Origin of the sequence: Natronomonas halophila (assembly GCF_013391085.1) — an archaeon.
Lineage (GTDB): Archaea > Halobacteriota > Halobacteria > Halobacteriales > Haloarculaceae > Natronomonas > Natronomonas halophila.
In genome coordinates, this window is sequence record NZ_CP058334.1 from 494,371 (window position 1) to 601,966 (window position 107,596).

Here is a 107,596-nt window from a genome sequence, read left to right on the forward strand (position 1 = left end):
AGCCGCGTCTCCTCGAGGGTGCCGTGCCAGTTCTGCGCGCTGGGCCGATCGGCGACGGTCTGACTGCTGGTGTTGGTCGCCGTGCCGACGGTCGTGTTCCGACTGACGGTGAACGTCTCGCTGGTGGCGTTCCGGTTCGCACAGACGAGCGTCCGGTTCGTCGGGTCTGGCGCCGCGACCGCGGCGGTGTGCGAGGCGCGACTGGCGGCGTCGTAGTAGTAGCCCTCGTACGTGCTCGCCGAGTCGTTGTACGTGAGCACGATCTCGTAGCGGTCGGTCTCGACGGCCAGCAGTGCGCGCGTCGAGCCGTTGTCGACGACGGTGCTGTCGGCAGTACTGTAGGTGCAGGCGCTCCAGTTGTCGCCGAGGGTGACGTCGAGGTCGGCGCTGACTTGCGAGTCGCTCGCGCCGGTCAGGTAGACGGCGTCGCCGAGCGTGCTGTTCGCCGAGATGTTCGTGATATCGCCCGTCCGCGTGTTTTCTAGGGTGCCGCCGCCGTCGAGCATCTCGACGTCCTGCTGTTGGTCTTCGAGCGCGGCGCTGGCGAAGAGTCCGCCGCCAAGGACGGCCCCAAGGACGGACATGATGATGACGGCGACGATAAGCGTCGTGAGTAGGTCCTCGGACACGCGGACTCGCCTCTACCCGTTGAAGCGCGCTCGATGAGCATATGGCTCAACTGAAGTAGCAACTCATGTTGTAAGGATAGTTCCTACCCGAGGTGTGTGAGCCCGCTTACGCCGTGCCAGCGCTGTCCGTCCCCTGCTCGGTCTCGGCGTTGGCGTCGAGGCCAAAGGCAGATCTGAGGGCGGGTTTCACCAGGCCGAGGCTGACAGCAGCGCCGACGATGAAGCCGAGTCCGACGTCGACGACGTAGGGTTGGGTGAGGAAAACGGTGCTGAGGCGCGTCGCAACGCCGATGCAGGCGACAATGCTGGCGTTGGTGGCCATCTCGACGACGATCTCTTTGTCCATGCCGACGTGGACGGCGAGCCCGGATAACAGCAAGCCCATCGCGAGCGTCGCGACAGTGCAGGCGACGTATAGCCATCGCGGCGGGTCATAAAGCACGTTGGCGAGCCACGGCGGCCCTTGGACGGTCTCGACCAGCCCGCTGGAGAGGGCGACTTCGAGCATCATCGTAACACCCCGATGATGACGGATGTGAGGACGAGCCCGAGCCCGAACAGTGAGACGCCCATCAGCCAGACGGGTGCGAGCCCGACGGCGGTGACGCCGGCGAGGGCGACCAGCCCAATCACGGCGCCACCCACGGGGCCAGGGCCGGCACGGATGAACGTCGAGCCGATGGTGCCGGCAACGATGAGGCCGACGATAATGGCGCCGCCGGGACCGTTATCGTCCGGCGGCTCGCCGATAACGAACGTCCCGAGGCGAGAGAGCATCGTCACGAAGCTCTCGAGCGTCGCGTTCTCGTTGCCGGCCATCCACGACTCGTTGTCCACCTGGGTGGTGTTGTCGGCGTAGTACGGCGCTTTTTCGTCGAGGCTCTCGGTCGCCGTCTCGTTGGTCTGCGCGCTCGCGACGCCTGCGAATGCGATGCTGCCGATGCCCCCGACGACCAGCAGCATGGCGATCACAAGTGCGTGAACGCGGCGGTCGGTAGCCAGCGCAGCCGTCGTCGGTGTCGTGGTCGTGGTCGTGGACATGGGTTATGCGGACCCCCTGATGACGCGGATGAGCGAGACGTAGAACGCGCAGGTCAGACTCCCACCGAACAGGAGCGAGATTTCCAGTGGCGCGCCGAGCCCGATCAGCGTGGTGAGCGGCCAGAAGAGATAGCCGAAGAGGCTGGTCAACAGTCCCAGGACGGCCAGCAGGCCGGCGCCGCCGATCGTCGAGGCGGCTTGCTTGATCGGCCCGGAGATCTCCTCGAGGGCTTGTGCGGTTTCGCTGTTAGCCGATGCCTCGTCTCCGTCAGGATTGTCGACGAACAGTTCGGCGACGCCGGCGTCGGTCCAGGCGATGGCGCCACCGCCCCACATGACCGCGCCGATGACGAAGTATGCCATGATGACGTTGCTGAAGCGCATAGTTAGAGTCCCCTCCGTGTGGCCGCGATTGCGACGAACGCGATGACTGTGATGAACATGAGGCTTTCAGACACCCAGCCGATGACGTAGAACCCGCCGATGAAGCCGACCGCCGTGAGGCCGACGACTTCGGTTGAAGCGGTCGTCGAAGCGACAGCGGCGCTCCCAAAGACGGTGACGAGCATCGCGAGGAACGTCAGTGCGCCACCGCCACCGCTCGGAAGGTGGGCTGGGACGTCCGCGAGGACGGGCAAGAGCGCGTACTCGTTGTCGTAGGTCGTCCGCACGGCGAACGTGATCGATTCCTCGATCGTCTCGCCGTTCGACAGCGACGCGGTCGCCTCGACGGTGACGTTCCCGCCGCCCCAGCCGGTGAGGTTCAACTCCGGCTGCACCGTTGCCGACCCCGTGCCGCTCGTCTGGTAGAGCGTCGACGAGTTCGTCTCGTTCTGGGCGCGAATGGTGAGGTCCCACGACTCAATCTCGACGGTTTCGCTGTCGAAGTCGACAGTGACGCCGGCGGTGTCGCTCTCCAGGAGCGTTCTGGTGCTCGGCGCGACCGTGATCAGCGCGGCTTGCTCGTCGAGTGTGATCGTGCCGTCCGGCCGAACGGTGACTTCCTGGGCGCTGTCATCGGTCGGCGTGTACTGGCCTTTCACCGTCCGGGCGCCGGTTTCCGTGTTGATGAGGACGAGGCGATGCCGGACGTTGTACCGTAGTTGCGCTGGGAATTCGCCGTTCGCGCCGAAGTAGTCGCCCTGGACGGTTCGCCAGTCGATATCGCCGGACTCGTTCGCGAGACCGCGCTGAATCAGCATGACGGTGTCCTCATCGGCGAACCGACCAGAGTAGTCGATGAGTTCGAACGTTGGCGAGACGGCTTGCTCGGTGTCGTTCAGCAGGTAGACGATATCGCTCTCGACGAGGCTTTGCTTGTAGATACGGCGTGGATAGTAGCCGTCGGCCTCGGCGACCACGACGAAGGGGCGATCTGCCGGGAGCCCGGTCATATTGACGGTGCCGTCCGTCGCAGTTCGGGAGACGATCAGGCTCTCGCCATCTGAGAAATAGAACCGGAGCTCGACGTCGATCCCGTCGATGAGCGTCGTCGGGTCAGACTCTTCGCGGATATAGAGCGTGCCTGGCGTGGCGAACGTGTGGGGGTTCGAATCGCTTCCTGATTGTGCGGTGTCGCCGGTCGAGTCGGTCGCGACGACGTACCACTCGTGTTCGCCACCCTCGCTGACGGTCGCGGTGTAGGTTGCTGTTCCGTTGCTCGTGACGGTGGTCGTGCCGTTCAGTTCCCCGTCGACGTACCATTCGAGCGTGACCTCCTCGTTCGTGGTGTCGAAGTCCGGGTCGGTGACGTTGACGCTGAGGTTCACCTCGACGTCGGAGAACTCTTCGCCGTTGGTCGGTGAGGGATCGGATAGCGTCGGGCCGCCCTTCGGCTCGACGAGCGTGAGTTGCGCGCCCGACGAGATGGAGATCGTCGCGACGCCCGACCCACCGGCCTGAACGAGTTCGTCATCGCCGTTCGCTCGGTTGACGCGAATCCACTGGCCCGCGCTGAACCCGTGGACATAGAGCGTGCCCGTGCCGCCGACGTCGAACTCGGTGGTCGTCGTGTCCTGCAGGTCGACGTCCCGATAGGTGATCGAGGAGACGCCTGACACCCCGACGGTCTGGATGCCGGTGGTGTTCGCCTCCATCGTGCCGCCGTTCGAATCGATCGCTGACAGCGTCGGGGCGTCGCTACTTGGCCCGGCCAGTCTCGTCGATGATCCAGCAGGGCCATCGACGGTCGTGTTCTGGATGGTGACGGAGCCGTCAGTGCCGAAGGGGTTGTCGCCGGCGATGCCGGTGTCTTCGTCGAGCGTGACGCTGATGCCATCCGGGTGGTCGAACATCACGCCGGTGCCAGCCGTCAGGAGCGTGGCGGCGCCGGCAGTACCGACCACGACAAGCACGGCTACCAGGAGCGCGAGCTGTACCTGGCTGAGCCGAGTGGTTACGTCCATAGCTGTTGGGTGTAGTCGTCGTCGATCTCGGTGGTTGTCGCCGCAGCATCGTTGAGCACGACGTTATCGACGATGGCGTTGATGTAGCCGCCGTAGTCGGAGTGTTCGGCGAACAGATACAGCGCTCGGGCGAAGTCGTTCATCGTCCCGAGCGTCCCGCTTTCCTGGACGTTCGTGCTCGTAGTCGTGTTCACGTAGAACGTCCAGTCGGCGGTGCTGTCACTGCTCTTCGTGAAGACGATGCGATACCGACTCCCGTCGTCGACGGCTGTGTCCGTCTCAGCGATGTATCGGTTTCCGGATGCATCGATGAAGATCACGCCAAGGTGGCCTGACCGGAGCAACAGCCCGTCGCCGATTCGAATCGTGAATCGCTCGCCACTCGAGGGGTTTTCCCGAACCCCGAGGATGTGGTCTCCCCATTCGTTGCTCGACACGTTCTCGATTGTGAATGCGAACGAGGCTTCGCCGTTCAGCGTGGAGCCGTACGTCGAGAGGTTCCCCTGGAAGGTGACGTAGTCGCCGCTCCCATCGCCCTCAAGCGCGTAGTCAGCTTGATACGTGCCGAACGTCCACGCCGGCCCCTGGATGTCGCCGTCAGCGCTCCCGATATAGTCCGGTAACACCGTGCCGTCGCCGTCATGCATCGGGTAATGGTGGATTGCGTTCGCGAACGCCGGGCTCTGGACCGGACGTCGTCCGAGCGCCTTCACGCCGTTGTGCTGGATTCGCACGCCCGGCGCCTGGGCGTTCTCGGTGGGGAGGACCGGGACGACGCCGATTTCGCCGCCGACGAACACTCGATAGACGGCGGCTTCGTCGGGACGGACGCCACTCGTCGCGAACACTCGGAGGGACGTGATGCCGCTGGATGTCTGGAATCGGAGGGTGGCGATCTGGTCGTCGCCACTGGCGCCGTTGAGGTCGGTTCGAAGCCATGCCTCGCCCGGCTGCGTGTCGGTCGGGTCGCTCGTTAACGCGGCGAGGCCAAGGCGCTCGGTGCGAAATCGCTCGGCTTCGATGATGCCGCGCCCCATCGTCAGGCCTCCGAGTTATACCAGAGTTCACCCGCGTCCGGGCTGGATGGATCAGTGGTTCGGGGGACGAGTCGGATGCGGTCGGCGCGAAGCTTTTCGAGCGGGTCGTCACTCTCGACTGGGAACACGCCCTGCGGGGCGGCCTCGACGGTTTCCGCGCCGGCGTAGAATCCGGCGGCGCCGGCGGCGGCGATGCCGGCGGCGCCGGCGAGCACGCGGCGTCGCGAGAGTTCGTCGGGATCGTCGTTGGTTGGTGAGTCGTCGGTCATGGATGGGTGGGTGCCGGCGTGTCCCGGCCGGCGCGGGTGATCGGTGGCGATTCATCGCGCGAGAACGGGTTGGGCGGCGGCATCGTCAGCCACCTCCTGCGGTTGCTTTCACGAAGATCACGCCCAGCAGGACGAGCACCGCCAGCGGCAGGATCAACTGAAAGAGATACGCGGTGCCGGTTGACATGACACCTACGTTCGCCTGGAGGCGCTCCCAGAAGACGGGATAGAGCGCGGCGACGATCGCGATCGAGAAGGTGAGGAACGCGATATCCGGCACGGTGAGGCGGCCGCGGGTGTCACTCGGCATCGTTAGGTCCCCCTCCGTGCAGACACGCCGACGCTGAGGATGAGCCCGATGAACAGCGCCGGGACGACCAGCTGGAGCAGCAGGCTGCTGAAGGGGTCGGCCTCGGCGCTGACCATCCCGATGAAGTGATAGATCGTCGGTGCCAGCGAGATCGTTGCGACGAGCACGAACAGCGTGAGGACGACGTCGGTGAGTTGGACGGCGCCGCGAGTATCGTCTCTTGGGTTTGTTGTCATGTCTGTTAGCCTCCTTGCAGCCAGCTGACGACGAAGAGCGCGACCGTCGCCGGCAGGACCAGCTGGGCGAGGAACTGCGCCTCGGTCGGCAGATTCTCCATCGGTGCGTAGCTCGTGATGAAGAACATCCACGCTGGCATGACTGCGACGAGGCCGAAGAACCCCAACAGGGCGAACGGGAAATCGAACGGGTTCATAGCAACCCCCGTCGTCGAACTCGAGGCCGAAGCCGTCGCCGAACCCGAAGTCGGCATCGAACCCAGCGAAGACGCCATCCCAAGCCCCGTCGGCACGACGCTGACGGTCTTGCTGCCGGGCGTCACCCGTGTCAGAGCGGTCTCCGGCGACACCGGCGCCGGGGTCGAAAAACGACTGGACGTCCGCGAACGCACCGGCAAAGCCGTCATCGAGCGCTTGGGCGACGGGTAACTCGCCCGTCCGACGCAGGCTCACCGGCTGGGCTTCGAGCGTCTCCTGGGACGGCGCCCGGGGCGTCTGCGTGCCGGTCGTCGCCACGGTAAAGACGGTTTCCTGCAGCCAGCCCGGCGCCAGCACCGACTCAGTCGCCGGCATCGGCGCCGTCTCCGTCGTCGGCGATCCGAACGCCAGCGCCCACGGCGACGCCTCCGGGACCGTCGTGCTTTCAGCCCGCGACTCCCAGCGAGTCTCGAAGAACGGCTCGGCGCGACGCTCCTGTCGAAGCTCCTGGCGCGTCTCCTGCCGCGTTTCCTGCCGGGTCTCCTGTCGGGTTTCTTGCCGAGTGTCGAGACGCGGCTCCTGACGCGTTTCGGAGCGCTGCTCTTGGCGCGTCTCCGGCCGTGCGTCCTGCCGGGTGTCGCCACGCGGCTCCGTCTCGACGAACGGCTCGGTCTCCGTCCCGACCTCCTGGTCAGTCGCGACGCCCGTCTCCGTCTGGACGACGTTGCCCTCGAAGTCGCTGATGCTCTCCGAAGCGGTATCGAGCAGTCCCAGCGTGCCGGCGCCCGTCACGGTGATCGCGCCGAGCCCGACGCGTTCGGGACGCCCGCGAAGCACGTCCGTCTCGGTAACCGTCGGGGTCTGTGCCGCGAAGAGGCGTTCGCGAGCGCCGTACGTGACGGCGGCGGCCAACCCACCGCTGGCGGCGGCCGTCTGCTGGGTTGTCAGCAGGCGGCCGCTCGCTGCGGCTTCGGCCGCCGCGCTTCGCCGCGGCCGAACGGGGTCGAGCCCGATGACGTCGCCGTCCTCGGTGAAGAGCGGGCCGCGACTGGCGCGGCTACCGGTCGGGGCCAGCGGGTCGGTCGCGCCCTCGTAGTCGCCCGTGGCTTGTGCGCGCTGTTGTTGGGCGCGGCGAGTGATGTCGCCGCTCATCTGGTCGCGCGGGCTACCCTCGAGGACTTCCGAGCGACTCGGGTCGTAGTCGGTGAACGGCGCGTCACCGGCGTTAGTCTCCGTGTCGGCTCGCCCCTCGGTTTCGACGCGCGGCGGGACGAGGCCGGCGCCGGCGCGCCACTCGACGCTCGTCCCGCCGACGCGTTCCCGAGCACCCTCGAAGAGATCTCGGGCTCGCCGTCGAGCGCGCGCCCGCCGGGAGGGGCCAGTGACGCCCTGTGCCTCGTCGACCATTTCGCTGGTCAGTGTTTCCGGCCGTTCGTCGGGTAAGTCGGTTCGAGGAGCTTCGGATTCCGACGGCAACCGCTGGGGTTGCGGGTCGATATGTCCCTCGCGAACGCCTGGAACAGCGCGGGCGAGTCGGGACGGGATAGCGCCCGACCGTGCAGCGGTGATGGCGATTTCCTCGCCAGGCTGGATTCCGAACGCGGCGGCCCGACCAGCTCGAGCGCCGCCGATGCGTCGAGCGCCACCGATGACGCCGCCGCTTGCGACGACGCTCCCTCCGACCTGCCCGAGCGTTCGCCGCGGCTCTTCCATCGCCTGTTGTGTGAAGCCGGCGCCGGCGAGCGCAGCAGCGCCAGCGGCTTCGGTAGCGAACTCCCTGCCATCGCCGCGAGCCGTCTCGGCGGCCGCCGCCCCACCGAACTCGGCGGCTTCCTTCACGGTAAGGGTGAGGCCGGCCGGATCGGCAATCGTTCCAACGCCCTGGACGGCGCCCTCGACGAGAGCTTCCCGCTCGCCAGGTGTCGATGCGGTCATCCCAACCGGGTCGGTCACGCGGTACGCCGCGGCACCACCCGGCGTCCGAGCGAGGTCGCCGGCAGTCTCTGCGATCGGCTCCCAGAACTGCTGTTGGGTGGTCTGGGACGCCGAAACGAGGACGTCCTCGACGCGCGGCCCGCGACCGGGCTGGGTCGTTGCTGCCGGCGACGTCGGGAGCAACTCGCCGACGTAAATCGTCGAGTCACCGAACTGCTCTTCGTCGTTCGCTTGCGCGAACTCGCGGCGAACGCGCGCCCGGTTGACAACGCTGCCCTCGACCGGGCTCTCGAGGCCGGTTGCGTCTTCGACGGTTTCGACGGCGCCGCTGAAAATGTCCTCCTGCTGTGATGCCTGCTGGAGGCGCTGTTCGCGACTGCCGTAGCCGGGGAGCAATCGGGCTTGCCAGCGGCCATCGTCGGTCTGCTCGACAACGAAGTCCTCGCCGGGCTCCAGGTCGACTCCGGTCTCGGCTTCCAGTTGCGCTTCGAGTTGCGCGGTTGCGCGGTCGCGAGCGCTTGCCCGCTCCTGTGAGAACCGTTCCTCCCACGCCTGCTGGCGCTGCTCTCGAATCTGGCTCTCGATCTGCTGGGTCGCGGCGCCGATCCGTGCCGATCGGGACGGAACGGCGACGAGGTCGTCCCCGCGGCGCCTAATCGCTATATCGCTTGGATCGTCGGCCCAGGCGAACTCATCGATCGCTCGCTGCTCCAGCTGGGCCGCCTGTTCCTGGTAGGGTGAACTGTCGACGCCCTCGAGGCCTTCTTGGAGCGTTTCGTCGACCTCTTCACGCGCAAGCCGCTGGGCTTCGGCCTCGGTTCGCGTTGTCTGCTCGGCCTGTTCCTGTCGAGCGGCTTCGGCGACGCGTTCGGTACGCGTTTCCTCCGTCTCCCCTGAGTTATCGCGAAGCCGCGGATCGACATCCGATTGGAAGTCGCCGCGACCGGTCTCGGGCGGCGTCCCACCGGGGTCGGTGTCCTCGACGGGTTGCGTCGTCGAGTCCTGCTGGCGCTCGCGGGCCTCGCGAGCACCTTGCTCAGTGCGCGTGTCACCCTCACCGCCGGCGTCACCGTCCGTTTCTTCGTTGCCGTCGTCGAGACGCGGGTCGACGGCGTCCTGGTAGTCACCGCGTGAGGTGTCAGTCTCGCCACCGGTGTCGGCGTTTGACGTGTCAGTCTCCTGTTGGCGGTCGCGGGCTTCGCCGGCGCCGAACTCCGTTCGGGTCTGCTCGTCGGTTGCATCGGTGCTGGTGCCGGTGCTCTCACTCGAGGAGTCGTCTGTGTCGTCGGTGCCGCTACCACCGGACGGATCTGCGATTACCATCGAGCCTCACCTCCGGTGTGTTTGATGCAACTCATGGTCAGAACCTCAGGAGATCATCGTCGTCGTTGTTCCCTGTGACGAGGTCGTCCACGTGTGGCCCGTCCCGATTGCCTTCCTCACCGCCGAAGAATCCGCCGTCGGCGAAGTCGAAGAATCCAGACTCCTCCGTATCGTCGGTGGAGTCCGTTCCCGTAGACCCGACGCCGAGCCACCCCTCATCCATCCAAGCCGCCGACCCTGCGCCAGCGGCGATTTCGAGACCGTGCGGGTTCTGCTGCATCCAGGCTTGCATCGCGTCCTTCGCGGCGCTTTTGCTCTCGAAGACGCCAATACGGACCTGTCCGTTCCCCCTCTCCGAGGCGAGGGCTCGCCAGTCACCGTTCGGGAGCCTGTTCGCGACGACAACAGTCTCGACACCGCCGTTGTGTTCTTGCCGATACTGTAGCTGATCTGAGTCGTTGACTACCTCTGTGTACTCATGCATAGTCGAGCCTCCATGAGGACCGCCACCGCCAAGGACGAAGGCCTCCATTCCAGCCGAGTTCCGATTCGGAAGGACCAACTGATCGACTGCTGGCCCCGGCTGGCGGCCAGGCGCGCGAGCCGATCGCCCCGTCACGAAGGCGGCGAGGTCCTGCGGCGACGTCACGGGATCGAGCGTCGCATCGACCGGCGCCGCCGCCTGCGCGGATCGCTCAGCGTTCCGAAGCACCTGCTCGCGCTCGTCATCGCCGCCAGCAGTCGAGGCTGGCGCATCGATACTCGATACGGCCGACCGGCCAGCGCTGGCCGCCGCACTGCCAGCGACGGCCGCGACGTCCCGCGGGCTCTGCGCGGCGAGTTGCTTCGCCTCCTGGACGGCGCCGCGCGCCTCGATGCGAGCCGGTTTCGCCGCCTCCTGAGCAGCGGATTTCAGGCGGGTGAGACGGCCGCCGTCGGCTTCGCGTTGGGCGCGCTCGAGCTCGGTTTCGAATCGCTCCCGTTCGCGCTGCTTCGCGCGTCGTTCGGCGCGTTGTCGAAGGGTCTGCAACTGGTCAGCTATCGCCATCGTCAACACCTCCATCCGTCGCGAAACGACCCCCGCCGCCTTTCTCGGCGATGAACTTCGCGATCTCTTCGAGTGAGTCGGCTTGGTAGAGTTCCTTGCTCCGGCCGCCGTAGCGTTCGTCTTCTTCCCGGAGGACGAACCGACGCTGACCGCTCATAGGCCACCTCCAATGACGGATTGGAAGATAGCGAACCCAATCAGTCCGATAACGATCCATCGGAGCGCGCTTTTGGCGTCGATATCGAACTTGTCGAGAAGCCCCGGCTTGCTGGAGGTCACCATCAGCGTGGCGACCTCTTCGAGCGTATCGGCCGGAATCGCGTTCTTCGACGGGTCGCGAAGGTTGATCGGGTCGGCCTCGTTCGCCTTGTGCGCGATGGTCCAGATACCCTGTTCTTCCGAGGCGACCATCGCCTCTTTCGGGAAGAGATAGCGCTTGCCCTTGTGAACGACGTAGGGGATGCCGGACCCGTCGGTCTGGGGCTTCACGAACTTCGGCTTCGGGAACGTGTCATCAATCAGGAACCACTGGACATAGCCCTTGTTCGCGAAGCGGCGACGCTTCTTCATCTTCCGTCGCATCCGCCAGAGCTTCTGGAACAGCCCCCAGCGAGCCGTCTTTATATCCGGCTCGTCGAACGAGACGAGTTGGGCTTCGCCATCCTCGGTCGACACCCGCTGTTCGACGTCAGCGCCATCCGGAAGCGTGTCGACGTCCGCGCCATCGCTGCTGGTTCCCCGAACATGGGCTACAGCGGCGATCCCGACCACCACGATAGTGACCGCCGCCAGCGACCCGAGAAGCGTCGTCGACGAAACCCCCGCGAGCTGGGCGATCATCGCTGCCCACCTCCAGTGAGGCCGCGAAGCCGCTCGCGAGCGCCGCCGCCATCACCGTTGTCGTCATTGCTGATGAGTTTCTTGACGCGGCCGAAGAGGTTGTCCTGCGTGCGCGCCTCCTTCGATTTCGAGGCTTCGTTCCGCATCAACAGCATCCGATAGTGCGGCGCCATCCAGTCCGGCCGGCCAGTGAATTCGACGATCGCCTCGAACTGCTGTTCCTCAGGCAGACTGTCCCAGATCTCCTCGCCGCGCCGTTCCAGATACCGCCGTCGGTCCTCGCTTTCCTTCCAGGAGTCGCCTTTACCGTTCCAGCCGCTGACGTCCTTCTTCTTGCCGTTGTCGTTGATATACGTCCAGCCTTCTTCGGCGAGGGCACGCTTCGTCTCCTCGAGGCGACGATTGTCGATGCGGTCGGAAAGCGCCGCATCGGCGAACATCCCCGCCCGATAGGACTCGATTTGCTGGTAAACCTCGGCTTCTGTCAAGTTCCCGAGGCCGAGATTGTTGTTGTTCAGGAACTCCTCGGTCAGACTCGGGTTTACCGCCTCCTGATAGAGATCGAGGTCTTTGTGCGGGCGCTGCGGCTGGTCGGTCTGCTGTTGGGTCTGTTGGATCTGGTTGCTCATGACTCACTCACTCCTGAAAGACTGCGGAGGGTTAGGATGCCGCCAAAAATGAGCCACAGCTCACCGACGGGCCAGCGATCCATCGGTTGGAAATCGCTGTATGTGTACTCGATTTCGGTCTCGTCAGCCGAGACGTTGCGCTCGATCTGGCCGTCACGCACCTGGAGGCCGTCGGACATCACCATGCCGCCGACGCCGACGACGAGGATGGCGCCGAGCATGGCGACGCCCGGCATCTCCAGTAGCATGCCGACGAGCCAGCCGATAAATCCGAGAGCTGTGAACGTTGCGGCAAGTATCAAAATCATCGTTGGTCTGAAAGTATGGGTGAATGGGGGATGGGGTGGGGTGACTACGCTACCTCACATCTCGTCGATAACGCGTGCGGCGAGCGTTCCGAGGATCAACAGCCCGACGAACATCGGGACCATCGTGATGACGGTCGTTGTCGTGCCGTCGGTCGCCTGGTAGTCGTACGAGACGCGGATTTCCTCGCCGTCATCGATACTGCCGCTCGACAGCGTCTGTATCGATCCGGGTGGATAATCCATCTCGTAGTCGGTACCGGGCGTCGCTTCTTCCCACTCGCCTGAGGTATCGTTGGTGTAATAGACGGTTTCGCTATCCGTCTGGATGTCGTAGCCACGAAGGTCGACGTACTCGCCGTGGGAGGCGGTCACCGTCTCGTTGTCAACGGCTTGCGTCCCGGTGTTGTCACCGATAGTCGTCGCGATCGGCGAGAAGAGTACGGCTGCGATGGTCACTGCGACCATCACTCCAGCCAGTTTCTTTGCGTCTGCCATCGTTCACCCCTCAGATCCGCCGCATGAGCGGCGATGCGAGTGCGATCAACAGGAGCAGTCCGGCGAACATCGGGAGCAGCTCGAGGATCGTCAGCGTGGTGCCGCTGGCGTTCGAGCTGTTGACGGACTCGAGGACAACCGGGATGAAGACCTCGACGGCGATGATCGCCGCAATCAGGAGCCCGATGAAGAGTCCTGCGAGGTTCGTCCCCTGCCCACGCGTGCCCGCGGAGAAGGCACGCGCCTCCTCTTTGAGTCGCTTAATTGGATTCATCTGAGTTCACCACCTACTCGGTTGCAAGAGAGATTCCATTATCAAATTCTGAAGATGTTCCTACTCGAATTGCAACCCTGTTGCATGTTTAATTGCAACTAGAAACTAGACAGGAGTATGGGAACACGGGGTAGTGAACTGACACAGACCGAACGGCGGGCCCGGGAGGCGATGGACGCAATGCAAGAAGACCAGCTCTGGAAACTCGGCGAATACAAGATGAACTACGCCGGCAGCAGCACCCGAGTCACCGCAGCCAGCGAGTTCTGCGATCGGAACGGCCTCGAGGTCGGCGACGACGTCGACCAGTATCTGCACGCCGAATCGGGCGCGCTCGTGATTGTACCCTCTCAGAGTGAGGAATAACCATGTCGACAGACGAGAGTCCCGAAGCCCGACGGTCTCGCGAGCGTACCGCTGAACCCGTCGACCCCGAGAACTTCAATCTCCGACGTCGCCTCCGGCAGATTCACAACGCGAAAGAGCAGGTCCCAGAGACGATCAGTGAAGAAGCAAAGCGAGTCGTTGACGACCCTCGCGACCCCGGTATCTCGGAAGAACGATATTACGAACTGGTTGCCGATGCCGTGTTGAACTTCATTATCGAAGTTGAGCCGCTAATGCAGAACGACGATCTCGACGGGACCGACGCTTGGGACGAGGACCCCGTGTTCCAGGTGAACGATATCGAATACACGCTCAAGGATATCGTCGAGAATGACGGCGTCATTGAAACCGAGGACGGCAGGCAGCCGATTCCGATTTCAGCGAGCCGAAAGGCGTACCGCGCGACGAACCGCTTTCTTTCCACGGCCGGCTTCGGCGTCGAGTTCGACCAGAAGATGCCGGCCGAGGAAGGATTTGACTCCACCTCTCTCTAACGATGGCTAAAGCAGAATCGCCCGGTATCCCTGAATCGTCCTGGACGAACCCTTTCCAGGAAGGAACGTTCCTTCACCAGCTGTATGGCACAGTTGTTCGGCAGGAACGCGACCTCATCATAATTATCGACGATATGAATGCCCGGCGTGGGACCGGGAAGACCGTCGCCTCGATGCAGTTAGCGAACGCGATGGACCAGACGCCTGAGGGGCTTACGTGGGACAAGGTGTCCCTCGAGCCGGAGGAGATCCGGAACGCCTACGCCGAGCAGCCGAAGCGCTCGGGCCTGGTGTTCGACGAGGCTGAAGTCGGCGCCTCGAATCGGCAAGCGATGTCGAAGGCGAATCAGGCGCTGCGGGAAATCATGTCGATGGGGCGAGTCGAGCAGAAGTACGTCGTCATCAACGCCCCGCTGAAGGACTTTATCGACCAGGACCTGCAGAAGCTCGCCGACGTCTGGATCAGCCTCACCAGGAAGGGCGCCGGCGTCGTCCATCACTTCAAATGGGAACGGTACTCGAAGACGCTGATGACGCCGAAAAAGCAGTTCATCGAGTTTGACGATATCCCCGGCGACCACGATCTCAGGAACGTCTACAACAAACTCACCCAGGCAAAGCGGGCGAAAATTGGCGGTGAGGACGGCGATGGGTTCGTACCCATGGACGAGCACGAGGAGAAGTTGAAGCAGGCGCGGAAGCAAGCGCGCCAAGAAGCGCGGGACGAGATTGTCCAGGGGATATTCGCCCATCCAGAAATAGAGGAAACAGCGGTGAGTCAGCGTATGGTCGGTGAGGCGATCGGCGTCTCACAGACCACCATTAGCAATATTTTACAGGAGAATTGAAATGCCGATTTACCCATTCATTACCACCACAAGCATACCAACATACCATTACGCGCATAGCGGATTTTCCGGGTGTACTTGTGGAAATAGCGGGGGTGGGGGGCTCGGCGGCGGGGTCCCGCCTCCTGGTCGGCTGAGTCGAGTCCGAACCCTGGCTGCGTACCTAAGATAGCCCGCTAACCAGTCCTGAACCTGAGAACCATGACCGAACAACTGCACATCCTCGAAGGCGATCTCGAGACCGACACCGATTCCACGACCACCGCGGACACCGATCCCTCGCAGGAGCTTGGCGATCTCGAGGAGCGAACGGCCAGCTTCTACGAGGGCGCAACCGACCCGCCCTGGGAAGACATCGAGCGGCAGACAGCAGCGTTCATCAAGGCGCTCCTGCCTGCGGTTGGGAAAGACGAGTTCCTCGATGACCGACGTCGGATTCATCACTACCAACAACTGGACAATCTCCGGCTCGTCGACGACCTCGATTCGGAGGCTACCGACGACGTCGACCTCGGTTTGCTGTTCGCGCTCCCGGACGAGTCGCTGCTCTTCGTCGGTAGCGACCCGACCGCGAAGGACACCCGGCCGCTCTTCGGGTTTGTCGTCGAACCGTTTGCTCCCTTCCCGGCACCGACGTCCGCTCGGGACGCTCTGGACCTGCTTCGGCCCGGCGCCGTTCGCGAAGCCTTCGCGCGCGATGGTGATGAACCCGACCGGCAGGGCGAGTGGTGGCTCCTCCCGACGGACAAGGTCCCGACGAGCCAGGTGTACAAACCCGGTGTCGACAGTCGCCCGTACGGGCCGTCGCCGCTGGGGAACCATGTCCCTCGCGAGTACGGCTTCACGACGCGCGAACCTGACTTTCTGGACGCCGTCCGAGAGCGGGTTCCGGCGCTTCCGGACTCCGTTCAGTCGGCCCCGGAAGTGATGGAGTGGGTGCATCGACAGCACCAGAAACGGCCGATGCCGGAGTACGCTCCGGAGTGGGACACGATTCAGGACGCTGCTGGAGAGATTCTGGTTCGCGGCACGCTTCGCCACCGCGAGAACGACCATTTCGTCGAGAACGTCGGCGACGACTGGCACAGCGCCCAGACTCACGACATGAACGTCTACACAGCTGACGAGTTCGACCGGGTGGTGCTCGACTGATGTCCGCGCTATCCATCATTCGCGACTTGGGGCTCCGGTCGCTCGCAGCTGCCTGGGTCGAGATGGGGTTCAACGCCGTGCTGCTGTTCGGCATCCCGTACGTAGTGTATCGCTTCGTGACCGACGCGCCGATCATCCATCGTCGAACGGCGGTCGTCGTCTTCGGCATCGCGACGATCGCGGCGACAGTGATGACGATCGTGACGATCTACGGCGCGGCGACGGATGCTGGCTGGTACACGCAGGCCGACTCGATGCGAGCCAGCATCGAGGCCGATCCGGAGGATACCGAGCAAGGATGAGTAGTGATTTGTCAACACCCACGCTGGCCACCCCATCGTTAGATGGCATCGAACCACGCGTCGCCATCGTCAGCCCTGGCGACCGCACCGACCGTCTCACCGTACCGCTAGCTGCTGCCGGCATTGACTACTCGGTTAACCCCGTCGACCCCACAACGTTCGACGTTGTCATCTGCGATACGCCAGATCGGGAGATGCTTCGGACGGTCGTCGAGTGCCGGCTCGACGGCACGCCCGTCCTGTTCCGGCAGCGTGGCGATCCATTCTGGGGCATCGGCGAATGGATTGATTCGCGTGTGAAGAAGGCCGTCCTGTTTCGGATGCTGCGGGCCGTCGACGGGTGTCTCGCGATCGCCCCCCACCAGGCGAGCAAGTATTCGCGGAAGACGGGTGTGCAGTCCGACATCGTGACGCTGCCGAAGGACGTCGCCGAGTGGCCGGATAGCGATCACACCGACGAGGAGTTACGCATCATCTCGCTGACGAACGCGACGTATCCCGACAAGTACCGGCCGCTACTGGAACTCGCGCCCGCCGTCGACGAGGTTCTGGAGTCGGGGACGTGGCGCATCGGGTCGTGGTGTGACAAGCACGGCGAGGAAATCCGGGGGGTGCTCGGCTCGTACGACAACATCGAGTACGGCATCCAGTTGGACGCCGAAGCTGAGTTAGAATGGGCGAACGTGATGATTCACCATTCCGGCCTCGACGTCCTCCCGAACGCGATATTGGAAGGGATGGCCGCTCGCCTGCCCGTGTTGACGAATCCACACGTCGCGTTTAGTCAGTCGCCAGCCCCGACCGTGATCTCCAGTGGCGACCGCGTCCCCGAGTTGCTTGCCCAGCTGCGCGACCCCGAGGGTCGACAGGTCGTCGGCGACCGCGGCCACGACTACGTCGCTCGCGCGCACGACCCCGAAGCCGTCGGCCACGAGCTGGTGCGCGCGGTGACACGGCTCACTGACATCGGAGGTGACGGGAAACGATGAGCGCAGACTCGCCGACGGTCTCGGTGGTCATCCAACCCGGCAAAAAGGATAACGGGCCGATGACCCACCAGACCGAATCGCTCTGTGACATCCTCTCGGCCGTCGCGACGGTTCAGATCGTCGCGTTGAACGCCGCAGTCGTCGCCCCGCTGGCCGACGACTACGACATCCTCGAGGTCGGCGACGGGCAGTTTCCCGACGGGATCGCCGCGGCGGCCGTCCAGTTCCTCGTTAATCAGATCCGGCTGGGCGTCGCGCTGGCCCGCGCCGACACTGACGTCGTGTTATTCTACGGCGCGACGACCTACGCCATCCCGATGGCGATCGCGCGCCTCGGCGGCGCCGACGTAATTGCCCAACCGAAGGGCGATGTCGCGGCGGCCTGCTATGCCGACTGGCGCCGCTCAACACCGACGGCCGTCGCGCGGGTGCTCGCAACAGGCGTGAAACTCCTGGAACGAACCGGCTTTGCGGTTGCTCACGGCACCGCCGTCTACACCCCGACGATGGCCCGGTCGTTGGGACTCGACCCCGAGTCGGCGAGCGTGTATGCCGATGCCGCACGGTTCGTCGACACGGAGGCCTTTTCCGTTGACACGCCCCCGGCCGAACGTCCCGACCACGTCGTGTTTGTCGGTCGGCTGGATGCCGACAAACGCATCGACATCATCCTCGAGGCCGCGCGACAGCTTGGCCCCGAGATCGACGTGACGCTCGTCGGTAACGGCCCGCAGGCCGACCGGCTGGCCGACGCCCCGCCGAACGTTACCCACGAAGGCTGGGTGCCCCACGACGAGGTACCGGCGTATCTCGCCGACGCGCAGGCCGTGATACTCGCCTCGGAACAGGAGGGGCTGCCGACGGTGCTGCTGGAAGCCTACGCCTGCGGGACGCCCGTCGTCGCCCCGCGGGTCGGCGGCATCGAAGACGCCATTACGGACGCCCTGACGGGTGAAGTGTATTCGACGCCCGATGCCGACCAACTCGCGGCGAGCGCCCGCCGTGTTGTGGAAGAATACGACAGCGACGTGCTGGCACAGAATTGCCGCGCCATCGCCGAAGGCCGGTTTTCACGAGCGGCAGCGGTCGACCGCTATCGAACGATGCTCGAACAACTCTCCACGCAGTACGCTGCATCGACAACAACCACACCCGAGATTGCGGAGGTACCGACATGACGGCGAATCGCTGGTGGGTCAAGATGGCCGCCCGCTGGCAAGCGCGTATCGACGCCATTCAGGGTCAGATTCAGGCGATAAGTCTTCTTGCCACCGGGTTTTCGACGTTCTCGATTATGCTGCAGGGCTTTGGAAAAGGTGAGTGGGTACCGTATCTCGGCGCGCTCGTCGCTATCTCGCTGCCCATCTATGCCTTCCTTTACTTTGAAGGAGGTGTCTGGAATCAGGTCGGGCGCGATCGGGCCGATAAGAGTTCGAACTTCTCGGCGCCCGCGGGCCGCATCATCGTCGAGATGTATGCGCGCTCGCGCGAAGCTGCCCGCCGAGGGCGGCCACTTTCCGAGGAGGAACGAGACGCCATTAAGGCCGAAGCCGATGCAGCGTTCCTCGAGTTTCGCGACGGCTACGATATAGATCAACACGACACTGACCAGCAGGAGGCCACCCGATGACGCTACGTGAACGGGTATCGCCGGAATGGGTCGACTGGACAGGGTGGGTGAGCTTCGACATCGAGACATCGAGAGGGTGTGGCCGCTTGGACACCATCGCCGAAGCTATCCCGGATGCCGTGTTTGACCACTGGACAGCCGGTGCCGATACTGTCGTCGGGTTACTCGTTATCTCGTGGGTAACGGTGTTGTTCGTGCTGTTCGGCTACGGATTTGCTAATACTGTTGACACGCTTCTCACGTCCGACTGGGCGACGTTTTTTGGCCAGCCGCCCGAGCGAGAGCCGGCGCCGCTACCCAGCTTATCGCAAGCTGCGATCGGGCTCGCTCAGCTTTACCTCGGCGTCATCGGTGCGATTGGATTGCTGGTTCCGGGGATGATTCTCCACGAAGGGAGCCACGCGATCGTCCTCGAGAAGTACGGCAACGGCATCGACACCTACGGCCTGTCGTTTACTGCGGGCATCCCAAAAGGCGCATTCGTAAAACCGACCGAGGGAATCCTCTCGAATCAGGAGTTTCGAGCTGTGTTCGCTGTCGGCCCGATGGCCAACGTGACGTGGGCGGTCGCCCTCGCCTCGATCGCCAGCCTCGTGTCTGGCTCGGTTGGCTTCGGACTCAAGGTGCTCGCCGGCGCCGAGGTGTTGATTGTCCTAACGAATACGGCGCCGTTCCCCGGGAGCGACGGTCAATTGTTCCTGAAGATGTGGTACGATGAATGGCTCGGCATCGAGGCGGCGATGGAAGCCGCCTTCGAGGGGTTCCATCCTGGAGGTGCGTCGACGTGAGCGACGGCCCCAGTCTATTCGACCATCTGTACAACGAGTGTCACCCGTTGCGGTCGCCAATACTCGGTCGGTTCCTCAGCGCCACGGTGTGCGCATTAGGTCACGAGGTCGTGGTGATGAAACTGGACACCTGGGACGAACCGTGGCTGGCGTGCAGCGTCTGCGGCGCCCGCTTCGCTCCAGAGAGCATCATGGCAGACGATTACGATGTGGTCAAGATATGAATCCGATTCAAACCCACCTCGAAAGCGAAGGCGCCGACCTGTCGGTCGATGATGCGCTTGAGGTCAGAATCCGCCAGCACGTCCCCGGCGATTCGGTGATTAGGGAATTCGAGCGGCGGTACTATAAGGCAGTTCTCGATGCGTGTTTCGAGACAGCACAGAAAACGACGGACATCCCTGAGCCCGAAGGTGATTCATGATGCGACGATTCACCACCACTTCCAACGAATCGGATTCCAAATTCGGCATCGGCCTGCTCACCGGCGTCTTTGTGACACTTTCCTGTCTCGCCGTAATTCGTGTGGCCCGATGGGCGATGCAGAACCCTGTTTTCGATACGGTTCATACTTGGGCGACCACGCCGAGCATCGCGCCAATCGACTTGTTGAATGTCGTGCCAATCGCGATGCTCGTGCTGATGATAGCAATGGTGAACCGGCTCTGACTATCATGATCACGAACACTGCCCGGACCGACGACGAATCGATGCCCGTACGCCGAAGTATCGCATTCATCATCTTTTGCATCGTCTTCGGGTGGATGGTCCTCGCCCGCCCTTGCGACCGGGGAGGGTGTATCGATCGGCGGACTGCGGCGACCGGGCTAACGTCGGCGTTGCTCTGGGTGTGGATGTTCTACATCACCTACCTCTTCCTCCTTTAACCGCTTCCGAGAATAGCCGTGTTTCGGAAGTCCGTCTATAGGGTCGCCTTCGACATCTGGTCGATGATGTTGTCCTCGGTCGGCGCCGCGAGGTACGGCTCGATCGCGTCGTAGGACGACCACCCGCCGAGCGCCATCACGATCCGCGGCGAGACTCCTTCCTCGACGAGCAGATGGTTCGCCCAACAGCGCCGAAGGTCGTGACTCGAGACTCGTCGATAGTCGTCGTCGCCGGTCTCGTCGGCAGCCGCCTCCGCTGCTCGTGATACCCAGTTCTGGACGCTTCGCTTCTTCCGGTCGATGAGAAGATCCCCCTCGCCAAGGTCGTTCTCCTGGACGTAGCGATTGATGAGGACCTCGACGTCGCGAGGGAGCCAGGTCTCTCGGTACTTCCCGCCCTCGTATTCGCCGGTGGTGTCCTTCCCGGAGGTGACGGCGAGCTCGTAGTGGCGACCGTCCTTTGTTCGCGAGATGTGTCGCGGCTGGACGTCGAGGGTTTCGGCGACCCGGAGGCCGCAGTCGCCCATAAGACGGATGGCGACCTCGGCCTGGAGGCTGTGGGCGGCTCGCGGGAGTTCCTGGTATTCGTCGCGACTCATCCAGACGTTCCACGAGCCGTCTTTGTTCCGTTCGGTTCGCATTACACGCTTCTCTTGGGATTCGTGCAACTAGAAACTATGCACGGGGTGGGTTCGCAGCTGTGAACTGGCGATATAGCGGGGATTAGACCGGCATCCGGGGTTCGCGTTGCACGTTTCTATACAAACACGAAAAATATCCGAATCTGTTGAGAGGGTCGAGCGTCTGAAAGGCCGATTACTGAGTTTGATACCACTGAAGCATTCCAAACCCAACGCCAATTACCCAGGTGTAGAGAATCGGCCATCCCACCAGCCAAACAAGGGCCTTGGCGTATCTCACAACCAGATTATCGTCTCCCGCTTTTCGTGCATCGAAGGGTCGCTTGATCCCCCAGACAATTCCCCATTTTACAGCCTGCCAGAGTGTGTCAACCCCTTTCGCATTAACTGGCATACAAACGAGTATGTTCTGGAAATTAAAAAGTATGGTCTGCTTAACAAGATGGTTGAGATAGCCTCCGCTGGCCGGTGGGGCGAACACCACGTCTCCAGACTGGTATCAGTCGCTTCTCGGTGGATCGTCTCCGTCCGCGATAGCGTCATCGCCACCCGTAGCGACATCGTCGGGGGCGTAATCAATGGTGCTGTCGTGGTCGGGGTCAGTAATCGCAAGCGCCCACGTATAGGTAGGGTCCTGTACGGCAGCGCTTACGATATCGTCACCGAGGTCGACAACACCGGCGTTCGGCGTGCCGTCGTCGCTGTAAAGCGTCGCGCCGTGACTACCGACGCCCTGGATGGCGTCGATGACGTCGAACTCGGCGGCTCGCTCCAGCGTCTCGTAGGCATGCTGTTTCGACACGCCGGCTTCGCGGGCGAGGTCGCGAGCGGACTGGGGTTCGTCGGCGTTCCGCAGCGCCTCAAGGACGTCGGACTGCATCGAGGTCCACGTCTGGATTGTGCCGGGGACCTGGACGTCGGCAAATCCGGTCGGGAGAGCGTCGGTCTCGACAAACACGGTTGCCGTCGACGACGGATCGTCGGGGTTCCGGGCGTAGCGACCGGCCGACTGGGCGACGTGGTTCTCGCGGACGCTCGCGAGGATCTCTTGGGCGGTGTCGGCATCCTGGCCTTTGAACTCGCGACCACGAGCCCGTTTAAGTCCGGTGCCGTGGCAGTCGTGGCAGCCGGCGCCGTCGCAGGACTCGCAATGCGCATTCGTCTCGTCGTCCAGGTCGTCGGGGTCCGAGCGTTCCGGCTCGGCGTCCAGATCGAGCGCGGCGACGACGTCCATAACCATGCCGTCGCCGGGGTCGAGAGCGCCGAGGACGTACCCGACGGATTCGTCGCCGAAGTCGTTCCGGCTCTTCTCCTCGCCGTAGTGCATCGTCTCGGGGTCGGGGACACCGTAGTCGCGCATGATCCCCTCGAGGTCGTCCTCGACGGCGCTGGTGGTGATGGCGGTGCGGAAGTCGTCGCCGTACTCTTCGCGAAGATGCTCGACGATAACCTCGGTCTGCTCGACGTTGAAGTACTTCCCCGAGGCGAGGGGGCGCGTGGCGTCGCCAACCTGGACGACTCGGAGCCCGCGTTCAAAGCGGCGCCAGAGGCGGCGTTCGTCGACGTCCAGGACCTTCCGGCGCTGGATCTCTGGGTGGACCTGCAGTTGCCAGATCGGGAGCGCCGGGTGGGCGTCCAGCCCGATCACGCTGCGGGTGAGGCCCATATCCGGTGTGGTCCAGGTCTGTTGGAGTTCGTTCCGGGAGTCGAAGACGACGGTGAGCCATTCGCGGTTCCAGCCGTCGTCGTCGCGAGCGCCAGAGTCCAGCCGCACAGGTTCGTAGCTGACGCGGCCGACGCGACGGCCGCCGGCGCGCTGCTCGCTGGTAAGGATGGCACGGGCGAGCGGCCCGGCGAGCGTGTGGGCCCGCGGCGTCGAGTAGTACCACTCGCGGTCGGGCTGTCGCTGCAGCTGGTCGTAGAGTTCCTCGAGGAGCGCGTCTCGGTATTCGGAGACGACGAGGCCGCGTTTCTGGGCAGCCATCTCGACGTCGTCGGCGACGAGGTCGGCGAGGCGTTCCTTCGGGTGGTCGGCGGTCGCGACGCTCCAGAACTCTTCCCACGTGTCGAGGTGCGCACCGACTTCCTCGAGGAAGGCGGCAACCGCGCCCTTAACGCGCTCGGTGGTGAGGTCGTGGCTGAAGTCCGGCTGCTCGTCGATAACCAGGTTCGTCTGGTTCCGGAGGCCGGGGACGTGCGCGAAGTTGTGGGTCGCGATGACGAGCGGGTACTCGTTGTCTCGCCAGTCGTCCCATTGGGCGATCGCGTCGCAGTCGTGCTCGTACTTGCCTTCCTCTTTACAGGGCAGGTCGACGCCCTGGTCGTTGTGGGCTTCGAGCCAGCGGTGGGCGTCGCTGAAGGTGACGCCGCGGCCCTGGCAGACCTCCTGGATCCATTCGCTGGCTGGCTGGCCGTCGATAGTCAACACGAGGTCGTCGTCTTCGTCGTCCGGGTCGGGGTCGAAGTTACCCGCTGCGACCGGGCAGGCTTCGTGCCGGGCGCGGAAGACGAAGTGTTCGCCGCCCTCTTCGCGAGCGACCTCGGCAGCTTCGTTCCGCGCGTCACGTGTGGGGAGGAGGTGAACGACGGGGCGGTCGTCGGTGAGGTGGTCGTAGGCGCCCCAGCGCGTGGAGTCGATGGTGTAGCTCTTTCCGGCGCTGGTCGGGGCGTCGACGACGCGCTTGTCCTCGTGGCGGATGACCTCGTGGATCTTCTCCTCGAGGCGGTCGCGAAGCTCATCGGTGGTCGGCCACTCGAGGCCGCGCTTCTTGGCGGCCCGGCGCCGCTCTTTCGGTGAGAGCGATTCGAGTTGCGCGAGCGGGAGGACACTCGTCGGGGTGGCGACCTGACCAGCCGACATGGTGGGCGCCGACTCGCTGCTGGTGTCGTCGCTCGCGACCGGCGAGTCCGACCCACCCATGAAGTCAGCGGCAGTCAGGCTATCCGCGTCGACGTCGTCGTTATCGCCGGCTGACGCGGGTTCTGGAGACGTAGTTTCTTGTGTCGAACCCGGGGGTTGTGTCTTCGATTCGGGTTCGTAGCCAGCGATAGCCTCGGCTTCGGCGCTGATATCCCGATCGACGCCGTCGGGGACGTCTTCGTCGACGGTGACCGACTCGGCATCGCTGAGGTCCTGGTCCAGAACTTGCTGGCCGGCCGTGGTGCCGTTCGGGTCTCCCGGGTGATGCTTCTCACAGAGGCTATCCGGGTGCGGGTTGACGCGAGGCTCGTCGCAATAGGGGTTCGCACACGTACGGTTGTAGTTCTGGGCGGGAATCGTATCGACGATGACCGGCTCGTCGTCACTTTCCTGGGTCGCCTCGTCGAGGACGTCATCGACGAGGTCCTGCATTCCGGGTTCGAGTTCGAGTTTGCCGAGGACCTCCCAGCGGTCGGCGTCGGGATGGTTAGCGACGTAGCGCTCGATGCGTTCGCGAACGTCGTCGGCGTCGCTCAAGCCGACCACCCCCAGTCCTCGAGCGTGGTCTGGCCGTCAACGTCCGGCTTCTCCCCGCCGTCAGGTACCGGGACGTTCTCGGTGCGTTCTTCGCCGGCGCCGTCGACGCGATCGTCGACGACGTCGACGGTCTCGCCGTCACCCTGCCAGTAGGGTGCCTCGGAGAGATGCTGAACGGTCCCGTCGAGCGCGGGCCCGTCGTAGGAGGCAGGGCTCACCGCCCACCACCTCCGTTGCTCTGTGCGAGTTGAGCGAGGACCTCTTGGTAGGTCTCTTCGATGGTTGCCTCGTCGACGTTGTAGTCAGCGAGTTCGTCCTCGACGAGGCCGCGAACGTTCGGGGCGACGCTGCCGTCGTTGTTCTTTCGGACGAACCCAGCGTCGATGAGGTCCGCCATCTCGTCGTAGTGCGTCGAGTTCGGGTTACCGTCCAGCCCGAGAGCGGCCTGTGCCCACGCCTTCTGGCTGCCGAGCGTCTTGCCGCGGGCTTCTATGAACTTCAGGAGCTTCTTCTCCTGTGGGAGAGCGAGGCGGTCTTCTCGACGAGTCGGTCGACGGCGTCCTGGGCGAAGTCCGCGAGGATGTCTTCCTGGACGCCTACAGAACGAGTACTCTGCTGCGACGACACATCGGTCGAGGCTTCCGGCTCGGGCGGCTGCTCGAAGTCGACTTCGACATCGAACGTATCGACGAGACTCTCGACGTCTTCAGCTGCAGCGTCGAAGGCGGCGCGGAGTTCCTGCAGTTCCGCTTCGACGTCGGCCAGCTGATCTTCCAGTTCGTTGCGTTCTTCGCGAGCGGCGTCGGCTTCGGCTCTGGCTTCCTCGAGGTCGGCTTCGAGCGCATCACGTTGTGCTTTCAGTTCGTCGACGCGCTCCTGCAGGTCCGCGACCCCTTCGCCGACGTCCTCGACAGCTCCGCCGCCGTTCGACCCGAGGTTTTCAAGCGCTGAGGCGAGGCGGTCAGTATCCTCGAGTTCCTGTCGGAGCTCCTCGTTCTCTTCGCGAAGATCTTCATTTTCTTCGCGAAGCCGCTCCAGTTCGTCTTCTCGCTCGGAACGCCGCTGGGCTTCCTCTTCGACTTCCTCCTGGAGGTCTTCAAGGACGTCCGCGATTTCGTCCGGGGTCTCGGGGATTTCGAAGGTTTCCTCGCGAGGGTCGGGAGAAGTCCGTTTGCGGACCGTGATCGGGCCGATGAGGTCGCCATCGGTGATGGACTGACCGCGGGCGAGTATCTCGCCAGTCTCCAGGGAAGCGAGTTCTTCCTCTGAGCATCGAAGCGCGTCAGCGGTCCGGCTGAGGTCCTCGTCGCCTGGCTTGTGCGAGATGAAGTCCTGACACAGCTGGATGACGCCGTTGTGTAGGAAGGCGCGGCGCTGGTACCCGACGATGACTGAGATGCCTTTGTTGCCGCCCTCGGTTGCGGCCTTGATGATTTGGCCGCGGCAGCGCTTTACGTAGTCGTCGAGTTCCGGCTCGGGCGCCGAGTCCTTCGGCGCGAGCATGTGCGCCTCGTCGAGAACCAGTAGCGACTTTGTCCGGTCACCGGAGCGGTACTTCTCGTGTGCGCGCTCGTTGAAGGACTGCAGGACTTTCGCCGCGGCGAGGTGGACACGGCTCTTCTCGTCTTCGTAGTCGGCGTAGGTGGAGATATCGACTAGGATCTTCATCCCGCGGTCGAGGACCCATTCGCCGATCTTGTCGAGGTCCTTGAGGGCGACAGCGAGGTCTATGCCCTCTTCGTCACGAGCGCCGACCACCGTGATCTGTTCGTCGACGAGCCGGACTGGCGTGAGGGCGCCGAGTCGTTCGACGATAAGCGTCGGGATGGGGACGTCGGCGAGGTCCTCGAGGATGACGGCGAGGGTGTTTGACTTCCCGGTCCCCGAGGTGCCTTCGACGCTGAGGCGGAAGTCCTGGATGTCGACAGGGTCGAACTGGACGGCGCCGAGCTCGACGCTGCTGGAGGACTGCTGGGCGGCCTCAGACATCGCCGATCACCTCCAGCCAGAGGCTCATGCGTGGCACCTCCCGTCGTCGAGGGCAGGGCAGTCCTGCTCGTCGGCGACGATGAAGCACCCGCACGTGTCACAGACCGGGAAGGAGCCCTGCTGCTGAGTATCGGTGTCAGCAGACTCCTCTGGCCGGCTCATGACGAACACCTCCGGCTGGAGGTTGAGATAAAGAACCGTCTTGTGACGGTTGTTTCCGTATAAGTGGATGGGACCGCCGTGATTCGAACACGGGTCCAACGCACCCCATGCGCAGAGGATACCACTACCCCACGGTCCCTCGTATTTCGAGGGAGGGCGGTCGAACCTTTAACCTCTTCGTTTCGACTCGCGGTCAGACGAGGACCCGTTCGAGTTCGACGACTTCCCCGGACTCGGCGTCGGGGTCGCCGACCAGATGTCCGAGACAGACCGCGGCGCCGTCCGGGGTGTAGCAGGCGACGAGGTCACCCTCCGTAGCGTCGCCCAGTTCGGTCTCAATAACGCCGGGCGCGTAGACCGGTGCGCCCTCAGCAATCTCGCGGGCTGCGGAGGGTGCCACTGTCAGTTCGGGCAGGTGTTCGAGGGCGCGTTCGGCGGGTTGGACGACCTCCTTGAGGAGTTCGGGGTCGTCGTCCTCACGCCAGAAGGCGAGGCCGTCGGCCAAATCCTGCAGCGTGACGAGCGAGCTGTCGTCGAAAGTGCCCGTCTTCGTCCGCCGGAGGTCGCCCATGTGGGCGCCGGTGCCCAGCGCCAGTCCGAGGTCGTGACAGAGCTTGCGGATGTAGGTCCCGCTCTCGCATTCGATATCCAGCAGCGCGCGGCGCTCTTCGGTTTCCAGCGCGTCGAGGCTGTGAATCGTCCGGACGCGGAGCTTTCGGACGACGGCGGATTTCCGCGGCGGTTTCTGATACAGCGGGCCTTCGAACTCATCGAGCGTCGACTCGAAGTCGCTCGGCGTCGGGCCGTGGAGTTCGAGCACGCTCACGTAGCTTTTGCGGCTGTCGTCGAAGACCTGCGCCGCTCGGGGCGCGTCGCCGGTCAGAATCGGGAGACAGCCCGTCACTTTGGGGTCGAGCGTGCCGCCGTGTGCCGCACGGTCGACGCCGGCCATGTCGCGGACCCAGGCAGTGACCTGGTGGGCGGAGGGGCCCGCCGGTTTGTCGAGGTTGACGACGCCGAACTCAAGCAGCGTTTCGGGGTCGCGTTCCCCGGGCGGGCCACGTTCACGCATGATTAGAACTCGTAGCGGACGTCTTCGATGGGTGCTTTGCCCTCGTCGGCCTCGCCCTCGTAGGCCTCGAGCGTCGTCATGAGGACGTCGACGACGCCCTCCGGCGAGAGGCGGGCGGTGTTGAGCACGAGGTCGTAGATGCCGAGTTCGTCGATGTCGATGTTGTAGTATTCCAGATATCGGCGGGCCTCGCTGTCGCCGCGTTCCATCGTCTCCTTGCGGGCGAGTTCGACGGATTTGTCCTCGCGGTCGGCGATTCGCTCGGCACGAACCGAAAGCGGCGCGTCGAGCCAGATGCGGAAGTCGGCGTATTCGCCGGCCATCCAGCCGGCCAGACGGGATTCGAGTACGACGTCGTCGCGCGTCTCGGCGATGTTGCGGAGTCGACGGTCGAGGTCGCGGTCGATCTGGTCGTCCTCTTCGGCCGCCTTGTTCAACTCGAGCGGCGTCATGTCGCGTTCGGCCGCAAGTTCGCGGAAAATGTCACCACCGCTGATGTGGTCGTAATCCAGCGCCTCGGCCAACGCGGCGGCGGCCGTGCTCTTGCCGCTGCCGGCGGGGCCGGAGATGGTTATCAACATATCAGTACTGCGCCGGTGCGATTGAAAGAGGTTACTCTTCCGAACGGGAATGAGAGGAAATCGTTGGCATACCGGGCGAGCGTCGGCGGGCAACGGACAGGAACGCACGAAAAGAACGGCTTCGATGCCGGGGGCGGACCCCCGCTAGATTACGTCGGCGTGGTCTGGATGTTCAGCGCCTTCCGGATGACCTGGGTAAAGCACATCGAGCAGACGAAGTACCAGACGATCCAGGTCTGAATCGGTCCGAGGAGGCTGGTGTTCCAGCCGGTTTCGCCGGCCAGTGGCAGCGCCATCGGCCGGATGCTGTTGGCGAGTTCCGGATACAGTGGTTCCCCGCGGAAGCCGATGATGGCGTACATCCACAGGAAGACCGGGATGGTCAGGACCATAATCCAGACCATCGGCCGGAACTGCTCTTTGAACATGCCGAGGTTGTCGGCCATCGCGTCCATCTGCTCTTCCTGAATGCGCTGGACGGCTTCCTCGTCGCCGCGTTCCTTGGCCTCCTTGCGCTTTTCCTGAATCTCTTTCATCCGTTCCTGGTATTTGCCCATGACCTCCATGTTCATCAGGTTGGACTGCAGCAGCGTCGAGTAGAGGCCAGTGAACAGCGCCAGTACCATCACGACGGCGAAGAAGGGGAGATTGAACGTCGTAATGAGCGGTCCGAGGGCGATGTGGATGACCTCCGCAAGCGGGTTGCGGACGGCCTCGAAGGTATAGCCCGCGAACATCGACACCGAGGCGACGGCAGCCATCTTGTCCCATTTGGTCCACGAGGAGTCGGTGTCGGGCGAGTCGGGCATTTCGAGTTCGTCGTCCGACAGCGCATCGCGGACGCCTTCGGGGTCCTCGACGTCGAAACCCTCGCCGTCGGAGTCGACGAGAATCCCCTTCTCGATGAGCCGACCCCACTGGCCGCTCGTGAGTTCGTTGGAGACGTCACCCCACGAGACGGTCCCTTCCTCGGCCCGGTCGAGGACGGTTTCGATGGCCGATTCCATCTCCGCGTCCTCCCGGACGAGTTCCTGCACTTTCGAGGCGGTACGTGCCATTACACCGTATTAGCCAAGGCCGGGTAATCAACCTTTTACCTTGAGTCCGTGCCGAGAGGTTACTCTTCGCCCAACCGCTTCGAGAGGCGGTCGAACTTCTCGCGCATGCGCTGGCGTCGACTGGCGGTCGTTTCCGGTTGCGGTTCGATGCCGACCAGCGCTCCCTCCTCGAAGGTTACCTCGCAGACGGTTCCCTCCTCGACGCCCTCGAGCAGGTCGGGCGCGGGATGGAGCCGTTCGTCTATCGTCTCGCCGTCGTCCTCGATGAGGAAGACGGCCTGTCCTTCCTCGATGCGGTCGACCGTCGCGGTGTAGGTGCCGTTCAGAGTCATGGTGTCACGTCCGTGGTGTCGCTGGTCCGGGCGTCGACGGGCGCGATTCGGCCCGACGCGTCGCCGATGGTGAATCGCTCTTCGGTCGGGGCAGTCGGTTCCGCAGTCGCCGCCTCGGCGTCCTGTATGTCGAGCGGGTCCGTCGTGGTGTCGTGTTGGGTCCGGACCGATATCGTTTCGCCGTCGGCCTCGAAGACGACGGAGCCGTGGACGGCCGTCCAGACGGCCCGGACATCACGGTCGGCGAACCGCTGGAGCGGTTCGTCGTGGGGGTGGCCGTACTGGGAGTCGTAGGCCGAGGAGATTACCGCTATTTCGGGGTCGACGGTATCGAGGAACTCCGGGCCCGAGGACGTATCGGAGCCGTGGTGGCCGGCCTGATAGACGTCGGCCTCGATGGCCTCGCCGTGGCGGTCGAGCATTGCCGATTCGGTCTCGCGTTCGGCGTCGCCGGTAAAGAGGAAGGCCGTCTCGCCGACGGCGACGTGGACGGCGACGCCGTTGGCGTGGAGTTCCTCGCCGCCCGGGGATTCGGGATTGAGGACCGTCGTGCCGGTCCCGTTGAACGGAATCTCGTCGCCGGAGGCGACCTCGAAGAGGTCGACGTCGTGGCGGTCGACGGCATCGAGGTACCGCTCGTACGTCTGGGAGGTATGTGGCACCCCGGAGTCGTAGACGGCGCCGACGCCGTCCTTTTCGGTCTCGTAGTGGTCGATGACCGCCGCGTGGCCGCCGATGTGGTCGGCGTGGCCGTGGGTCGCCACGAGGTGGTCGATGCGGTCGACGCCGCGGGCTTCGAGATACGCGATGACCGTCTCGCCGTCGTCGCGCCAGCCGCCGGAGTCGATGAGCATCGTCTCCTCGTCGGTCCGAAGCAGGGTCGCGTCGGCCTGTCCGACGTTGATGACGTGGACTTCGAGGTTACCTGCTTCGGGCGCCGAGGCCGTGGTGTCGCTGCCGTCGAGGGTGCCGCCGTCGCCGTTCCCGCCGTTGCCGGCGGTCGGTTCGACGTCGAACTCGACGGCCGCACAGCCCGACAACAGGAGCATTCCACAGACCGCGATGACCGCGAGTTGCCGTCGCATTGCTGGCGATACGGTCGGCTGATACTACCGTCTTGTGGCGGGAACGGTGAGAAACCGAGCGGCGATTAGTTCGCGTCCTCGATGGCGGCCTTGAGGTCCTCCCAGACCTCGTCGGGCGTCCCCTCGCCGTCGATGCGGACGAGTTCGCCCTCGTCCTCGTAGTAGTCGATGACCGGCTGTGTGTTCTCCTCGAAGACGTTGAGGCGTTCCTTGACGGTCTCCTCGGTGTCGTCGTCGCGCTGGATGAGTTCGCCGCCACACTCGTCGCAGACGCCTTCCTCCTCGGGCGGCGCGAAGTCGACGTGGAAGTTGGTGCCACACTCGTCGCAGACGCGGCGGCCCGTCAGACGGTCGACCAGTTCGTCGTTGTCGACGTCGAGCAGCGCGACGAGGTCGAGGTCCGTGATTTCGTCGAGATACTCGGCCTGCGAGAGGTTGCGCGGGTAGCCGTCGAGGACGAAGCCGTCGGCGTCTTCGAGTGCGGCCTGAACGATCTCGTTGACGACGGGGTCCGGCACGAGTTCGCCGGCCTCCATGAACTCGCGGGGCGTCCCGTGTTCGGTCTCCATGTCCTTGTTCGCACGCAGAGCATCGCCCGTCGTGACGTGGTCGACGTCGTACGCCTCGACGATGTTGCTGGATTGAGTACCCTTCCCGGCGCCCGGCGGCCCGAGCAGCAGAATCTTCGGCTGGCTCATACGCGGTCGGTTTCCACCCGGACGTTAAAGGCTTGTCTGAACGCGGCGAACGTCGCCTTCTTGTGAGGGCGCGACCGAGTGTCGGACATGGATGCCGCCGAGCGCCGCCGGGAGTTGGTCGGCGCCATCGTCGCCGCACGCAAGGACGACGAGTCGGTCGTCTTCGAGGCCGCCAACGCACGCGTCACCTACGAGGACCGCACCCTCCTGCTGTCGGTGACCGACGCCGAACGCGAGCGACTGGAGGCCCTGCTGGACGAGTACCACGTCTTCAAAATCGAACAACCGGCCACGCGCAAGGCCGAACCGGGCACCGTCTACCTGTCGGCGGTCACCGACGCCAAACACGCCGCCGATTTCGTCGATTCCCTGTTCAGCGAGGTCTACGACGCCGACGAGGGCTACGACCTCCGGGTTCGCTAACCGCCGCCGGATACCAGCCGTCCGCTCACCCGAACAGTTCCGCGAAGCGGTTGGTTCCCGTATCCGTGCCCGCGATGACGACGGTATCTGCCGCTCGGAGCCGCATGTCGGGGTCGATGTCAGTTAGCACCTCGCCGTCGCGCTCGATGCCGACGACGGTACAGCCGGTCCGTTCGCGGACGCGTGCCTCCCGGAGCGTTTCGCCGGTCAGTTCGGCCGCCGAGGTCCGAACCACCTCGACGTTGGTCCCAAGCGAGAGGATTTCCTCGTCGTGGATGACCCGGTTGGCGATAGAGCGGCCGGTGACCGTCGCCAACGAGAGGACGTAGTCCGCTCCCGCGCGGTAGGTTTTGGGCACGGCCCGACTCTGTTCGGCCCGCGCGATGACCTCGACGGACGGGTCGAGGTCGCGGACGACAAGCGTCGCGAACTCCGTGGTCGTGTCGTCCGGCAGCGCGAAGACGACCGAGCGCGCGCGGTCGATACCGGCCGCTTGTAGCGTCTCGGGGTCCGTCGCGTCGCCGACGATGTCGACCGCATCGAGGTCCTGCCGGTCGACGATGGTGTGGGGCACGTCGGCCGCCGAAAGTCCCTCGGCGACCGTCCGGCCCACCTCGCCGTAGCCGACCAGCAGCGTCTCGCCGTTGCGGAACCGCCGGACCGTCGAGAACGCGGCCTCCTTGAGTGACTCCAGTTCCGCGTGGCCGCCGGCGACCAGCAGTATCGTCCCGCGTTCGAGCGGCGTATCGACCGACGGCGGCGTTTCGAACTCCCCGCGGAGCCACGTCCCGATGACGTTTACCCCGTAGCGTTCCCGGAGGCCGCTTTCGGCGATGCTCTTGCCGAGCAGGTCGCTTCCCTGCCGTATCGGAATCTCAGCGATTTCGATATCCTCGCCGACCTGAACGTCCTCGCCGAGGTCCGTCCGGACGGCCGTCGTCACCTTCTCGGCGAGGCTCCGGCCGAGCAGTTGCCGCGGCGTGAGCACGTGGTCGGCGCCCGCAAGCCGGTGATATCTCGCCACGTCGGTCTCCTCGACGACGCTGAGAATCTCCACGTCGGCGGCCAGTTCCTTGGCCGTGAGGACGATACTCGCGTCGACGCGGTCGGAGACGTCGGCCACGAGCGCCCGCGCCTCGGCGAGGTTGGCGTTCGCCAGCGCGTCGCTGTCTTCGGGGTCACCGTGGATGACCTCGTAGCCGTCCTCGCTGAGGTCGGAGGCACGGTCCCGGTCCGGTTCGACCAGCACGTATCCCACGCCGTTGGCGGTCAGTTCGTCGATGGCCGCCTCGGCCCGGGAGGTGTCCGCACAGACGACGACGTGGTCCGAGAGGTCCTCGTCGACGGCCGTCGGCAGCGACGGCGTCAGCGCCTCCTGGAACAGCGGCAGCAGGACGGCCGGCAGCGCGAGGAAGAACAATCCAACGCCCGTGATGTCCAGCAGCATCACGAGGACGTTCATCTCCGGGCTGTGCCACGGGGCATCCGACCCATAGCCCGTCGCGGTGAACGTCTCGACGACGATTTGCATCGAGTGCAGCAGCGATATTTCGGTCCCTTCCGGCGGATACGGCCCGGGTTCGAAGGTCCGCATCCCGACATCGTAGAACACCGCGGCGACGACGATGAGCACGCTAATGAAGAGCAGATAGTAGGCCGCCCGGCGTCGAATCCGGCGCATACGTCACCATGACGCGGCCGGACCGAAAACCTGTCCCACGAGGCCGGGGTGTGCGGTAACGGTAGCTTTTCCAACCGGCAGGGAGAACGTCGACCGAATGTATATCGTCATCGTCGGTGCTGGTGATATCGGGACGCCACTTATCGAAATGGCGACGGAGGGCGGCAACGAGGTCGTCGTTATCGAAAACGATGCCAACCGTGCAGAAAACGCCGCTAGCAGATTCGACTGCCTCGTTCTCAATGACGATGCGACGGTCAAGGACACGCTGGCCGATGCAGGCACCGACCGGGCGGATGCGGTCATCTCGACGACGGACCGAGACGCGACCAACATCATGGTCTGTCTGCTCGCTCAGGAGTTCGATGTCCCGCAGGTCGTCTCCGTCGTCCACGACCCCGAACATATGAACATCTTCCGGCAAATCGGCGTCCACACGATGCAGAACCCCCAGAGCCTCATTGCCGAATATCTCTTCCGGTCGGTTCAACGGCCCTCGGTCGTCGACTTCATGCATATCGGCGATGAGGCCGAAGTCTTCGAAATCGTAGTCGAAGAAGACGCCCCTATCGACGGCGAGTCCATCGCTGAGGCGGCCTCACAGGGGCTGTTGACCGAGGATATGCTCATCGTCGCCATCGAGCGCGAGAGCGAAGAGACGCCGATTACCCCGCGCGGCAGGACTATCGTCCGGGGCGGCGACCTCGTCACGGTGTATTCCTCCAGCGGCGTCACCGAATCCGTCCTCGAAATTTTCACCGGTTGATATGTCGGGGACACGTAGACAGGACCTCGCGATTATCGCTCGCGACGTCGGGTCGCTGCTGCTGATACAGGCGCTCGTGATGACCGTCAGCCTCGGCGTCGCCGTCGTCTTCCGGGAATGGTACGCCGCCCTCGCCTTCCTTGTCTCCGGCGGAATCACCGCCGGCATCGGTGGTCTGACGCGATTGCGGTTCCTCGACGCGCCGGACCCGCTGATGAAACACGGGATGGTTATCGCCGCCGCAGGCTGGTTTTTCACGGCCGTCTTCGGCTCGCTTCCCTTCCTCCTGACCGCACACCTCACACCCCCGTCGGTCGCCGCCGCGACCGCCAGCGCCGCCGGCTTCGAAACGTCCAGCCTGCGGTATTTCCGCCATCCGCTCCACGCGCTGTTCGAATCGATGAGCGGCTGGACCGGCAGCGGCCTCACGATGGCCGTCCACGAACCGACGCTCCCGCGGGCGATTCAGTGGTGGCGCTCGGTCATCCAGTGGGTCGGCGGCGTCGGCGTCATCGTGCTTACGGTCGCCATCCTTTCGCGGCCCGGAAGCGGGAGCTATACGCTTTATAAGAGCGAGACACGGGAGCGACGCATCCATCCAAGCATCGTCTCGACGGTCCGAACCGTGTGGAAAATCTTCGTCGCCTACACGTTCGTTTCGGTCCTCGCCCTCTTCGTCGCGATTCGACTCAGCGCCTACGGGAGCGGCCTCACTCTCTTCGAGGCCGGATGGCAGGCGCTGAACCACGCAATGACCGGCCTCGCGACGGGCGGGTTCAGCGTCACGGACAACTCCATCGGCACCTACAACTCGCCGCTCATCGAGGGCGTGCTGTTGCCGGTGATGTCCCTCGGAGCCATCGCCTTTCCCATCCATTTCGCCGTCCTCTCCGAGCGGGACCCCCGCGAACTGTTCGCCGACCTCCAGACCCGGTGGCTGTTCGCCCTGCTCGGTATCGGCGCCGTCGTGCTGTCGGTACAGAACCTGCTTTTCGTCGGGCAGACGGGCCCGCTCGGGAGTACGGCCGCTGTTCCCGACCTCCTCGCGCCGTTCATCACGACCGCACAGGCCGACGCGATTCGTGACGGCACCTTCCAGTTCATCAGCGCGCTCACCTGTACCGGCTTTCAGTCCTCACCAATCGGCAACTGGAGTGCCGGCGGCAAACTCCTCATCTCCGGCGCGATGGTCCTCGGCGGCGCCGCCGGGTCGACCGTGGGCGGCATCAAAATCATTCGTGCGTACCTCATCGCGAAGGGCATCCGCTGGCAGTTCTCGCAGGTGTTCCTCCCGGACAGTGCCGTTGCGATGGCGAAAATCGGCGACCGGAAACTCTCCCAAACCCAGATGAACCGTGAGTTCGGCGAGGCCGCCATCGTCGCCGTCCTCTGGTTGGCGCTTCTGGCGGCATCGAGTCTCGTTCTCGTCAATCTGGCCGGCGCGGAGTTCAGCTACGCCGACGCCCTCTTCGAAGTCGCGAGCGCACAGGGCAACGTCGGCCTCTCGACCGGTATCGTCGGACCGTCGATGCACCCGCTTGCCGAGGCGATGTTCGTCCTGAACATGTGGATCGGTCGCCTCGAAATTATCCCCGTGCTCGTGTTCGGGCGGGCGCTCGTCTACGGCCTCCGGCCCTGATTATTCCCGGGTCGTTCCCACGAGCAGGGCCAGGACAGGCACGATTTCAAGCCGCCCGAACCACATCAGCAGGACCATCAGTAGCTTCGAACTGTCGGGGAACTCCAGATAGCTCCCGAACGGGCCGAGCGAACCGAAGCCCGGTCCGATGTTCCCGAGGGTCGCAATCGAGGCGCTCAGTGACTCCAGCGCGGTCAGGTCGTAGCCGACTCGGGACGCGTCCAGCGCGATGAGCACTGTCGCGACGCCGAACATCAGCAGATACAGCACCGTGAACGCGAAGATACCACGGACGGCCTCTTCGTCGACGATAGCGCCGCCGAGTCGGACCGGTTCGACCACGTTCGGCCGCGCCGTACTGTACAGTTCACGGCGAATACCCTTGAAGACGACCAGCCAGCGGACGACCTTCACGCCACCACCGGTCGACCCGGCGGACCCACCGATGAACATCGCAAAGAGCAGGACCATCTGTGCGTTCGAATCCCACTGAGCGAAATCGCTCGTCGCGTATCCGGTCGAGTTCAGCAGCGAGACGACCTGAAAGAGCGCCTGTCGAACGGCGTTTTCCGTGACGCCTTGGGTCGCACCGCCGAGGTCCAGTACCGGGGCCGACCCCGAGAACAGCAGGGCAGCCAGCACAGCGGTGACCGCCGCGATAGCGCCGGCGTACCAGCGGAATTCGACGTTATCCGTCATCTCCCGGAAGTCGCCCTGCAGAACGTACCAGAACAGCCCGAAGTTGACGCCGGCGACGAACATGAACGGGATGACGACCCACTGGACGGCCGCCGAGAAGGCCGCGATGCTGTCGGCCTCCGGGGAGAACCCGCCCGTCGGAAGCGTCGTAAAGCCGTGGGCGAAGGCGTTGTAAAGACCCATGTTCGGCGCCAGCCCCACGATATTGAGCGCGTACAGCAGGGCGATATAGACGATAGTAAAGCCGAAGTAGACCAGCCACAGCGCCCGCGCCGTCTCGGCGATGCGCGGGGTGAGCTTCTGCAGTTCCGGCCCCGGGGCCTCCGCTTGCATCAACTGTGCCCCGTTGACGGCCAACTCGGGGAGAATGGCGATCATCAGCACGATGATACCCATGCCGCCGAGCCATTGAGTCAACTGTCGCCACATCAGAATCGCGTGGGAATGCTGCTCGAAGCCGATGGTACCCATGACGGTCGCTCCGGTCGTCGTGAATCCGGACATCGACTCGAAGAGGGCGTTCACCGGGTCCGCGAGCGTCGAGGCGGTGCCGTAGCCCGCAAGCAGGTACGGTACCGCGCCGACGATGGCGACGGCGAGCCACGAGAGGCTGACGAGCGCGAGCGCCTCCGGGGCCTCGACGTCGGGGTCCGGGTCCAGTTGCTCGAGACTGAGGCCGACGGCGACCGTCAACACGATCGAAACGACGAACACCCAGATGTCCTCCCAGTAGATGAGGGAGACGACGAGCGGGACCAGCATCGAGACGGCCAGATACTTGATGACCGTCCCGACGAGACTCAGGCTCGTTCGCCAGCGAACACGAAAGGTCACACCGAAACGTCCTCCATTGCCGGCATCGTCTCAGGCGGCCATAATAAACGAGGTGGCATCGGTCAGGACGTCCAGAACGATTTCGTGAACAACACCAGGACGGGGATGATTTCGATGCGGCCAATCCACATCAGCACGATCATCACGAACCGGGTCGACCGCGGATAACTGGCGTAGGTGCCGTAGGGGCCGGCGTCGCCGAAGGCCGGCCCGATGTTGAGGAACGTCGAGGCCGCGCCGCCCATCGCCTCGAACTCCGTGACTGTCCCCGCACGGGCGCCGTCGACGACGATGATGACCGTCAGGAGGAAGAAGATGATGAGGCTCAAAAGCAGGTAGGCGAAGATGTCGCGAATCGTCTCCTCATCGACGGAGTTCCCACTGACGCGAACCGGGCGCACCGCCTCGGGATGGATGCTGGTGAACAGCACGCGCTTCAGCGATTTGACCGCGACCAACCATCGGAGCGATTTGATAGAACACGTCGTCGACCCCGTCATCCCGCCGATGAACATACAGAGGAAGAGGACGTGTTTGGCGGCGGGCGACCAGAGGTCGAAATCGGTGCTCGCATAGCCCGTCGTCGTCACGATGGAGGCGACGTTGAACAGGGCGTGTCGAAGCGTTCCCTCGGCGCCGTACTCGATGGTGGGGTCGAACAGGATGCCCGCGACGACCAGCGCCGTCCCGACCCCGACGACGCCCAGATAGAAGTGGAACTCCTCGTTGCGGAGCAGGCGCATCGGGTCGCCGTTGATGGCGAAATACAGCAGGACGAAACTCGTCGACCCGACGAGCATGAACGGGATGACCGCCCACTGGATGACCGGCCTGAAGGCCCCGATACTGTCCGGTTCCGGCGAGAAGCCAGCAGTCGATACCGAGGTGAGGGCGTGGGCGACGGCGTTGTAGAGGCCCATGTTCGGCGCCAGTCCCACGAGATGCAAGCCGTAGTAGACGCCGATGGCAAGCAGCGTCAGCGCGCCGTAGAGACCCCACAACAGCTGTGCCGTCTGTGAGATACGCGGGGTAAGCTTGTTGACGTTCTTGGTCTGGGTTTCGGTCTCCATCAGTTGGGCGCCACCGACGCCGAGTTCCGACAGCACCGCCGTCACGAGAACGAGGATACCGAGGCCGCCCAACCACTGGAGGACCTGCCGCCACATCAGAATCGACTTCGAATGGAGCGAGAAATCCCGGAGGACGGTCGCCCCCGTCGTCGTCAGCCCGCTCATCGACTCGAACATGGCGTCGACCGGATGGGCGAGGATACCCGTCCCCGAGACGTAGAAGGGTATCGCGCCGACGGCAGCCACGAGCAACCAGATAAGCGAGACGGCCAGAAACGCCTCCCGCGGCCCGAGGTTTCCGGGGTCGCCCGGCAGTTTCCGCAGTGCGGTCCCGGCAACCAGCGTCACGGCGATGGCGGCGAGGAAGGGAACCGACGACTCACCATAATAAAGCGCGACGGCAAGCGGGAAACACAGCGGCGCGGCCAGATAGGTGAGGACGCGCCCCGTGAGGTCGAGGCTGGCCCGCCAGTCGACGCGGAGTTTTATCATACCCTCGAGGTCAACTCGTCGACGAACGACGTCTCGACGAAGACGACGATATGGTCGCCCGGTTCGAGCACCGTATCACCGCGCGGAATGATGTTCTCCCCGTTTCGCGTAATCGCCCCGATGACGATGTCCCCTTCGAGGTCCGCGACCGCTTCCTGTATCGGCCGCCCGACGAGCGCACAGCCATCCGAGAGTTCGAACTCCAGAACCTCCGCCTGGTCGTTTTCGAGCACAGAGACGTTCTCGGCGACCCCCTCGTGGGTAAAGCGGGTGATCTCCTCGGCGGTGACCTGGCGGGGGTTGATGGCGACGTCGATACCGATTTCCTCGAACAGCGGGACGTACGACGCGCTGTCGACGATGGCGACAACGCGGTCGGTGCCGAGCCGTTTGGCCAGCACCGACACGAGCAGGTTCTTCTCGTCGGAATCCAGCGCCGCGACGACGATATCGGCCTCGTCGACGTGCTCGCGGGCCAGAAATTCGGTGTCGGTCGCGTCGTGTTCCATCACGAGCGTGTTCGGCAACTCCTCGGCGAGATACCGCGCGCGGTCGTGGTCCTGTTCGATGAGACGCGGCTTGAGGCCGCGTTCTTCCAGCAGGCGGGCCGTGTGATAGCCGATCTCCGATCCGCCGATGATGACGATTTCGTCGGCCTCACCGGGCGTCGTTTTGGGCGCGAGGTCCGAAGCGAACTCCTGGACGCTGGCCGGGCTCCCGATGACGACCGCGCGGTCGCCCGCCTGAATTTTCGTCGACCCCCGGGGCAGTATCATCTCGCCGTCGCGGAACAGGCCCGCGAACGTCAGTGACTCGAACCGGTCGGCCTCCGCGACGGTCTGGCCGGCGACGGGACTGTCCTCCATGATCTGGAACTCGGCCATCTGGACCTTCCCGCCCGCGAAGGGGTCGACGTCGACCGCTGCGGGCAGTCCGACGACCCGGACGATGTTCTCGGCGCTCAGGAGGTCCGAACAGACCATGAAATCGACGCCGAAGGCCTCCTCGGTCATCTCCCACGTCCGCAGGTACTCGACGCTCTTCGTTCGGGCGATGGTGAACGGGTTCGCCAGCGTCTTGGCCGTCTCGCAGGCGACCAGATTCGTCCGGTCGTCGTCCGTGCTCGCGATGACCATATCCGTATCCTCGACGCCGGCCTGTCGGAGCGTCGACAGCGACGTGCCGTCGCCCGCGAGGGTCATCACGTCGAGTTCGTACTTGAGTTGCTCGGCGCGGTCCGCGTCGATGTCGATGACGACGACATCGTGGGATTCGTCGAGGCTGTCCGCGATGGACGTTCCGACCTCGCCCGCCCCGATAACAACGACGTGCATACCACCTACGAGTTGGGCCGACGGTAAGTCGGTTACTATCGATTTGGGACGCTCCCACTCGTCGTGCGGACGGTCAGGCGGATTACGGAGCCAAAAAAGAACGCGACGAATCGGTTACTCGTTGCCGAACATCTGCCGCATCATCGGGTGCATCTCCATCATCTGCTCTTCGGCAATCTCCTCGTAGAGCTTGTAGGTGATGGAGACGGTCAGCAGGAGGCCGGTCCCGGTGACCTGCCCGATAGTACCGAGCATGTTCGCCATGACGGCGAGCAGCCCGACCAGCGCACCGCCGATGACGGTGACCTGCGGGATGTAGCGTTCGAGCACCTTCTCGGTGACGCCGGGCGACTGCCGGAAGCCGGGGATCTGCATCCCGGAGTTCTGGATCTGCTTGGCGGTCGCACGCGGGCCCATGCCCGTCGTTTCGACCCAGAAGATGGCGAACACCGCGCCGCCGACCAGCATGAACGTCAGGTCGACGCCGACCCGGATCATGATCTGCCACGGCTCCGCGGATGTCTGGCCGAGCCACCACATCCAGTCTTCCGGCGAGTAGATGGGCGCGATGTAGTAGAACAGCCCACCGGTCGGTTCCGCGAACCCACCGCCTTCGGGGCTGGTGTAGTCACCGAGCCACAGCGGCATGCCGGTCCACTGGGCGTTGAGGATGCGGCCCAGGAACTGAATGTTAGCCTGCAGCGCCCGGACGAGGATCATCGGCAGGACGCTGGCGTAGATGAGTTTCACCGGGAACCGTCCCCGGGCGCCCTTCACGCGGGCGTGGCTGAGGGGAATCTCGACCCGGACGGATTCGGCGTAGACGACCACGACGAAGATGAGTACCGTCGTAATCAGCGCCAGCAGTTCACCGGGGCCGATGAAGAGGTCGACCAGACCGGACTGCGTCAGCGGCGAGCCCATTTGGACCTCGCCGGTGAGGATACCCCACCAGCGGGGGAAGAAGCCGACGTAGCCGGCATCGATTCCCTGCCAGGCGATGAACCCACCGATGAGCCGCTGGCTGATACCTGCGATAATGAACAGGCCGATACCGGAGCCGACGCCCCATTTCGAGACGACCTCGTCCATGTACAGGATGAGCATCCCGCCGACGAAGATCTGGGCGAACATGATCCAGCCCAGCGCCGTCGACGAGATGCCGAGCGAACTGGCGATCTGTGGGCTCGGCTGAAGGAAGCCGGCGAACACCATCGGCAGGGCCGTCAGCGCCGTCATGATGATGACGAGCAGCTTCTGGAGGCCCTGGTATAGCGCCTGGTCCCGCGGGTTCTCCTCGGTGTCTAACCCGAGCAGGTCCGCACCGCCGAGCAGTTGCAGCACGATGGACGCCGTGACGATGGGACCGATACCGACCTGCAGTATCGAGCCCTGTGACCCGGCGAGGATCGTTCGGAACTGCCCGAAGATGTCGGAGTTCTGTCCGAGCCCGTAAATCCCGACGTTCGTCAGGAAGAAATACAGCACCAGAATGCCCGCTGTCCAGCCGAGCTTGCGCTTGAACGGGACGTGACCCGTCGGGCGCTTGACGGCGGGCAAGCGCGTGAGTATCGGTTCGGCGGCCTCCTTCCAGCTCATTACGCTTCCTCGTTATCCTCTTCGGATGTGTCTTTTTCGGCTTCCTCGGCGAGTTCCTCACCGCGCTCGGAGAGGACGGCCTCGCCGCCGGCGTCTTCGAGGGCCTCGGCGGCGTCCTCGGAGAAGGCGTCGGCGACGACTTCCAGGCTGTTGTAGACCTGACCGCCACCGAGCACCTTCACGACGTCGGCGTCGTGGCCGTTCTCGACGACGTCTCGGGCGTCGACGGTGTAGCCGTCGCCGGACTCCTCGGCGACGTCGTCGGCGGCGAGAACCGCGATGTCCTCGTCGAGTTCGCGGATGTTGATGGTCTCGACGTCCCGTCGCGTCTTCTGGGGACGCTTGAAACCGGATTTGCCGAGCGGTTCGTAGTTGTGCTGTTCGTGCTTGTCACGGCCCGCACGGCCGCGCCCGCCACGGTGGCCGGCGCCACGACGGTTCTTGTGGGAACCGCCGCCGTGGGTTCGGGAACCGCGCTGTCGTCCTTTCTTGGAAGTCATTATCGCATCGCCTCCAGGAGTGCGTCGATTTCCTCGGTGGAGTGGGGGCCGAGCTGGCCGCCCTCCTTGGTCGGGTGTTTGACGCCCTCGTGGCCGCCGCGGGGCGGGTGCAGACGGAGCGTCGGTGAGAGACCCTGCTCTTGGAGCTTCGTCTCCTCGTCGAGGAGCGCTTCCGCGAGCGCGGCGACGTCCTCGTAGTCGGTGTTCTCCGAAACCCACTCGTCGTCGATGTCGGCCTCGCCCTCCGCGGGTTCGCCGCGGAGTTCGATGAGCCGCTCGACGGTCTCCTGGGAGGGCTCGCCGTGAGCCACCCAGTCGTTGACCTTCGTCACCATGCCGTGGTAGGTGTCCGTATCGGGGACGAGCGTCGCGTGGTTGACACGGTGGAGGTTCAGCATCGAGAGGGTGTCCGCGACCTTCTCGCTTTGGTTGACTTCACCGCGGAGCTGAACGACTGCTTTCATCATTCGATCACCTCACGCTTTTCGAGCGTGCGCTCGGGAATCCGCGCCTCGGCCGTCGCGCGCAGGGCGTTGAACGTCGCCTTCGCGAAGTTGACCGTGGTGCGGGTGTTCCCGCTGGAGCGCGTCCAGATGTCCTCGATACCTGCGAGTTCGAGGACCTTCCGGGACGTTTCACCGCCCGCGAGACCGAGGCCTCGCGGGGCGGGTTGGAGCTCTACCTCGACGGAACCGGCCTTGCCCTCGGTGCGCAGCGCGACCGTGTGCGGACGGCCACAGCCACACTCCCAGGACCCACAGCCGCGGGAGACGTCGACGATGTTCAGCTTGGCCACGTTGATGGCCTTCTGAATCGCACCGCCGACCTGGTCGTCCCGCCCCTGCGCGTAGCCGACGAAGCCGTCGCGGTTACCGACCGCGACGACACACCGGAACTTCACGCGGCGGCCGGAGTCGGTCATCCGCTGGACCATGTTGATGTCCAGGACCTCGTCTTCCAGCCCCGGGAGGAGCTGGTCGACGATTTCCGGTTCCTTCAGCGGGAGGCCCGACTGCAGGGCGTCCCGCATCGAGGAGATCTCACCCTCTGCTACTTTTCGTCCGAGCCGCGTACGCGGCTCCCATCCGTTACTCATAGTTCATCCTCCAGGCGCTCTCGCACCTCATCGAAGTGTTCTGGTAGTTCCGTGGCGTCGAAGTCACCGGCGTAGAGACTGCCTTCCTGCTCGGCGTACTCCGCGATGTGCGAGCCGCGGGTTCGCTGCCAGTCAGCGAACACGTCCTCGTTGTGCGGAATCTCCAGGCCAGCATCGATTGCGCCTTCCTGTACTGCGAATACCTTGTTGCCGGGCGTCGCGGTGTTGAGACCGATGTCGAGAACGGCCTCTTCGAGGCCAGCCTCGACTGCGCGCTTGCCGGCAAGGAAGCCGGTCAGATACGCGGCGGGCAGATTGCCCGTCGGCGCCTCCCAGCCGAACTCTTCGAGGTCGACTGATTCGGCGCTCGCAACCGTCTCGTCACCGTTCGGGCCCGTAACGACCAGCTGCGCCCTGGTTTGGTTGTTGCTCTTGCGAGCGACCAGGCGTGGCTTGCCGGATTTCAGCAGGCGCAACCTTTGATGGTAATCCGTTCGGGCCTCGCGGCGACGCCGCATCGGCACCTTATATCGTGGTCCTGTCGCCATTATTGTTCACCGTAAGTATCGTCGATGTACCGCGTCAGGTCCGCGACGCTGTCGAATTCGCCACCGCTGGCCATGTCGTACAGTTCGCGGTACTGACTGCGGTCGATTTCGCCGTCATCGCGCAGGTCGCGGAGTTCGTTCCGCTGTGCGCGGATGCGGCTCTGCCAATCCTCCTTGTCGCTCTGTCGGGCGCCGGACTTGCCCTTCCGGGTCCCGTGACCCTTCTTGTGGCCGTAGGAGCGCTTTTCGGCGCGCTCGCGGGCCTGACCGCGGGAGTTACCCTGCGAGTCCGTCGCCTCGATGATGCCATCCTCGATGAGTTCGCGCACGTCGTCGCGCGTGATGGCGTCGGCGATCTCGCTCTGGGCGTCGGGGTCGAACCGAACGCGGGTCTCGCCGACGTCCAGAATGTCCGCTGCAAGTCGCTTCTGTGCTTTCAGGTCCGTCATTGGTCGACCTCCACTTCAACGTAGGTGGGGTTGAGCACGCGGATACCCTCTTCTTCGGCGACTTCCTCGATGCGCTCGCGCTTGCGAGCGCCGACGGTCGAACCGATACGCACCGCTTCGGTGTCGCCGTCGACACCTTCGAGGTCGTCGACGTTCTCGACGCGGACTTCCTCGAAGCCGCTGGGGTGCTTGCCGCGCACCGCCTTCGGCGTCCGGAAGCCGGCCTGGACCTTGTCGCCCTTGCCTTTGACGCCGCGTCGCTGCTTCGAGCGGTCACCGCGCGGGTTCCGCCACGAGGTCGGCGTCCGCTTTTTCTTGTGGTAGTCCTGCCGGTTGAACTGCGGCTTACCCTCGCGCTTCCGCTGCTTGAGGAGTCGCTCCTCGTTGTCGCTCAGGTCGGGCGTCTTGTCGGCGAGCCCGCGGGGCTGCAGTTCGGTTTCGACGTCTTCGGCCGGCTCTTCTTCGGCCTCTTCCGGCTCTTCTTCTTCGACTTCGGCCTCGGTCTCCTCGGCGACTTCGAGGCCGCCGACGTCGGCTTTGATACGCGCAGCGAGCGCGTTGCCGATGCCGCTGACTTCCGCGAGTTCGTCCTGGGACGCCTCGCGGACGTCGTCGACGGTTTCGAAGCCGGCCTCTTCGAGGGCTTCGGCCTTCGAGGGGCCAACACCGCTGATGTCGGTTAGTTCTTCGTAATCTTCGCTTTCGCTCATCAGGCCTCACCTCGCTCGGGCATCTCCGTGATGTACACGCCGTCCTGGAAGACGCGCGTGTCCTTGTCGGGGACGCGAGTGAGTTGTTCGATGTCGGCCGCCGTCTGGCCGACGTCCTCGATGCTGGGGCCGGTAATCGTCAGTTCTTCGCCGTCGACCGTGACCTCGGTGTCGCCGCGAATCGTCGTGCGTCGCGGCGCTTTCTCACCCAGGAAGTTCTCGATGACGACCTCGTCGCCCTCGACGTCGACCTGCATCGGGAAGTGGGAGTAGTAGACTTCCATCCCGTACTCCCAGCCCTCGGTCACGCCGTGGAACATGTTGTCGATGTGGCTGGCGAAGGTGCCGACGGTTGCCTCGGCCTTGGCGTTCGTTTCCTCGGTCTCGATGACGACGGTGCCGTCCTCGACGCTCACGCTCACGTCGGGGTACCAGAGGCGTCGCGTGACGCTCCCGTTGGGCCCCTCGACGCTGAGGTCGAGGTGGTCCATCGTCGCCGTGACCTCGTCCGGAATATCGATTTCCTTTCGCATGGTTCAGTATACGTATGCGATCACCTGGCCACCGATGCCCGCCTCTCGGGCCTCGTAGTGGCTCATGACGCCGTGGCTCGTCGTGACGATGAGTGCCCCGTAGTCGCGGGCGGGGAGGAACCGTTTCTCCCACTTCTCGAATTCGTCTGCACCCGCCGAATAGCGGGGCTTGACGGCGCCACACTCGTTGATCGCGCCTTTCAGTTCAACCTCGAATCGGCCGGATTTCCCGTCGTCGACGAACTGGAATCCGTCGATGTACCCGCGGTCGTAGAAGACCTCGAGTACCGAGCCGATTTCGTTCGAGGCGGGCTGTATCGTCTGGTCCAGATGGCCGACGCTCTCGGCGTTATCGAGGCCGGAGAGCGCGCTGGCCAGTGGGTCGTTTGTCGCCATTGTTAGCTGTACTTTTTGAAGCCCATGCCACGAGCGACTTCTCGGAAGCACTGTCGGCACAGCCAGATGTCGTACTTGCCGACGAGTCCCTGTTCGCGCCCGCAGCGCTGGCATTCCTCGAGCTGACCGGTTCGCTTTGCGGCCTGCTCGCCTGTTTCTTGTTCCGTCATTCGGAGACCTCCACGTCGTAGTTCGCTTCGAGGTACGCGATAGCGTCCTCGGCTGTCAGTCGGTGCTTCGACGGGATCGGCTGGGACATCTTGTCCCGCTTGCTCACGCGGTAACCCGGACGGACCATGTTGACGGTCACGTCGAGCCCGTAGATACCGATCTGCGGGTCGTACTCCTGGCTCGGGAACTCGGTGTGTTCCTCGATGCCGAAGCTGAAATTACCCGTTTCGTCGAACTGCGATGCGTTGAGTTCGGCGATTGCCAGCGTGGTCGAGAGGAACTCCTCGGCTTCGTCGCCGCGGAGCGTGACCTTCGCACCGATGGGGTCGCCCTCTCGGATGTTGAAGTCCTGCACCGTCTTCTTGGCCGTCGTGCGGACGGGCTGTTGGCCCGTAACCTCGCTGAGGATATCCTCAGCGGTCGCGAGCGGCTCACCGCCTTCACCGATTCCCATGTGGACGACGACCTTCTCGACGGAGGGTTCACGCATGTCGTGGAACTCCGAATCAGCGGATTCCGAGCTCATTCGTCGTCACCTCCCGTGAAGTTCTCGTCGATAACGACGACGTACTCTTCGACCGTCTCGAAGTCCTCGCCGTCGTTGGCGTCGATCTGGACGTTGTTCGACCCGGAGCCAGGCGTGACCTGGATCTGGTCGATGGTGCCGATGCGGCCGGCGTGTGCGCCACGGACGGCCGTCACCAGCGCGCCCTCCTCGTAGGTGAAGTGGGCGACGATTTCGTCGTCGTCGTTAGAGACGACGATGGAATCATTGGTGTTGTAGTCGGCGTCCTCGTCGACGAGCAGGGTCTGGCCGTCGTGCAGCGTCAGCTGCGTGTCGCCGCCAGCGACCTGCGTCTTGCCGGCGATTTTGCCGAGTTTGGAGCCTGCCGCGTCCTCGTCGATGGGGGTCAGCGAAAGCCGACCGCCCTCGTCGGGGAAGACACGGTAGAACTCCTCTCGCTCGACGAACGCCAGGATGTCGAACATCCCGACCGGACGTCGCTCGTCGGAGACAGCCTTCCCGTTGATGAGGATGCTGTCCTGGTCGAGCGCGTAGCGCGCTTCCTTCTTCGAATCGACGTAGCCGAGCACGTCACGCAGGACGATGAGGAGGGGAACCCCCTCTTCGCCGTGCGGACCCGCACCGGCCTTCGTCGTGTAGGCCTCTTCCTTCCGTTCGACCGGCCACGACTTGGGAACCGCGAGCCGTTTCTGATGCTTCGTCATTCGTTATCCTCCTCCAGTCGCGCCTCGCGGAAGTCGTCGGAGAGGTCCAGGTCCGTCACCTGAACGTTGCTGGCGTCAAGCGGCCGGGGGACCTCTTCCCCGTCGGCCGTCTCGACGGTCACGTCTTCGACGTGAATCTCCGCGGCGCGGAGGTCGACGTTGACGACTTCGCCGGACTCGCCGGCGTAGTCGCCACGCTGAACCTCCACGGTGTCGCCCGCGTTGACGCGGACGCTCCGCTGGCCGTACTCCTCGCGGAGGTCCGGCGACAGCGGCGAACGGACCTGCTTCTGCTTGTCGTGCAGCGAGGCGCGCTCCTGTCGATTGCGCTGTTTGTGTGGTTGCTCAGTCATTGCTATACGATCATTGTCGCCGTACTGGCGATGCTCCCGAACCGCTCTGCGACCTCGCGGGCGATCGGGCCCTTGAGTTCGGTCCCACGCGGTTCCTCGTTCTCGTCGATGATGACGGCCGCGTTGTCCTCGAACTTGAGGCGCGTGCCGTCGGGACGGCGGATGGGCTTTCGCTGCCGGATAACGACCGCTTCCAGCACCTGCCGCCGCATCTCGGGCGTCCCTTTCGTCACCGAGACGGTGATCTTGTCACCGAGGCCCGCCTTGGGGTGGCGGTTCTTGGTACCCGAGTAGCCGGAGATCGAGATGACCTTCAGCTCGCGGGCACCAGTGTTGTCAGCACAGGTGATGAGGGAGCCCTTCTCGAGGCCCTGCGTAACGTCAGCGTTGAGCGCTTCCATTATTCCTCACTCTCCTGTACTTCGACGACCACGTGGCTCTTCGTCTTCGAGAGCGGACGGGTCTCTGCTAGTTTCACTTCGTCGCCGACCGAGAGCGGTTCCAGTACCTCCGGCGTGTGGGCCGGAATTCGCGACCGTCGCTTCATGAGACGGTCGTATTTGGGTACGTTCACCTCGTACTCTCGCTCGACGACGACGGTACGGTCCATATCGGTCGAGACGACCGTCCCCTCGATGATCTGCCCGCGGACGGGCAGGTCACCGTAGAAGGGACAGGTCTCGTAGTCGTACTCCTCCGGATTTTCGGGTTCCGGAGGCTGTTTTACGTCGAGTCCTATTGCCATAGTGAACCTCCTTTGAGTTCGGTGCGTCGAGCGGGCCGTGCCACGAGTCGGTCGCCCTCGACGACGACTGCGGTGTCGTCGAGGTCGAACCGGAACGTCGCATCCGCTTTCGGCACCCGTTTCATCCCGTCGCTCGCCGCCACGAGCAACGTGTGCATCGTCTCGTCGACGACACGCCCGGCTATCCCGACCAAATCGGGGTTGGGCGAATCAACGACCTCGACGTCGAGGCCGGCGAGTTCGTGGCGGACGAGCGAATCGGGATTCATTCTTCCAGATCGCCCTCCTCGCGCTGAACCGTCTTGAGACGGGCGATGGTCTTTTTGAGTTCGCCGATGCGGCCCGGGTTCTCCGGGGCACCACCGGCGGCCAGGACGGCCTTCTCGTTGAGAAGTTCCGTCTCGAGCTGTTCGAGTTCCGCCTCGCGTTCGGCGGGCGTCATGTCGCGAATCTCGTCGACGTGCAGGATGGCCATCGTTATTCAGCCTCCTCTTCGTCTTCGTCGGTCTCCTCGGATTCCTCCGATTCGACGTCCTCTTCCATCTCTTCGACGAGTTCCGCGGCTTCCTCTTCGATGTCCTCTTCGAGTTCCTCCGGCTCCTCTTCCTCGTTGGAGTCCGGCGGCGAAGTCGGCGAGGAGCCTTCCTCGGATTCGACGTCTTCGTCGAGGATTTCTTCCTCGGCGAGGTCGTCGTCGGATTCCTCGGTTGTCTCCTCGATGACTTCCTCGGAGCCGGCGCCGACCGATTCGGCCTCTTCAGGCTCTTCGAGGAGTTCCTCGACGTCGCCCTCGGGCTCCTCGATGAAGTCCTCGACCTCGACGTCCTCGTAGATCTCGAAGTCGTCGGGGAGTTCGGCGTTCGGCGGAATGATCTTCACGCGGACACCGATGGTACCGAGCTTGAGGACTGCGGTTCCGACACCCTTGTCGACGATTTCCTCCGCGGGTTCGCCGTTGTGCTTGACGTAGCCGCGGTTGAACTTCTCGACGCGGGAACGGGCGCCCGTGACCTTGCCGCTCAGGATGATTTCGGCGCCGAGTGCGCCGGCATCCATGATGCGGTCGATGGTCGTGTGACCGGCCTTCCGGAAGTACCACCCACGCTCGAGTGCGTTGGCGAGTCGGTCGGCGACGATCTGGGCGTTGAGGTCCGGTTCGTCGACCTCCTGAACGTCGATTTGCGGGTCTTCGAGGTCGAACCGCTCTTCGAGTTCGGTGGTGATCTTCCGGATGTTCTTCCCGCCCTTACCGATGACCATACCGGGCTTTTCGGCCTTGAGCACGATCTGGGTGCCCATCGGCGTCTTGGCGACGTCCATGCCGCCGTAGCCCGCGCGGGAGAGTTCTTCCGAGAAGAACTCGTCGATCTGGGTCCGCTGTAGGCCGTTTTCGATGAACTGATGTTCGTCTGCCATTATTCGTCGTCCTCCTGTTCTTCGAGGATGAGTTCGACGTCGACCTGCGGGGTGTTCCACGGGGAGGCACGACCGAACGCACGCGGCTTCTGACCGGGGGATTCCCCGACCTTGTGTGCCGCAACGTGCATGATCTCCATGTCCTCGCCGTCGAAGCCCTGATGGTCGGCGTTGTTGGTGGCGTTCTCGAGCAGGTCGAGGAACGCCTTCGAGGCCTTCTCGGGGTACCGTCCAGCGTCCCAGCCCTCGATGTCGTTACGATGGCCGACACCGGAGTTGTGGGACTTGAAGGGAACCGACGCGTCCTCGTCGATGACCGCCTGCAGGTACTCGATGGCCTCGCCGGCCGTCTTGCCCTTGATTTCGCGGGCGATCTCCTTGCTGTGCTTGTGGCTCATGTGACGCTCCCGAAGCATGGCTTTCGCCGTCTTGTCCGGGTCGGCGTCGACACTGTAGCTGATTCCCATGGTTATTTGAGCGGTACGAACTTCGAGGAGCGAGTGGCCCCGATGCCTGCTTGGCCGTGTTCGACCGAGGACCGGGTGAGCTGGAACTCGCCGAGATAGTGCCCGAGCATTTCGGGTTCGATCTCGACGCGTTCGAAGCTCTGGCCCGTGTGGACCGCGAACGTCAGCCCGACGAACTCCGGCAGAATCGGCATATTCCGCAGGTGGGTTCGAATCGGGTTGTTCGCCGTCTCTTCCTCTTCGGCCTCGCGTGCCTCGTCGAGAAGCTTCTCCTGCTCCGTCGAGAGGCCCCGCTTGATGGTTCGCCGCTGTCGCGCGGGAAGCAGTTCCGCAACCTCGTCGAGCTCCATCTCCTGCAGCTCGTCGAGCGTGTGACCACGGTAGGTGAACTCACCTTCGTGGCCGATCTGGTATTCCGAGCTCATTCTTTCCCTCCTTTGCCACCACGGCCGGTCCGCTTGGAGGCGATGTCGCCCACCTTACGGCCCGGCGGCGTGTCTCGGGAGACGCTTTTGGGTTTGCCGGGGTGCTGTCGGCCGCCGCCACCGAAGGGGTGGTCGACGGCGTTCATCGCGACACCACGGACGCGCGGCCATTTGCCGCCGCGCGATTTCATCTTGTGATGCTTGTTACCGGCCTTGACGAACGGCTTCTCCGTCCGACCGCCACCGGCGACCACGCCGATGGTGGCGCGGCATTCCGGGGACAGGCGGCGCATCTCGCCGCTCGGCAACTGAACGACCGCAGCGTTGCGGTCATGGGTGAGAAGCGTCGCGGACACGCCGGAGGCGCGTGCGAACTTCCCACCGTCGCCGGGCTGTCGTTCGACGTTACACACCGGAACACCCTCGGGGATTTCCGCGAGGGGCATCGTGTTACCCGGTGCGATTTCGGCGGAGACGCCGACCTGAATCTCGTCGCCGACGGTGATACCCTCCGGCGCGAGGACGAGGCGGCGGTCGCCGTCGTCGAACTGCACGTCGGCCAGCGGTGCCGACCGTGCAGGGTCGTGTTCGATGTCGACGACTTCGCCAGTGACGATGTCGTCGTCTTCGAGCGTGCGGTGCGAGAGGTCTGCCTTGTAGCGGTGCGACGGGGCACGGAACGTGGAGGTACCGCGACCGCGTCGTTGGCCAAGGATTCTGCGTCCCATTGTTAGAACACCCCGATCCGGGAGGCGACTTCCTGCGCGTCGTCGCTCTCCGAGAGCTTCACGGTGGCTTTCTTCTCGCCGTTCATCGTGTTCTGCGTGTTCACGTCAGCGACCTCGACGTCGAACTGCGACTCGACGGCGTCGGCGATGTCGCCTTTGGACGCGTCCAGCGAACAGATGAACTGCAGTTTGTTCTCGAAGTCCATGGCGTTCATGGCCTTCTCGGTGACCAGCGGATGCTTCAGCGTCATCGTTCGGCCACCTCCTCGAGCGCGGATTCGGTCCACAGCGTGAGTCGACCGGGCGCCGTACCGGGCGCCAGGTCCTCGGCGTTGACCTCGTCGGCGGTCGCGACGTCGGCGCCCGCGAGGTTGCGGGCGGCCAGCGACGGTTCCTCGGAGGTGACGACGAGCACGGACTTCGGCTGCGTGTACTTCCGTCCACGGGTCGTCCCGCGGCCGGCACGAACCGATTTGCCGTCCTCAGCGCGCTCGATGTCGTCGTAGACACCGAGGGCTTCGAGAACGTCGACTGCGTCCTGCGTCTTCTGGAGGTCCTCGAAATCGTCGCTCACGACGAGCGGGATTTCGACGTCCTCATCGAACGCGTGACCGCGTTCTTCGACGAGGTCGCCGTCGGCGGTTGCCGCGATGGCGCTGCGGACGGCGAGTTTGCGCTCTTTGGTGTTGATATCGAGTCCACGGTCCTTCTCTGCCTTCGGCGGGTGGGCCGCACGACCGGAGACGGCCTGCGGCACCTCCCGGGCACGCCCGTTCTGTCGGGGGACGTGCGCCATCCCGCGGCCGGAGCCGGGGGATTCCGCCGGCGTTCGAAGACCCGCGTACTCGTCTGTACCGGTTTCCTGAATTCGATTGGCCTGAGCGGCGAGGACTGCGCGCTTGATGAGGTCGGGCCGGAAGGTCGTCTCGAAGACGTCCGGAAGCTCGACTTCGCCCGCGTCGTCGCCGTCCAGGTCGCGTACTATTGCCTTCATGATTTATCCCTGGTTGGAGGCGGTGGAGACGTACCGGATTTCCGGGTCGAGGCGCGGCTGGTCCGCGGGGCGGACAGCCGGCCGGAAGCGCACGAGGCGCTTGTTCGGCCCGGGCACCGAGCCCTTCACCAGCGTGTAGGCGCCGTCGACCTCGCCGTAGTTGACGAAGCCACCGTCGGGGGTGACGTCGTCGTCGCCGAGGTCGAGGAGGCGCTTGTTGAGTTCGGTCCGCTGGTGGTAGCCGGTCTGGCCCTGCTGGGGCACGGTCGACCGGACACGCGAGGGGTTCCAGGGGCCGAGGTTGCCGATGCGTCGGCGCCAGCCCTGACGGGCGTGTTTGCCCTTCCGCTTCTGGACGCCCCATCGCTTGACGGGGCCCTGCGTGCCTTTGCCCTTCGTGACGCCCGCGACGTCGGCGTACTCGCCGGCGCGGAACACGTCGGTAACGGCGTGTTCCCCGCCCTCATCGAGGAGGTCGAGCGCGAACTCGAGTCGGTCCTCGACGGAGCCGCCGCCGACGCGTGTCTCCATCACGTCGGGACGTTTCTTCGGGACGCTGGAAAGCCCGCGGGGGACGGTGTGCGTGATAACCCGCAGGTCAGCGAGGTCGCCCGCGTTGAGCGCCTCTCGGATTTCGTTTTCAGCGTCGCCGGACTGTTCTTGTGGGACGGACAGGGCCCGCTCGAGGTCCTCGTGGACGTCGTCGGTCCACGCCTCGGTCAGGGGGCGCTGTCCGTACGGTGTGTCTTCGTAAGCTCGAACGGCGACAGCCCGCATCGGTGGCGTCTCGACGACGGTCACCGGGACGGTCTGCTCCTGACCCTCTCGGGGGGAGTTGGGCTCGTCGTTAATCGACACGACGTGGCTCATTCCGGCCTTGTAACCGGCGAAACCTTGGAGCCCGGGCTGTCCCTCGTCGTCCGGCCAGGAATTGAAGCGCGGAACTTCACTGGCCGCACGGCTGCGGGGGCTGAAGCCCATCGAGCCTTTGCGTGGTCTGCTTGGTTGTGGCATTTATCTCACTCCAGTGTGAGGGGCGCGAGGGTCGCGAACAGAGCTTCCTCCGTTCGCACGACCTCACTACCCTGGTTCGGAACCGTATTGAGCCAAAGGTCGAACCGCGCAGTGGGTTCGTCGCTTCGTGCCTCCTCGCCCGGCTCGCAGTCGAGTATCTCCGGCAGGCCCCGTTCGGGGGCGCCGAAGACGACCGTCATGCCGTCGGTGGTCGTCCGTTCGACCAGTTGGTCGAGACGGTCGACCGTCAACTCCTCACCGTGTCGCGACGCGGCGATACGCGTGCCAGCGTCGGCTCGTGTGAGGGCGTCGTCGATGGTCGCGCGCTCGACGTCGAAGCCCGGTGGGACTTCGTCGACGATTTTTGCGCGGACCGGCCGTCGCGAAGAGACCCTGATGGTGACGCGCTCCCCCTCTTCGTACTCCCCGGAGGGAGCAGGAAGGGAGATCGGGTGTTGCATTCCGCAATTGACCCGGACGCGTCCGTCAGGTCCGACCTCGGTCACGATTCCCTGTCTTAACGACCCCGAACCGTCCGATCCGGAGCCGGTCTGTGAACGCACGTGGAGCGGCGGCAGGATGCCGGCGTACTCCAGTTCGTCCCGCCTGTCCCATACTTCCTTTCGGAGGTAGGGGGCTGTGGCGGCGTATTCCAGCACTGTGCTGACGAACCCGTCGCCGAACCGACCCGTTTCGCCGTCCCCGTCGGGGAAGACGATGAGTCGGTCGACCCGGAAGATGACCGCCGCGCGTGCGACGTAACCGAGTTTGCGAGTCGCCTCGCGTTTGTCCTCGGCTTCCCGGGTCAACGACGACGGCACGAGCACGCTGCGTGTCATGCCGTAACGCTTCCGTGTCCGCTCACTAGACTGTAGCGATTCTACCGAACCCATCCTTAAAAGATTCGCGGTATGCAGCAGTCGTGCGGGCCGTTCACAGCCGTCTCGGGTGGGACGGGTTACCGATGGGAGAACCCCCACACGGCGGCGGTTCCGCAAGCCTTTTACTTACTACCCCTGTACGAATGAGTGCAGACAGGGCGCGTCGGTAGTGTAGTGGTATCACGTGACCTTGCCATGGTCACAACCGGGGTTCAAATCCCCGCCGACGCACTTTCTCTGATTTCAACGTCAGTAGCCTTGTTTCTCCCTAACTCCAAGACGTGATTACGAAACCTCGAAGAAGCCGACGATCTCTTCGCTCACCACCGCCGGTTTTTCTTGCTGCATAAAGTGACCTGTACCGCGCACGCGCGCAATGCGACAATCGTCGATGATTTCGTCGGCGTGCTCGAAGAGGTCGGGGCCGATACAGCCGTCCTGTTCGCCCGCGAGGACGAGCGTCGGCGTTCGAATCGGCGGTACCTCGTCGATGGAAGGCCAGTCTCCGCGGATGAGCGAGGAGATGGACGACCCAACGATATCCCGGTAGTACTGGAGGGCGGCCTCAACAGTGCCCTCCGCGCGGAAGGTCTCTTTGACCTCGTCGATACGGGTGTCGGAGTAGTCCCAGTTCGGACTCCAGGTTCCCCAGAGGAACTCGACGAGCGCGAAGTCCCGCCAGCGGAGCGCCCGCTCGGGGACGTCGGGCACCTGGAAGAACCACATGTACCAGCTGCGCAGGAGCTGTCTGGGGTGTTTCTGCAGGAGGGCGTCGAAACCGGGCGGGACGGCCATCGTCGCCATCCGCTCGAACGCATCGGGGTCGACGCGGTCGGCGGCGTAGGCGGCGACCGCGCCCCAGTCGTGGCCGACGAGATACGCGTCATCGACGTCGAACCGCTCAGAGAGCGCGGTCTTGAGCGCGACGGCGTCCCGTCCGAGCGCGGTCGCCGAGTAGTCGCCGTCAGGCGCGGGGTCGGTGGGGCCGTAGCCGCGCATGTAGGGCGCGACGGCCGTATAGCCCGCGTCGGCGAGGTTCAACATTATGGGCACCATCGACCCGGCATCGTCCGGGAAGCCGTGGAGACACAGCGCGAGTCGGTCGCCGTCGCCCACGCGAAGACACTCGAATGAGATGCCGTTGGCGTCGATGGTATGGCGTCGAATCCGTTCCGTGTCGGAGCTCATATCCAAGTGGTCAGGCGCGTCTCATAAGTGATTTACCGGCGGGAAGCCGCACGGAGGCTGGCTGCGCGGCCGTCATGCGCTTATAACACGTTCGGGCGCCAACATCCGGTATGGCTGTCGTTGCACTACTCAGCGTCGCACCGGTCATCGAAGACAGTATGGCACGCGAGGTCGCCAAGGCCGTCGAAGCACTCGATGACTACGACGTTGCCTACGAGACGAACCCGATGGGGACGGTCATCGAGGCCGACGACATCGACACCCTGCTTGCGGCGGTCGGCGCGGCCCACAAAGCCGTCGACGGCGACCGCGTCAGCACGTTCCTGAAAATCGACGACAAGCGGACCCGCGACCAGCGCGCGCGTGAAAAAGTAGAGGCCGTCGAGCAGGAACTCGGGCGGCCCGCTCGCAGCGAGGACTGAGACGGACCGTTGTAACGGTTTCCTGGGTATCGTCCGTACGCGTCGACGATATCCAGTAAAAGACTACAACGGTTGGTATACGGAGTGCGCACAGTTAGCGTTCGGTAGGACAAGGAAAAGGCATATCCCCCATCCAGCACACCTTCCAGCATGAGCAATCCCCCCAGCGAGTATTACACTGAAGAACGGTGGAACAACTGGCTCGACCGGCTTCGAGAAGAAGAAATCGACCCCGAGGACGAGGAGTCGGCGCGCCTGCTTTTGAACCTGCAGGACGACGCGGCCATCGCCATCGCGAAAATCGTCACCGACTACGAGGACGGCGAACTCGACGAGGAGGCCGCCGTCGAGGAACTCGCCCGCATTCGAGATATCGTTCTCTCGGAAGTCGACTTCGACGACGAGGAGAAACTCATGCTGGTCGACGGCGTTCAGACTTCGCTGGTCTGTGTCTTCTACGCCGCCGAGGAGTACATCGCTGGGGGACCCACCGAGGAAGGCACCGTCGTGGACTACATCCGCGCCGCGGCCGACGCCGAAGCCGAAGACGACGCCGACACTGCCCTCGCCTACTGCGCACAGGCTGGGACGCTCCTGTTCGCGGGCGAGGAACTCGACATGGACGTCGCCGAGGAAATCGAATACGGCCTCGTCGCCGAGTGGGTCAACGGTCTGGACTCGCTGGCAACCGCGCTTGCGGACCCCGAAGTTATCGACGAGGACGAGTAGGGAGTACGCTTTTATTCCCGAGGTGCCATTTCGCGGTATGGTATCCGGGGACGACGAACGTGGGCAGTCCGTCCTAATCGGTTCTATTCTTCTGTTTGGGTTTCTCGTCATCGCCTTTACGGGCTATCAGGCCGTCGTCGTCCCGAATCAGAACAGCGACGTCGAGTTCGAACACTTCCAGGATGTCGAAAATCAGTTCACTAGTCTCCACACTAACATCGTCAACGCGATAGAAAGCGACACCGAGCGGGCGGTGAGGATCGACCTCGGCATGCGTTACCCCTCTCGGCTTATTGCCCTGAACCCACCACCAGTAGATGGGCAACTTCGAACGACTGCCGCGAGGGATGTCACGGTCGCCGACGGTAGCGGACAAGAAATCACGGCCGATGTTTGCGGCCAAGCCGCGACTTCGCGGTCGTTAGTGTATTCGCCGGGCTACAACGAGTTCCAGAACGCTCAGTCGATTACGTACGAGAACATGTTCTCCGCGAGGACCTATCGGGATGGAGCCGTCTACGGGGAACAGCGACTCGTTAGAAACGACAATATCGACTTGTTGCTGTTGAACGGGTCGGTCTCGGAAACGAAAGGTGGCACGTACAGCCTCAACATCAACGGGTCTCATAGGTACCGAAAACCAGGGAAAGTGACGGACCCGACAATCACGCTTCCGACTCAGTTCTCCGCGGGAGTCTGGAACGATGAGATTTTGGAGGGACAGAACGGCGTGACGGCATTGCAAAACGGGTCAAACCACGTCGACCTCTCGTTTACTGGCGATTATAGTATCTCGTGTGCTGTCGCAGGGCTTAACGATGATCCTGAGTTCGTGCCGCCGAAAGCAGGGGAAGCCGGTGTCAACAAGACCTTCGACACAGAGTGGGCCGAGGCAGATGGCCAACCGGTCAACGACGATACCGTGGTCGGCATCCAACCCGATGAGACGATAACTACGACTGTAGAAGTTGTCGGGCAAGAATCAAGGAACCCGATAGAGCAACTGAATGTCAGTAATGACCTCCACGTGGCAGGAGACACAAACGCGTTCGATAGTTTCAGCTTCCCCGGAGCGCAGGAGACTGATTCTAATGGGCAGGTCGAAGTGAACGTCACGGCGGCGGGGTCAGGTAGCGCCAGTGTGGGGGATAGATTCGAAACCTACGTCACCGCTGGCGACGATAGCGATGTCCTTGTTTTCGAGATCAAGGAGCGGACGATGGCGGAAAGGCTCCAGTTCCAGTCTGGGAGCGGAGAGACGTTCGATAACGGCAATTCTGGTGTTCGGTTCACGATGGAGAATACAGGTTCGGATGGAACGACTGTCACCGAGGCCGCTTTGGTGAGTACGACCGCCGATGCCACATACGTTGAAAATCGGAACGGGGGGGATACATTCCGAACCGCTGGCGGAACCCGATTATACCAGAACAGACTCGATATCGGAGACTCGACGACAACGCTAGATAATCAGTTCACAATTTCTAGTGGCGGAGAGGTAACGTTAGAACTCACCCAATTCAGAAACGAGAACGCCCCAGGCGGAGGGCAAGACAGAGTCGGTATGGGAAGCCAAGAAGTCACGGTGCGGTTCGTCTTCAGTGACGGGAGTGAAGGCGAGTACACGATATCGACGTAATCAATAGTTCGACATCTGTCGAACTTACCGTCGACAAACCCTTATATCCCTCTCCCAACCACCCATACATGACAGATACACCGGTCGGTATCGATGCCATCGAAATCCATACCGGCAAACTGAAACTGGACCTCGCGGAGACGTTCGCTCCCGCGATGGGCGATTCGCCGGAGAAGTACACGAAGGGGCTCGGTCTCCACGCCAGTTCCTTCCCGGACACCTACGAGGACATCGTCACGATGGGGGCCAACGCCGCCCACCGGCTGATGGACCGGAAGGGCCTCGAACCGGACGATATCGGCCGTATCGACGTGGCAACGGAGTCGGCCTTCGACCACTCCAAGCCCGTCTCGACGTATATCGCCGGCTGTCTCGAACAGCGCTTCGAGGGGAATTTCCACCACGCGAACAAGGGCGAGCGGAAGTTCGCCTGTGTCGCCGGGACCCAGAGCATCGACGACGCGTACAACTGGATTCGCGCCGACCGCCACCGCGGCCGCGCGGCGCTGGTCATCGCGACCGACACCGCCCTCTACGCGCGTGACGACCCCGGCGAGTCGACGCAGGGTGCCGGCGCCGTCGCCATGCTCATCGACGAGGACCCGAACCTCGTGGAACTGTCGACTGAGCAGGGCTACGGCAGCGCCGACGAGACGGACTTCCTCAAGCCCCAACAGCAGTTCCCGAGCGTCGACGGCAAGCGCTCGGTGAAGGTTTATCTCGCCCGCATGCGCGAGGCGCTGGTCGACTACGAGCGCGTCGGCGGCACCATCCACCCCGACGACTTCCGACTCGGGCCGTTCCACACGCCCTTCCCCGGGATGGTCCGGAAGGCGGCCGTCCTCGCGTACCGTCACATCACACGCGGGACCGACATCGAGGACGAACTCGCCGAGGATATCGGCAAGCAGCCCCGCCGTGAGGCCTTCGACGACGAGGAGGCGTTCATGGACGCGCTGGCCGACTACACGGACGAACTCAAGGAGACCGACCACTACCTCGAGTGGTACGACCGGACCATCGACCCGACGCTCGACATCGCCCGGCAGGTCGGCAACTGGTACACCGGCTCGGTCCACGTCGCCCGCGTCTCCGGGCTGAAGTCTTTGGCCGAAGCCGGCGAGGACGCTGTCGGGCAGAACCTGCTCGTCGGCTCGTATGGCTCCGGCGCGCAGGCCGAGATTCACGTCGAGACCGTCCAGGAGAACTGGCTCGACGAAATCGACGCGCTCAACATCGACGAGCAGCTCGAAAACCGCTACGACCTCACCTTCGAGGAGTACGAGGACGTCCACGACGCCCACAACTACGACGAGGACTCCTCGGTCGAGGAGTTCACCGCGCCCGACGGGGAGTTCGTCTTCGACGGCTGGGGCCGCATGGGCGAGCGGAAATACCGCTACGTGGAATAGCCGGACCCGACGCATCGACTTCTTTTAAGTCGCGTAGCATGCAACGGCCCTGTATGAGTCCCCAATCCCGCAGACGATTCCTCCAAACAGGCGCTGCTGTCGGCGCGCTGGCGGTTGCGGGCTGTTCCGACGTCTCCGGCGGGACGCGAGAGGCCGCCCAACGTCAGGTCGAGACTCCGGTACAGCCATCCGATGAAACGTGGCCGACGTCGGGGTACGACCATCGAAACACGCGATATGCTTCGGCCGCTTCGCCCCCGTCCGAAAGCCCGACGACCGATTGGTCCGTCCCCATCGACGGCGTCGTCACCGCTGTCGTCGTCGGCCCGGACTACGTCTACGCGAGTTCCACCGAGGAGACCGTCGCTGTCGCGCCGGATGGCACCGAGCAGTGGCGGGCCGGGGTCGGCGGCGGACTCTCGTATATCGACCACCGACTCTACGTCAGCGCCGACGACCTCGTCGCCCTCGATGCCGCGTCGGGGCGGGAGGTGTGGCGGGGCCTCACCGGGGAACCAGACCCAGGAGGGGTGTACGAAGCAAAGGGCACGGTGTACGTCACCAGCAACGGGGGGTTCTACGGCTTACATTCGGATTCGGGGGGCCAGCGGTGGCGAATCGAAACGGCTCGGTATCCGGGCCTCGTCGCCGATGAGCGCCGGGTGGGCCTGGTCACGAACGAGCAGGTGCGGTTTTTCGCTCCTGGGGAGGTCGATGGGGGATTGCTCGAAAATACGCGACCGCGAGTGACCGAGACGATACGGTCGAGTTGGCGGCCCGACGTGTACTCCGCAACGCTACTCGATGACACGCTGTTCGTCCCGCAGTACGGCGACCGGCTTTTGGACGTGAACGCGGCCGTCAGACGGTACAACCTCGCCGTCACTGATGAGCGATGGATGACGCCGTTCACCTGGGCCGGAATCGGCACTATCGCCGTCGACGACGAGTGTGTCTATGCGGCGCCGTATCGTGCGACGACGGACCCACCCGAGGGGTCACTCGTCGCTCTGGACCGGAAGCGTGGAACCGAACGGTGGCGATACGACGGCGCGATGCTCGGAACGCCGGCCGTCGGCGGCGCTGTCGTCATAGCTGGTGGGGCTGACCCGGGGTCGCCGAGCGTCTGTGTTTCGTCGGATTCCGAGGACGATTCGGAATGCTCGGACGGGAAGCCACCCGCCGAATCGGGGGTCCTTCACGCGTTCGATACGAGAACCGGCGAACGGCTATGGACGATACAACCGGGGGCGTCCCACGGCGGGTATCCCCTCGCGCTCGCCGAGGGCCGTGTCTACTACGGCGATGCAACGGGCGTCCACGCGCTCGTGTGAGACCGGGACGTTCGAGCGTCGTCGAGCAAGGATGGCGGGAGAATAGTGGGCGTCGGATACGGCAGGGCGAACTACGGGCGCCGATACCGGACTTATTCGGCGGGCGCGGCTTCCTCGAAGGCGTCGACGTCGATGGATTCCGCGAGGAGGAGTTCCTTCTTGTCGCTGACGTCGACCTGCTGGCGGGCGAGCTTTTTGAGGCCCGACTGCGGCGCGAGGTCGCCGATGAGAACGCCGCCGATGACCTTGCCGTCCTTGAGGACGACGCGGCGCCAGGTGCCCTCGTCGTATTTCTTCTCGACGTACTCGTCGCCCAGCGTCGGATGGCCGAACGAGAGGAACGGGAAGTCGAAGTGGGTAATCGAATAGGAGGAGACCCATTCGAACCGTTCGGCTTCGGCGTCGGCGACCATGTTCTGGCCGGCGATGGAGCCCTGTTCCTTGGCCGACCCCCACGCGCCGTTCTGGGCGCGTTCGCCCAGAATTACGTCGTGGAACTGCGTGATGTCGCCGGCCGCATAGACGTCCTCGACGTTGGTCTGCATGTACTCGTCGACGACGATTCCGTCGTCCATTTCGAGGCCGGAGCCCCGGAGGAATTCGGTGTTGAAGTCGAGGCCGATGGCGACGCCCGCGAAGTCGGCGTCGAAGCGCTCGCCGTTGGGGTCGATAGCGGCTTCGATGTGGCCCTCGTCGTCGGTCTCGAAGTGGTCGACGCCGGAGTCGAAGACGGGCGTGACGTTCTTCTCTCGCAGCGCGTCGTGGATGATTTCGGCGCCCTCCTCGCTGAGGGCGTAGCGCCACCACGCGTTGCCGCGCATCAGATAGTGGGCTTCGACGTCCTGTGCGCCGCAGATGGCGGCGAGGTCGATGCCGAGCAGGCCGGCGCCGACGATGACGCCGTTTTCGGCGGCTTCGGCGTCTTCCTTGATGGCGCGGGCGTCCTCGAAGGTCCAGAAGTGGTGAATGCCCTCGGCGTCGCTGTTGTCGACCGGCAGTTGGGTCGGGGTGCCGCCGGTGGCGACGAGCAGTTTATCGTACTCGTAGACGTCGCCCTCGTAGGTGTGAACCTCGTGGGCGTCGGTATCGACGCTCGTGACGACGGTATTGAGCTGGAGGTCGATATCGCGCTCGTCGTACCAGTCGGGGTCGTGGATGGAGACGGGCGCTTCGGGCAGTTTGCCCTTGGCGAACTCCTTGATGAGAATCCGGTTGTAGAGAGCTTCCCCCTCCTCTGTAATGACGGTGACGTCGGCATCCGGGTCGGCCTCGCGGATGGTTTCGGCTGCCGATGACCCGGCGATGCCGTCACCGATTATTACGTGGGACGCACACATGTCCAGCCGTAGGAATCCATGCTTAATGTGAATTGCTATGTAGGGATTCTACACTCCTTGCGGCGTGTTCACGGACACCTGTAAACCGATTCGGGATATTCCACTACTGTTGTACAGCACGGATTCGATAGAGTTACAGCTGGAAATACCGGCTTCCGCAGACCGGAGGTTCAAGGACATCTGGCCCGTACGAAGGGACATGAAACTCCGGCAGAACCCACGACACTGGGCCTCGAAGAAGGCGCTGACGACGCCCGGTATCCGCGGCGCCGCCAACTACGCGCTGGTCAAACTCCACACGAAAATCTTCCTCGACAAGGCCGACGAGGCCCACCGTGAGGAACGCCGCGACCACCTCGACGATTTCTTCGATGCGACGATGGACGCCTACGTCGCCGCCCTCCAGCAGGACTACACCGAGGCCGAAGCCCGCGAAATCACACACATTCAGGCCAACTTCGACTTCTTCAACTACGGCTGGACGGAGATGATGGAGTTCCCGGGCGACGAACTCGAGGACCACTACCGCCGCTACGAGGACTTCTTCTCCGAACACGGTATCACCATCGACGACCCCCTTGGCGAGTTCCAGCCGGCCGGCGGCGTCGCCGGGGCACCGAAGACGCCGGAGAAACGCGAGGCAGGCGAATACGAAAACGCCATCGAGGGCTTTGCCGACGATGTCTACGTCGAAACCCACGAGGGCGAGACGGTCGTCGGAGGCGATACCGACGAACCCGAGGTCAGCGTCACCGATGCGCCGGGCGTCAGCGACGACGACGCCAAGGCCGACTAAGCCGTCTCGGGGCCTGCATCCACGGTTCGGTGGCAGTCACCGGTGAGGCGGCAGGCGAGTTGGCGGGCTTTGCGAACGATTCGCCCCGACGCGACGCCGACCGTCGCACCGACGACGGCGGCAGTGGTCACCGCGGGATGGGCGGCGAACACCAGCAGTCCGAGGAAGCCGCCGAGGATGACGGCCGTCACAGCGAGGTAGGCGCCGAGCGAGGCGGCGGACCGACGGGCGTAGTCTCTGTCTCTCATACATGTGAAGACAGGGCTGGCACCCCAATAAGTGTAATCTGAAATTCATTTCTGTTGGGCGATTTACTGAAATCGATTTCAGTAATCGTCGTCGAGAATCCGGTCGGCGGCCGCATACCCCGCCTCTATGGCACCGTCGAGGCTCCGCTCGGGGTACTGCGCCCGGGAGGCCATTCCCGCGTAGTGGACGCCCGGTGCGACCTCAGCGGAGAGGTCGTAGGGGATGACCATGTCGAGATAGCCGCGCTCGTAGACGGGCGCCGTCTTCGGGTTCCGCGCGATGAGCGTCCAGTTGACAGCCTCGCGGTCGAACCCAGGGAACATGTCCTCGATACCGTCGAGCCACAACTCCTCGACGCCCTCGTCGTCGAGTTTCCACAGTTCCTCGTCGGTATCCTGAACGTAACTGGCAACGTACAGCAGGTGTTCGCCACCGTAGCGCTCCGGCGGGATGAAGTTCGTATGTTCGATGAGCGCGCCGAAAGGCGCTTCGTCGGCGATATTGAGCCAGTAGGTGTCCATCAACTGCTCGTCCATCGAGACGACCGCACAGACCGACCCCTGAAAGTCGATATCGCACTCGTAGCCCGTCAGGTCCTCCAAGACGTCGGGCATCGTGGCGACCACGACATCGTCGACGGCGTGCGTCTCGCTCGTCGCCTCACCGTTTTCCGCCCGCGTTTCGACCGTAAGCGATTCGACGGGCCCGCGGCTGTCGGCACTCTCCTCGAAGCCGAGGCCCGTAACGAAGGCCCCCGTCTCGATGTTCTCGCGGCCGACAGCCTCGACCAGTTCGTCGACGAGGACGCCGAATCCGCCCTCGATGTAGCCCAGAATCTCGCCCTTCAGGAGGTCCCGTTCACCGCGGAACTTGACGCGGCCGAGGAGCCACGCCGCCGAGACGTCCTCCTTGCGCGAGCCGAACTTGGCGTCGAGCAGGGGTTCGAAGAAGTACTCGTAGACGCCGCGGGACGTATGTTCGATGAGGAACTCCTTGATGGGAACGTCCTCGAAATCCACGAGGTTCTCGTAGGTATCGGTCCGCGGGATGCCACTGCGGACGTCGACCTCCATGGTCAACATCGCCAGCCGGAACTTGTCGTACAGCGAGAGGTACGGGTAGGCCGCGATTTCCCACGGTTTGTCGAGGGGATGGGCGACGCCGTCGACGTAGTAGGCGTTCTCGCCGACGCGCCACTCGATGCGGTCGCCGAGGCCCAGTTCCTCGGCCAACTCGACGATGGTTTGTTCGGATTTCGAGAGGTGGTGATAGAACGCCTCGATGCGGTCCCCGCGGGTCTCGTAGGTGGCCGCAAGGCCGCCGACGCGGTCGTTGGCCTCGAAGACACGTACCTCGTGGCCCGCTTGCTGGAGGCGATAGGCCGCGGAAAGTCCCGCGAGGCCGCCGCCGACGATACCGATCATAGTCTCATCTCGACACCCCGCGTTGTTGGCTCTTGCTACTCGGTTGGCTCTTCGGAGGTACCCACCATTGATGCCGTGAGGTTCTCACAAGCATCCGCGCGAGCGAAGCGAGCGCGGTTCCCCGGACGCGAGGCCGAAGGCCGAGCGCCCGGTAGCGCCGACTGACTAACGCTCAGCCGACCGTAGGGAGGCTGAGCGGCTGGAAGGAGGCGCGCATATTTCCCCCACGTTTTTGCCGTCATCAGACCGCGACGCGGTCTGATTGCCCATCAGATTCCTGCGGAATCTGATGACCGCGGAGGCGTGTCGCGCCCCAAAGCGGGCGCGACCGTCGGAGCGTGCAAAAAGTGGCTGCGTTAGAAAATAGTCGCGCCCTGTCCGATGCGCGTCTGATAGGCGCGGGCGTCGATGCCCTCCTCTTCGAAGGTATCGATCATCGCACTGGCGATGGTGCGGCGGTCGCCCTCGTGGCAGGCGGCGATGACCGTCGGGCCGGCACCGGAGATGGTGACGCCCGTCGCGCCGGCCTCGAAAGCGGCCTCGCGGACCTCCTCGTAGCCCGTGATGAGTTCCGCGCGGGCGGGCGTGACGATGGTGTCGGTCATACCGCGGCCAACGAGGTCGGGGTCGTCGCGAGCCATCCCGACCGAGAGGGTCGCGGCGTTGCCGACGGTTTCGACGACCTGTTCCATGCGAGCGCCGTCGGGGACGACTTCGCGAGCGTCCCGCGTCGAGACGACGATTTCCGGCAAGCAAGTGACCAGTGGGATAGAGGCGTCGACCTGCGTGACGCCGTCCTCACGGGCGATGGTAAAGCCGCCCATGATGGACGGTGCGACGTTGTCGGAGTGGGCCGCGCCGGAAACGACCGCCTCGCCCTCGGCGGCGATGGGGACGAGTTCCTCGCGGGTGAGACCGCGGTCGTAGAGTTCGTTGAGGCCGACGGCGGCGGCCGCGGCGGAGGCTGCCGACGAACCGAGACCGGAGGCCGGACGAACGCCCTTGTCGATTTCTATGTGGGCGGGCGCGTCCAGCGCCTCCGCAACGGCCCCGACGGTGTTCTTGTCGGGGTCCTCGGGGATGTACTGGCTGCCGACGCCCGTGATGTCGATCGTGGTGCGGTCGGCCTTGGAGACGCGGACGACGTCGGCCGGCTTTTCGAGGGCCGCACCGAAGACGTCGAAGCCACTCCCCAGGTTCGCACTCGTCGCAGGGGCCCGCACCGTTACCATGGCCGGAGTATCCCGGCGCCCCCGGATAAAACCCACTTTTCAGACCCACTTTTCGCACTGCCTTCGGATGCGCTCGGTCAGGGCGGCGGCGAAGTCACCACGGTATACGGTCGCGGCTATGCTGCAACCCCGAAACGTGGCTTCAGAACTCCTTGACGACCCCGTAGCCGAGGCCCATGATGAGGCCGTAGACGACGAAGGCCAGCAGGAAGAACGGCTGGAGTTCGGGGACGAACATCCCGAAGGGGGTCATCATGTTGACCGCCACCGGGACCCCGATTGCGCCGACGGCGATGGCCAGCACGATGCCGTAGACGACGCCCGCAAGCGTGGCCGCCGTCGTGACGGGCGCACGGTCGAGGAAGTCGCCGAGGACGGCATCGACGTCCTCGTCGTGCTCGGCGACCTGGTCCATCGAGTCGGCGTACCGGCTGAGACGCGGGCCGACGGCGACGGCAAAGGCCATTCCGAGGATGAGCGAGAGACTGAGCCAGACCATCCAGCCGATTTCCATACTGCCGCCGTAGCCGACCAATGCGCCGAAATAGCGCATCGCGACCGGGCCGACCATGTGATGGACGACGAGGCCGCCGACGGCACCGCCGAACAGCGAGCCGAAGACGATGGCGCGCTGACCGGAGGTGCCGATGGCCGTCGAGGTAGGGAACTCCTCGCCGGTGATGGTATGCTTGCGGAGGTGGCCGTAGGCGCCGCCGAACAGCGTACCGAAGACGAAGTAGCCCGCGACGGGGCTGCCGGTGTGCGGGATGTCGAGGGCGATACCCTGCGAGCGAACGATGGCGGGGATGGCGAACACGCCGATGACGCCGGTGAGGGCGGCACCGTAGGCGAGACCAACCGCGAGGCCCCGCGGAATGCCGACTCGGTATTCGACGACGCGGGCGGCCAGCGGAACGAAGACCAGCCCGAAGAGCAGCGAGAGGCCGAACCAGAGGGCGAGGCCGGTCGTGAAGGACGGTGAGCCGACGATGGTGCCGAGAATCAGGAAGTAGACGCCACCGGGACTGACCGCGTTGACGACGACCGCGCCCGCGGCGCCGCCGACGATGGCCCCGCCGACGACGGGGACGCCACGACCCTGCAGGAACCCGGGCGTGACACGCGTGGGGCCGCGAAGGCCGTCGTAGGCCACCCCGAGGGCGAGGCCGAAGACTAGGTAGGCAGCGAGCACCGGGCCGTTCGTGTACGGCGTCGGGATGAGGTAGGGCGTTCCGCCGTTGATGACCGATGGCATCACGAAGACGCCAGCGACTACCGCAAGCAGGAAGCCGTAGACGAGACCGGTCTTGAGACCGGTCTGGCCGCCGATGTCCTCACGCTCGATGCGCCGGGCCGGAAACACCGCAAAGCCAAGCCCGAGCAGGACGGAAACGACGAGCCAGATGCCGAAGCCGAGGTACGGCGTCCCGCCGAAGCCGACGAGTGCGCCGATGAGTCGCAGGTAAATCGGCGCCTGTGACAGCATGAAAGCGCCGGAGGCGACGCCCGCAACGAGCGATGCGGTAGCGGTCGCGCGACTCCGGCCGACGAGGAACGCCGGTCGAAGCGGGCGACCGTTGACGATTTTACCGAACGTCGACCCGAGAACGAGACCGTAGAGGACCCAAGCGCCGAGGGTAACGCCCCCAACGCCCTGGAATCCGAACGTCCATCGGGTGCCGGCAGTGACGGCCGCGGGAACCGCCAACAGGCCGACGAAGACGGCGATGACGATACCGTAGACGACGCCGTAGCCGGTCGTGCTGTTACCGCGGGCCGCGTGACCGCCCGCGATGACGGCGAAAACGATACCGAGTGCGAAGGAAACGCCGACCCAGAGACCGAGGCCGGCCGTCGGCGTCGAGATATCGACGAGCGAGGAGAGATACCGGAGATAGAGGGGCTGTTGGCTGTAGACGACGACACCCGAAACCGCACCCGCCAGAAGCGGCGCGAACACGGAGGCTCGGAGCCGTGACCCGATAAACGAAAACGAGGGAATCGGGAGCGTACCGTCGAGGGCAAGCCCGTAGGTAGTCCCCGAAACGAGGCCGAAGGCCGCGTAGCCGACGAGGACGTTCGTTTTGACGAGCGGAACGTCGGCGCCGACGGCGGCCGGCACGCCGACGAACCCGACGACGACGCCGAGGACGAGGCCGTAAACGAGGCCGACGCCGCCGGCCGCCGTCGCGAGCGCAGAGCGCTTCATCAGCGGCTTGGTCAGTAGCCGAAGCAGTCCGATTCGTGCGGTCAACCACGTCGTCCCGGCGGTGTAGTAATTGATCGCCGGCTGGGCGATAGCCCCGAAGAGAAGGCCGAAGACCACGGCAAACCCCATCCAGACACCGAGGGCCGCCGGCATCCCACCCATTCCGACGATGGAACCGACGAACGTGAGATGGAACACGGTGAGGGAGTTGAGGGCGACCCCACCGACGGCGCCGCCGACGAGAGCCCCCACCAGCGCCGCGCTGACGACGCCGTCGCTGGAGGTTGTCGACGCCGTCGACTCGCCGGTTTCGGTCGGTTGACCATGCGCGTTACTTGTAGTCACGGGTCTCTACTCACTCTGTCTGGGCTATCTAATAAAACGTTGCGGGGGGCTTACCCGGCTATTTAAGAGCCAATGGCGTACCCACGCGGTTCCGCGGTTCGCGGGACGGCACGGCCGAACGTTTATATCGCCGACCTACGAGGTGTGGGTTGGCGACACATAACATGTCCGTACCGTTTCCATCCGACGAGTGGATCAAAGAGTGGCGTGAGCGACTGAACGACAACGACGAGTACGCCGAGAAGGGACAGGGCTGGGGCGTCGGTTTCAACGGTGATTTCATCTTCCACATCCGTGCCGACGACAAACTCCCCGAAGACCACTACTTCTATATCGCCCTCGAAGACGGAACCTGCTCCGAAGCCCGCGAAATCAACGCCCCCGACGACGTCGACGCCGGCTTCGTCTATCGCGGCGATTACAGCGACTGGGTCGACCTGAACCGGGGCGATATCGGCCCCATCGACGGGATGATGTCCGGCATCTTCGATATCGACGGTGACATGCAGAAAGTCCTCCAGTACAGCGAGGCCGCCGTCGCGATGACCGAAACCGGCCGCGAGATCGAGACGGACTATCAGTACTAGAAACTCCACTTTTTACACGGCTCCTCGCTGCACTCGGGACCCGGCAAAAGCTTGGTGAAAATATGCGCGAGAGACTCCCTCAGGAAGACCCGCTTCGCTCACGAGACCTCCGAAGGCCCCGCTCGGCGGATGCCACGAATGGTGAACGGCTCCCGTTTTTAAACAGCCAGTATTGAGAGGCGACACATCCAATCCCACCAGTCCGTATTGTCGTGATGAATCATGGCAGACCGAGACGAAGTACGTCAGCAATTCGAGGAAGCGTTCGAAGGCGCGGACTATCCCGTCAACAGCCCGATGGACCTCGTGCCCGCCCTCCCGCAGGGGCCCGGCACGACGTTCGATGTCGGCGAGGAGACCATCACGGCGATGGAACTCAATCAGGAAGCGGCGGGTCAGGGCGACTACCCCTACGACAGCGTCGACGAACTCGTCGACGACCTGATGGACGGACTCGAAGACGAAGGCTACGTCTAAGACACTGCTTTCCTCGGAGGTCGTCTTTCCTGCCCGCCGTTTCCGGCGGGCGTTCGCTACGCTCTGAGACCAAGGATTATCAAAGAGGCTCCAGACTGGCGACTATGGGCCCCGTACACGAACCTGACATCGAGTGGACGGAGACCGAGCGTGGAGAGACGACGTTCAAGCGCAAACAACTCGGCGAGGCCGCCGATAGCGAGCAGTTGGGCTGTAGCCTCTACGAACTCCCCGCCGAGAGCAAATCCTGGCCGTACCATTATCACACCGCCAACGAGGAAGCCCTCTACGTTCTCGACGGGACGGGGACGCTCCGACTGGGCGGCGAAACGCATGACCTCCGTGCGGGCGATTACGTCGCGTTCCCGGCCGACGAATCGGGCGCACACAGGGTCGTGAACGACTCCGAAGAACCGCTCCGATACCTCGCCTTCTCGACGATGAACGAACCCGATGTGACGAAGTACCCCGATTCGGAGAAGGTCGGCGTCTTCGTCGGGGCACCGCCCGGCGGCCGGGACGGACGAACGCTCACGAAGTACTACCGCCAAGACGACGACGTGGACTACTGGGAAGACGAATAGGAGCGTCTAACCAAGAGTTCATCAGAGAGAGCATCCGCCGAGTGGGGCCTTCGGAGAAGGCCCCCGAGGCGGTTCGCCGGACGCGAACGAAGTGAGCGTCCGGTAGCGCGCGACGACTACCGCGGCGCTGACCGAAGGGAAGCGCCGCGACTGGAGGAGCGCGCGCATATTTTCACCGTGTTTTTGCCCTGGGTCGCGGCTACGCCGCGACCTTATAACGTGGCGGCAGAGCCGCCACGCTGACTGAGCGCGCCGCAGGCGCGCGAAGGAGGTGCAAAAGTGGGATTTAATCAGCGTCTTCGGCGCCCAACTGCTCCAGCACGTGGGCCGGCATCTCCTGACGCATCTCCTCGGGGACCTCTTCGGGCCCGTCGGGGATGGAGGGAATCTCGGCGGAGTCCGGCTGGAGGCTGGAACCGAACAGCTGGAGGGCGGTGTTGATAGTCGACCAGTCGTCGTTTTCGGCGGCGTCTCGGAGGCTCTGGGTCGGCGCCGAAAGCAGTTGGCCGACGAGCGCGTCGGCCATGGATTCGATGACTTCGCGTTCGGCTTCCCCAACCTCGGTACCTTCGGATTCGAGTTTCGAGATGGCAGTTCGGAGTTCGCGGGCCTTGATGCGCTCGGCGCCTTCGTACATCGCGGCGATGACCTGGTCGGCGCGTTTGCGCTTGTACTGGCTGATGAGGTGGTCGAACTCGTCGTCGATCATCGCCTCGACGGCCTCGGCGGCTTCGCGGCGCTGTTCGCGCGTCCGGTCGGTAACCGACTGGAGGGTATCGAGATCCCGGACGTCGATGCCGTCGATGTCGTCGGCCTCGGGCGCTATGTCGCGCGGCTGTGCGAGGTCGATGAGCAGCGTTTCGCCAACGTCGGTCAGGTCCGCATGGTCGAGAACGTGGTCGTTGCTGCCCGTTGCGGTGATGACGAGGTCGGCGTCGGCCGCGGCCGCGGGGACGGCATCGAGGCCGAGCGCCGAGCCGTCGGCGTCGATTTCCTTGACGACGTGTTCGGCGTGGGGGACGGTGCGGTTGGCGACGAGGACGCGGTCGACTTCCTCGGCGAGCGCTTGCGCCGAGAGGGTGGCCATCTCGCCGGCACCGACGACGAGTGCGGTGGCGCCCTCGATGTCGCGTTCGCTCTTGGCGAGGCGGACGGCCGCGGAACCGAGCGAGACGACGCCCTCGTTGATGGCAGTCTCGCTGCGAGCGCGCTCGCCGACGTGGAGTGCCTTGAGAAGCGCGTCGTCCAGCGTCGGGCCGATGCCGCCCGCGGCGCGGGCGTCCTCGTAGGCGTCCCGGACCTGTCCGAGAATCTGGTCCTCACCGAGGACGAGCGATTCGAGCCCACAGGCCACACGCATCAGGTGTCGAAGGCTCGTTTCGTGGCCGAGGTCACGGCCGGCGCCGGCCGCGCTGCCGAGATGCCGTTCGAGGGCCTCGCGGCCGGTCGATTCGCTCTCGGCGACGACGTAGGCCTCCGCGCGGTTGCACGTCTGGAGGACGAACGCCTCGGAGACGCCCGGCTCGTCGAGGAGGGATTCGACTGCCACGCGCTGTGAGTCGGCGCACGCGGCCTCTATCTCCTCGACGGCCGCATCGCTGTGAGAGACGCTGATTCCCGCGATGATGCCTGTTCCAATTGTCACTCGTTGTCACCCAACGCCGCTTCTACCACGGCGTCTACTGTTCGCTGACGCTTGGACCTTCCCGTACCTAAATCCTTCCAAACCTGCGGGGATTGCACGACCGCTCGTACCGCCGTCCGGCGCTCGGCCGGCGAGAGGTCCCGGGCCTTCAAGTCGGCACGGAGGTCAGCGGTCAACTCCGCCATCTCGCCCGCGCCCTCGAGTTCGGTCTCGATGCGCTTGCGGAGTTCCTTCGATAGCGCGGGACTGGCGCCGCCGGTCGAAATCGAGACCACGACGTCGCCGTCTCGGATCGTCGCAGGGACGACGACGCTACCGACGTCACGGCCGCCGGAGTGGTCCGCCCGATTGACCAGAACGTCGCGTTCCTGTGCGACCGATTCGACCGCTTCGTTGACGGCGTCGTCGTTCGTCGCCGCGACTGCGAGGACGGGGTCGGTCCGGTCGAACCACGTCGGGATTTCATCGGGGCCGGGTGCGGCGCGTACGCGTTCGGCGCCGCCGTAGTCGTCGGCCGGGAACTCCGGCGAGACGACGACCACCTCGGCCTCACGAGCGAACCGCCGGGCCTTCCGTGCGCCGACGGGGCCGCCGCCGACGACGAGGACGGTTTCGTCGGTAAAATCGTGATAGAGGGGAATCATGGGCTCACTCGCCGTCCGTGTTCGCCTCGGCGCGTTCGTCGAGGCGGATGCCCGTCTTCTTCAGGATTTCGCTGGAAAACAGCGTGTCCCAGTCGTCGTCGCCGACGTCCCAGTACTCGTCCATCGTCTCTTTGACCTGCTGGATGCGCTCTCGGCTTTCCTCCTCGGAGCGGCCGTGGGTCATCGCGAAGAAGTTGTACGGCCAGACGCCCTCGTGACGGGGGCGCTCGTAACAATGCGTGACGAAGCCGAGGCCCGCGACTTCGGGGCCGACCTCCTCGACCAGGTCGTCGGGGACGTTCCAAACGGTCATCCCGTTCTCGGTGTAGCCGAGCGAATAGTGGTTCGGGATGACGCCGACCCGGCGAACCTTCCCTTCCTCGTTGAATCGCTTGATGGTCTCGATAACCCACTCGGTATCGACGCCCAACTCCGCGGCGATGTCGGCGTAGGGCGTCGCCGAAATCGGCAGCCCGCCCTGAATCTCGACGACGAGGTCGCGCTCGTCGGGGGTCAGACTGTCACGGTGGACTGACTCGACGTCGGGACCGACCCCCGAGAGGTCCACGTCACCGTCGGGAACGGGACCGTCCAGTAGGAACTTCGCTTCGACGCGGAACTCCTGCTGTTTCGGGAGGTTGTACGTCTCCTGACCCGTTTCCTCCTCGATGTCGGCCAGCACGCGCTCGACGGCGTCGGGGTCGGCCACCGAGACGACGAACCACATGTTGAGGTGCGGATGTTCGCGCCGGTAGTTGTGTGCGACCTCACGGTGGCTGTTGACCTGTTCGGCCACCTCCTCGAAGCGGTCTTCGGGGGCGTGCATCGCGACGAGCGTCGCCGCACCGCCGATTTCCTGGGCGTTGATGAGGGCACCGAACCGCGTGAGAACGCCCTCTTCGTCCAGTTCCTGCACGCGGGCCAGCAGTTCGTCGGCAGTAATCTCGATGCCGCGATCGCGGAGCGCCTCGGCGGCCGGTCCGAACGGTTCCTCGACGACCGGAAAGCCGCCTTGGAAGGCGTTGATGACGGCCCGGTCGATTCGGTCCAACCCGGCGGTTTCACTCATTAAAAGTGTCTCCGTGTTTCTGGGCAATAAGCACCGTGCTCGCGGTGAGAGGGTCGTTTACTCACCGCGGACGCCCGTCGCGTCGAAGCCGAGTTCCTCGACGCTCTCGACGATGACCTCCTGATCGGCGTCGGCCTCGTAGTAGAAGACGATATCGTAGGTGCCGTCGCGGGCGAGTTGCTGACACTCCCAGACGAACTCCTCGTCGTCCAGCGTCAGGCCCTGATGCTGGTTGACACCGAAGCGGTCGTCGTCGTTGCCCGAGTAGACGTAGGTGTCCTTCGGGTCGAGACCGCTTGCTTCGGCGATGATGTTCCCGATATCCAGCGTGGCCTGATGCAGAGTCGGCTCTTCGTCGCCGGTCAGGTCGGTCCGGACGATGACGCCGTTCAGTTGTATCTCTCCGGGTTCGAGCAGCGCACGGGTCCGCTCATAAAGGTCCTCGTCGATAGCGTCACTCATTGGTAAAGCAGACGCTATCGAGGGTAATACAGGTCACGGTCCGCGACGAGAACGCCCGCACCGCGCCGAACTCATCCGCTATGCCTCAACTGCCGGTGTTACAGTCGTTCGAGGTTCTTCGCCCGCGGGCCTTTCTCGGCCTCCTCGATCTCGAATTCGACCTCTTGCCCCTCTTCGAGGTCCGGGCCGCCGACGTCTTCCATGTGGAAGAACACGTCTTCGTCAGCTTCGTCAGTCTCGATGAAACCGTAACCGCCAGTGTCGTTGAAGAAGTCAACCACGCCTTTCGCCATTGCATCAATTCCGTTGACGGGCCCAAATAAAAACCCTATGGGTACGTAGATACCAGTTGACATTTGTGAGCGATATCGGTTCGAGACGACCTGAAACCCACTCTTAGCGGGAGTCATACTATCCATTCAGTAGGCGCCGGTCGGTGAAGCAGGTGTCTTTCGGGTCATGGCCACGGCGCCGAGTGTGAACCAACAAGACTCATTTGGCTGGCTCGCCTCGCCTCGATATATGAGACGACTTCGTGGGCTCCTCGAAGGCGCGTACGAACGGCTCCTCGAACGCGAGGTTTCGGGCGCGCCGTCGCACGTCGCCGTCATTCAGGACGGTAACCGGAGATACGCGCGCAAGCAGGGCGAGGAAAAGACCGAAGGCCACCGCGCGGGCGCCGACACCACCGAGAGCATCCTCCAGTGGTGCTCGGAGCTCGGCGTCGAGGAACTGACGCTGTATGCCTTCTCCACGGAGAACTTCAACCGCCCCGAGGACGAACGCGAAGCGCTGTTCGACCTGATAACCGACAAACTCCGAACCTTCGCCGACCGCGAGGAGGTCCACGACGAGCGCGTCCGTATCCGCGCCATCGGCGAGACGCAACGGCTCCCACCCCGCGTCCGCGAGGCCATCGACTACGCCGAATCCCGGACGGCGGACTACGACGACCTGCAGTTGAACGTCGCACTGGCCTACGGCGGCCGCGCGGAACTCCTGGGCGTCGCCCGTGACATCGCCGAGGAGGCCGCGGACGGCCGACTCGGCCCTGCCGACGTCGGTGTCGAGGAGATCGAGCGCAGGCTGACCACCAACCCGACGCGTGCGGTCGACCTCATCATCCGAACCGGTGGCGACGAACGCACCTCGAACTTCCTGCCGTGGCACGCCAACGGCAACGAGGCGGCGGTCTACTTCTGTACGCCCTACTGGCCGGAGTTCTCCCGGGTGGACTTCCTGCGTGCGATTCGAACCTACGAATCCAGACAGGAATCGTGGCGCCGCACCCGTGCCCGCCGTGCGGCCGCCCTCATCCGCTCGGTCGGCGACGTGGAGCTGGAGGAAGCCCGCAACGTCGTGGGGCGCTTCCGCGAGTACCTCGACGACGATATCGAGGATATCGAACCGGCTGAGGCCGCAGACCCCGAACCGACGGCTGACTGAGTCTCGTTACCGGCCAAAGCGGCGTTGACGCTCCTGATACTCCCGAACCGCCCGGAGGAAGTCCCGACGGCGGAAGTCCCGCCAGTTGACGTCGGTGAAGTAGAGTTCCGAGTAGACGGACTGCCAGATGAGGAAATCCGAGAGGCGTTCGGCGCCGGTCTTGATGACGAGGTCCGGCGGCGTCTGGAAGACGAGCCGTTCCTCGATGGTCTCCTCGTCGATATCCTCCGGGTCGAGGTCGCCGTCGGCAGCGGCTTCGGCGATTTGCCGGACGGCCGCGGCGAACTCCTCGCGGCCGCCGAGGCCGATGCTCACCTGAACGGGCGCGTCGGCGGCGGCATCGTCCTCTGGGCTGCGGACGGCGACCGGTCGGGGGCTATCCAGATCCGAGAGGGCGTTCCGCAGGGTCGGGACGGCGGCTTTGTCGAGGACGCTGACGTAGATGAGAACGCGCTCGACGCCGGTATCGAAGGCCCATTCGAGGAACGCCGAGAGCGTGTCGTAGGCGCCCTGTTCGAGCAGGTCGTGTTCGGTGATGACCAAGGCGACCCGTTCGGGGACGTCGGCGTCGCTCAGGCGGACCCTGGCGGCGAGGTATCGGTCGTAGAGTCCCACACCCGGGCTTCCGTCTCGGGGCGCCTGAACGTGTCGGTCCCCCTTCGGGAAGGTTAAGTGGGCCACGGCGGAATCACGGGGCGTGACTGGCGACGTAGGCCGTGCCATCGGGTTCGCTGTCGTCGGAGCGTTGGCCCTGCTCGCGCCCCTGCTGGAGGGCCGGGTCGATGACCGCGTGGCGGCGGTCGGAACCGTCGCTCCGTTCGTGGTCGTCGCCGCCGTCGCTTACCTCTCGACGAGCGGCCCGCTTTTCGAACTCTTCGCCCGCCCCGGCGACCGCGAGGAGGGGCGGCTCTACGGGCTTGCCTCCTTCAGCCTCGGCATCGCCGGCCTCGCGGTCATCTACGTCGCCTTCGAGTTCCCGGTTTCGGCGTTCCTCGTCGCCGTCTTCGCCCTGACGGTCGGCAATCTCGGACAGGAACTCACCGCCCGCTACACCCCCGACCCGGCCGTCGGCACGTCGGCGTTCGCCGTTCTCGGAACCATCGGAGCCGTCTGTGCGATGTTGCTGGCTGGCGTGCTCGGCGCGTCGGTACCCGCACTTCCCCTCGCCGTGTTCGTCGCTGCAAGCGGTGCGCTGCTGGGCGCGCTCATCCGGTCGGTGCTGTTCGTCCGTGACGACTCGCTCGTCGTCCTCTCGGTCGGTCTCGTCGTCTGGTTCTTCCTGGAACTCGGCCTCGCGCCGACACTCCGGCGGGTCGGCATCGGCATCGCGTTGACTGCGGCGCTCGGCTACGTCGCCTACGGCCTCGGTACCGCCTCGGTGACAGGGATGCTCACCGGAGTCCTGCTGGCGCTCTTTACCGTCGTTTTGGGTGGGTTCGGCTGGTTCGTCCTCCTCGTAACGTTCTTCGGGTTGGGCGGCCTCGCCTCGAAGTACCGCTACGATGAAAAACTCGACCGCGGCATCGCCCAAGAGAACGAGGGCGCCCGCGGCGGCGGTAACGTGCTGGCGAATTCGGCGGTCGCCCTCGTCGCCGTCGTCGCCTTCGCCGTTTCGGGCCACGTCGGCGTCCCCTCTGCCGTCTTCCGGTTTGCCTTCGCCGGCGCCGTCGCCGCCGCGCTGGCCGATACGTTCTCCAGCGAGTTCGGCGGCCTCTTCGATACGCCGCGGCTCATCACGACCCTTCGGCCGGTCGCACCCGGTACCGACGGCGCCGTCACCTGGCAGGGCGTCGTCGCCGGCCTCGTCGGGTCGGCGATTATCGGCGGCCTCAGTGGCGTCTTTTTCGGCCTCAACGCGCCGGGCGTCCTACTCGTCGTCTTCGCGGGCGTCGTCGGGATGACCGTCGATAGCCTCCTCGGAGCCACGCTCGAAGGCGACTATCTCGGTAATCAGGGTGTCAACCTGCTGGCGACGCTGTCGGCCGGCCTCGTCGCGGGTCTCGCGGCGCTGTGGCTGTGACGGTTCGCCCACTCCGAACGGCCGACGAATCGTCCGTCCGGTCGCTCCAATCGCTTCTCGACTACGCGGACCCCGATATCGTCGATGCCGCGCTCGTCGGCCCCTTCGTCGGCCGCGTCGCCATCGAGGACGGCGAGGTCGTCGGCTACGCCATCGCCTTGCCCGGCGAGGAGGCGACGCTCTCGGAGTTGGCCGTCACTCCGGAGTCTCGACGGGAGGGCTATGGGCGGCAACTGGTCGACGAAATCGCCGAAGTGACCGACGCCGACCGACTGGTGGTCACGACGCCGAAAGAAAACGAGGCCGCAAAGGCGTTCTACGAATCGCTCGGGTTCGACGTCGACGAGCGCCTGTCGGGGTTTTACGCCGACGGGAGCGACGCGTTACGCCTCGTTCGCCGCAAGTAACTGGTCGGCGGTTCGGACGCGAACGCTCGTCGGTTGTTTGACGAAATCGCCGGTCGATGCGGCGACGAGGTTGCCGATACCGCGCTGGGCGGCCACGTCGAGGACGCGCTGGCTCAACTCGCCGTCGACGACGACGGTTGCCGGGGCCGGCTCGGTTTCGGCGACGAGGTCGAAGGTGTCATCGGCGTCGCCCTCGGCGATGATGCCGAAGGAGTCGTCCAGCAGCCGGACGGTGCCGGTCTCGTGGCCGACGACCGCCTCGACGTGACCCCGAAGCGTCTCGGGGTCGTCCCCCTCGGATTCGGCTTCTTCAGTCCCAGTCTCCGTTTCTGCCTCCGATTCCGGACTCGTCTCGGATACCGTTTCAGTGTCCATAGCGGCGGTATCCGTGTCCGTCTCGTCGGCCGCTTCGACGGCCGTGGCTGCCGGTCCGGTCGTTGATTCGACCGCCGCAGCCTCCCCGTCCGCTGTCGATTCGGCGACGGCCGACCCGTCGGGAACCGGTTCCTCGGCGACCGTGGTGGACCCCTCATCGGCTTCGATTCCCGCGTCCGGTTCCACGCTCGGGGGCTTCCCGGGCGCGTCGACGCTGGCGCCCTCATCGACATCGGGAGCGATAGACGCCGCGGGCGTCTCCTCGTCGACCCGGTCGTAGGGAACCTTCTCGCGGAGCGCGGCCATCACCTCGTGCCGGGAGAGGTCCTCGACCGACTGGTCCTGCGGCGCGAAGGCGACGTAGTCCACGTCCCCGACCTGTGCGAGTTCCTTCAGGATGAGGTCGCCCCCCCGGTCACCGTCGAGGAACGTCGTGACGGTGCGGTTCTGGGTCAACTCGGCGACCTGTTCGGGGACGTTCGTCCCCTCGACGGCGACTGCGTTCTTGATGCCGTACCGAAGCAGCGTCAGCACGTCGGCCCGCCCCTCGACGACGATGATGGCATCCGAATCGGCGACGTTCGGTCCCGCGGGGAGCCCCTCGTATTCCGTGATGTCCTCGACGCGAACCGACTCACGGACCTCCTCGACGAGGTCGCGACTGGAGCGCATCGACTCGTCGAAGGCCTCCGTGAGGAGCCCCTTGGCGCGCTCGACGACCTCGCGGCGTTTCGCGGCCCGGACGTCCTCGATGCGGCGGACCTCGATGGTCGACCGGCAGGGACCGACCCGGTCTATGGTCTCCAGTGCCGCCCCGAGGATGGCCGTCTCGACCTGGTCGAGGCTCGTGGCGATGGTGATGCGGCCGAACGACTGGCCGTTCTGGGAATCTATTTCGACGTCGATGCGGCCGACCTTGGAGGCGTCCTGTAGCTCCCGGAGGTCGAGTTCGTCGCCGAGGAGGCCCTCGGTCTGCCCGAAGACCGCCCCGACCACGTCGGAGCGTTCGACCACTCCGTCCGCTGTGATGTCCGCGTGAACGAGATATTTTGCTGTATCCTGCATGGGTGAACTGCCCGTTGCCGGGCGGTGATGATGATTCCATGAGCGAACTCATGGGTATTTAAAATACACTCGGGCGCGCATATAAGCTATGCGGCACTCTCCCAACCTCCGGGCGTAGCTGTTTTCCTCGCCGCCGAATTGCCCCTGCCACGACGGTTTATAAGCAGCCGCGCTGACGTGCCGCCATGGGAATCGAGGAAGACCCTATCGACCCGACCGCGTTCCTGAAAGACGTAGAGATGCGTATCGGCGAAATCACGAGCGTCGAGCCGTTCCCCGAGGCGCGGAAGGACGTTTATAAGCTACGCGTCGACTTCGGCGAGGAGGAGTTGCAGTCGGCGGCGGGTCTCACCGACCTCTACGAACCCGATGACCTGCTCGGCTCGCAGGTCGTCGCCGTCGTCAACCTCGGCACCGTCAACATCGCGGGCTTCGAGAGTCAGTGTCTCGTCACGGGCGTCGACAACGGCGAGGGCGACGTCGTCCACCTCCAGCCGGAACGCGAGGTGCCGAACGGGGAACGCGTCTACTGAGAACGTCCGAAGAAGAATATTCTTCGACCGGTGCTGTTGGTGAGTAATCAACAACGTTTTAGGAAACGTGCGTGTGAACGACGAACAACCGATGGTTTCGAGAACGGAGCGGTACGGTTGGGTACTCGTCATGGCGGTGCTCGTGGCGCTGGCGATTCCGTGGTTCCTCTGGGGGGACAGTCGGATGGCCTACGGCCTCCCGCTGTGGCTCTGGTGGCATATCGGGTGGATGGCGCTCGCGGCGCTGGCCTTCTGGGGCTTTGCGACCCGCGCGTGGGGCATCGGCATCACCGAACCGATTCGTGGGGAGGGTGAGGTATGACGGCGACGCTGCAACTCGGTATCATCGTCGCCTACCTGCTGGTCGCGCTGGCGGTCGGCCTCGTCGCCTATCGTCTCACCGAACGGACCGCCGAGGACTTCTATCTCGCCTCCCGAACCTTCGGCACCGTCGTCCTCCTGTTTACGGTGTTCGCGACACTGCTGTCGGCCTTTACGTTCTTCGGCGGCCCCGACACGTCCTACGCCTACGGCCCCGAATGGATTCTCGTAATGGGGCTGATGGACGGCATCATCTTCGCCGTCCTCTGGTACGTCATCGGCTACAAGCAGTGGCTGCTCGGCCAGAAACACGGCTACGTCACGCTGGGTGAGATGCTCGGCGACCGATTCGGGTCGACGGCGGTCCGAGCGCTCGTCGCGGTCGTCTCGCTGTTCTGGCTGTTCCCCTACGTCATGCTCCAGCAAATCGGGGCCGGCGGCGCGCTGGCATCGCTGACGGACGGCACCTTCCCGTTCTGGGCCGGCGCCACGCTGGTGACCGTCTTCATGATTCTCTACGTCGCGCTGGCCGGAATGCGCGGCATCGCCTGGACCGACACCTTGCAGGGCCTCTTCATGCTCGTGATGGTGTGGGCGGCGGTGCTGTGGGTGCTGGTCGCCGTCGACGGCGGCCTCGCGACCATCAACGCCGGCCTCGAAGCGAGCAACCCCGAATTCCTCGCACTCGGCGGCGGCTTCTACAGCCCGGCGTCGATGCTCACCTTCGCCGTCTCCATCGCCTTCGGCGTCGCCATGTTCCCGCAGGTCAACCAGCGGTTCTTCGCGGCCTCCTCGGAGAAAGTCCTCAAGCGCTCGTTCGCGCTGTGGCCCGTGCTCGTCCTCCTGCTTTTCGTTCCCGCTTTCCTCCTCGGGACGTGGGCGACCGGCCTCGGATTGGAAGCCGACATCGCCGCCGGCGAGAGCATCCTGCCGGTTATCCTCGCGGAGTACACGCCCGCCTGGTTCGCCGCGCTGGTCATCGCCGGCGCCATCGCCGCGATGATGTCCTCCTCCGATTCGATGCTGCTTTCGGGGTCGTCGTATTTCACCCGCGACCTCTATCGCCCGCTCATCGACGAGGGCCTCACCGACGCGCGGGAGGACCGCCTGGGCCGTCTCGGCGTCGCCGTCTTCGCGCTGGCCGCCCTCGCCGCGAGCATCTGGGCTGAGGCCGCCGCCTTCGGTGGTGGGACCGTCGGATCGATTCTCGTCTCCATCGGCGACCTCGCCTTCGGCGGGTTCGCCCAGATGGCCCTGCCCGTCATCGTCGCCCTCTACTGGCGGCGGACGACCCGCAAGGGGATACTCGCCGGCATCCTCGTCCCGCAACTCGTCTACATCGCGTTCAACTTCCTGCCCGAGATGACGGTCGGGTCACTGACGCTGTTCTCAGATGCCTACCTCGGCTGGGGCGTTTCCATCTACTGCATGCTGGTCGGCCTGCTGGTCACCGTCGGCGTTTCGGCGATGACCGCCCAGACGTCCGAGGAGGAGACGGACCTCTACTTCGAGCAGTTGGCGGATTAGAAGGGGGAGACCGTCTGCCGCCTCGTCGCCTCCAACGCCACGGATTTTTACGCCTCTCCAGTGAACGGCCATCCATGCAAACCCACATCGTCCCGGTCGGCTTCGATTACGACCGGCTCATCGCGCCGCTGGTCCGGGACCAGCTCGACGTCGACCGCGTCGTCCTCCTCGAAGGGGCGGTCGGCAGCGAGGCCAACGTCGAATACTCCCGCAATCTCGCCCAGAAACTCGAACAGGACTTCACGAACCTGTTGGGCGCCGAAACCGAGCGGTTCGTCGTCGAGGACGTCTACGACTACGACGCCGCCTTCGAACAGGCATACGACCTCATCAACAGCGAACTCGACGAGGGCGGCGAGGTCTGGGTCAACGTCTCGGCGATGCCGCGGACCGTCTCCTTCGCCTTCGCGACGGCGGCCCACTCCATCATGGTCGAACGCGAGGGCGACCGCGACCGGATTCACACTTACTACACGGTCCCCGAGAAGTACCTCGAAACCGAACTCGCCGAGGAGTTACGCGCCCAGTGTGACCTGCTGGCGGATATCCTCGATGAGGCAAGCGAGGTCGAGGAGGACCGCATCGAGGAACACCTCGACGTCGCCCGCGAACTGCTCAACGAGTTCGACGAGCGCGGGACGACCATCGGCGCCAAGAAGTTCGGCGATAGCCACATCATCGAACTCCCCGTGGCCTCCTTCTCGAACGTCAAGCCCTTCGAGGAACTCATCCTCTTTACGCTCGGCGAGCACGACGAGTTCGAGTCCGTCTCGGAACTGGCCCAGACGCTGGCCCGCGAACTCGGCGAGGAATACACCGACTCCTTCCGGTCGAAGGTCATCTACAACGTCGACCGACTCGGCCCCGGCGGCAAGGGCTACATCGAACAGGAAGAACACGGCAAATCGTATCGGACACGTCTGTCACGTATCGGAGAACTGTGGGTGCGCTCGCACGCGGACCAGTCGGACCTTTAAAAATCGTTATCGCGGCTGTACGCGGAAGCGGACCGTTCCAACGCCCGGAATCGATATCTCCCGGACGCGGTCGGCCGTCCGACGGACGCGTGCGGCAAGGCTTCGCTGTAGTAGTTTCAGGCCGACGATGGCGCTGACGGTCACGACGACTGCCTGAAGCGGATAGCTGATGGCGACGAACAGCGCGATAACCGCCAGCGGAAGGGCGAGCAGGAACGCGACTGAGGGGTCGTCGATGGGCCGTACGGGTCCCGAGGGAAGTGTTGAGTTTTTCATGGTAGTAGATGGACGGAGAGAACCGTCTTATTCAGTCGTACGTGACCGGTACGTAAAAAGTCTAAGATATCAGATAAGAATTGAGACGTGTTAGCACATATATTTCACAATTATTCCGTTAGAGAGCTTCAAAATAGATGTAGTTAGTACCATGCTAGTCCTTTCACACGTATCTACCATCTTATCATATCGTGAACCGAGGTCTTGAGACAGTCCCGCTTCTGGGACCTATTCAGCGGGCCTTCAGTTTCTCGACGCGGGTGAGCATCGCCAGATACAGCGCGATGACGAAAAGCACGACGGCGCCCGCGGTGGCCGCACCGAGGGCGTCGGCCCCGAGAATCGACGGGGCGTTTCGCTCGGCCGGAATCCACGTGTGATGGAGGTTACCGACGACTGGGATGAAGTAATCGACCACCGTATCGAGGCCGTACCACAGCGTCGCGATGCCGACTGCTTTCCCGGAGAAATCGCTGATGCGATGGAGGAGGAACGCCTGCAGAACCATCGCCGCGTGGCTCCAGATGAGGAACTGCCGCATCGGTTCCCAGAGGTAACTGAACTCCGCCCAGAAGACGAGATGGACCCAGACGGTCCAGCCACCGAGGATGATGTTCCCGAAGAAGGCCAGCGCGACGAGCCAGTCCTGTCGATAGCCGAGTTTCCACGAGGCCAGCGCCAGCGCGATAAACAGCGTCGCCACGGGACTGTCGGGTACGAACGGCCACATCACCGTCGGCTCGAAGGCGAACTGAAAGCGATAATACCAGAACCCGAAGGCGGTCCCGACGAGGTTGACCGCGACGATGAGCCACGCGAGGTTCAACCCGAGGTTCTCGATGCGTTCCGGCAGCGGCGCGACGTACCACGGCAACTCCTCGCGGGGCACGTCGGATTCGAACAGCCGACCTACGTCCATACGGGCATCACCGGGCCATCGCACAAAAACGTCCCCGACGGACGCCGGATGGCCGACCCCTCGGTCGGAACCTGCCACCGGAAAGACACGCATTAAGTGCATCCGACCCCAACACGAGCGTATGACCGAAACGGATATCGAGGAACTCCGACGGGGGACGGACCTCGTCAAGCGCGGTTTCGCCAAGATGCAGAAGGGCGGCGTCATCATGGACGTCGTCACCCGCGAACAGGCCCGCATCGCCGAGGACGCGGGCGCTGTCGCGGTCATGTCCCTGGAGGCCGTCCCGGCCGACATCCGCAAACGCGGCGGCGTCGCCCGGATGGCCGACCCCGGAATGCTCGAAGAAATCATCGACGAAGTCTCCATCCCCGTGATGGGCAAATGCCGCATCGGCCACACCGCCGAGGCCCAGATTCTGGAAGCCACGGGCGCCGACATGGTCGACGAAAGCGAGGTCCTGACGCCCGCCGACGACCGCTATCACATCGACAAGCGACCCTTCGATTCGCCCTTCGTCTGCGGGGCCCGCAACCTCGGCGAAGCCCTCCGACGTATCGACGAGGGCGCCGCCATGATTCGAACCAAAGGCGAGGCCGGCACCGGCGACGTCAATCAGGCCGTCACCCACCAGCGGACCATCAAGCGCTCCATCCGCAAACTCACTGGCATGAACCACGAGGAACGCGAGGAATGGGCCCGCGAGAACGGCGCCCCCCGCGACCTCGTCCACGAGACCGCCGAGATGGGTCGTCTCCCTGTCGTCAACTTCGCCGCTGGCGGTATCGCCACGCCCGCGGACGCCGCGCTCATGATGCAACTCGGCTGTGACGGTATCTTCGTCGGCTCCGGCATCTTCGGCGCCGAGGACCCCGAAAAGATGGGCTCGGCCATCGTCGAAGCCGTCAACAACTACGACGACCCCGAGAAACTCCGGGACATCGCCAAGGACATCGGGAAGGGCATGAAGGGACAGGCCAACGAAGGCATGTCCGAAGAAGAGCAACTGCAGGGCCGCGGCGTCTAAGCCCACGTTTCGCACGGGCCGACTTCGCCGTCGGTCGCCAATGGGAACCGACTCGGGAGGTCTTCGAAGACCTGAGGCGGATAATCGAGGCTCCGACGTAGAGCAAATTCAGTTCTTTCGGGCGTCAGACTGGCAGTCCCAACGCGGTTTTCGACACCAAGCGTCGTGAAGGTCCAGTAGTACGCTGAAACAGCGGCACGAACGAACCGGGTTCAATCGCTCGCGGAGCCGCCGCCCGCCAGATTACTGGAGCGGTCGCGGTCGGCCCGGGACGGCGGCGGATAGCGGTCGTCGTCGGGCGCCCGCCAGCGTTCGTCGTCCCGTGGGAGGACACAGCGGTCGGGTTCGCGGTTGACGTGGGCGTACTCCTCGGGCGTGTTGGCCAGCGGGTGGGCGGGGTTGTTCCGGCTATCGATGCGGGCCGCGCGGAGTTCGTCGAACCCGGCGACGCGGGCCCGGATTCCGCGCCAGTGATAGGCGGTTTCCGACGGGACGCGAACGGGGTGGGGCGGACTGGCCTCGGGTTGCTGGCCGGCCAGCATGACGCGATTGACGTTAGCCGCGAGGTCGTCGTGGTCGATGAGGACGCCGACGCGGGCGCCGTTCGGCGCGCGGTTGGCGAGGACGTCGAGGCCGAGATGGAGCGCCCGATACTCGGCGACGTTGTTGTCCGGGACGGAATCCGGCACCGAGAGGCGGGCGACGCGCTCGCCATCTCGGGTCTCGATAACGACACCCAACCCTCCGCGGTCGTTGGGGCGATAGGAACCGTCCGTCGCGAGATAGAAGTCGCGGCGGTGTGTGCGCGGGGGATGCGCGATATGGGGGGTCGGTGAGTCGTCGAACAGGTTGCGTAAGACCGGCCGGCAGTACGCGGCCATACGCGGGGGTAGGGGACGCCCTATATATAAATCTCCGGGCGAAAATCGGTGTAATCGGCCGGTTAATCCGCAGGTTCGTCGACGGGCGCGGCGACCTCACTGCTCCCCCGCCGGTCGCGGAGTTTGCCCCCGAGGACGGCGAGGATGTAGATGCCGACCGCGACGAGGACGATAGTCCCGCCAGCGGTCGTCTCGTACTGATACGAGAGGGTGATGCCGGTCAGGACGGCCAGTTCGGCCAGCACGACCGAGGCGAGAAGCGCGGTGCTGAATCCCCGAGCAAGTTGTGCAGCCGCGGCGACGGGCACGACGAGCATCGCGGCGACGAGGATGACGCCCATGATCTGCATCGCGCCGACGACGACCATCGCGGTCAACATCGCCATCACGCGATTGTACCAGGGGACGTTGAGGCCGGCGACGCGGGCGGCCGTCTCGTCGAAGGTGACGTAGAGCAACTGTTTATAAGTGATACCGACGACGGCGACGATGACCCCGAAGAGGACCAGCAGGATGGCGGCGTTCTCCCGGGAGACCGTCGAGAGGTTCCCGAAGAGGTACTGATTGACGCCGACGGCGAGGCCGCCTGCGTTGATACTTATAAGGACCGCTCCGAGCGCGAAGCCCGTCGAGAGGACGATAGCCATCGAGACGTCGTTGTAGGCGTCGGTCACCTCCGAGATGAGTTCGATAGCAAGCGCGGCTAACATGGCGACGATGACGGCCGTGATGTAGGGCGAAACGCCCGCATCGAAGACTGCATTTATAAACAGGCCGACGGCGACGCCGGCGAAGGCGGTATGAGCCAGCGCGTCCCCGATAAGCGACAACTGTCGGTGGACGAGGAACGTTCCGATGAGCGGCGCCATGACGCCGATGAGGAGGCCGACGAGGAACGCCCGGTGCATGAAGGAGTACTCGAACATCCCGATGCCGAAGAGGTCGCCGAGAATCGAGAGCAGATCGCTCCAGCGGTCGATGAGCCATCCGAGTGGTGCCAACTGGAGGATGAGCGCGCTGGGAGTCATCGCGACACCTCCGCGGTCAGCCGAAGCCGCGTCCCGTAGGCCCGTTCGAGCGCGTCACCGTCGAGGAACGCCTCGGGTGGACCGTCGAAGTAGAGTTCGCGGTTCAGACAGACCACACGCGAGGCGTGTTCGACGACGGCGCCGATGTCGTGTTCGACCAGCAGAACGGTGATGTCCTCGCCGTTGAGCGAATCGAGTAACTCGAAGAACGCCTCGACGGACTCGGCGTCGACGCCGACGGTGGGTTCGTCGAGGACGAGCAGTTCGGCTTCGGCCGCGAGCGCGCGGGCGATGTAGGCCCGCTGGCGCTGGCCCCCGGAGAGTTTCGAAATCTGTCGGTCGGCGAGATGGTCGATGCCCACCGTCCGGAGCGCCTCGCGGGCGCGTTCGCGGTCCGCTCCCGTGATGCGTCCGAAACCGGCGTGAGGATACCGACCCATCAGGACGACTTCGGCGACGGTAATCGGCATACCCTTCGTGTCCTGTGTGACGTCCTGTGCGACGTAGCCGACGCGTTCGCGGTTCTCGAAGGCCCGGGCGGGCGCACCGAGCAGTTCGACGCTGCCCGCGTCGGGTTCCAGCAGGCCGAGAACGAGTTTCAAAAGCGTGCTCTTGCCGGAGCCGTTCGGGCCGACGATGCCGACGTACTCGCCGGCCTCGACGTCGAAGGAGACGTCCTCGACGACGGGTTGGGCGGTGTAGCCGAACGTCACATCATCGACGGCGACGAGGGTATCGTCGGTCATTCGAAGTTCCGCCATTCAGCGCCGAGACCCGTTTCGTCGGGGGATGTGGCTCCGAGAGCGATGCGGAACGTCTCCATGTTGATGTTACGGGCGATTTCGGCGTAGCCCCAGCCACGGTCGACCCACGCTTCGGTCGTCCCGGCGTAGGGCGTAACGGGATAGTAGGCCTCGACGCGCGTATCCTCGACGAGTTGGCGGGCCGGCCGCCGGGGTTCGAACACTGCGGCGCCGATATACTGGATATCGTATTCCTCGATGGTTTTGCGGGCCCGCTGCATGTCGGCCGGCCGGACGTCGTCGCTGGCCGCGAGGTTCGTCACGAGCGGTTCGACGGTCGCCCCGTAGCGGTCGCTAACGTACTGGAACGCGTTGTGGGCCGCGAGGAAGGCCACCTCACGTTCGGCCGCCTCGAAGATCGCTTCCCACTCGTCGTCGATGGTATCGAGGTCCGCCCGGAGCGCCTCGCCGTTTTCGGCGAGCGTCTCGGCGTGGTCCGGCACGACGTCGGCGAGACCCGCGACGATGTTGTCGACGGACTGTTTGGCTCGCTGTGGGTCCAGCCAGAAGTGGGGGTCCCGGCCATCGGCGACCTCCTCGTCCTCGTCGAGGCCCGCACCGAGCGGGAGGAGGTCGATGCCCTCGCGGACGTTGACGAGGTCGGTCTCGGCCTCGTCGTCCTTGACGGTCTGGATGGCGCGGTCGGCCCACGGTTGGAAGTCCGGGCCGACGTGGAGGAACGCCTCGGCGTCGATGATGTCGCGGGTGATGGAGGGGTCCGGCTCCCAGCCGTGGCCGTGCAGGCCCGTCGGGACGAGGTTTCGGACCGAAAGCGGCGTCCCCTCGGCGACCTGTCGGGCGAAATCGTAGAACGTGAAGAACGATGCGACGGCCGTGGGGCCGTCGTCGGACGGCTCGTCGGCCGCCCCGCCGAGACAGCCAGCCAGTCCGACGGCGCCGAGACTCCCGGCGCCGGCGAGGACTGACCGCCGCGAAACCCGGCTGTCCCTCGTAGAGTTCGTCATTACGTGAGGATGAGGGACCTAACCATATAATGATTCGTATCTAAGCAAAAGATTAGACGTATCTAAATCAGTACCCGAACGCCTACCTTGGAGGCCCGCAAACGGTCGCGTATGGTCACCGCACGCGATATCATGACCCGCGAGGTCGAGACCGTCTCGCCGGACGACGACGTGAGCGAAGTCCTCACGCGACTCGCCAGGGCCGATTTCAACGGCTTTCCCGTCACCGAGGACGGCATCGTCGTCGGCATCGTCACGCAGGGCGACCTCGTGGACCTCTTTCAGCCCTCCGACCGGACGCTGTGGATTCCCATCGGTTTTCCGCCCTTCCTCGAATCGCTCACCTACGCCGTCGACCTCTCGTGGGACGAACTCGACGTCGGCCTCGATATGGCGAAAAACGCCGGCCGCCCCATCAGCGAGGTCATGACCGAGGAGGTCGTCACCGTCGGCCCGAAGACCGATATCGACGAGATACTCGCGGTGGTCGCTGACAAGGACCGGGACATCAACCGCCTGCCTGTCGTCGACGAGGCCGGCGCCCTGATGGGAATCATCGCCCGACAGGACGTGCTGCGGGCGCTCAAGGAAGAACGCGACGCCGGGACCGCAACGGAGTAACCAACCACTCGCCCTCGTGGGTTTCCTGAGACGAAACCTTGAGGCAACCCCCGTTCGGAGTTCCGCCGTGCGCTATCGTAACCTCCTGTTGTTCTGTACGCTTGCGGCGGTGTGGGGATCGGCCTTCATGGCCATCAAGGCCGGACTCGGAAGTGCCGCCGCGCCCGCGTACTTCTACGATGCTCCCGTGTTGTTCGCCGCGGTTCGCTACGATGTCGCCGGCGTCCTCATGCTCGGCTACGCCGCGTGGGTCACCGACCGCTGGCGGCCCCGGAGCGGCCCCGAGTGGCTCGTCGTCGGCATCGGCGCCGTCTTCCTCATCGCTGGCTATCACGCCCTGCTGTTCATCGGCCAGTTAGGGACGACCAGCGCCGCCGCCGCGGTCATCGTCTCGCTGTCGCCCGTCCTGACGACGGCCTTCGCCCGCGCGTTCCTCCCGGAGGAACGACTCACCGCGGTCGGCCTCGTCGGAATGGCGCTCGGCCTCGTCGGCGTCGTCATCCTCGCCCGACCCGACCCCGGCAACCTCGTCGGGTCACGCTTCGAGGCGCTTGTCTTCGGCGCCGCGCTCTGTTTCGCTCTGGGCAGCGTCCTCACCCGACGGTTCGAGACGGACCTTCCCATCGAGACGATGGAAGCGTGGTCGATGGTCGGTGGCGCCCTTCTGATGCACGGCATCAGCCTCGGTCTTCAGGAATCGGTCAGCGGTCTGCCACCGCTTCGGGAAACCGTCGCGCTCGTCTATCTCGCCATCGTCGCCAGCGCCGCCGGCTTCCTCATCTACTTCGACCTGCTGGACCGACTCGGCCCCATCGAAATCAACCTCGTCTCCTACGTCGCGCCTGTGTTCGCGGCGCTGACGGGGTTTCTCTTCCTCGGAGAGGTCATCGACGCGCCGACTGTCCTCGGCTTCCTCGTCATCCTCGTCGGGTTCGTCCTCATCAAACGCCGGGCTATCCGCGAAGAACTGGCGCGGCAGCGGTAACTACGCCCGGTAGTCGTGACCGAGAAACAGGGCGAACACGTTGCCGGCAAGGAGGCCGGCGAGGACCAGATAATCGCCGTTCCCATCCAGACCGTTAGCGAGCACCGCGAGCGTACAGAAGGGCAGCAACACCGCCGCCCAGAAGGCGCCGGCCCGGAGCCGTTGCTGCAACCGGGACCGGTCACCAGCCGTGACGGATGGGTCGTTGGTGGAGGTGGAGGGACTCATCACGGTCGATTCATCCGGCGGAACCCACTAATAACTGCGAGAGCCTTCGACACGTTTCGAGACGTTTCACGATATTAGTCGCCGTATATACGACATTTTATAACCAGTTCTGTGCCGCCGAGAGGTTTCAGCCGTACCGCAGGACGCGTTTCAGCCGAGCACCGTGACCTGTATCTCGTGTGGCCCATCGGGGGTTTCGACGGTGACCCGGTCGCGAATCCGCTCCCGAACCGCCTCGCGCCACGCCTCGACGGCCGCCTCGTGTCGCTTCCGGTGTTCGGACCGACTGTATTCGACCTCGGGGTCCGAACGGAGGTCGTCCTCCGTGTCGTCGGCGCTCGGAAACGACGGCACCGACGCGACGAGTTTCGCCGGCGGGATATGGAGCGGTTCCGGCGTTCCGTAGTCGCTCTCGGTCCCTGCCCGATGGAGTCGGGCCCGCATACGACCGCTGAAGGGTGGCGTCACGCGCAGGACGGCACCCGCGTCGCGCCGCTCGTTGGCTTCAAGCGCGGCCACGACGTCGTCGGCCGTGACGGCGATAGTCCGGACGGTCGACGGGTCCTCCGAGGTCACGTCCGATACCGAGGCGGCCACCCGCTTGAGGTTAACGCCGACGGCGCGGCCGACGGGACAACGTCAGTGCGACACAGGCGTACCGCGGCGCTAAACCCTCGATTAAAGCGCCGGCTCGAACTCCCGGAACCGCTCGCGCCACTCCTCGGGGACCGGCTGTGTGCTTTCCCCGTTCTCGTCCAAGACGACCTGCACCGTCGTTCCGGTCGCGGCGGGCTTGTCGTCGTCGCCCGCATAGACGCGGTAGCCGAGGGTGAAACTCGACTCCCCGACCTCGGTGACGCCAACCTCGACGCGGACGTACTCGTCGGCGTGGACGACAGGCCGGCGGAAATCGAGGTTGATGTTTGCGAGGACCATCTCAAACTCGTCGAACGTCATGTCGATTACCTCTTCAACGTACTCGATTCGGGCCTGTTCGAGATAGGAACCGTAGACGGCGTTGTTGACGTGCGCGAGGGCATCCATGTCACGATACCGAACCGTCATCTCGACGTCGAATCGGAACTCCTGGTCCATATCCGAGGCGCGTCCCTCTCCGCGAAGGGCGTTTCGCTTCGGGCCAATCCCACGACTCAGGGCGGCCACGCTATTCCCCGCCGATTTTCGGGCGGCGACAGGGGACTCGACGGCAGGTCCGTCCGTGGCTCCGGGTCGTTGTACCCGCCCGGCGCCACGTCGTTGGGCGCGTCGGGATAGAACAGCGACGCAAGCGCCTGAATGTGCGCGCGCCCGACGTCGAGTTCGAACTGGCCGCCGCCGTAGCACCGAATTTCCTGCTCCTCGCAGTAATCGATTGTTTCCAGAAGCGACCGTACCGACCCGAACCGGGAGGGTTTGATGTTGAGCCAGTTCGGCTCCCATGGCAGCGCCTCGACACTGTCGATGCCCGTAATCGGGTAGTCCCACGAAATCCGGTCGGCAGCATCCTCGATTATCGGCCGCGTCTCATCGGTGAGGTGTGGGTCCTCGATGACGGCCTCGGGAAAGGCGTCGACGACCATCCCGTAGAGGTCCGGGTCCCCCGGTTGGTCGACGTCGGTGCCCTCGTACTGGCCCTTGAGGTCGAGGATCCGGACGGCGTCGGTCTCGGCGAGGCGCTCGACGAGACCGGCGGTCCACTCGTCGGTCGGGTCGAGTTTGAATGCCAGCGTCGACTCGATATCCAGCAGCGTCTCGATACGGTCGAACGTCGGCGGGTCCCCGAGGCGCGTGCTCACCACGAACCTGACGGGGTCGTACTCGCGGCCCACGGCCTCGCCGAGGGTCGTTTCGGCCTGCTTCAACGCGAGGTCGAGGGCGGCGCTCTCGAAGGCCCACCGGCGGTAGTTCCGGAACGACGATTGCTCGGGGGCGCCCGCCGGAAACAGGTCGCGGTCGCCGACCATCTCGGAGAACTCGTCGAAGGCGTATTCCCCGGCCAGCGACGGCGTTTCGGCTTCCTCGTGGAAGCGGTAATGGTCCTCGCTTTCGTAGGTGACGTCCTCGCCGTAGCCCGTCACGCCGTCGCCGCGGAGTTCGACGACGGTCGTCGTCCGGGTGAAATCGCTCGACGTCTCGCGTTCGCGAAGCGAGAGCCGACACTCATCGACAACGAGCGGCAGGTCGGAAACGGCGTCGTACAGCGACACGGGACGGTAATCGGGCGCTGTGGTCTTGGTCGTTCCGCCGGTGACGGGACTGCCGCTCACTACGTTACGCTCCTCGCTTAGAAATGTAAGTGCCCGGGGAGGGCTCCGAACCCTCGATCTCCGCATGTCCCAGGAACGAGGCGCAGGCAACGCCTCGGGACATCGCGGTTGCCGCCTCGTTAACCCTATGAGTGCGGCGCTATGTCCAGCTAAGCCACCCGGGCTCATTTTTCGATTGCCGGTTGGCACCCTTCAACCTTCCTATCTCCGTCGGGTGATTCGCCCCGCCACCACACCCCACGACCTGACCCATCGTTTTATAGCCCGCAACGAACACACCGCAGGCATGGACGAACTCCCGGAACGCCTCGTCGAGGCCGTCGGTGATGCGACGGCCATCGAACTCATCGACATCGGCGGTGGCGACATCGTCGCTATCACCCCCGCGGAGACGTACTGCTACCGCTCCGAGGGGCTGTTGTCCGACGAGACCGTCGACCGCTACCCGCACGACATCGACCGGCTGACGACCGAAGCCGGCCGCCGGAAGACGACGATTCACTTCGAGACCATCGACGGCGAACGGAGCCTCACAGTCCCCGGTAACGTCGCCGACGAGGTCATCGAAGCCATCCTGAAAGGCGTCCTCCGAACGGCCGACGTCGTCGACGATGGCGAGACGATTCAGGCGTTGTTCCGGTTCAGCGAACTCACCCTCGTGGTGACCGAAGACCAACTCCTGAAACACGTCGGCAGCGCCGTCTGGAACGACGACTACGAGGCCTTCGCCTACGAGGCGCTGACCGACCTCGATTTCGAGGAGGGCAGCGTCGCCACACAGGTCATCGTGGAGGTCGACGGCCGCCGCCAGCGCGTGAAAGTGCCGAACGAACACGCCGGCCGTGTCCGACAGGAGGTTCAAAGCGCCGTCTTCGAGTACCACGACGTCTCCTCGCTGGGCGGCCTCCGCGCGGAGGTCCGCGAGGAGGAAGACGAAGAGGAGTCGGAAGCCGACGAGGACGATACCGATTCCGAGTCCTCCGCAGTGGTCGATTCCGACTGGTCGCCGCCCGCTGACCAGGACGTGACCAGTCTCTCGGAGAACAAAGCCAGCAGCGGCGGTACGGACGAGTCAATCACGGGGAGTGACGCCGAACGCAACACCGACGATGCTGCGGGTGCGACCGCGGCCGACGTCGACGCGCTCGCCGAACAAGTCGATGAACTGACCGAAACCGTCGAACGGCAGAGCGAACTCATCGAGGCACAACAGGAGACGCTCGAAAAATTAGTCGACGAACTCCGCCGCGGCCGGTAGCCGCCTATTCTCGCCCGGTCACTTTCCGGATACACGACGACCCGAAGGGGCCGTGTTCGCCGGCTTCCAGTTTCATGAAGTAGCCGGTCGATATCGACGCACCGCAGCGACGGCACTCGAAGTCACCCTCTCGGGAGACGACCTCGCTTTCGAAACTGAGGAACTGGCCGCCGGCCGGCTTGACGGTATCGCCCTCGCGGGTGATGTGGCCCCGCTTTTCGGCCTCTTCGAGGATGGCACGGGTCGTCTCGGGATGGGTCGTAATCGTCTCGATGCGGTCGATGACGTCCGGCAGCGCAAGTTCGGCGTCTTCGAGGCGGGCCAGCAGTTGCACGCCGAGTTCGACCGGGTTCTCCGACTCGTCCACAGCGGTTGCTCGGTTGGGTCGAATAAAAATCGCCGGGTCACCCCACCACAAGAGGTTTGTCCTGCGGGTTGCTTCCTCCGACGTGAACCGCGCGACCGCACGTCAGTTGGTCGGCATCGGCGTCGTCGTTGCCATCGCCGGCGCTGCCGCCCTGTCGACATCGCCGTCGGCGCTCTTCGCTCACGCGGAGGCGCTGGCGGCCCGACCGGTCCTCCTTGCGCTCGCGCTCGGCGGCCTGTATCTCGTCCGTCCCGCGCTGGCCTGGCCGATTAGCGCGCTCTCGATTCTCCTCGGCTACCTGTTCGGTCCCATCGCCATCCCCATTGCACTCGGCGGCGCCGTCCTGACGGCCCTGCCGGCCTACACGCTCGCCCGCTATCTCGGCCACGACGCCGGGATGCTCGCCCGGGTCGGCGACGCCGGCAGCCTCGTCCGGAAGACGACCGGCGACCTCCGCGGTATCGTCGCGGTCCGCCTCGCCCCGCTTCCGACCGACCCCGTCTCCTATGCCGCCGGCCTCGCCGGCGTCCCGCTCCGCCCCTACGTCCTCGGCACCGTTATCGGCGAGTCGCCGTGGGTCGTGACCGCCGTTCTCCTCGGGGCATCGATGGGCGAGTTGACCACCGCAGGCGCCTCGGCCGACCCGCTTTTGCTCGGAACCGCCCTCGCGCTTGCGGTCCTGCTCGCGCTGTCAGGGCCGGCCTATCGCCGTATCGTGGGCAACGCCGGGGCCTAATAGAAGGTATCAGCGCAGTCGTAGACGACGCCGTGTTGCGGGCAGACGTACTTGCAATGGCGCTCGTACATCGGCCGCTCGCACATGGGACACGGCCGGCCGCCCGTCTCGCCGTCGGTCATTGTCCGCTCCTCACACCGCGGGAGAATAAGCCTGCCCCACTCCGGTTCAGTCCTCGCTTCGTTCGACACCCGAGACTTCGAAGCGGGCACCGCCGCTTTCGGCCCCCGTACAGGAGACGGACCAGCCGTGAGCCTTCGCGATACGCTGGATGATGGTCAGCCCGGTGCCCGTTCCGGCGCTACTGGTCGAATGGCCCTCCTCGAAGATTCGCTCGCGTTCGTCCGCCGGGATGCCCCGGCCGTCGTCGGCGACGTAGAAGCCGTCCGGGGTTGGGCCGACGGTCACCGTGAGTGTGGCACCCCCGTCCCGACTGATGTTGGCCGTCGAGGTGCCGGGTTCCGATGTCTTCGTCGCCGTATTTGTAGCGCCATGCTCGACAGCGTCCTCGCGAGTGGACGAGCGAGGGCTCGTGGAACCATGTTCCACGGCGTTCCGAAAGAAGTTCTCGAAGAGGCGAACGAGTCGTGCCCGGTCGGCCAGAAGCGTCGCGTCGTCGACGACTCGGAGGCTACAGTCGCCCGAGTCGACGTTCTGCCATGCGGTTTCCGCGGTCTCCCGGAGGTCCGTCGGCGAGAGGTCGGTCACGTCGTCGCCGCCACGGGCCAACGCCAGCACGTCGTCGATAATCGTCTCCATCCGCTTGTGGGCGGCATCGGTCTCATCGAGATGTGAGAGGTCGCCCGTCTCCCGAGTGAGGTCGGTGTAGCCACGGGCGACCGTCAGCGGATTGCGCAGGTCGTGGCTGACGACGCTGGCGAACTGGTCGAGTTGTTCGTTCCGTTCCCGGAGTTGGCGCTCGCGGCGCTCCCGTTCGGTGACGTCCCGAACGAGGAACAGCCACCCGACGGGGCGGCCCCGCCCGCCGGACATCGGGGTCGCCGTGATCTGGAAATGCGAGTCCTCGATGGTGAGGTCGACCTCCTGTTCGGTCTCGGCGTTTCGGAGTCGCCGATAGAGGCGCTGGGCTTCCGGCACCGATTCGAGGACGGTATCGAGTTCCCGGCCAACGAGAGTTGTCTCGGCCGCCCCGTCGAGGAGTTCGTCGGCGAGTTCCCGACCCGCCGCGTTGACGTCGACGAGGTGGCCGTCCGCATCGACGATGAACACCGCGTCGTTGATGTCGTCGAGGACCCGGTCCCGCGCGATGGGCACGAGGTCGATGAACTGATAGCGCGTGATGGCGACCGTAAACAGCGCCGCCGAGGCGACGAAGCCGAGCGGCGCGGCGTCGAACCCGATTTGCCCGGCGATGTACGCGAAGTTCGCGAGGGTCGGCGCAGCGATGGCGCCGAAGACGGTGACGTACTGGGCCGCATCCAGGGCCGGCGCCCGATAGAGCAGGCCGACGACCAGCAGGGCTGCGATGCTGACGAGTAGATACGAGTAGGTCGTATGCACCCAGAACGCGGGACCGAACGCGATAGCGACGCCGGTCACCGACGCCGGGTCCGACGCGATTGACTCGAAGAAGAGCGCTCGCGGATTGGCCGTAATCATGACCAGCACCGCGAGCGGGTGAATCGACAGCACAGCGAGCGTGTGTCGGGTTATCAGGTACTCCCGCCCCGTGTATTCGAGGCCGAACAGGAAGATGGAGGCGACGACGACCACGACACCGACGTAGACGCTCCGCTGGAGCCACATCGAGGCGGTGTAATCGGCCGTGAGGCTGGCGAGAAACAGCGCGGTACACCACCAGCCGGCACCGACGATACTGCCCAACAGCGGTATCGCCCCGGGTTTCCGGCCGTGCCGATGGACGATGTAACCGAGACCGACCGTCGATAGCGCGGAAATACCATACAGCGCGGCTATCGTCGATTGGGCTGCCATGGGTCGCTCACCGACCCGTCGACGGGCGGATGCCCACACATCCGGACCGTTCCCTACCGTCCATTGCCAACACCCAACACGAATTCATACGTTGGAATCCGTCGCATCCGAATAAAACCCACGGCCGAACTCAACGGGAAAAGCGATGACAAGCCGCGTCGCTCGTTAGCGGGGCCGCCTTAGCACTCGGACCAGCCGCAGGACTCGCAGGTCTTGCAGCCTTCCGAGTAGTACAGCGTCATGCTGCTGCATTCGGGGCATTCGGGGGATTCGCCGGAGTCGATGAGCGACTGGGTGTCGCCGGTGTCGTCGTTCGGCGATTCCGCGGACTGGGAAGCCGAACCGGAAGCGGAGACTGCGCCACCGTCGGACGCGCCCGCGTCCGACGAGGATCGGCTCACGGCGCTCGCCTCACCGCCGTCCGTCTCGGGCGCCGCAGCGTCACGCTCTGCTTCCTCGCGTTCCTCGACCTGCTGGGCCGTCTGGTCGAGGGTGGCCTGGTCGGGGTAGGCCTTGTCGACCTCGCCGTCGAGGTAGCGGCGCATCGCGGTGCCGATGGCGTCAGGGATGGAGTTAATCTGCTCGCCCTTGTCCCAGGCAACCTTCGGCGACCGGATACCCTGCAGTTCGTCGGCGATTTCCTCGGGGTCGACGCCCGAGCGAAGCGCCGTCGAGATGGTCTTCGCGAGCGCCTCGGTGAAGGAGGCGGTGAAGCCGCCGGAGTTGCCGATGTTGGCGAAGAGTTCGAACGGCCGACCTGTCTCGGGGTCCTCATTGATGTTGACGTAGAGTTTCCCGTAGCCGGTATCGATGCGCTGGGTGACGCCGTGGAGGACGTCGGGCCGCGGGCGCTTCTTGCCGAGGTCGACCTCGACGTCAAGCAGGCTCTCGACGTCGGTTTCGAGAGCCGCGGCGACCTCCTCGCTGTCGAGGAAGCCCTCGATGTCACCGAAGATTTCCTGAATGTTCTCGACGATGGCTTCGGCCGCCTCGGCCTCGTCCATGTCGGAGAACTCGGCGTTCTTCGCGCGGGTGGTCAGCACCTGCTTCGAGCGGGTGCCGTCACGGTAGTAGGTGACGCCCTTGCCGCCGTGTTCGTAGATGTACTCGAAGACTTCCTTGGCGTCCTCGACGGTGGAGTCGTTGGGCGCGTTGACCGTCTTCGAGATGGCGGAGTCGACACCCTCCTGACAGGCGACCTGCACGCCGGCGTGCTGCTTCGCGGAGAGGTCGCCGGTGACGACGAAGAGTTCGCCGATGGCGTCCGGGACGGTTTCGAGGCCGTCGATGCCGTCGAACTCGTTGTTGGCCATCTGCTCCTGTGCTTCCTTCTTGACGGCCTCGACGTCGAGGCCGTTCTCCTCCAGCACGCGGAGGAAGTAGTCGTCGAACTCGACGAGCATCTCGTCGCCCTGCACGTCGTCGGAGACGTTCTTGTAGTAGGCGACGTTGTAAATCGGCTCACAGCCACCCGTCGTGTTGCCCACCATCGAGGTGGTGCCGGTCGGCGCGATGGTCGTCGTGTTGTGGTTCCGAATCGGGAAGCCGTCCTCCCAGTTGTCCGCGTCGAGGCCGGTCTGCTTCTCGAACCACTCGCGGTATTCGGTGGGGTTGGCGTACTTGGATTTGTCCCACTCGTCGAAGCTACCGCGCTCCTTGGCGAGTTCGTGAGAAGCCGACTTCGAGCCGTGGTTGATGTGCCGCATCACCTGTCGGGCGACCTCGTTGCCCTCGTCGCTGCCGTACTTGATGCCGAGTTGGATGTACAGTTGGGCCAGCCCCATGACGCCGAGGCCGATTTTCCGCATCTCGCGGACCTTCTCCTCGATCTGTGGGACCGGGAAGTCCGACATCGTGACGACGTTCTCGAGGAAACGCGTGCCCATCTCGATGCGTCGGTCGAACTCGTCCCAGTCGATAGACTCCTCGAGGAACGCCGCGACGGCGTCCTCGGTGGAGGCGTACTCGTCGCCGTGGCGCTCGTTCCAGACGCGCCAGTCCGGGGAGTCCTCGGCGGCCAGCGTCGAGAGGTTGATGTGGCCGAGGTTACAGGCCTCGTACTCTTCGAGCGGCTGTTCGCCGCAGGGGTTCGTCGCGAGGATGCGGTGGTCGGGGTGTTCCTCGACGTCGAAGGAGTGCTGTTTGTTGATACGTTCGAGGTAGACGACGCCGGGTTCACCGTTCTCGTGGGCGCCCTCGACGATGTGTTCCCACAGTTCCTCGGCGGGCACGGAGAGTTCCTCGCCGACTTCGACGTGCTCTCCCATGTCGAACATGTCGTAGAGTTCCTTCGTTTCGGGCGTCGCGATGTGGGCTTCGCCGGTTCGGGGGTTGGTGAAGGTGAACTCCTCGCCGTTCTTGACGGCGTCCATGAAGTCGTCGGTGATGCCGACGGAGATATTGAAGTTCGAGAGGTGGCCTTCGACGGCGTTCCGCAGGTGCTTGGGGACGCGTCCCTCGTCGTCGATGAGTTCGCGGGCCTCCTCGAGAGCGTCCGCGAAGGAGTTGTGCGTGAAGTCGTCGGGGTCGTTCAGTCGCAGCGTCTCCGCCAGCGAGACGTCCTTGTTCTTGGCGTGGAGGAACTGGATGACGTCAGGGTGGGAGACCCGCATGACGCCCATCTGGGCCCCGCGCCGGGCGCCGCCCTGGGCGATGGTCTCGCACATCTGGTCGTAGGTCCGCATGAACGTGATGGGCCCGGAGGCGATGCCGCCGGTCGAACCGACCGCGTCGCCGTAGGGGCGAAGCCGCCAGAACGCATATCCCATGCCACCGCCGGACTGGAAGACCTGTGCGGCCTCCTTGGCGGTCTGGTGGATGTCGTCGATGTCGTCCTTCGGGGAGTCGACGAAACAGGCCGACAGCTGCTGGAGTTCGTCGCCGGCGTTCATCAGCGTCGGCGAGTTCGGCATGAAGGAGAGCCGTTCCATCAGCTCTTGGAACTCGTCGGCGGTCTCCTCGACGTGTTCGCGGATGTCGTCGGGGAGTTCGGGGACGAGCGTCTCGTAGGCGAACTTGTTGACGTTGTAAATGGAGAGGGTCGTCTCGGCGTCGTCGTCGGCGGTGACGCCCGTGCCGAAGACTTCCGCGGCGAGTTCGTCGCGGCGCGGGTGGTCGGGCTTGAGCAGGTCGGGGGTGACCGTAACGTCGAGGCCCTGCTTTTCGGCCTCGAAGACGGCCTCGGCCAGCGCGATGTTCTTGGCGACGCGGTCGAAGAGGTCCTCCTGTTCCTCGATGGGGTCGCCGTTGGCGTCCTTGCGCAGATAGCGGGCCGGCAGGATGTTGTGATAGGCGTTGCCCGTGAGTCGGTCCTCGAGGGTGTCGCCCTCGGTCCGCTTGACGGGCAGCGTAATCTCGTCCGCGGAAAGGTCGGCCCCGGACATTACTCGGCCCTCCGGCGACGTGCGGCTTGTTCCCCTACGATTCCTCGGCTAACGAAAGTGATGGCGCGGGTCATCTATGACGGAGTTTGCGTACTGTGGGATGCCCAATAACCCTTGGCATCTCGGAAGGGTTCTTGTCGGAAATTCGATACCGGTTGTGGGCACTAGTGGTTTCCAGCGGAGATGAGTGTGCGCGTGCCCTTGCGCGTACGACATGTGTTGTTCGTTGGGATGCTTATAAGAATGGGTAGACCGAAGTGAAAGTGAAAGTTCAACCCCCGAAACCGAGGGATAGAAGCGCTGTTTCCATTGGAAATAAGCGGGGGTTGCAATCAGCTGTTGCACAGGTGTATCGATTCACGTGGGAATCCCGTGACCAATCTTCACACCGTCGTATGGTCACGACACAAAACGCGCTCGTGGCCGTGACCTCCAGCAAGTATAATATTCCTTATAAAACTCGTTCGCCTTCTTTTCGACCAGTTTCCAGTACTAGAATGTCGTAGTGCACGCCCTGTCGCCGACGTGTGAAATCCGGCCGGGATACGGACCTACCTGCGGGCCGGAGCTATTCGACGCCTGCCAGGAAGTTGGCAATGACGTCGTGGCCAACCGCCGTCAGCACCGACTCGGGGTGGAACTGGACGGCCTCGATGGGGTGCTTACGATGCCGAACCCCCATCACTAACTCCTCGCCTTCGTGGTCCGTGGTTGCCGTCACCTCGAAGACGTCGGGAACCTCCAGTGCGACGAGGGAGTGATAGCGGCCGCCCTGAAAGCCATCGTCCAGGCCCGCGAAGACCCCCTCGCCGTCGTGGTCGACCGGGAAGGCCTTGCCGTGAATCGGCTCGGGCGCGCGGCCGACCGAGCCGCCGTACTCGTAGACGGCGGCTTCGAGGCCGAGACACACTCCGAGGGTCGGCACCTCGGGGCTGACCTCTCGCAGTACGTCCATCGTCACGCCGACGTCCCGGTCGTTCTTCGGGTGGCCGGGGCCGGGGGAGATGATGATGGCATCCGGGTCGACGGCCCGGACGTCCTCGAGGGAGGCCGTGTTCCGAAGGACTTCGGTTTCCGTGCCCTCGTGTTGGCTCACGTACTCCACGAGGTTGTACGTAAAGGAGTCGAAGTTGTCGATGAAGAGGACGCGCGTCATTGCGAGACCTCCTCGATTTCCTCAGGGTCGGACCCCCGAATCCGGTCTATCGCGGCCAGTACACCGTCCATCTTCTTTTCCGTTTCCTCGAACTCGCTTTCGGGGTCGGAATCGGCGACGATGCCCGCGCCTGCCTGTACGGTCACGCGGTCGGTATCGTCGACGCCGGCACCGTCTTCGACCGTCGCGGTTCGGATGACGATGGCGAAATCGGCGTCGCCGGTCCACGAATAGTAGCCGACGCCGCCGCCGTAGAGGCCGCGGGGCCGTTCTTCGAGGTCGTCGATGATTTCCATGGCGCGGATCTTCGGCGCCCCCGAGAGCGTCCCGGCGGGGAAGGAGGCCCGCGTCGCGTCGAAGGCATCGCGGTCCGCGCGCAACTGGCCGGTCACCGTCGACTCGATGTGCTGGACGTGGCTATATTTGAGGACGTTCATGAACTCCTCGACGCGGACGCTGCCGGCTTCACAGACCCGGCGGACGTCGTTGCGCGCGAGGTCGACGAGCATCGTGTGTTCGGCCCGTTCCTTACCGTCCGCGAGCATCTCGCCCGCGAGTCGTCGGTCCTCGACGGGGCTGTTGCCGCGCGGGCAGGTGCCCGCGATGGGATTGCTCATCACCTCGCGGCCCCGCACCGACACGAGCGTCTCGGGGGAGGCGCCGACCACCGAGAGGTCGTCGTAATCGAGAACGTACATGTACGGCGAGGGATTGACCTCACGAAGCGCCTCGTAGAGCCCCAGCGGGTCGATATCGCCGTCGAGTTCGCGCGTCCGGGAGATGACGCCCTGATAGATGTCGCCATCGAGGACGTGCTCTTTCGCGGTTCGAACCGCTTCCTCGTAGTCGTCCTGCGGGCCGGCCCGCTCTGCGACCTGTCGGAAGCCTCCCGTCTCGACGTTCTCGGCGTCAGCCAGCAGGCCCTCGACACGCTCGACCTCCTCCTGGAGGTCGTCGTAAATCGCACCGGGGTCGTCCGCCTCACGGACGACAGGCGTGAACACCAGCGAGACGGTGTCCGCGGCATCGTCGAAGACCAGCGTCTTCGTGTTGAGGATGAACTGCGCGTCCGGGAACCGCGAGTCGGGATGCTCCAGCCCCACTTCGTCGAGCCACAGGTCGTAGACGGCATCGTAGGAGAGGAACCCGACTAGTCCACCCTGTAACTGCTGGCGGTCCGTCTCCGGGAAGTTCCGCAACGGCAGGTCCGGCAGGGACGCTCGCAGTTGGTCGACGGTGTCGCCGCCGTTCGGCGACAGCAGGCCCTCGTAGCGTTCGTCGACGACGTCGATGGACGTCCCATCCTCGGCGTTGACGGTCACCACGGCCGCGGGGTCGTAGCCGACGAACGAGTACCGGGCGTGTTTATCGGCGCCGTGGCCGGCCGTGAAGGCGCCGTCCGGGTCGCTGGAAGCTACCTTCTCGGCGCTTTCCAGCAGGAAGGCGTGGTCGCCGGCCTCGACGCCGGTCGTTCGCCCGGTGACCGCCGCGTAGGCCGCCAGCGGTTCCGTCGACGCGTCCAGCTCCGCGACGGCCCGAACGACGGCCGGCCCCTCGCCCGCCAGTTCCACAAACGCTTCGCGGGAAATCACGGCCGTTTCCCTCCCGCCTCGACGAACGCCGAAACCGCCTCGGGGTCCTTGCGTCCGGGGTCGGCTTCGACGCCGCTTGCGACGTCGACGGCGAACGGTTCGACGCGACGAACGGCCTCGCCGACGTTCTCCGGTGTCAATCCGCCAGCGAGCACGACGGGCGAATCGAGGGATTCGACCAGTTCAGCCGCCCGGTCCCAATCGTGTGTCTCGCCCGTACCGCCGGCGCCCGATTCGTCCAGCGAGTCGATGAGCAACGCGTCCGCGACGGTGTCATACTTCGGCGCGTCCTCCGGCGAGACCGCCTTGATGACGTCACCGTGAATCTTCGCCGAGAGAAAGGCGAGGTCGCCGGGCGAGAGGTCGCCGTGAACCTGGACGACGTCCGGCTGGACGCGTGAGGCCAGGTCGACGGTCGCCTCGGGGCGTTCGGCCATCGTCACCAGTACCGTCGTCACGAACGGCGGCGCGGCACGCGCGAGTTCGACCGCACGGGTGGCCGGAATCTCTCGGGGGGTATCGGTTGGCACGTCGGCGATGAAGCCGACCGCATCGGCGCCCGCCGCGACGGCCACGTCGAGGTCCTCGCGAGTCGTGATGCCACAGACCTTCACGCGCGTCATGGCTCGAAGTCGCGGAGCGCCCGCAGTTGCTCCGCTGCGCCCCCGGACTCGATGGACTCGCGGGCGGCGTCGACGCCCGCCTGTAGACTGTCGGCTTCCCCGGAGATGTAAATCGCCGCGCCCGCGTTCGCGAGGATGATATCCCGCTTTGCGCCGCCGACCTCGCCTTCGAGGATACCTTTGAGGTCCGCGGCGTTCTCCTCGGGCGTGCCGCCGGCGACGTCTTCGAGTTGATACCGGCCGACGCCGAGGTCCGTGGGCCGAACCGTGTACTCCTCGACGGTATCGCCATCGACTTCGGCGACTTTCGACTCGCCGTGGACGCCGATTTCGTCCAGACCGGCGCCGTGAACCACCAGTGCGCGGTCGACGGCCATCTGGGAGAGCGCGTTCGCGAGGACGGGCACGAGGTCCGGGTCGTAGACGCCGACGACCTGTGCGTCCGCGCCCGCGGGATTGGTCAGCGGGCCAAGGACGTTGAAGATGGTCCGCATCCCGAGTTCCTTTCGCGGGCCGATGACCGCCTTCATCGCCGGGTGGAACACCGGCGCGAGCATGAAGCCCATGCCGATGTCCTCGATACACTGCTCGACGGCCGGCGGTTCGGCGTCGATGGTGACGTCGAGTTCCTCGAGCACGTCGGCGCTTCCCGACGAGGAGGATACCGAGTAGTTGCCGTGTTTGGCGACGGGGACGCCGGCACCGGCGACGACGAAGGAACTCGTCGTCGAGACGTTGATCGTATCGTGGCCGTCGCCGCCGGTCCCACAGGTGTCGACGAGCGGTTCGCGGTCGGGAGCGATAGTCCGAGCCGCATCCCGCATCCCCTGGGCGAAGCCCGCGATTTCCGTTTCGGTCTCGCCCTTGGCTCGGAGGGCGGTCAGAAGCGCACCGATCTGTGCCTCCGTCGCGTCCTCGAACACCAGCGATGCTGCGTCACGCGCCTCCGCCTGCGTGAGGTCTTCACCGTCAGTAACTCGTCGAATGAACTCCTTCATGCTGAACACCAATGGTCAATACTGAGTCGTAATGTACAAATCAGTACACCAGTATAAGCCTGTCGCTACGGCTAGCGCTGATGGGAGGAAAAGACAAAAGCGAAAACAGCCCCGTTATTCGTCGCCGGTAGGGGCGGGGAAGGAGGGATACTCGACGAACGTCGGGAGGCCACGCGTCCCGGGCTGGCACTCCTCGCCATCACACGTGACTTCAACACCGAGACGCTTGTTCAGCAACTCAACGTCCGTGTAGGTGTAAATGCGACCATCCTCCCAGTATCGGAACCGCGGCTCAACCGCGTATTCCTTTTCCCCGTCGCTGACCGCGAACCGGAAGTGGTTGTCCCCGTACTGGGGGTTCGAGCCGACAGCGACGAAGCCGGAGGCGCCGGGCCCGTTGCCCGACTCGTTCAACGTCGCGTCGTAGAGCACCACGGCGAGGATACCGCCGTCGTTTTCGCCGATGTACTGAACTTCCTCGTCGTAGGCCGGGTCGACTTCGTCATCGCCCGTCACCGGGTTGTACGGCGGGTCGTTGGGGTCGAAAACCTCACACTGATTCGGCGTCGCGCCGAAGACGATGGCCGCAATCGACTGCGGCGTCACGATATCCGTCGGCACGCCCGGCGGCTGGGCCTCCTGCGGCAAGTCGTCGAACCACGGCACCTGCTCGAACGGCACGTTCTCCTGAGCCCGGTCGCCCAGGTCCGTGCAGACCTCACTCGGGAACGGGCCGTCCTCTTCGCCGTCCCCACCATCATCACCGGTAGGGGCGGGGAAGGAGGGATACTCGACGAACGTCGGGAGGCCACGCGTCCCGGGCTGGCACTCCTCACCGTCACAGCTGACTTCAACACCGAGACGCTTGTTCAGCAACTCAACGTCCGTGTAGGTGTAAATACGACCGTCCTCCCAGTATCGGAACCGCGGCTCAACCGCGTATTCCTTTTCCCCATCGCTGACCGCGAACCGGAAGTGGTTGTCCCCGTACTGGGGATTCGCACCGAGAGCGACGAATCCGGAGGCACCAGGGCCGTTGCCCGACTCGTTCAGCGTCGCCTCGTAGAGGACGACACCGAGAACGCCCCCGTCGTTTTCGCCGATGTACTGGACTTCCTCGTCGTAGGCCGGGTCGACTTCGTCGTCACCAGTCACCGGGTTGTACGGCGGGTCGTTGGGGTCGAAAACCTCACACTGGTTCGGCGTCGCACCGAAGACGATGGCCGCAATCGACTGCGGCGTCACGACGTCGGTCGGCACGCCCGGCGGTTGGGCCTCCTGCGGCAGGTCATCGAACCACGGCACCTGCTCAAGCGGTACGTTCTCCTGAACCTGCTCTCCAACATCCGTACAAACCTCCTCCGGGAACGGTTCGTCCGTCGCGTTGCCCAACGGACTATCCTGGGCATCCGCCTGCGTATCGTCGGTTGCTACGTCGCTGACGGAGTCGTTGACGTCGACCTCCTCGTCGGTCGGGGATTCGACGACATCGCCGACCGAGTCGTCGACGGAGAGATTGTCGTCGATCGATGAGTCATCCCCGATGTCGATCGAGACGTCATCGTCGTCGCCGAGTGAAATCCCATCGTCGCCGTCGACGGCCGCGGCAGGAGCGGCCGTGAACCCGACAACCATCACGACGGCGAGAAGACAGGATATTGCTGCTCTGACGGTACTCGATTCCATTTCTGATTCCTTCTTGCTCGTTTCCCTGTATCACACTTGTGCCCGGCATATACGGGAGTTTTTATAAGCCAGTCAAAAGACGGGTTTCACGCCATGGAGCGCCCGATGTCCGACGCTTCCACGGAAGCAGTCGCGCAGCGATAGTGCCACGTTGAAGAATGACGGACGGCGGGCTATTCCGAAAGGTTCAATTACTTCACCGGGGTATGAATGAGTGCAGGCAAGCACCAGCGTGGGTTCGTGGTCTAGGCTGGTTATGACACCTCCTTGACATGGAGGAGGCCGGCAGTTCAAATCTGCCCGAACCCACTCCCTTATTGCGTTTCTACCTCCTATCAGAGGTACTTAACTCAACCCTCTATAGCGGGAGGTGCGGCATGAGCCGCCCCCAGACCAACACCGCCGACAGCCGCGCGGCCGTCGGCGACCACCCGGTCTGTGACTACTGCGGCGGTTACATCGTCACCGACGGGCAGGACTGTCCTGCCCTCGACGACGGGAGGTGTTTCCCGTGAGCGCCGACAGCGCCCAGCAGGACCTCGAGGCCACACCCGAGGACCTCCCCGACGTCGGCGTTCGCTCCCGGAAACAGTACTCCAAGAAGATCCACCGCCGACGCGACGCCGCCGAGGACCCACGACCTGCCTGTCGCGAGCACCACCGA

Annotated in this window: 128 protein-coding genes, 4 tRNA genes and 1 pseudogene (2 of these 133 running past the window's edge); 41 read left to right on the forward strand and 92 right to left on the reverse strand. The window is 64.5% G+C overall.

Annotated features, from left to right (window positions below; translation table 11 throughout):
• From HWV23_RS02675 to HWV23_RS02750, 16 genes are all read right to left on the reverse strand, one after another.
• Positions 1-629 carry the 5' portion of a hypothetical protein gene (locus tag HWV23_RS02675; protein ID WP_178288873.1) on the reverse strand. It extends 418 nt beyond the left edge of the window, so 629 of the gene's 1,047 nt are visible here — the first part of the coding sequence; its start codon is at positions 627-629; its stop codon lies beyond the left edge, outside the window.
• Between the two features lie 106 nt (positions 630-735).
• Complete coding sequence (locus HWV23_RS02680) at positions 736-1,140, reverse strand: hypothetical protein (RefSeq protein ID WP_178288874.1); 405 nt, start codon at positions 1,138-1,140, stop codon at positions 736-738.
• Positions 1,137-1,670, reverse strand: a complete 534-nt coding sequence (locus tag HWV23_RS02685) for a hypothetical protein (protein WP_178288875.1) — start codon at positions 1,668-1,670, stop codon at positions 1,137-1,139. The genes HWV23_RS02680 and HWV23_RS02685 overlap by 4 nt, the downstream gene beginning before the upstream one ends.
• 3 nt (positions 1,671-1,673) lie before the next feature.
• Positions 1,674-2,054 (reverse strand): hypothetical protein, encoded by a 381-nt coding sequence (locus HWV23_RS02690; protein ID WP_178288876.1) that lies wholly within the window; start codon positions 2,052-2,054, stop codon positions 1,674-1,676.
• Positions 2,055-2,056: 2 nt separating this feature from the next.
• Positions 2,057-4,075, reverse strand: a complete 2,019-nt coding sequence (locus HWV23_RS02695) for a hypothetical protein (RefSeq protein WP_178288877.1) — start codon at positions 4,073-4,075, stop codon at positions 2,057-2,059.
• A complete protein-coding gene (locus HWV23_RS02700) occupies positions 4,066-5,112 on the reverse strand; it encodes a hypothetical protein (protein ID WP_178288878.1) in 1,047 nt (348 codons plus the stop codon). The genes HWV23_RS02695 and HWV23_RS02700 overlap by 10 nt, the downstream gene beginning before the upstream one ends.
• 2 nt (positions 5,113-5,114) lie before the next feature.
• Entirely contained in the window at positions 5,115-5,381 is a 267-nt protein-coding gene (locus tag HWV23_RS02705) for a hypothetical protein (RefSeq protein ID WP_178288879.1), read from the reverse strand.
• Positions 5,382-5,466: 85 nt separating this feature from the next.
• The gene (locus HWV23_RS02710) at positions 5,467-5,691 is read right to left on the reverse strand and encodes a hypothetical protein (protein WP_178288880.1); all 225 of its coding nucleotides are present in this window, start codon (positions 5,689-5,691) and stop codon (positions 5,467-5,469) included.
• Positions 5,692-5,693: 2 nt separating this feature from the next.
• On the reverse strand, positions 5,694-9,383 hold the full coding sequence (locus HWV23_RS02715) for a midas domain-containing protein (RefSeq protein ID WP_178288914.1): 3,690 nt from the start codon (positions 9,381-9,383) through the stop codon (positions 5,694-5,696).
• 37 nt (positions 9,384-9,420) lie between these two features.
• Positions 9,421-10,431 carry a hypothetical protein gene (locus tag HWV23_RS02720; protein WP_178288884.1) on the reverse strand — a complete coding sequence of 337 codons (1,011 nt, stop codon included), beginning with the start codon at positions 10,429-10,431 and terminating at the stop codon, positions 9,421-9,423.
• Entirely contained in the window at positions 10,418-10,588 is a 171-nt protein-coding gene (locus HWV23_RS02725) for a hypothetical protein (protein WP_178288885.1), read from the reverse strand. Before HWV23_RS02725 ends, HWV23_RS02720 begins: the two co-directional genes overlap by 14 nt.
• Entirely contained in the window at positions 10,585-11,271 is a 687-nt protein-coding gene (locus HWV23_RS02730; RefSeq protein WP_178288886.1) for a hypothetical protein, read from the reverse strand. The genes HWV23_RS02725 and HWV23_RS02730 overlap by 4 nt, the downstream gene beginning before the upstream one ends.
• On the reverse strand, positions 11,268-11,900 hold the full coding sequence (locus tag HWV23_RS02735) for a hypothetical protein (RefSeq protein ID WP_178288887.1): 633 nt from the start codon (positions 11,898-11,900) through the stop codon (positions 11,268-11,270). Before HWV23_RS02735 ends, HWV23_RS02730 begins: the two co-directional genes overlap by 4 nt.
• A complete protein-coding gene (locus HWV23_RS02740; protein WP_211693308.1) occupies positions 11,897-12,202 on the reverse strand; it encodes a hypothetical protein in 306 nt (101 codons plus the stop codon). The genes HWV23_RS02735 and HWV23_RS02740 overlap by 4 nt, the downstream gene beginning before the upstream one ends.
• A 60-nt stretch (positions 12,203-12,262) precedes the next feature.
• Entirely contained in the window at positions 12,263-12,703 is a 441-nt protein-coding gene (locus tag HWV23_RS02745) for a hypothetical protein (RefSeq protein ID WP_178288889.1), read from the reverse strand.
• A gap of 10 nt (positions 12,704-12,713) precedes the next feature.
• The gene (locus HWV23_RS02750) at positions 12,714-12,977 is read right to left on the reverse strand and encodes a hypothetical protein (protein ID WP_178288890.1); all 264 of its coding nucleotides are present in this window, start codon (positions 12,975-12,977) and stop codon (positions 12,714-12,716) included.
• A gap of 117 nt (positions 12,978-13,094) precedes the next feature.
• Between HWV23_RS02750 and HWV23_RS02755 the strand changes: the two genes are divergently transcribed.
• The 13 genes from HWV23_RS02755 (at position 13,095) to HWV23_RS02815 (ending at position 20,454) form a co-directional block, all read left to right on the forward strand.
• Entirely contained in the window at positions 13,095-13,343 is a 249-nt protein-coding gene (locus HWV23_RS02755) for a hypothetical protein (protein WP_178288891.1), read from the forward strand.
• Positions 13,344-13,345: 2 nt separating this feature from the next.
• Positions 13,346-13,858: a hypothetical protein gene (locus tag HWV23_RS02760; protein WP_178288892.1), complete on the forward strand. Its 513-nt coding sequence runs from the start codon at positions 13,346-13,348 to the stop codon at positions 13,856-13,858.
• 2 nt (positions 13,859-13,860) lie between these two features.
• Positions 13,861-14,706, forward strand: coding sequence for a hypothetical protein (locus HWV23_RS02765; RefSeq protein WP_178288893.1), 846 nt, complete (start codon positions 13,861-13,863; stop codon positions 14,704-14,706).
• Between the two features lie 201 nt (positions 14,707-14,907).
• The gene (locus tag HWV23_RS02770) at positions 14,908-15,858 is read left to right on the forward strand and encodes a hypothetical protein (RefSeq protein ID WP_178288894.1); all 951 of its coding nucleotides are present in this window, start codon (positions 14,908-14,910) and stop codon (positions 15,856-15,858) included.
• Positions 15,858-16,160, forward strand: coding sequence for a hypothetical protein (locus HWV23_RS02775; protein WP_178288895.1), 303 nt, complete (start codon positions 15,858-15,860; stop codon positions 16,158-16,160). The genes HWV23_RS02770 and HWV23_RS02775 overlap by 1 nt, the downstream gene beginning before the upstream one ends.
• Positions 16,157-17,149, forward strand: coding sequence for a glycosyltransferase (locus HWV23_RS02780; RefSeq protein ID WP_178288896.1), 993 nt, complete (start codon positions 16,157-16,159; stop codon positions 17,147-17,149). The genes HWV23_RS02775 and HWV23_RS02780 overlap by 4 nt, the downstream gene beginning before the upstream one ends.
• Positions 17,146-18,327, forward strand: a complete 1,182-nt coding sequence (locus HWV23_RS02785; RefSeq protein WP_178288897.1) for a glycosyltransferase family 4 protein — start codon at positions 17,146-17,148, stop codon at positions 18,325-18,327. Before HWV23_RS02780 ends, HWV23_RS02785 begins: the two co-directional genes overlap by 4 nt.
• Positions 18,324-18,779 carry a hypothetical protein gene (locus tag HWV23_RS02790; protein WP_178288898.1) on the forward strand — a complete coding sequence of 152 codons (456 nt, stop codon included), beginning with the start codon at positions 18,324-18,326 and terminating at the stop codon, positions 18,777-18,779. Before HWV23_RS02785 ends, HWV23_RS02790 begins: the two co-directional genes overlap by 4 nt.
• The gene (locus HWV23_RS02795) at positions 18,776-19,567 is read left to right on the forward strand and encodes a zinc metalloprotease (RefSeq protein WP_178288899.1); all 792 of its coding nucleotides are present in this window, start codon (positions 18,776-18,778) and stop codon (positions 19,565-19,567) included. The genes HWV23_RS02790 and HWV23_RS02795 overlap by 4 nt, the downstream gene beginning before the upstream one ends.
• Entirely contained in the window at positions 19,564-19,791 is a 228-nt protein-coding gene (locus HWV23_RS02800) for a hypothetical protein (RefSeq protein ID WP_178288900.1), read from the forward strand. Before HWV23_RS02795 ends, HWV23_RS02800 begins: the two co-directional genes overlap by 4 nt.
• The gene (locus HWV23_RS02805; RefSeq protein ID WP_178288901.1) at positions 19,788-19,991 is read left to right on the forward strand and encodes a hypothetical protein; all 204 of its coding nucleotides are present in this window, start codon (positions 19,788-19,790) and stop codon (positions 19,989-19,991) included. The genes HWV23_RS02800 and HWV23_RS02805 overlap by 4 nt, the downstream gene beginning before the upstream one ends.
• Entirely contained in the window at positions 19,988-20,236 is a 249-nt protein-coding gene (locus HWV23_RS02810) for a hypothetical protein (protein ID WP_178288902.1), read from the forward strand. The genes HWV23_RS02805 and HWV23_RS02810 overlap by 4 nt, the downstream gene beginning before the upstream one ends.
• Before the next feature lie 41 nt (positions 20,237-20,277).
• Positions 20,278-20,454 carry a hypothetical protein gene (locus tag HWV23_RS02815; protein WP_178288903.1) on the forward strand — a complete coding sequence of 59 codons (177 nt, stop codon included), beginning with the start codon at positions 20,278-20,280 and terminating at the stop codon, positions 20,452-20,454.
• Positions 20,455-20,489: 35 nt separating this feature from the next.
• Here the strand turns inward: HWV23_RS02815 and HWV23_RS02820 are convergent, their stop codons facing one another.
• The 14 genes from HWV23_RS02820 to HWV23_RS02885 all read right to left on the reverse strand — a co-directional run bounded on the left by HWV23_RS02820 (position 20,490) and on the right by HWV23_RS02885 (position 31,529).
• Positions 20,490-21,095 carry a site-specific integrase gene (locus HWV23_RS02820; RefSeq protein WP_178288904.1) on the reverse strand — a complete coding sequence of 202 codons (606 nt, stop codon included), beginning with the start codon at positions 21,093-21,095 and terminating at the stop codon, positions 20,490-20,492.
• A gap of 175 nt (positions 21,096-21,270) precedes the next feature.
• A complete protein-coding gene (locus HWV23_RS02825) occupies positions 21,271-21,489 on the reverse strand; it encodes a hypothetical protein (RefSeq protein WP_178288905.1) in 219 nt (72 codons plus the stop codon).
• Positions 21,490-21,594: 105 nt separating this feature from the next.
• The gene (locus HWV23_RS02830; protein WP_178288906.1) at positions 21,595-24,552 is read right to left on the reverse strand and encodes a hypothetical protein; all 2,958 of its coding nucleotides are present in this window, start codon (positions 24,550-24,552) and stop codon (positions 21,595-21,597) included.
• Positions 24,549-24,770 (reverse strand): hypothetical protein, encoded by a 222-nt coding sequence (locus HWV23_RS02835; RefSeq protein ID WP_178288907.1) that lies wholly within the window; start codon positions 24,768-24,770, stop codon positions 24,549-24,551. Before HWV23_RS02835 ends, HWV23_RS02830 begins: the two co-directional genes overlap by 4 nt.
• Positions 24,767-24,949, reverse strand: a complete 183-nt coding sequence (locus HWV23_RS02840) for a hypothetical protein (RefSeq protein ID WP_178288915.1) — start codon at positions 24,947-24,949, stop codon at positions 24,767-24,769. Before HWV23_RS02840 ends, HWV23_RS02835 begins: the two co-directional genes overlap by 4 nt.
• Positions 24,950-25,050: 101 nt before the next feature.
• The gene (locus HWV23_RS02845) at positions 25,051-26,541 is read right to left on the reverse strand and encodes an ATP-binding protein (protein WP_178288916.1); all 1,491 of its coding nucleotides are present in this window, start codon (positions 26,539-26,541) and stop codon (positions 25,051-25,053) included.
• A gap of 24 nt (positions 26,542-26,565) precedes the next feature.
• On the reverse strand, positions 26,566-26,703 hold the full coding sequence (locus HWV23_RS02850) for a hypothetical protein (protein ID WP_178288909.1): 138 nt from the start codon (positions 26,701-26,703) through the stop codon (positions 26,566-26,568).
• Between the two features lie 68 nt (positions 26,704-26,771).
• Positions 26,772-26,842: transfer RNA gene (locus HWV23_RS02855), tRNA-Pro, on the reverse strand.
• Positions 26,843-26,896: 54 nt separating this feature from the next.
• The gene (locus tag HWV23_RS02860) at positions 26,897-27,775 is read right to left on the reverse strand and encodes an RNA-guided pseudouridylation complex pseudouridine synthase subunit Cbf5 (RefSeq protein WP_178288917.1); all 879 of its coding nucleotides are present in this window, start codon (positions 27,773-27,775) and stop codon (positions 26,897-26,899) included.
• Between the two features lie 2 nt (positions 27,776-27,777).
• A complete protein-coding gene (gene cmk, locus HWV23_RS02865) occupies positions 27,778-28,356 on the reverse strand; it encodes a (d)CMP kinase (protein ID WP_178288918.1) in 579 nt (192 codons plus the stop codon).
• 149 nt (positions 28,357-28,505) lie between these two features.
• Entirely contained in the window at positions 28,506-29,414 is a 909-nt protein-coding gene (locus HWV23_RS02870; RefSeq protein WP_178288919.1) for a DUF106 domain-containing protein, read from the reverse strand.
• Positions 29,415-29,473: 59 nt separating this feature from the next.
• Complete coding sequence (locus HWV23_RS02875) at positions 29,474-29,746, reverse strand: DUF3006 domain-containing protein (protein WP_246282720.1); 273 nt, start codon at positions 29,744-29,746, stop codon at positions 29,474-29,476.
• Positions 29,743-30,831, reverse strand: coding sequence for a ComEC/Rec2 family competence protein (locus tag HWV23_RS02880; RefSeq protein WP_178288920.1), 1,089 nt, complete (start codon positions 30,829-30,831; stop codon positions 29,743-29,745). Before HWV23_RS02880 ends, HWV23_RS02875 begins: the two co-directional genes overlap by 4 nt.
• Before the next feature lie 65 nt (positions 30,832-30,896).
• On the reverse strand, positions 30,897-31,529 hold the full coding sequence (locus HWV23_RS02885; protein ID WP_178288921.1) for an adenylate kinase: 633 nt from the start codon (positions 31,527-31,529) through the stop codon (positions 30,897-30,899).
• An 87-nt stretch (positions 31,530-31,616) separates the two neighbouring features.
• Here HWV23_RS02885 and HWV23_RS02890 point away from each other — a divergent pair, with 87 nt between their 5' ends.
• Positions 31,617-31,952 carry a DUF7975 family protein gene (locus tag HWV23_RS02890; RefSeq protein ID WP_178288922.1) on the forward strand — a complete coding sequence of 112 codons (336 nt, stop codon included), beginning with the start codon at positions 31,617-31,619 and terminating at the stop codon, positions 31,950-31,952.
• 25 nt (positions 31,953-31,977) lie between these two features.
• On the opposite strand, the gene HWV23_RS02895 is transcribed toward HWV23_RS02890, so the two are convergent.
• Positions 31,978-33,633 carry a potassium channel family protein gene (locus HWV23_RS02895; protein WP_178288923.1) on the reverse strand — a complete coding sequence of 552 codons (1,656 nt, stop codon included), beginning with the start codon at positions 33,631-33,633 and terminating at the stop codon, positions 31,978-31,980.
• Positions 33,634-33,730: 97 nt separating this feature from the next.
• Between HWV23_RS02895 and HWV23_RS02900 the strand changes: the two genes are divergently transcribed.
• Together HWV23_RS02900 and HWV23_RS02905 are read left to right on the forward strand one after the other, a co-directional pair.
• Positions 33,731-34,399, forward strand: coding sequence for a potassium channel family protein (locus HWV23_RS02900; RefSeq protein ID WP_178288924.1), 669 nt, complete (start codon positions 33,731-33,733; stop codon positions 34,397-34,399).
• A gap of 1 nt (position 34,400) precedes the next feature.
• On the forward strand, positions 34,401-36,038 hold the full coding sequence (locus HWV23_RS02905) for a TrkH family potassium uptake protein (protein ID WP_178288925.1): 1,638 nt from the start codon (positions 34,401-34,403) through the stop codon (positions 36,036-36,038).
• Here the strand turns inward: HWV23_RS02905 and HWV23_RS02910 are convergent, their stop codons facing one another.
• The 28 genes and pseudogenes from HWV23_RS02910 to HWV23_RS03045 form a co-directional block, all read right to left on the reverse strand.
• Positions 36,039-37,571 carry a TrkH family potassium uptake protein gene (locus HWV23_RS02910; RefSeq protein WP_178288926.1) on the reverse strand — a complete coding sequence of 511 codons (1,533 nt, stop codon included), beginning with the start codon at positions 37,569-37,571 and terminating at the stop codon, positions 36,039-36,041.
• A gap of 62 nt (positions 37,572-37,633) precedes the next feature.
• Positions 37,634-39,133 (reverse strand): TrkH family potassium uptake protein, encoded by a 1,500-nt coding sequence (locus tag HWV23_RS02915; RefSeq protein WP_178288927.1) that lies wholly within the window; start codon positions 39,131-39,133, stop codon positions 37,634-37,636.
• A complete protein-coding gene (gene trkA / locus HWV23_RS02920; protein ID WP_178288928.1) occupies positions 39,130-40,467 on the reverse strand; it encodes a Trk system potassium transporter TrkA in 1,338 nt (445 codons plus the stop codon). Before trkA ends, HWV23_RS02915 begins: the two co-directional genes overlap by 4 nt.
• A 114-nt stretch (positions 40,468-40,581) precedes the next feature.
• Entirely contained in the window at positions 40,582-42,066 is a 1,485-nt protein-coding gene (secY, locus tag HWV23_RS02925) for a preprotein translocase subunit SecY (RefSeq protein WP_178288929.1), read from the reverse strand.
• Positions 42,066-42,566 carry an uL15m family ribosomal protein gene (locus HWV23_RS02930; RefSeq protein WP_178288930.1) on the reverse strand — a complete coding sequence of 167 codons (501 nt, stop codon included), beginning with the start codon at positions 42,564-42,566 and terminating at the stop codon, positions 42,066-42,068. The genes secY and HWV23_RS02930 overlap by 1 nt, the downstream gene beginning before the upstream one ends.
• Positions 42,566-43,030: a 50S ribosomal protein L30 gene (locus tag HWV23_RS02935; protein WP_178291596.1), complete on the reverse strand. Its 465-nt coding sequence runs from the start codon at positions 43,028-43,030 to the stop codon at positions 42,566-42,568. The genes HWV23_RS02930 and HWV23_RS02935 overlap by 1 nt, the downstream gene beginning before the upstream one ends.
• A complete protein-coding gene (locus HWV23_RS02940) occupies positions 43,030-43,662 on the reverse strand; it encodes a 30S ribosomal protein S5 (RefSeq protein WP_178288931.1) in 633 nt (210 codons plus the stop codon). Before HWV23_RS02940 ends, HWV23_RS02935 begins: the two co-directional genes overlap by 1 nt.
• The gene (locus HWV23_RS02945) at positions 43,659-44,210 is read right to left on the reverse strand and encodes a 50S ribosomal protein L18 (RefSeq protein ID WP_178288932.1); all 552 of its coding nucleotides are present in this window, start codon (positions 44,208-44,210) and stop codon (positions 43,659-43,661) included. Before HWV23_RS02945 ends, HWV23_RS02940 begins: the two co-directional genes overlap by 4 nt.
• A complete protein-coding gene (locus HWV23_RS02950) occupies positions 44,210-44,659 on the reverse strand; it encodes a 50S ribosomal protein L19e (RefSeq protein ID WP_178288933.1) in 450 nt (149 codons plus the stop codon). The genes HWV23_RS02945 and HWV23_RS02950 overlap by 1 nt, the downstream gene beginning before the upstream one ends.
• Complete coding sequence (locus HWV23_RS02955) at positions 44,656-45,369, reverse strand: 50S ribosomal protein L32e (RefSeq protein ID WP_178288934.1); 714 nt, start codon at positions 45,367-45,369, stop codon at positions 44,656-44,658. The genes HWV23_RS02950 and HWV23_RS02955 overlap by 4 nt, the downstream gene beginning before the upstream one ends.
• Positions 45,369-45,902: a 50S ribosomal protein L6 gene (locus tag HWV23_RS02960; RefSeq protein WP_178288935.1), complete on the reverse strand. Its 534-nt coding sequence runs from the start codon at positions 45,900-45,902 to the stop codon at positions 45,369-45,371. Before HWV23_RS02960 ends, HWV23_RS02955 begins: the two co-directional genes overlap by 1 nt.
• 3 nt (positions 45,903-45,905) lie before the next feature.
• Positions 45,906-46,298, reverse strand: coding sequence for a 30S ribosomal protein S8 (locus HWV23_RS02965; RefSeq protein WP_178288936.1), 393 nt, complete (start codon positions 46,296-46,298; stop codon positions 45,906-45,908).
• Between the two features lie 2 nt (positions 46,299-46,300).
• Positions 46,301-46,468 (reverse strand): 30S ribosomal protein S14, encoded by a 168-nt coding sequence (locus HWV23_RS02970; RefSeq protein WP_178288937.1) that lies wholly within the window; start codon positions 46,466-46,468, stop codon positions 46,301-46,303.
• Positions 46,465-46,995, reverse strand: a complete 531-nt coding sequence (locus HWV23_RS02975; RefSeq protein WP_178288938.1) for a 50S ribosomal protein L5 — start codon at positions 46,993-46,995, stop codon at positions 46,465-46,467. Before HWV23_RS02975 ends, HWV23_RS02970 begins: the two co-directional genes overlap by 4 nt.
• Positions 46,992-47,699, reverse strand: coding sequence for a 30S ribosomal protein S4e (locus tag HWV23_RS02980; protein ID WP_178288939.1), 708 nt, complete (start codon positions 47,697-47,699; stop codon positions 46,992-46,994). The genes HWV23_RS02975 and HWV23_RS02980 overlap by 4 nt, the downstream gene beginning before the upstream one ends.
• A complete protein-coding gene (gene rplX / locus HWV23_RS02985; RefSeq protein ID WP_178288940.1) occupies positions 47,696-48,052 on the reverse strand; it encodes a 50S ribosomal protein L24 in 357 nt (118 codons plus the stop codon). Before rplX ends, HWV23_RS02980 begins: the two co-directional genes overlap by 4 nt.
• Before the next feature lie 2 nt (positions 48,053-48,054).
• Entirely contained in the window at positions 48,055-48,453 is a 399-nt protein-coding gene (locus tag HWV23_RS02990) for a 50S ribosomal protein L14 (RefSeq protein WP_178288941.1), read from the reverse strand.
• Between the two features lie 11 nt (positions 48,454-48,464).
• Positions 48,465-48,797 (reverse strand): annotated as a pseudogene (locus tag HWV23_RS02995) (30S ribosomal protein S17); the annotation flags it as partial.
• The gene (locus HWV23_RS03000; protein ID WP_178288943.1) at positions 48,788-49,066 is read right to left on the reverse strand and encodes a ribonuclease P protein component 1; all 279 of its coding nucleotides are present in this window, start codon (positions 49,064-49,066) and stop codon (positions 48,788-48,790) included. The gene HWV23_RS03000 and the pseudogene HWV23_RS02995, both read right to left, overlap by 10 nt.
• Entirely contained in the window at positions 49,063-49,272 is a 210-nt protein-coding gene (gene rpmC, locus HWV23_RS03005; RefSeq protein WP_178288944.1) for a 50S ribosomal protein L29, read from the reverse strand. Before rpmC ends, HWV23_RS03000 begins: the two co-directional genes overlap by 4 nt.
• Before the next feature lie 2 nt (positions 49,273-49,274).
• Entirely contained in the window at positions 49,275-50,213 is a 939-nt protein-coding gene (locus HWV23_RS03010) for a 30S ribosomal protein S3 (RefSeq protein WP_178288945.1), read from the reverse strand.
• Positions 50,213-50,680 carry a 50S ribosomal protein L22 gene (locus HWV23_RS03015; protein WP_178288946.1) on the reverse strand — a complete coding sequence of 156 codons (468 nt, stop codon included), beginning with the start codon at positions 50,678-50,680 and terminating at the stop codon, positions 50,213-50,215. The genes HWV23_RS03010 and HWV23_RS03015 overlap by 1 nt, the downstream gene beginning before the upstream one ends.
• 2 nt (positions 50,681-50,682) lie before the next feature.
• A complete protein-coding gene (locus HWV23_RS03020) occupies positions 50,683-51,105 on the reverse strand; it encodes a 30S ribosomal protein S19 (protein WP_178288947.1) in 423 nt (140 codons plus the stop codon).
• Positions 51,102-51,833, reverse strand: coding sequence for a 50S ribosomal protein L2 (locus HWV23_RS03025; protein WP_178288948.1), 732 nt, complete (start codon positions 51,831-51,833; stop codon positions 51,102-51,104). Before HWV23_RS03025 ends, HWV23_RS03020 begins: the two co-directional genes overlap by 4 nt.
• A 2-nt stretch (positions 51,834-51,835) precedes the next feature.
• The gene (locus HWV23_RS03030) at positions 51,836-52,084 is read right to left on the reverse strand and encodes a 50S ribosomal protein L23 (protein ID WP_178288949.1); all 249 of its coding nucleotides are present in this window, start codon (positions 52,082-52,084) and stop codon (positions 51,836-51,838) included.
• Positions 52,081-52,827, reverse strand: coding sequence for a 50S ribosomal protein L4 (gene rpl4p / locus HWV23_RS03035; protein ID WP_178288950.1), 747 nt, complete (start codon positions 52,825-52,827; stop codon positions 52,081-52,083). Before rpl4p ends, HWV23_RS03030 begins: the two co-directional genes overlap by 4 nt.
• 3 nt (positions 52,828-52,830) lie before the next feature.
• On the reverse strand, positions 52,831-53,841 hold the full coding sequence (locus HWV23_RS03040) for a 50S ribosomal protein L3 (RefSeq protein WP_178288951.1): 1,011 nt from the start codon (positions 53,839-53,841) through the stop codon (positions 52,831-52,833).
• Positions 53,842-53,846: 5 nt separating this feature from the next.
• Positions 53,847-54,680 carry a putative RNA uridine N3 methyltransferase gene (locus tag HWV23_RS03045; RefSeq protein ID WP_178288952.1) on the reverse strand — a complete coding sequence of 278 codons (834 nt, stop codon included), beginning with the start codon at positions 54,678-54,680 and terminating at the stop codon, positions 53,847-53,849.
• A 202-nt stretch (positions 54,681-54,882) separates the two neighbouring features.
• On the opposite strand from HWV23_RS03045, the gene HWV23_RS03050 reads away from it, so the two are divergent.
• Positions 54,883-54,953, forward strand: a tRNA-Gly gene (locus HWV23_RS03050).
• A 54-nt stretch (positions 54,954-55,007) separates the two neighbouring features.
• Here the strand turns inward: HWV23_RS03050 and HWV23_RS03055 are convergent.
• Complete coding sequence (locus HWV23_RS03055; protein ID WP_178288953.1) at positions 55,008-55,910, reverse strand: alpha/beta fold hydrolase; 903 nt, start codon at positions 55,908-55,910, stop codon at positions 55,008-55,010.
• A gap of 110 nt (positions 55,911-56,020) precedes the next feature.
• On the opposite strand from HWV23_RS03055, the gene HWV23_RS03060 reads away from it, so the two are divergent.
• The 5 genes from HWV23_RS03060 (at position 56,021) to HWV23_RS03080 (ending at position 61,446) form a co-directional block, all read left to right on the forward strand.
• The gene (locus HWV23_RS03060) at positions 56,021-56,332 is read left to right on the forward strand and encodes an MTH1187 family thiamine-binding protein (RefSeq protein WP_178288954.1); all 312 of its coding nucleotides are present in this window, start codon (positions 56,021-56,023) and stop codon (positions 56,330-56,332) included.
• A 150-nt stretch (positions 56,333-56,482) separates the two neighbouring features.
• Positions 56,483-57,061 (forward strand): DUF2150 family protein, encoded by a 579-nt coding sequence (locus HWV23_RS03065; RefSeq protein WP_178288955.1) that lies wholly within the window; start codon positions 56,483-56,485, stop codon positions 57,059-57,061.
• Positions 57,062-57,098: 37 nt separating this feature from the next.
• The gene (locus HWV23_RS03070; protein WP_178288956.1) at positions 57,099-58,700 is read left to right on the forward strand and encodes a hypothetical protein; all 1,602 of its coding nucleotides are present in this window, start codon (positions 57,099-57,101) and stop codon (positions 58,698-58,700) included.
• A gap of 68 nt (positions 58,701-58,768) precedes the next feature.
• Positions 58,769-60,112, forward strand: coding sequence for a hydroxymethylglutaryl-CoA synthase (gene hmgB, locus HWV23_RS03075; protein ID WP_178288957.1), 1,344 nt, complete (start codon positions 58,769-58,771; stop codon positions 60,110-60,112).
• 53 nt (positions 60,113-60,165) lie between these two features.
• Positions 60,166-61,446 carry an outer membrane protein assembly factor BamB family protein gene (locus tag HWV23_RS03080; RefSeq protein ID WP_178288958.1) on the forward strand — a complete coding sequence of 427 codons (1,281 nt, stop codon included), beginning with the start codon at positions 60,166-60,168 and terminating at the stop codon, positions 61,444-61,446.
• Positions 61,447-61,538: 92 nt separating this feature from the next.
• Here the strand turns inward: HWV23_RS03080 and HWV23_RS03085 are convergent, their stop codons facing one another.
• Positions 61,539-62,783, reverse strand: coding sequence for an NAD(P)/FAD-dependent oxidoreductase (locus tag HWV23_RS03085; protein ID WP_178288959.1), 1,245 nt, complete (start codon positions 62,781-62,783; stop codon positions 61,539-61,541).
• Positions 62,784-62,982: 199 nt separating this feature from the next.
• Here HWV23_RS03085 and HWV23_RS03090 point away from each other — a divergent pair, with 199 nt between their 5' ends.
• On the forward strand, positions 62,983-63,579 hold the full coding sequence (locus tag HWV23_RS03090) for a DUF6149 family protein (protein WP_178288960.1): 597 nt from the start codon (positions 62,983-62,985) through the stop codon (positions 63,577-63,579).
• On the opposite strand, the gene HWV23_RS03095 is transcribed toward HWV23_RS03090, so the two are convergent.
• From HWV23_RS03095 to HWV23_RS03110, 4 genes are all read right to left on the reverse strand, one after another.
• The gene (locus HWV23_RS03095; RefSeq protein WP_178288961.1) at positions 63,576-63,827 is read right to left on the reverse strand and encodes a hypothetical protein; all 252 of its coding nucleotides are present in this window, start codon (positions 63,825-63,827) and stop codon (positions 63,576-63,578) included. The two genes, HWV23_RS03090 and HWV23_RS03095, sit on opposite strands and share 4 nt — an antisense overlap.
• Positions 63,828-63,905: 78 nt before the next feature.
• The gene (locus HWV23_RS03100) at positions 63,906-65,252 is read right to left on the reverse strand and encodes an NAD(P)/FAD-dependent oxidoreductase (protein WP_178288962.1); all 1,347 of its coding nucleotides are present in this window, start codon (positions 65,250-65,252) and stop codon (positions 63,906-63,908) included.
• A gap of 356 nt (positions 65,253-65,608) precedes the next feature.
• Positions 65,609-66,484: a homoserine kinase gene (locus HWV23_RS03105; protein WP_178288963.1), complete on the reverse strand. Its 876-nt coding sequence runs from the start codon at positions 66,482-66,484 to the stop codon at positions 65,609-65,611.
• Between the two features lie 142 nt (positions 66,485-66,626).
• Positions 66,627-69,038 (reverse strand): hypothetical protein, encoded by a 2,412-nt coding sequence (locus HWV23_RS03110; RefSeq protein ID WP_178288964.1) that lies wholly within the window; start codon positions 69,036-69,038, stop codon positions 66,627-66,629.
• Between the two features lie 164 nt (positions 69,039-69,202).
• Here HWV23_RS03110 and HWV23_RS03115 point away from each other — a divergent pair, with 164 nt between their 5' ends.
• The 3 genes from HWV23_RS03115 to HWV23_RS03125 all read left to right on the forward strand — a co-directional run bounded on the left by HWV23_RS03115 (position 69,203) and on the right by HWV23_RS03125 (position 70,686).
• On the forward strand, positions 69,203-69,625 hold the full coding sequence (locus HWV23_RS03115; protein WP_178288965.1) for an SCP2 sterol-binding domain-containing protein: 423 nt from the start codon (positions 69,203-69,205) through the stop codon (positions 69,623-69,625).
• Between the two features lie 222 nt (positions 69,626-69,847).
• A complete protein-coding gene (locus tag HWV23_RS03120) occupies positions 69,848-70,102 on the forward strand; it encodes an MTH865 family protein (protein ID WP_178288966.1) in 255 nt (84 codons plus the stop codon).
• 104 nt (positions 70,103-70,206) lie between these two features.
• A complete protein-coding gene (locus HWV23_RS03125) occupies positions 70,207-70,686 on the forward strand; it encodes a cupin domain-containing protein (protein WP_178288967.1) in 480 nt (159 codons plus the stop codon).
• 286 nt (positions 70,687-70,972) lie between these two features.
• On the opposite strand, the gene hemA is transcribed toward HWV23_RS03125, so the two are convergent.
• From hemA to HWV23_RS03150, 5 genes are all read right to left on the reverse strand, one after another.
• Entirely contained in the window at positions 70,973-72,331 is a 1,359-nt protein-coding gene (gene hemA, locus HWV23_RS03130; RefSeq protein WP_178288968.1) for a glutamyl-tRNA reductase, read from the reverse strand.
• On the reverse strand, positions 72,328-72,975 hold the full coding sequence (locus HWV23_RS03135) for a precorrin-2 dehydrogenase/sirohydrochlorin ferrochelatase family protein (protein WP_178288969.1): 648 nt from the start codon (positions 72,973-72,975) through the stop codon (positions 72,328-72,330). The genes hemA and HWV23_RS03135 overlap by 4 nt, the downstream gene beginning before the upstream one ends.
• Positions 72,976-72,979: 4 nt before the next feature.
• Positions 72,980-74,044: a siroheme decarboxylase subunit beta gene (ahbB, locus tag HWV23_RS03140; RefSeq protein WP_178288970.1), complete on the reverse strand. Its 1,065-nt coding sequence runs from the start codon at positions 74,042-74,044 to the stop codon at positions 72,980-72,982.
• 57 nt (positions 74,045-74,101) lie between these two features.
• Positions 74,102-74,506 (reverse strand): DUF5778 family protein, encoded by a 405-nt coding sequence (locus HWV23_RS03145; RefSeq protein WP_178288971.1) that lies wholly within the window; start codon positions 74,504-74,506, stop codon positions 74,102-74,104.
• A gap of 98 nt (positions 74,507-74,604) precedes the next feature.
• Positions 74,605-74,799, reverse strand: coding sequence for a cold-shock protein (locus HWV23_RS03150; RefSeq protein WP_178288972.1), 195 nt, complete (start codon positions 74,797-74,799; stop codon positions 74,605-74,607).
• Between the two features lie 229 nt (positions 74,800-75,028).
• Here HWV23_RS03150 and uppS point away from each other — a divergent pair, with 229 nt between their 5' ends.
• Positions 75,029-75,952 (forward strand): polyprenyl diphosphate synthase, encoded by a 924-nt coding sequence (gene uppS / locus HWV23_RS03155; protein ID WP_178288973.1) that lies wholly within the window; start codon positions 75,029-75,031, stop codon positions 75,950-75,952.
• Positions 75,953-75,958: 6 nt separating this feature from the next.
• Here the strand turns inward: uppS and HWV23_RS03160 are convergent, their stop codons facing one another.
• A complete protein-coding gene (locus tag HWV23_RS03160; RefSeq protein ID WP_178288974.1) occupies positions 75,959-76,567 on the reverse strand; it encodes an undecaprenyl diphosphate synthase family protein in 609 nt (202 codons plus the stop codon).
• An 82-nt stretch (positions 76,568-76,649) separates the two neighbouring features.
• On the opposite strand from HWV23_RS03160, the gene HWV23_RS03165 reads away from it, so the two are divergent.
• Together HWV23_RS03165 and HWV23_RS03170 are read left to right on the forward strand one after the other, a co-directional pair.
• Entirely contained in the window at positions 76,650-77,972 is a 1,323-nt protein-coding gene (locus HWV23_RS03165; RefSeq protein WP_178288975.1) for a DUF92 domain-containing protein, read from the forward strand.
• Positions 77,969-78,379, forward strand: a complete 411-nt coding sequence (locus tag HWV23_RS03170) for a GNAT family N-acetyltransferase (RefSeq protein ID WP_178288976.1) — start codon at positions 77,969-77,971, stop codon at positions 78,377-78,379. The genes HWV23_RS03165 and HWV23_RS03170 overlap by 4 nt, the downstream gene beginning before the upstream one ends.
• On the opposite strand, the gene dnaG is transcribed toward HWV23_RS03170, so the two are convergent.
• Complete coding sequence (gene dnaG / locus HWV23_RS03175) at positions 78,356-79,819, reverse strand: DNA primase DnaG (RefSeq protein ID WP_178288977.1); 1,464 nt, start codon at positions 79,817-79,819, stop codon at positions 78,356-78,358. The genes HWV23_RS03170 and dnaG overlap by 24 nt on opposite strands.
• A 185-nt stretch (positions 79,820-80,004) precedes the next feature.
• On the opposite strand from dnaG, the gene HWV23_RS03180 reads away from it, so the two are divergent.
• From HWV23_RS03180 to HWV23_RS03195, 4 genes are all read left to right on the forward strand, one after another.
• Positions 80,005-80,352 (forward strand): tRNA-binding protein, encoded by a 348-nt coding sequence (locus HWV23_RS03180; protein ID WP_178288978.1) that lies wholly within the window; start codon positions 80,005-80,007, stop codon positions 80,350-80,352.
• Between the two features lie 91 nt (positions 80,353-80,443).
• Entirely contained in the window at positions 80,444-80,674 is a 231-nt protein-coding gene (locus HWV23_RS03185; RefSeq protein ID WP_178288979.1) for a DUF3311 domain-containing protein, read from the forward strand.
• Positions 80,671-82,200: a sodium:solute symporter family protein gene (locus HWV23_RS03190; RefSeq protein ID WP_178288980.1), complete on the forward strand. Its 1,530-nt coding sequence runs from the start codon at positions 80,671-80,673 to the stop codon at positions 82,198-82,200. The genes HWV23_RS03185 and HWV23_RS03190 overlap by 4 nt, the downstream gene beginning before the upstream one ends.
• A gap of 74 nt (positions 82,201-82,274) precedes the next feature.
• On the forward strand, positions 82,275-83,177 hold the full coding sequence (locus HWV23_RS03195; RefSeq protein WP_178288981.1) for an HFX_2341 family transcriptional regulator: 903 nt from the start codon (positions 82,275-82,277) through the stop codon (positions 83,175-83,177).
• Positions 83,178-83,183: 6 nt separating this feature from the next.
• Here HWV23_RS03195 and HWV23_RS03200 read toward each other — a convergent pair whose 3' ends face one another.
• Positions 83,184-83,453 (reverse strand): hypothetical protein, encoded by a 270-nt coding sequence (locus tag HWV23_RS03200; RefSeq protein WP_178288982.1) that lies wholly within the window; start codon positions 83,451-83,453, stop codon positions 83,184-83,186.
• 232 nt (positions 83,454-83,685) lie between these two features.
• Complete coding sequence (locus HWV23_RS03205) at positions 83,686-84,372, reverse strand: DUF1405 domain-containing protein (protein ID WP_178288983.1); 687 nt, start codon at positions 84,370-84,372, stop codon at positions 83,686-83,688.
• A 121-nt stretch (positions 84,373-84,493) separates the two neighbouring features.
• On the opposite strand from HWV23_RS03205, the gene pdxS reads away from it, so the two are divergent.
• A complete protein-coding gene (pdxS, locus tag HWV23_RS03210; RefSeq protein ID WP_178288984.1) occupies positions 84,494-85,399 on the forward strand; it encodes a pyridoxal 5'-phosphate synthase lyase subunit PdxS in 906 nt (301 codons plus the stop codon).
• Between the two features lie 212 nt (positions 85,400-85,611).
• Here the strand turns inward: pdxS and HWV23_RS03215 are convergent, their stop codons facing one another.
• The 4 genes from HWV23_RS03215 to HWV23_RS03230 all read right to left on the reverse strand — a co-directional run bounded on the left by HWV23_RS03215 (position 85,612) and on the right by HWV23_RS03230 (position 89,076).
• Positions 85,612-86,280, reverse strand: a complete 669-nt coding sequence (locus HWV23_RS03215; RefSeq protein ID WP_178288985.1) for a ribonuclease H family protein — start codon at positions 86,278-86,280, stop codon at positions 85,612-85,614.
• A 62-nt stretch (positions 86,281-86,342) separates the two neighbouring features.
• Positions 86,343-87,308, reverse strand: a complete 966-nt coding sequence (locus tag HWV23_RS03220; protein WP_178288986.1) for a metal ABC transporter permease — start codon at positions 87,306-87,308, stop codon at positions 86,343-86,345.
• Positions 87,305-88,054 carry a metal ABC transporter ATP-binding protein gene (locus HWV23_RS03225; RefSeq protein WP_246282721.1) on the reverse strand — a complete coding sequence of 250 codons (750 nt, stop codon included), beginning with the start codon at positions 88,052-88,054 and terminating at the stop codon, positions 87,305-87,307. Before HWV23_RS03225 ends, HWV23_RS03220 begins: the two co-directional genes overlap by 4 nt.
• Positions 88,051-89,076, reverse strand: a complete 1,026-nt coding sequence (locus HWV23_RS03230; RefSeq protein ID WP_178288988.1) for a metal ABC transporter substrate-binding protein — start codon at positions 89,074-89,076, stop codon at positions 88,051-88,053. Before HWV23_RS03230 ends, HWV23_RS03225 begins: the two co-directional genes overlap by 4 nt.
• 111 nt (positions 89,077-89,187) lie before the next feature.
• On the opposite strand from HWV23_RS03230, the gene HWV23_RS03235 reads away from it, so the two are divergent.
• A complete protein-coding gene (locus HWV23_RS03235; protein WP_178288989.1) occupies positions 89,188-89,697 on the forward strand; it encodes a CBS domain-containing protein in 510 nt (169 codons plus the stop codon).
• Between the two features lie 67 nt (positions 89,698-89,764).
• Positions 89,765-90,682, forward strand: a complete 918-nt coding sequence (locus HWV23_RS03240) for a DMT family transporter (RefSeq protein ID WP_178288990.1) — start codon at positions 89,765-89,767, stop codon at positions 90,680-90,682.
• Here HWV23_RS03240 and HWV23_RS03245 read toward each other — a convergent pair whose 3' ends face one another.
• The 5 genes from HWV23_RS03245 to HWV23_RS03265 form a co-directional block, all read right to left on the reverse strand.
• On the reverse strand, positions 90,683-90,910 hold the full coding sequence (locus tag HWV23_RS03245; protein WP_178288991.1) for a DUF8028 family protein: 228 nt from the start codon (positions 90,908-90,910) through the stop codon (positions 90,683-90,685).
• A 150-nt stretch (positions 90,911-91,060) separates the two neighbouring features.
• The gene (locus tag HWV23_RS03250; protein ID WP_178288992.1) at positions 91,061-91,486 is read right to left on the reverse strand and encodes a DUF8009 family protein; all 426 of its coding nucleotides are present in this window, start codon (positions 91,484-91,486) and stop codon (positions 91,061-91,063) included.
• Between the two features lie 102 nt (positions 91,487-91,588).
• Entirely contained in the window at positions 91,589-92,005 is a 417-nt protein-coding gene (locus tag HWV23_RS03255) for an acyl-CoA thioesterase (RefSeq protein WP_178288993.1), read from the reverse strand.
• Positions 92,006-92,061: 56 nt separating this feature from the next.
• A complete protein-coding gene (locus tag HWV23_RS03260; RefSeq protein ID WP_178291597.1) occupies positions 92,062-93,117 on the reverse strand; it encodes an enolase-like domain-containing protein in 1,056 nt (351 codons plus the stop codon).
• Between the two features lie 90 nt (positions 93,118-93,207).
• Positions 93,208-93,341: transfer RNA gene (locus HWV23_RS03265), tRNA-Met, on the reverse strand.
• Positions 93,342-93,463: 122 nt separating this feature from the next.
• Here HWV23_RS03265 and HWV23_RS03270 point away from each other — a divergent pair.
• Positions 93,464-94,435 carry a DUF7115 domain-containing protein gene (locus HWV23_RS03270; RefSeq protein WP_178288994.1) on the forward strand — a complete coding sequence of 324 codons (972 nt, stop codon included), beginning with the start codon at positions 93,464-93,466 and terminating at the stop codon, positions 94,433-94,435.
• Between the two features lie 4 nt (positions 94,436-94,439).
• On the opposite strand, the gene HWV23_RS03275 is transcribed toward HWV23_RS03270, so the two are convergent.
• A complete protein-coding gene (locus HWV23_RS03275; protein WP_178288995.1) occupies positions 94,440-94,802 on the reverse strand; it encodes a DUF5830 family protein in 363 nt (120 codons plus the stop codon).
• A gap of 82 nt (positions 94,803-94,884) precedes the next feature.
• On the opposite strand from HWV23_RS03275, the gene HWV23_RS03280 reads away from it, so the two are divergent.
• Entirely contained in the window at positions 94,885-95,538 is a 654-nt protein-coding gene (locus HWV23_RS03280; RefSeq protein ID WP_246282722.1) for a TVP38/TMEM64 family protein, read from the forward strand.
• Here HWV23_RS03280 and HWV23_RS17150 read toward each other — a convergent pair.
• The 8 genes from HWV23_RS17150 to HWV23_RS03315 form a co-directional block, all read right to left on the reverse strand.
• A complete protein-coding gene (locus HWV23_RS17150; protein WP_281362688.1) occupies positions 95,535-95,660 on the reverse strand; it encodes an HVO_2523 family zinc finger protein in 126 nt (41 codons plus the stop codon). The two genes, HWV23_RS03280 and HWV23_RS17150, sit on opposite strands and share 4 nt — an antisense overlap.
• A 46-nt stretch (positions 95,661-95,706) precedes the next feature.
• Entirely contained in the window at positions 95,707-97,494 is a 1,788-nt protein-coding gene (locus tag HWV23_RS03285; protein WP_178288996.1) for a sensor histidine kinase, read from the reverse strand.
• Positions 97,495-97,673: 179 nt separating this feature from the next.
• Positions 97,674-100,877 carry an adenosylcobalamin-dependent ribonucleoside-diphosphate reductase gene (locus tag HWV23_RS03290; RefSeq protein WP_178288997.1) on the reverse strand — a complete coding sequence of 1,068 codons (3,204 nt, stop codon included), beginning with the start codon at positions 100,875-100,877 and terminating at the stop codon, positions 97,674-97,676.
• Between the two features lie 568 nt (positions 100,878-101,445).
• A complete protein-coding gene (gene trpG, locus HWV23_RS03295; protein WP_178288998.1) occupies positions 101,446-102,033 on the reverse strand; it encodes an anthranilate synthase component II in 588 nt (195 codons plus the stop codon).
• A complete protein-coding gene (gene trpE / locus HWV23_RS03300; RefSeq protein ID WP_178288999.1) occupies positions 102,030-103,625 on the reverse strand; it encodes an anthranilate synthase component I in 1,596 nt (531 codons plus the stop codon). The genes trpG and trpE overlap by 4 nt, the downstream gene beginning before the upstream one ends.
• Positions 103,622-104,248: a phosphoribosylanthranilate isomerase gene (locus HWV23_RS03305; protein WP_178289000.1), complete on the reverse strand. Its 627-nt coding sequence runs from the start codon at positions 104,246-104,248 to the stop codon at positions 103,622-103,624. The genes trpE and HWV23_RS03305 overlap by 4 nt, the downstream gene beginning before the upstream one ends.
• A complete protein-coding gene (gene trpD, locus HWV23_RS03310; RefSeq protein WP_178289001.1) occupies positions 104,245-105,246 on the reverse strand; it encodes an anthranilate phosphoribosyltransferase in 1,002 nt (333 codons plus the stop codon). Before trpD ends, HWV23_RS03305 begins: the two co-directional genes overlap by 4 nt.
• Before the next feature lie 114 nt (positions 105,247-105,360).
• Positions 105,361-106,932 (reverse strand): hypothetical protein, encoded by a 1,572-nt coding sequence (locus tag HWV23_RS03315; RefSeq protein ID WP_178289002.1) that lies wholly within the window; start codon positions 106,930-106,932, stop codon positions 105,361-105,363.
• 234 nt (positions 106,933-107,166) lie between these two features.
• On the opposite strand from HWV23_RS03315, the gene HWV23_RS03320 reads away from it, so the two are divergent.
• From HWV23_RS03320 to HWV23_RS03330, 3 genes are all read left to right on the forward strand, one after another.
• A tRNA-Val gene (locus tag HWV23_RS03320) sits at positions 107,167-107,241 on the forward strand.
• 68 nt (positions 107,242-107,309) lie between these two features.
• Entirely contained in the window at positions 107,310-107,447 is a 138-nt protein-coding gene (locus tag HWV23_RS03325) for a hypothetical protein (protein WP_178289003.1), read from the forward strand.
• Positions 107,444-107,596, forward strand: the 5' portion of a protein-coding gene (locus HWV23_RS03330; RefSeq protein ID WP_178289004.1) for a hypothetical protein. The gene runs 327 nt beyond the window's last position; only the first 153 of its 480 coding nucleotides appear in the window; the start codon lies at positions 107,444-107,446; the stop codon falls past the right edge of the window. Before HWV23_RS03325 ends, HWV23_RS03330 begins: the two co-directional genes overlap by 4 nt.

Coding starts and splice junctions, on each gene's coding strand:
- HWV23_RS02680 (WP_178288874.1), bottom strand. CDS start 1,140: ATGATGCTCGAAGTCGCCCTCTCCAGCGGGCTGGTCGAGACCGTCCAA.
- HWV23_RS02685 (WP_178288875.1), bottom strand. CDS start 1,670: ATGTCCACGACCACGACCACGACACCGACGACGGCTGCGCTGGCTACC.
- HWV23_RS02690 (WP_178288876.1), bottom strand. CDS start 2,054: ATGCGCTTCAGCAACGTCATCATGGCATACTTCGTCATCGGCGCGGTC.
- HWV23_RS02695 (WP_178288877.1), bottom strand. CDS start 4,075: ATGGACGTAACCACTCGGCTCAGCCAGGTACAGCTCGCGCTCCTGGTA.
- HWV23_RS02700 (WP_178288878.1), bottom strand. CDS start 5,112: ATGGGGCGCGGCATCATCGAAGCCGAGCGATTTCGCACCGAGCGCCTT.
- HWV23_RS02705 (WP_178288879.1), bottom strand. CDS start 5,381: ATGACCGACGACTCACCAACCAACGACGATCCCGACGAACTCTCGCGA.
- HWV23_RS02710 (WP_178288880.1), bottom strand. CDS start 5,691: ATGCCGAGTGACACCCGCGGCCGCCTCACCGTGCCGGATATCGCGTTC.
- HWV23_RS02715 (WP_178288914.1), bottom strand. CDS start 9,383: ATGGTAATCGCAGATCCGTCCGGTGGTAGCGGCACCGACGACACAGAC.
- HWV23_RS02720 (WP_178288884.1), bottom strand. CDS start 10,431: ATGGCGATAGCTGACCAGTTGCAGACCCTTCGACAACGCGCCGAACGA.
- HWV23_RS02725 (WP_178288885.1), bottom strand. CDS start 10,588: ATGAGCGGTCAGCGTCGGTTCGTCCTCCGGGAAGAAGACGAACGCTAC.
- HWV23_RS02730 (WP_178288886.1), bottom strand. CDS start 11,271: ATGATCGCCCAGCTCGCGGGGGTTTCGTCGACGACGCTTCTCGGGTCG.
- HWV23_RS02735 (WP_178288887.1), bottom strand. CDS start 11,900: ATGAGCAACCAGATCCAACAGACCCAACAGCAGACCGACCAGCCGCAG.
- HWV23_RS02745 (WP_178288889.1), bottom strand. CDS start 12,703: ATGGCAGACGCAAAGAAACTGGCTGGAGTGATGGTCGCAGTGACCATC.
- HWV23_RS02750 (WP_178288890.1), bottom strand. CDS start 12,977: ATGAATCCAATTAAGCGACTCAAAGAGGAGGCGCGTGCCTTCTCCGCG.
- HWV23_RS02755 (WP_178288891.1), top strand. CDS start 13,095: ATGGGAACACGGGGTAGTGAACTGACACAGACCGAACGGCGGGCCCGG.
- HWV23_RS02760 (WP_178288892.1), top strand. CDS start 13,346: ATGTCGACAGACGAGAGTCCCGAAGCCCGACGGTCTCGCGAGCGTACC.
- HWV23_RS02765 (WP_178288893.1), top strand. CDS start 13,861: ATGGCTAAAGCAGAATCGCCCGGTATCCCTGAATCGTCCTGGACGAAC.
- HWV23_RS02770 (WP_178288894.1), top strand. CDS start 14,908: ATGACCGAACAACTGCACATCCTCGAAGGCGATCTCGAGACCGACACC.
- HWV23_RS02775 (WP_178288895.1), top strand. CDS start 15,858: ATGTCCGCGCTATCCATCATTCGCGACTTGGGGCTCCGGTCGCTCGCA.
- HWV23_RS02780 (WP_178288896.1), top strand. CDS start 16,157: ATGAGTAGTGATTTGTCAACACCCACGCTGGCCACCCCATCGTTAGAT.
- HWV23_RS02785 (WP_178288897.1), top strand. CDS start 17,146: ATGAGCGCAGACTCGCCGACGGTCTCGGTGGTCATCCAACCCGGCAAA.
- HWV23_RS02790 (WP_178288898.1), top strand. CDS start 18,324: ATGACGGCGAATCGCTGGTGGGTCAAGATGGCCGCCCGCTGGCAAGCG.
- HWV23_RS02795 (WP_178288899.1), top strand. CDS start 18,776: ATGACGCTACGTGAACGGGTATCGCCGGAATGGGTCGACTGGACAGGG.
- HWV23_RS02805 (WP_178288901.1), top strand. CDS start 19,788: ATGAATCCGATTCAAACCCACCTCGAAAGCGAAGGCGCCGACCTGTCG.
- HWV23_RS02810 (WP_178288902.1), top strand. CDS start 19,988: ATGATGCGACGATTCACCACCACTTCCAACGAATCGGATTCCAAATTC.
- HWV23_RS02815 (WP_178288903.1), top strand. CDS start 20,278: ATGCCCGTACGCCGAAGTATCGCATTCATCATCTTTTGCATCGTCTTC.
- HWV23_RS02820 (WP_178288904.1), bottom strand. CDS start 21,095: ATGCGAACCGAACGGAACAAAGACGGCTCGTGGAACGTCTGGATGAGT.
- HWV23_RS02825 (WP_178288905.1), bottom strand. CDS start 21,489: ATGCCAGTTAATGCGAAAGGGGTTGACACACTCTGGCAGGCTGTAAAA.
- HWV23_RS02840 (WP_178288915.1), bottom strand. CDS start 24,949: ATGGCGGACCTCATCGACGCTGGGTTCGTCCGAAAGAACAACGACGGC.
- HWV23_RS02845 (WP_178288916.1), bottom strand. CDS start 26,541: ATGTCTGAGGCCGCCCAGCAGTCCTCCAGCAGCGTCGAGCTCGGCGCC.
- HWV23_RS02850 (WP_178288909.1), bottom strand. CDS start 26,703: ATGAGCCGGCCAGAGGAGTCTGCTGACACCGATACTCAGCAGCAGGGC.
- HWV23_RS02860 (WP_178288917.1), bottom strand. CDS start 27,775: ATGCGTGAACGTGGCCCGCCCGGGGAACGCGACCCCGAAACGCTGCTT.
- cmk (WP_178288918.1), bottom strand. CDS start 28,356: ATGTTGATAACCATCTCCGGCCCCGCCGGCAGCGGCAAGAGCACGGCC.
- HWV23_RS02870 (WP_178288919.1), bottom strand. CDS start 29,414: ATGGCACGTACCGCCTCGAAAGTGCAGGAACTCGTCCGGGAGGACGCG.
- HWV23_RS02875 (WP_246282720.1), bottom strand. CDS start 29,746: ATGACTCTGAACGGCACCTACACCGCGACGGTCGACCGCATCGAGGAA.
- HWV23_RS02880 (WP_178288920.1), bottom strand. CDS start 30,831: ATGCGACGGCAACTCGCGGTCATCGCGGTCTGTGGAATGCTCCTGTTG.
- HWV23_RS02885 (WP_178288921.1), bottom strand. CDS start 31,529: ATGAGCCAGCCGAAGATTCTGCTGCTCGGGCCGCCGGGCGCCGGGAAG.
- HWV23_RS02890 (WP_178288922.1), top strand. CDS start 31,617: ATGGATGCCGCCGAGCGCCGCCGGGAGTTGGTCGGCGCCATCGTCGCC.
- HWV23_RS02895 (WP_178288923.1), bottom strand. CDS start 33,633: ATGCGCCGGATTCGACGCCGGGCGGCCTACTATCTGCTCTTCATTAGC.
- HWV23_RS02900 (WP_178288924.1), top strand. CDS start 33,731: ATGTATATCGTCATCGTCGGTGCTGGTGATATCGGGACGCCACTTATC.
- HWV23_RS02905 (WP_178288925.1), top strand. CDS start 34,401: ATGTCGGGGACACGTAGACAGGACCTCGCGATTATCGCTCGCGACGTC.
- HWV23_RS02915 (WP_178288927.1), bottom strand. CDS start 39,133: ATGATAAAACTCCGCGTCGACTGGCGGGCCAGCCTCGACCTCACGGGG.
- trkA (WP_178288928.1), bottom strand. CDS start 40,467: ATGCACGTCGTTGTTATCGGGGCGGGCGAGGTCGGAACGTCCATCGCG.
- secY (WP_178288929.1), bottom strand. CDS start 42,066: ATGAGCTGGAAGGAGGCCGCCGAACCGATACTCACGCGCTTGCCCGCC.
- HWV23_RS02930 (WP_178288930.1), bottom strand. CDS start 42,566: ATGACTTCCAAGAAAGGACGACAGCGCGGTTCCCGAACCCACGGCGGC.
- HWV23_RS02935 (WP_178291596.1), bottom strand. CDS start 43,030: ATGAAAGCAGTCGTTCAGCTCCGCGGTGAAGTCAACCAAAGCGAGAAG.
- HWV23_RS02940 (WP_178288931.1), bottom strand. CDS start 43,662: ATGAGTAACGGATGGGAGCCGCGTACGCGGCTCGGACGAAAAGTAGCA.
- HWV23_RS02945 (WP_178288932.1), bottom strand. CDS start 44,210: ATGGCGACAGGACCACGATATAAGGTGCCGATGCGGCGTCGCCGCGAG.
- HWV23_RS02950 (WP_178288933.1), bottom strand. CDS start 44,659: ATGACGGACCTGAAAGCACAGAAGCGACTTGCAGCGGACATTCTGGAC.
- HWV23_RS02955 (WP_178288934.1), bottom strand. CDS start 45,369: ATGAGCGAAAGCGAAGATTACGAAGAACTAACCGACATCAGCGGTGTT.
- HWV23_RS02960 (WP_178288935.1), bottom strand. CDS start 45,902: ATGCGAAAGGAAATCGATATTCCGGACGAGGTCACGGCGACGATGGAC.
- HWV23_RS02965 (WP_178288936.1), bottom strand. CDS start 46,298: ATGGCGACAAACGACCCACTGGCCAGCGCGCTCTCCGGCCTCGATAAC.
- HWV23_RS02970 (WP_178288937.1), bottom strand. CDS start 46,468: ATGACGGAACAAGAAACAGGCGAGCAGGCCGCAAAGCGAACCGGTCAG.
- HWV23_RS02975 (WP_178288938.1), bottom strand. CDS start 46,995: ATGAGCTCGGAATCCGCTGATTCGGAGTTCCACGACATGCGTGAACCC.
- HWV23_RS02980 (WP_178288939.1), bottom strand. CDS start 47,699: ATGACGAAGCATCAGAAACGGCTCGCGGTTCCCAAGTCGTGGCCGGTC.
- rplX (WP_178288940.1), bottom strand. CDS start 48,052: ATGACTGAGCAACCACACAAACAGCGCAATCGACAGGAGCGCGCCTCG.
- HWV23_RS02990 (WP_178288941.1), bottom strand. CDS start 48,453: ATGGAAGCGCTCAACGCTGACGTTACGCAGGGCCTCGAGAAGGGCTCC.
- HWV23_RS03000 (WP_178288943.1), bottom strand. CDS start 49,066: ATGAATCCCGATTCGCTCGTCCGCCACGAACTCGCCGGCCTCGACGTC.
- rpmC (WP_178288944.1), bottom strand. CDS start 49,272: ATGGCCATCCTGCACGTCGACGAGATTCGCGACATGACGCCCGCCGAA.
- HWV23_RS03010 (WP_178288945.1), bottom strand. CDS start 50,213: ATGGCAGACGAACATCAGTTCATCGAAAACGGCCTACAGCGGACCCAG.
- HWV23_RS03015 (WP_178288946.1), bottom strand. CDS start 50,680: ATGGGAATCAGCTACAGTGTCGACGCCGACCCGGACAAGACGGCGAAA.
- HWV23_RS03020 (WP_178288947.1), bottom strand. CDS start 51,105: ATGAGCTCGGAATACCAGATCGGCCACGAAGGTGAGTTCACCTACCGT.
- HWV23_RS03025 (WP_178288948.1), bottom strand. CDS start 51,833: ATGGGACGCAGAATCCTTGGCCAACGACGCGGTCGCGGTACCTCCACG.
- HWV23_RS03030 (WP_178288949.1), bottom strand. CDS start 52,084: ATGACGCTGAAGCATCCGCTGGTCACCGAGAAGGCCATGAACGCCATG.
- rpl4p (WP_178288950.1), bottom strand. CDS start 52,827: ATGAAGGCAATAGTACGCGACCTGGACGGCGACGACGCGGGCGAAGTC.
- HWV23_RS03040 (WP_178288951.1), bottom strand. CDS start 53,841: ATGCCACAACCAAGCAGACCACGCAAAGGCTCGATGGGCTTCAGCCCC.
- HWV23_RS03045 (WP_178288952.1), bottom strand. CDS start 54,680: ATGACACGCAGCGTGCTCGTGCCGTCGTCGTTGACCCGGGAAGCCGAG.
- HWV23_RS03055 (WP_178288953.1), bottom strand. CDS start 55,910: ATGAGCTCCGACACGGAACGGATTCGACGCCATACCATCGACGCCAAC.
- HWV23_RS03060 (WP_178288954.1), top strand. CDS start 56,021: ATGGCTGTCGTTGCACTACTCAGCGTCGCACCGGTCATCGAAGACAGT.
- HWV23_RS03065 (WP_178288955.1), top strand. CDS start 56,483: ATGAGCAATCCCCCCAGCGAGTATTACACTGAAGAACGGTGGAACAAC.
- HWV23_RS03070 (WP_178288956.1), top strand. CDS start 57,099: ATGGTATCCGGGGACGACGAACGTGGGCAGTCCGTCCTAATCGGTTCT.
- hmgB (WP_178288957.1), top strand. CDS start 58,769: ATGACAGATACACCGGTCGGTATCGATGCCATCGAAATCCATACCGGC.
- HWV23_RS03080 (WP_178288958.1), top strand. CDS start 60,166: ATGAGTCCCCAATCCCGCAGACGATTCCTCCAAACAGGCGCTGCTGTC.
- HWV23_RS03085 (WP_178288959.1), bottom strand. CDS start 62,783: ATGTGTGCGTCCCACGTAATAATCGGTGACGGCATCGCCGGGTCATCG.
- HWV23_RS03090 (WP_178288960.1), top strand. CDS start 62,983: ATGAAACTCCGGCAGAACCCACGACACTGGGCCTCGAAGAAGGCGCTG.
- HWV23_RS03095 (WP_178288961.1), bottom strand. CDS start 63,827: ATGAGAGACAGAGACTACGCCCGTCGGTCCGCCGCCTCGCTCGGCGCC.
- HWV23_RS03100 (WP_178288962.1), bottom strand. CDS start 65,252: ATGATCGGTATCGTCGGCGGCGGCCTCGCGGGACTTTCCGCGGCCTAT.
- HWV23_RS03105 (WP_178288963.1), bottom strand. CDS start 66,484: ATGGTAACGGTGCGGGCCCCTGCGACGAGTGCGAACCTGGGGAGTGGC.
- HWV23_RS03115 (WP_178288965.1), top strand. CDS start 69,203: ATGTCCGTACCGTTTCCATCCGACGAGTGGATCAAAGAGTGGCGTGAG.
- HWV23_RS03120 (WP_178288966.1), top strand. CDS start 69,848: ATGGCAGACCGAGACGAAGTACGTCAGCAATTCGAGGAAGCGTTCGAA.
- HWV23_RS03125 (WP_178288967.1), top strand. CDS start 70,207: ATGGGCCCCGTACACGAACCTGACATCGAGTGGACGGAGACCGAGCGT.
- HWV23_RS03135 (WP_178288969.1), bottom strand. CDS start 72,975: ATGATTCCCCTCTATCACGATTTTACCGACGAAACCGTCCTCGTCGTC.
- ahbB (WP_178288970.1), bottom strand. CDS start 74,044: ATGAGTGAAACCGCCGGGTTGGACCGAATCGACCGGGCCGTCATCAAC.
- HWV23_RS03145 (WP_178288971.1), bottom strand. CDS start 74,506: ATGAGTGACGCTATCGACGAGGACCTTTATGAGCGGACCCGTGCGCTG.
- HWV23_RS03150 (WP_178288972.1), bottom strand. CDS start 74,799: ATGGCGAAAGGCGTGGTTGACTTCTTCAACGACACTGGCGGTTACGGT.
- uppS (WP_178288973.1), top strand. CDS start 75,029: ATGAGACGACTTCGTGGGCTCCTCGAAGGCGCGTACGAACGGCTCCTC.
- dnaG (WP_178288977.1), bottom strand. CDS start 79,819: ATGCAGGATACAGCAAAATATCTCGTTCACGCGGACATCACAGCGGAC.
- HWV23_RS03180 (WP_178288978.1), top strand. CDS start 80,005: ATGGGAATCGAGGAAGACCCTATCGACCCGACCGCGTTCCTGAAAGAC.
- HWV23_RS03185 (WP_178288979.1), top strand. CDS start 80,444: ATGGTTTCGAGAACGGAGCGGTACGGTTGGGTACTCGTCATGGCGGTG.
- HWV23_RS03190 (WP_178288980.1), top strand. CDS start 80,671: ATGACGGCGACGCTGCAACTCGGTATCATCGTCGCCTACCTGCTGGTC.
- HWV23_RS03195 (WP_178288981.1), top strand. CDS start 82,275: ATGCAAACCCACATCGTCCCGGTCGGCTTCGATTACGACCGGCTCATC.
- HWV23_RS03200 (WP_178288982.1), bottom strand. CDS start 83,453: ATGAAAAACTCAACACTTCCCTCGGGACCCGTACGGCCCATCGACGAC.
- HWV23_RS03205 (WP_178288983.1), bottom strand. CDS start 84,372: ATGGACGTAGGTCGGCTGTTCGAATCCGACGTGCCCCGCGAGGAGTTG.
- pdxS (WP_178288984.1), top strand. CDS start 84,494: ATGACCGAAACGGATATCGAGGAACTCCGACGGGGGACGGACCTCGTC.
- HWV23_RS03215 (WP_178288985.1), bottom strand. CDS start 86,280: ATGGCCGCGTACTGCCGGCCGGTCTTACGCAACCTGTTCGACGACTCA.
- HWV23_RS03220 (WP_178288986.1), bottom strand. CDS start 87,308: ATGACTCCCAGCGCGCTCATCCTCCAGTTGGCACCACTCGGATGGCTC.
- HWV23_RS03225 (WP_246282721.1), bottom strand. CDS start 88,054: ATGACCGACGATACCCTCGTCGCCGTCGATGATGTGACGTTCGGCTAC.
- HWV23_RS03230 (WP_178288988.1), bottom strand. CDS start 89,076: ATGACGAACTCTACGAGGGACAGCCGGGTTTCGCGGCGGTCAGTCCTC.
- HWV23_RS03235 (WP_178288989.1), top strand. CDS start 89,188: ATGGTCACCGCACGCGATATCATGACCCGCGAGGTCGAGACCGTCTCG.
- HWV23_RS03245 (WP_178288991.1), bottom strand. CDS start 90,910: ATGAGTCCCTCCACCTCCACCAACGACCCATCCGTCACGGCTGGTGAC.
- HWV23_RS03255 (WP_178288993.1), bottom strand. CDS start 92,005: ATGGACCAGGAGTTCCGATTCGACGTCGAGATGACGGTTCGGTATCGT.
- HWV23_RS03270 (WP_178288994.1), top strand. CDS start 93,464: ATGGACGAACTCCCGGAACGCCTCGTCGAGGCCGTCGGTGATGCGACG.
- HWV23_RS17150 (WP_281362688.1), bottom strand. CDS start 95,660: ATGACCGACGGCGAGACGGGCGGCCGGCCGTGTCCCATGTGCGAGCGG.
- HWV23_RS03285 (WP_178288996.1), bottom strand. CDS start 97,494: ATGGCAGCCCAATCGACGATAGCCGCGCTGTATGGTATTTCCGCGCTA.
- HWV23_RS03290 (WP_178288997.1), bottom strand. CDS start 100,877: ATGTCCGGGGCCGACCTTTCCGCGGACGAGATTACGCTGCCCGTCAAG.
- trpG (WP_178288998.1), bottom strand. CDS start 102,033: ATGACGCGCGTCCTCTTCATCGACAACTTCGACTCCTTTACGTACAAC.
- HWV23_RS03305 (WP_178289000.1), bottom strand. CDS start 104,248: ATGACGCGCGTGAAGGTCTGTGGCATCACGACTCGCGAGGACCTCGAC.
- trpD (WP_178289001.1), bottom strand. CDS start 105,246: ATGAAGGAGTTCATTCGACGAGTTACTGACGGTGAAGACCTCACGCAG.
- HWV23_RS03315 (WP_178289002.1), bottom strand. CDS start 106,932: ATGGAATCGAGTACCGTCAGAGCAGCAATATCCTGTCTTCTCGCCGTC.
- HWV23_RS03325 (WP_178289003.1), top strand. CDS start 107,310: ATGAGCCGCCCCCAGACCAACACCGCCGACAGCCGCGCGGCCGTCGGC.